This is a genomic window from Ruegeria marina, assembly GCF_900101475.1.
GTDB lineage: Bacteria > Pseudomonadota > Alphaproteobacteria > Rhodobacterales > Rhodobacteraceae > Ruegeria_B > Ruegeria_B marina.
In genome coordinates this window covers 1-109369 of sequence record NZ_FMZV01000016.1, presented here as the reverse complement: position 1 = coordinate 109369, position 109369 = coordinate 1, and the positions used below count along the sequence as shown (strand labels likewise).

General features: G+C 63.7%; 122 protein-coding genes, 1 tRNA gene and 1 pseudogene (1 of these 124 cut by a window edge). 48 read left to right on the top strand and 76 right to left on the bottom strand.

Translation table 11 applies throughout. The features are described 5' to 3' along the window. Positions 1–245, bottom strand: the beginning of a protein-coding gene (locus BLT75_RS19070) for a LysR family transcriptional regulator (RefSeq protein ID WP_093035757.1). 958 nt of this gene lie to the left of the window's left edge; 245 of the gene's 1203 nt are visible here — the first part of the coding sequence; the start codon lies at positions 243–245; the stop codon falls past the left edge of the window. Positions 246–470: 225 nt separating this feature from the next. Here BLT75_RS19070 and BLT75_RS19065 point away from each other — a divergent pair, with 225 nt between their 5' ends. Genes BLT75_RS19065 through BLT75_RS19055 form a run of 3 tightly spaced genes read left to right on the top strand, consistent with a single transcriptional unit; the run spans position 471 to position 2945 of the window. Next, positions 471–1205 (top strand): PIG-L deacetylase family protein, encoded by a 735-nt coding sequence (locus tag BLT75_RS19065; RefSeq protein WP_093035754.1) that lies wholly within the window; start codon positions 471–473, stop codon positions 1203–1205. Continuing rightward, positions 1205–1876, top strand: coding sequence for a 4-carboxy-4-hydroxy-2-oxoadipate aldolase/oxaloacetate decarboxylase (locus BLT75_RS19060; RefSeq protein ID WP_093035642.1), 672 nt, complete (start codon positions 1205–1207; stop codon positions 1874–1876). The genes BLT75_RS19065 and BLT75_RS19060 overlap by 1 nt, the downstream gene beginning before the upstream one ends. Further along, positions 1869–2945 carry a 4-oxalomesaconate tautomerase gene (locus tag BLT75_RS19055; protein ID WP_093035639.1) on the top strand — a complete coding sequence of 359 codons (1077 nt, stop codon included), beginning with the start codon at positions 1869–1871 and terminating at the stop codon, positions 2943–2945. Before BLT75_RS19060 ends, BLT75_RS19055 begins: the two co-directional genes overlap by 8 nt. A gap of 12 nt (positions 2946–2957) precedes the next feature. Here BLT75_RS19055 and BLT75_RS19050 read toward each other — a convergent pair whose 3' ends face one another. From BLT75_RS19050 to BLT75_RS19025, 6 genes are all read right to left on the bottom strand, one after another. Next, positions 2958–3914 (bottom strand): VOC family protein, encoded by a 957-nt coding sequence (locus BLT75_RS19050; RefSeq protein WP_093035636.1) that lies wholly within the window; start codon positions 3912–3914, stop codon positions 2958–2960. An 11-nt stretch (positions 3915–3925) separates the two neighbouring features. After that, positions 3926–5230: a TRAP transporter large permease gene (locus tag BLT75_RS19045; RefSeq protein WP_093035633.1), complete on the bottom strand. Its 1305-nt coding sequence runs from the start codon at positions 5228–5230 to the stop codon at positions 3926–3928. Further along, positions 5227–5736, bottom strand: coding sequence for a TRAP transporter small permease (locus BLT75_RS19040; RefSeq protein ID WP_093035630.1), 510 nt, complete (start codon positions 5734–5736; stop codon positions 5227–5229). Before BLT75_RS19040 ends, BLT75_RS19045 begins: the two co-directional genes overlap by 4 nt. Continuing rightward, on the bottom strand, positions 5737–6717 hold the full coding sequence (locus BLT75_RS19035; RefSeq protein WP_093035627.1) for a TRAP transporter substrate-binding protein: 981 nt from the start codon (positions 6715–6717) through the stop codon (positions 5737–5739). It lies immediately after the preceding gene. Between the two features lie 150 nt (positions 6718–6867). After that, positions 6868–8274 carry a vanillate/3-O-methylgallate O-demethylase gene (ligM, locus tag BLT75_RS19030; RefSeq protein WP_093035624.1) on the bottom strand — a complete coding sequence of 469 codons (1407 nt, stop codon included), beginning with the start codon at positions 8272–8274 and terminating at the stop codon, positions 6868–6870. A gap of 27 nt (positions 8275–8301) precedes the next feature. Further along, a complete protein-coding gene (locus tag BLT75_RS19025) occupies positions 8302–9027 on the bottom strand; it encodes a GntR family transcriptional regulator (protein WP_093035621.1) in 726 nt (241 codons plus the stop codon). A 166-nt stretch (positions 9028–9193) separates the two neighbouring features. Here BLT75_RS19025 and BLT75_RS19020 point away from each other — a divergent pair, with 166 nt between their 5' ends. The 5 genes from BLT75_RS19020 (at position 9194) to recO (ending at position 14616) form a co-directional block, all read left to right on the top strand. Then, positions 9194–9928 (top strand): sulfite exporter TauE/SafE family protein, encoded by a 735-nt coding sequence (locus BLT75_RS19020; RefSeq protein WP_093035751.1) that lies wholly within the window; start codon positions 9194–9196, stop codon positions 9926–9928. A gap of 740 nt (positions 9929–10668) precedes the next feature. Then, positions 10669–12363 (top strand): acyl-CoA dehydrogenase family protein, encoded by a 1695-nt coding sequence (locus BLT75_RS19015; protein WP_093035618.1) that lies wholly within the window; start codon positions 10669–10671, stop codon positions 12361–12363. Positions 12364–12534: 171 nt separating this feature from the next. Then, positions 12535–13440 carry a GTPase Era gene (gene era, locus BLT75_RS19010; protein ID WP_093035615.1) on the top strand — a complete coding sequence of 302 codons (906 nt, stop codon included), beginning with the start codon at positions 12535–12537 and terminating at the stop codon, positions 13438–13440. Between the two features lie 58 nt (positions 13441–13498). After that, on the top strand, positions 13499–13828 hold the full coding sequence (locus tag BLT75_RS19005) for a DUF1491 family protein (RefSeq protein ID WP_093035612.1): 330 nt from the start codon (positions 13499–13501) through the stop codon (positions 13826–13828). A 62-nt stretch (positions 13829–13890) separates the two neighbouring features. Then, on the top strand, positions 13891–14616 hold the full coding sequence (recO, locus tag BLT75_RS19000) for a DNA repair protein RecO (protein WP_093035748.1): 726 nt from the start codon (positions 13891–13893) through the stop codon (positions 14614–14616). Here recO and BLT75_RS18995 read toward each other — a convergent pair. The 10 genes from BLT75_RS18995 to folK form a co-directional block, all read right to left on the bottom strand. Then, positions 14600–14992 carry an META domain-containing protein gene (locus BLT75_RS18995; protein ID WP_093035609.1) on the bottom strand — a complete coding sequence of 131 codons (393 nt, stop codon included), beginning with the start codon at positions 14990–14992 and terminating at the stop codon, positions 14600–14602. The genes recO and BLT75_RS18995 overlap by 17 nt on opposite strands. Beyond that, positions 14992–15681, bottom strand: coding sequence for a ribonuclease III (gene rnc / locus BLT75_RS18990; RefSeq protein WP_093035606.1), 690 nt, complete (start codon positions 15679–15681; stop codon positions 14992–14994). The genes BLT75_RS18995 and rnc overlap by 1 nt, the downstream gene beginning before the upstream one ends. Then, positions 15678–16514 (bottom strand): signal peptidase I, encoded by an 837-nt coding sequence (gene lepB / locus BLT75_RS18985; protein WP_093035603.1) that lies wholly within the window; start codon positions 16512–16514, stop codon positions 15678–15680. Before lepB ends, rnc begins: the two co-directional genes overlap by 4 nt. Before the next feature lie 34 nt (positions 16515–16548). Further along, positions 16549–16995: a holo-ACP synthase gene (gene acpS / locus BLT75_RS18980; protein ID WP_093035600.1), complete on the bottom strand. Its 447-nt coding sequence runs from the start codon at positions 16993–16995 to the stop codon at positions 16549–16551. Then, complete coding sequence (locus tag BLT75_RS18975) at positions 16992–17858, bottom strand: hypothetical protein (protein WP_143028602.1); 867 nt, start codon at positions 17856–17858, stop codon at positions 16992–16994. The genes acpS and BLT75_RS18975 overlap by 4 nt, the downstream gene beginning before the upstream one ends. Further along, positions 17855–18601 carry a pyridoxine 5'-phosphate synthase gene (locus BLT75_RS18970; protein WP_093035594.1) on the bottom strand — a complete coding sequence of 249 codons (747 nt, stop codon included), beginning with the start codon at positions 18599–18601 and terminating at the stop codon, positions 17855–17857. Before BLT75_RS18970 ends, BLT75_RS18975 begins: the two co-directional genes overlap by 4 nt. A gap of 36 nt (positions 18602–18637) precedes the next feature. Further along, positions 18638–19294, bottom strand: a complete 657-nt coding sequence (locus BLT75_RS18965; protein WP_093035591.1) for a DUF2062 domain-containing protein — start codon at positions 19292–19294, stop codon at positions 18638–18640. Positions 19295–19324: 30 nt separating this feature from the next. After that, positions 19325–21457, bottom strand: coding sequence for a RelA/SpoT family protein (locus BLT75_RS18960; protein ID WP_093035588.1), 2133 nt, complete (start codon positions 21455–21457; stop codon positions 19325–19327). 28 nt (positions 21458–21485) lie between these two features. Further along, positions 21486–21839 (bottom strand): DNA-directed RNA polymerase subunit omega, encoded by a 354-nt coding sequence (gene rpoZ, locus BLT75_RS18955; protein WP_093035585.1) that lies wholly within the window; start codon positions 21837–21839, stop codon positions 21486–21488. A gap of 84 nt (positions 21840–21923) precedes the next feature. Beyond that, positions 21924–22502: a 2-amino-4-hydroxy-6-hydroxymethyldihydropteridine diphosphokinase gene (folK, locus tag BLT75_RS18950; RefSeq protein WP_093035582.1), complete on the bottom strand. Its 579-nt coding sequence runs from the start codon at positions 22500–22502 to the stop codon at positions 21924–21926. 133 nt (positions 22503–22635) lie between these two features. On the opposite strand from folK, the gene BLT75_RS18945 reads away from it, so the two are divergent. The 6 genes and pseudogenes from BLT75_RS18945 to BLT75_RS18920 all read left to right on the top strand — a co-directional run bounded on the left by BLT75_RS18945 (position 22636) and on the right by BLT75_RS18920 (position 26700). After that, positions 22636–23208 carry a LabA-like NYN domain-containing protein gene (locus BLT75_RS18945; RefSeq protein ID WP_093035579.1) on the top strand — a complete coding sequence of 191 codons (573 nt, stop codon included), beginning with the start codon at positions 22636–22638 and terminating at the stop codon, positions 23206–23208. A 207-nt stretch (positions 23209–23415) separates the two neighbouring features. Continuing rightward, the gene (gene ispH, locus BLT75_RS18940) at positions 23416–24366 is read left to right on the top strand and encodes a 4-hydroxy-3-methylbut-2-enyl diphosphate reductase (protein WP_093035576.1); all 951 of its coding nucleotides are present in this window, start codon (positions 23416–23418) and stop codon (positions 24364–24366) included. A 208-nt stretch (positions 24367–24574) separates the two neighbouring features. Further along, the gene (locus BLT75_RS18935; protein WP_093035573.1) at positions 24575–25027 is read left to right on the top strand and encodes a DUF3429 domain-containing protein; all 453 of its coding nucleotides are present in this window, start codon (positions 24575–24577) and stop codon (positions 25025–25027) included. Beyond that, the gene (locus tag BLT75_RS18930) at positions 25024–25617 is read left to right on the top strand and encodes a class I SAM-dependent DNA methyltransferase (protein WP_093035570.1); all 594 of its coding nucleotides are present in this window, start codon (positions 25024–25026) and stop codon (positions 25615–25617) included. Before BLT75_RS18935 ends, BLT75_RS18930 begins: the two co-directional genes overlap by 4 nt. After that, the gene (gene rnhA / locus BLT75_RS18925) at positions 25610–26077 is read left to right on the top strand and encodes a ribonuclease HI (RefSeq protein WP_093035567.1); all 468 of its coding nucleotides are present in this window, start codon (positions 25610–25612) and stop codon (positions 26075–26077) included. The genes BLT75_RS18930 and rnhA overlap by 8 nt, the downstream gene beginning before the upstream one ends. Next, positions 26074–26700 (top strand): annotated as a pseudogene (locus BLT75_RS18920) (trimeric intracellular cation channel family protein). The gene rnhA and the pseudogene BLT75_RS18920 overlap by 4 nt, the downstream one beginning before the upstream one ends. Positions 26701–26782: 82 nt before the next feature. Here the strand turns inward: BLT75_RS18920 and BLT75_RS18915 are convergent. Genes BLT75_RS18915 through def (BLT75_RS18890) form a run of 6 tightly spaced genes read right to left on the bottom strand, consistent with a single transcriptional unit; the run spans position 26783 to position 29690 of the window. Next, positions 26783–27022 (bottom strand): GlsB/YeaQ/YmgE family stress response membrane protein, encoded by a 240-nt coding sequence (locus tag BLT75_RS18915; protein ID WP_093035564.1) that lies wholly within the window; start codon positions 27020–27022, stop codon positions 26783–26785. Position 27023: 1 nt separating this feature from the next. Continuing rightward, entirely contained in the window at positions 27024–27260 is a 237-nt protein-coding gene (locus BLT75_RS18910) for a hypothetical protein (protein ID WP_093035561.1), read from the bottom strand. Between the two features lie 13 nt (positions 27261–27273). Next, positions 27274–28179: a methionyl-tRNA formyltransferase gene (gene fmt / locus BLT75_RS18905; protein WP_093035558.1), complete on the bottom strand. Its 906-nt coding sequence runs from the start codon at positions 28177–28179 to the stop codon at positions 27274–27276. Between the two features lie 4 nt (positions 28180–28183). After that, positions 28184–28681, bottom strand: a complete 498-nt coding sequence (def, locus tag BLT75_RS18900; protein WP_093035555.1) for a peptide deformylase — start codon at positions 28679–28681, stop codon at positions 28184–28186. Continuing rightward, positions 28678–29175 (bottom strand): peptide deformylase, encoded by a 498-nt coding sequence (gene def, locus BLT75_RS18895; protein WP_093035552.1) that lies wholly within the window; start codon positions 29173–29175, stop codon positions 28678–28680. Before def (BLT75_RS18895) ends, def (BLT75_RS18900) begins: the two co-directional genes overlap by 4 nt. After that, positions 29172–29690, bottom strand: a complete 519-nt coding sequence (gene def, locus BLT75_RS18890; RefSeq protein ID WP_093035549.1) for a peptide deformylase — start codon at positions 29688–29690, stop codon at positions 29172–29174. Before def (BLT75_RS18890) ends, def (BLT75_RS18895) begins: the two co-directional genes overlap by 4 nt. 98 nt (positions 29691–29788) lie before the next feature. Between def (BLT75_RS18890) and BLT75_RS18885 the strand changes: the two genes are divergently transcribed. Next, positions 29789–30961: a MalY/PatB family protein gene (locus BLT75_RS18885; RefSeq protein WP_093035745.1), complete on the top strand. Its 1173-nt coding sequence runs from the start codon at positions 29789–29791 to the stop codon at positions 30959–30961. A 36-nt stretch (positions 30962–30997) separates the two neighbouring features. On the opposite strand, the gene BLT75_RS18880 is transcribed toward BLT75_RS18885, so the two are convergent. Then, a complete protein-coding gene (locus tag BLT75_RS18880; protein WP_093035546.1) occupies positions 30998–31348 on the bottom strand; it encodes a hypothetical protein in 351 nt (116 codons plus the stop codon). 204 nt (positions 31349–31552) lie between these two features. Between BLT75_RS18880 and BLT75_RS18875 the strand changes: the two genes are divergently transcribed. Beyond that, a complete protein-coding gene (locus BLT75_RS18875) occupies positions 31553–32542 on the top strand; it encodes a glutathione S-transferase family protein (RefSeq protein WP_093035543.1) in 990 nt (329 codons plus the stop codon). On the opposite strand, the gene BLT75_RS18870 is transcribed toward BLT75_RS18875, so the two are convergent. Then, positions 32524–32886, bottom strand: a complete 363-nt coding sequence (locus tag BLT75_RS18870; RefSeq protein WP_093035540.1) for a response regulator transcription factor — start codon at positions 32884–32886, stop codon at positions 32524–32526. The two genes, BLT75_RS18875 and BLT75_RS18870, sit on opposite strands and share 19 nt — an antisense overlap. A gap of 214 nt (positions 32887–33100) precedes the next feature. Between BLT75_RS18870 and cobD the strand changes: the two genes are divergently transcribed. The 3 genes from cobD to BLT75_RS18855 are packed head-to-tail and all read left to right on the top strand — an operon-like array spanning position 33101 to position 36168. Beyond that, positions 33101–34057, top strand: a complete 957-nt coding sequence (gene cobD, locus BLT75_RS18865; RefSeq protein WP_245706584.1) for a threonine-phosphate decarboxylase CobD — start codon at positions 33101–33103, stop codon at positions 34055–34057. After that, positions 34054–34974, top strand: a complete 921-nt coding sequence (cbiB, locus tag BLT75_RS18860; RefSeq protein WP_093035534.1) for an adenosylcobinamide-phosphate synthase CbiB — start codon at positions 34054–34056, stop codon at positions 34972–34974. The genes cobD and cbiB overlap by 4 nt, the downstream gene beginning before the upstream one ends. 30 nt (positions 34975–35004) lie before the next feature. Beyond that, the gene (locus BLT75_RS18855) at positions 35005–36168 is read left to right on the top strand and encodes a lytic murein transglycosylase (protein WP_093035531.1); all 1164 of its coding nucleotides are present in this window, start codon (positions 35005–35007) and stop codon (positions 36166–36168) included. 71 nt (positions 36169–36239) lie between these two features. Here the strand turns inward: BLT75_RS18855 and BLT75_RS18850 are convergent, their stop codons facing one another. The 4 genes from BLT75_RS18850 to BLT75_RS18835 form a co-directional block, all read right to left on the bottom strand. Further along, the gene (locus BLT75_RS18850) at positions 36240–36611 is read right to left on the bottom strand and encodes a hypothetical protein (protein ID WP_093035528.1); all 372 of its coding nucleotides are present in this window, start codon (positions 36609–36611) and stop codon (positions 36240–36242) included. A 54-nt stretch (positions 36612–36665) separates the two neighbouring features. Next, positions 36666–40121 (bottom strand): chromosome segregation SMC family protein, encoded by a 3456-nt coding sequence (locus BLT75_RS18845; protein ID WP_093035524.1) that lies wholly within the window; start codon positions 40119–40121, stop codon positions 36666–36668. A gap of 123 nt (positions 40122–40244) precedes the next feature. Further along, positions 40245–40649 (bottom strand): hypothetical protein, encoded by a 405-nt coding sequence (locus BLT75_RS18840; protein ID WP_245706582.1) that lies wholly within the window; start codon positions 40647–40649, stop codon positions 40245–40247. Between the two features lie 37 nt (positions 40650–40686). Beyond that, complete coding sequence (locus BLT75_RS18835; RefSeq protein WP_093035518.1) at positions 40687–41907, bottom strand: aminotransferase-like domain-containing protein; 1221 nt, start codon at positions 41905–41907, stop codon at positions 40687–40689. A gap of 143 nt (positions 41908–42050) precedes the next feature. Here BLT75_RS18835 and BLT75_RS18830 point away from each other — a divergent pair, with 143 nt between their 5' ends. Continuing rightward, complete coding sequence (locus tag BLT75_RS18830; protein ID WP_093035515.1) at positions 42051–42821, top strand: FadR/GntR family transcriptional regulator; 771 nt, start codon at positions 42051–42053, stop codon at positions 42819–42821. A gap of 79 nt (positions 42822–42900) precedes the next feature. Here the strand turns inward: BLT75_RS18830 and BLT75_RS18825 are convergent, their stop codons facing one another. The 5 genes from BLT75_RS18825 to BLT75_RS18805 all read right to left on the bottom strand — a co-directional run bounded on the left by BLT75_RS18825 (position 42901) and on the right by BLT75_RS18805 (position 45516). Further along, on the bottom strand, positions 42901–43461 hold the full coding sequence (locus BLT75_RS18825; protein WP_093035512.1) for a F0F1 ATP synthase subunit B: 561 nt from the start codon (positions 43459–43461) through the stop codon (positions 42901–42903). 5 nt (positions 43462–43466) lie between these two features. Beyond that, the gene (locus tag BLT75_RS18820; RefSeq protein WP_093035509.1) at positions 43467–44012 is read right to left on the bottom strand and encodes a F0F1 ATP synthase subunit B'; all 546 of its coding nucleotides are present in this window, start codon (positions 44010–44012) and stop codon (positions 43467–43469) included. An 86-nt stretch (positions 44013–44098) separates the two neighbouring features. Continuing rightward, the gene (locus BLT75_RS18815; protein WP_011048925.1) at positions 44099–44323 is read right to left on the bottom strand and encodes a F0F1 ATP synthase subunit C; all 225 of its coding nucleotides are present in this window, start codon (positions 44321–44323) and stop codon (positions 44099–44101) included. A 75-nt stretch (positions 44324–44398) separates the two neighbouring features. Continuing rightward, on the bottom strand, positions 44399–45106 hold the full coding sequence (locus BLT75_RS18810) for a F0F1 ATP synthase subunit A (RefSeq protein ID WP_093035506.1): 708 nt from the start codon (positions 45104–45106) through the stop codon (positions 44399–44401). Positions 45107–45171: 65 nt separating this feature from the next. After that, positions 45172–45516 (bottom strand): AtpZ/AtpI family protein, encoded by a 345-nt coding sequence (locus tag BLT75_RS18805; protein ID WP_093035742.1) that lies wholly within the window; start codon positions 45514–45516, stop codon positions 45172–45174. 230 nt (positions 45517–45746) lie between these two features. On the opposite strand from BLT75_RS18805, the gene BLT75_RS18800 reads away from it, so the two are divergent. Beyond that, positions 45747–46097, top strand: a complete 351-nt coding sequence (locus BLT75_RS18800) for an ArsR/SmtB family transcription factor (RefSeq protein ID WP_093035739.1) — start codon at positions 45747–45749, stop codon at positions 46095–46097. On the opposite strand, the gene BLT75_RS18795 is transcribed toward BLT75_RS18800, so the two are convergent. Genes BLT75_RS18795 through BLT75_RS18785 form a run of 3 tightly spaced genes read right to left on the bottom strand, consistent with a single transcriptional unit; the run spans position 46060 to position 48677 of the window. Next, positions 46060–46884 carry a transglutaminase-like domain-containing protein gene (locus BLT75_RS18795; RefSeq protein WP_093035503.1) on the bottom strand — a complete coding sequence of 275 codons (825 nt, stop codon included), beginning with the start codon at positions 46882–46884 and terminating at the stop codon, positions 46060–46062. The two genes, BLT75_RS18800 and BLT75_RS18795, sit on opposite strands and share 38 nt — an antisense overlap. A 9-nt stretch (positions 46885–46893) precedes the next feature. After that, positions 46894–47811 carry a DMT family transporter gene (locus BLT75_RS18790; protein ID WP_425441150.1) on the bottom strand — a complete coding sequence of 306 codons (918 nt, stop codon included), beginning with the start codon at positions 47809–47811 and terminating at the stop codon, positions 46894–46896. After that, a complete protein-coding gene (locus BLT75_RS18785) occupies positions 47799–48677 on the bottom strand; it encodes a LysR family transcriptional regulator (protein ID WP_093035736.1) in 879 nt (292 codons plus the stop codon). Before BLT75_RS18785 ends, BLT75_RS18790 begins: the two co-directional genes overlap by 13 nt. Positions 48678–48793: 116 nt before the next feature. Between BLT75_RS18785 and BLT75_RS18780 the strand changes: the two genes are divergently transcribed. Further along, positions 48794–49375 carry an FMN-dependent NADH-azoreductase gene (locus BLT75_RS18780; RefSeq protein ID WP_093035500.1) on the top strand — a complete coding sequence of 194 codons (582 nt, stop codon included), beginning with the start codon at positions 48794–48796 and terminating at the stop codon, positions 49373–49375. Positions 49376–49442: 67 nt separating this feature from the next. Further along, the gene (locus BLT75_RS18775) at positions 49443–50189 is read left to right on the top strand and encodes an aspartate/glutamate racemase family protein (protein ID WP_093035730.1); all 747 of its coding nucleotides are present in this window, start codon (positions 49443–49445) and stop codon (positions 50187–50189) included. A gap of 68 nt (positions 50190–50257) precedes the next feature. On the opposite strand, the gene BLT75_RS18770 is transcribed toward BLT75_RS18775, so the two are convergent. Continuing rightward, positions 50258–50815, bottom strand: a complete 558-nt coding sequence (locus BLT75_RS18770; RefSeq protein ID WP_093035497.1) for a YqgE/AlgH family protein — start codon at positions 50813–50815, stop codon at positions 50258–50260. A gap of 153 nt (positions 50816–50968) precedes the next feature. Here BLT75_RS18770 and BLT75_RS18765 point away from each other — a divergent pair, with 153 nt between their 5' ends. Further along, positions 50969–51769, top strand: a complete 801-nt coding sequence (locus BLT75_RS18765; RefSeq protein ID WP_342727917.1) for a protein-disulfide reductase DsbD domain-containing protein — start codon at positions 50969–50971, stop codon at positions 51767–51769. Positions 51770–51772: 3 nt separating this feature from the next. Beyond that, positions 51773–52192: an NUDIX hydrolase gene (locus BLT75_RS18760; RefSeq protein ID WP_093035491.1), complete on the top strand. Its 420-nt coding sequence runs from the start codon at positions 51773–51775 to the stop codon at positions 52190–52192. A gap of 11 nt (positions 52193–52203) precedes the next feature. Here BLT75_RS18760 and BLT75_RS18755 read toward each other — a convergent pair whose 3' ends face one another. The 6 genes from BLT75_RS18755 to BLT75_RS18730 form a co-directional block, all read right to left on the bottom strand. Then, positions 52204–55596, bottom strand: a complete 3393-nt coding sequence (locus tag BLT75_RS18755; protein WP_093035488.1) for an efflux RND transporter permease subunit — start codon at positions 55594–55596, stop codon at positions 52204–52206. A 6-nt stretch (positions 55597–55602) separates the two neighbouring features. Beyond that, on the bottom strand, positions 55603–57060 hold the full coding sequence (locus tag BLT75_RS18750) for an efflux RND transporter periplasmic adaptor subunit (protein WP_093035727.1): 1458 nt from the start codon (positions 57058–57060) through the stop codon (positions 55603–55605). 96 nt (positions 57061–57156) lie between these two features. Beyond that, positions 57157–57699, bottom strand: coding sequence for a molybdenum cofactor biosynthesis protein B (gene moaB / locus BLT75_RS18745; RefSeq protein WP_093035485.1), 543 nt, complete (start codon positions 57697–57699; stop codon positions 57157–57159). A 6-nt stretch (positions 57700–57705) separates the two neighbouring features. Then, entirely contained in the window at positions 57706–58326 is a 621-nt protein-coding gene (locus BLT75_RS18740) for a LysE family translocator (protein WP_093035482.1), read from the bottom strand. Further along, entirely contained in the window at positions 58323–58922 is a 600-nt protein-coding gene (locus BLT75_RS18735; protein WP_093035724.1) for a metallophosphoesterase family protein, read from the bottom strand. Before BLT75_RS18735 ends, BLT75_RS18740 begins: the two co-directional genes overlap by 4 nt. Continuing rightward, on the bottom strand, positions 58922–59698 hold the full coding sequence (locus BLT75_RS18730; RefSeq protein ID WP_093035479.1) for a uracil-DNA glycosylase: 777 nt from the start codon (positions 59696–59698) through the stop codon (positions 58922–58924). The genes BLT75_RS18735 and BLT75_RS18730 overlap by 1 nt, the downstream gene beginning before the upstream one ends. Before the next feature lie 82 nt (positions 59699–59780). Between BLT75_RS18730 and BLT75_RS18725 the strand changes: the two genes are divergently transcribed. The 7 genes from BLT75_RS18725 (at position 59781) to BLT75_RS18695 (ending at position 64560) form a co-directional block, all read left to right on the top strand. After that, positions 59781–60365, top strand: a complete 585-nt coding sequence (locus tag BLT75_RS18725) for a scavenger receptor class F, member 2 (protein ID WP_093035721.1) — start codon at positions 59781–59783, stop codon at positions 60363–60365. A gap of 70 nt (positions 60366–60435) precedes the next feature. Beyond that, positions 60436–61371 (top strand): aspartate carbamoyltransferase catalytic subunit, encoded by a 936-nt coding sequence (locus BLT75_RS18720; RefSeq protein WP_093035476.1) that lies wholly within the window; start codon positions 60436–60438, stop codon positions 61369–61371. After that, positions 61368–61892, top strand: a complete 525-nt coding sequence (locus BLT75_RS18715; protein ID WP_093035473.1) for a hypothetical protein — start codon at positions 61368–61370, stop codon at positions 61890–61892. Before BLT75_RS18720 ends, BLT75_RS18715 begins: the two co-directional genes overlap by 4 nt. Before the next feature lie 130 nt (positions 61893–62022). Continuing rightward, positions 62023–62409 (top strand): hypothetical protein, encoded by a 387-nt coding sequence (locus tag BLT75_RS18710; RefSeq protein ID WP_093035470.1) that lies wholly within the window; start codon positions 62023–62025, stop codon positions 62407–62409. Then, positions 62406–63686, top strand: a complete 1281-nt coding sequence (gene pyrC / locus BLT75_RS18705; protein ID WP_093035468.1) for a dihydroorotase — start codon at positions 62406–62408, stop codon at positions 63684–63686. The genes BLT75_RS18710 and pyrC overlap by 4 nt, the downstream gene beginning before the upstream one ends. Then, positions 63686–64297 carry a glycerol-3-phosphate 1-O-acyltransferase PlsY gene (gene plsY / locus BLT75_RS18700; RefSeq protein ID WP_093035466.1) on the top strand — a complete coding sequence of 204 codons (612 nt, stop codon included), beginning with the start codon at positions 63686–63688 and terminating at the stop codon, positions 64295–64297. The genes pyrC and plsY overlap by 1 nt, the downstream gene beginning before the upstream one ends. After that, on the top strand, positions 64294–64560 hold the full coding sequence (locus BLT75_RS18695) for a hypothetical protein (protein ID WP_425441149.1): 267 nt from the start codon (positions 64294–64296) through the stop codon (positions 64558–64560). Before plsY ends, BLT75_RS18695 begins: the two co-directional genes overlap by 4 nt. A gap of 334 nt (positions 64561–64894) precedes the next feature. On the opposite strand, the gene BLT75_RS18690 is transcribed toward BLT75_RS18695, so the two are convergent. The 3 genes from BLT75_RS18690 to BLT75_RS18680 form a co-directional block, all read right to left on the bottom strand. Then, positions 64895–66265 (bottom strand): glutamate--cysteine ligase, encoded by a 1371-nt coding sequence (locus tag BLT75_RS18690; protein WP_093035463.1) that lies wholly within the window; start codon positions 66263–66265, stop codon positions 64895–64897. 155 nt (positions 66266–66420) lie between these two features. Next, positions 66421–66948, bottom strand: coding sequence for a hypothetical protein (locus BLT75_RS18685; protein ID WP_093035461.1), 528 nt, complete (start codon positions 66946–66948; stop codon positions 66421–66423). Next, positions 66945–67670, bottom strand: coding sequence for a 16S rRNA (uracil(1498)-N(3))-methyltransferase (locus BLT75_RS18680; protein ID WP_093035458.1), 726 nt, complete (start codon positions 67668–67670; stop codon positions 66945–66947). The genes BLT75_RS18685 and BLT75_RS18680 overlap by 4 nt, the downstream gene beginning before the upstream one ends. 12 nt (positions 67671–67682) lie before the next feature. Between BLT75_RS18680 and ubiA the strand changes: the two genes are divergently transcribed. From ubiA to BLT75_RS18665, 3 genes are all read left to right on the top strand, one after another. Then, on the top strand, positions 67683–68645 hold the full coding sequence (gene ubiA, locus BLT75_RS18675) for a 4-hydroxybenzoate octaprenyltransferase (RefSeq protein WP_093035455.1): 963 nt from the start codon (positions 67683–67685) through the stop codon (positions 68643–68645). A gap of 62 nt (positions 68646–68707) precedes the next feature. Beyond that, the gene (locus tag BLT75_RS18670) at positions 68708–70639 is read left to right on the top strand and encodes an OmpA family protein (protein ID WP_093035452.1); all 1932 of its coding nucleotides are present in this window, start codon (positions 68708–68710) and stop codon (positions 70637–70639) included. Next, positions 70640–70960 (top strand): hypothetical protein, encoded by a 321-nt coding sequence (locus BLT75_RS18665; protein WP_093035449.1) that lies wholly within the window; start codon positions 70640–70642, stop codon positions 70958–70960. 178 nt (positions 70961–71138) lie between these two features. On the opposite strand, the gene BLT75_RS18660 is transcribed toward BLT75_RS18665, so the two are convergent. From BLT75_RS18660 to BLT75_RS18610, 11 genes are all read right to left on the bottom strand, one after another. Beyond that, on the bottom strand, positions 71139–71582 hold the full coding sequence (locus BLT75_RS18660) for a molybdenum cofactor biosynthesis protein MoaE (protein WP_093035446.1): 444 nt from the start codon (positions 71580–71582) through the stop codon (positions 71139–71141). Positions 71583–71587: 5 nt separating this feature from the next. Next, complete coding sequence (gene moaD, locus BLT75_RS18655; protein ID WP_093035443.1) at positions 71588–71833, bottom strand: molybdopterin converting factor subunit 1; 246 nt, start codon at positions 71831–71833, stop codon at positions 71588–71590. Then, entirely contained in the window at positions 71833–72504 is a 672-nt protein-coding gene (gene pgsA, locus BLT75_RS18650; RefSeq protein ID WP_093035438.1) for a CDP-diacylglycerol--glycerol-3-phosphate 3-phosphatidyltransferase, read from the bottom strand. Before pgsA ends, moaD begins: the two co-directional genes overlap by 1 nt. Positions 72505–72561: 57 nt before the next feature. Further along, a complete protein-coding gene (locus tag BLT75_RS18645; protein WP_093035435.1) occupies positions 72562–73722 on the bottom strand; it encodes a serine hydrolase domain-containing protein in 1161 nt (386 codons plus the stop codon). A gap of 49 nt (positions 73723–73771) precedes the next feature. Further along, entirely contained in the window at positions 73772–75643 is a 1872-nt protein-coding gene (gene uvrC / locus BLT75_RS18640; protein WP_093035432.1) for an excinuclease ABC subunit UvrC, read from the bottom strand. 290 nt (positions 75644–75933) lie between these two features. Beyond that, complete coding sequence (locus tag BLT75_RS18635) at positions 75934–76713, bottom strand: SDR family oxidoreductase (protein ID WP_093035429.1); 780 nt, start codon at positions 76711–76713, stop codon at positions 75934–75936. Between the two features lie 19 nt (positions 76714–76732). Continuing rightward, positions 76733–77692, bottom strand: a complete 960-nt coding sequence (locus BLT75_RS18630; protein WP_093035426.1) for a calcium/sodium antiporter — start codon at positions 77690–77692, stop codon at positions 76733–76735. Positions 77693–77860: 168 nt separating this feature from the next. Continuing rightward, complete coding sequence (locus BLT75_RS18625; RefSeq protein ID WP_093035423.1) at positions 77861–78658, bottom strand: S49 family peptidase; 798 nt, start codon at positions 78656–78658, stop codon at positions 77861–77863. Between the two features lie 218 nt (positions 78659–78876). Further along, on the bottom strand, positions 78877–79638 hold the full coding sequence (locus BLT75_RS18620; RefSeq protein ID WP_093035420.1) for an ABC transporter permease: 762 nt from the start codon (positions 79636–79638) through the stop codon (positions 78877–78879). Beyond that, entirely contained in the window at positions 79635–80564 is a 930-nt protein-coding gene (locus tag BLT75_RS18615) for an ABC transporter ATP-binding protein (RefSeq protein ID WP_093035417.1), read from the bottom strand. Before BLT75_RS18615 ends, BLT75_RS18620 begins: the two co-directional genes overlap by 4 nt. Before the next feature lie 92 nt (positions 80565–80656). Continuing rightward, positions 80657–81166, bottom strand: coding sequence for an SRPBCC family protein (locus BLT75_RS18610; RefSeq protein WP_093035414.1), 510 nt, complete (start codon positions 81164–81166; stop codon positions 80657–80659). A gap of 157 nt (positions 81167–81323) precedes the next feature. Here BLT75_RS18610 and BLT75_RS18605 point away from each other — a divergent pair, with 157 nt between their 5' ends. After that, positions 81324–82304: a DMT family transporter gene (locus BLT75_RS18605; RefSeq protein ID WP_093035411.1), complete on the top strand. Its 981-nt coding sequence runs from the start codon at positions 81324–81326 to the stop codon at positions 82302–82304. On the opposite strand, the gene BLT75_RS18600 is transcribed toward BLT75_RS18605, so the two are convergent. Continuing rightward, positions 82288–83577: a TAXI family TRAP transporter solute-binding subunit gene (locus BLT75_RS18600; RefSeq protein ID WP_093035408.1), complete on the bottom strand. Its 1290-nt coding sequence runs from the start codon at positions 83575–83577 to the stop codon at positions 82288–82290. The genes BLT75_RS18605 and BLT75_RS18600 overlap by 17 nt on opposite strands. Before the next feature lie 82 nt (positions 83578–83659). Next, entirely contained in the window at positions 83660–84580 is a 921-nt protein-coding gene (locus BLT75_RS18595) for an alpha/beta hydrolase (protein ID WP_176828131.1), read from the bottom strand. 92 nt (positions 84581–84672) lie between these two features. Between BLT75_RS18595 and BLT75_RS18590 the strand changes: the two genes are divergently transcribed. Then, on the top strand, positions 84673–85113 hold the full coding sequence (locus BLT75_RS18590) for a winged helix-turn-helix transcriptional regulator (protein WP_093035402.1): 441 nt from the start codon (positions 84673–84675) through the stop codon (positions 85111–85113). Here BLT75_RS18590 and BLT75_RS18585 read toward each other — a convergent pair. Further along, the gene (locus BLT75_RS18585) at positions 85110–85970 is read right to left on the bottom strand and encodes a crotonase/enoyl-CoA hydratase family protein (protein WP_093035400.1); all 861 of its coding nucleotides are present in this window, start codon (positions 85968–85970) and stop codon (positions 85110–85112) included. The genes BLT75_RS18590 and BLT75_RS18585 overlap by 4 nt on opposite strands. 137 nt (positions 85971–86107) lie before the next feature. Between BLT75_RS18585 and BLT75_RS18580 the strand changes: the two genes are divergently transcribed. Then, positions 86108–87202 (top strand): CaiB/BaiF CoA transferase family protein, encoded by a 1095-nt coding sequence (locus BLT75_RS18580; RefSeq protein ID WP_093035715.1) that lies wholly within the window; start codon positions 86108–86110, stop codon positions 87200–87202. A gap of 64 nt (positions 87203–87266) precedes the next feature. Here BLT75_RS18580 and hemE read toward each other — a convergent pair whose 3' ends face one another. Next, positions 87267–88301, bottom strand: a complete 1035-nt coding sequence (gene hemE / locus BLT75_RS18575; protein WP_093035712.1) for a uroporphyrinogen decarboxylase — start codon at positions 88299–88301, stop codon at positions 87267–87269. 106 nt (positions 88302–88407) lie between these two features. On the opposite strand from hemE, the gene hemC reads away from it, so the two are divergent. From hemC to BLT75_RS18550, 5 genes are all read left to right on the top strand, one after another. Continuing rightward, entirely contained in the window at positions 88408–89367 is a 960-nt protein-coding gene (gene hemC, locus BLT75_RS18570; RefSeq protein WP_093035397.1) for a hydroxymethylbilane synthase, read from the top strand. Positions 89368–89659: 292 nt separating this feature from the next. Continuing rightward, positions 89660–90049, top strand: a complete 390-nt coding sequence (locus tag BLT75_RS24150) for a hypothetical protein (protein WP_143028601.1) — start codon at positions 89660–89662, stop codon at positions 90047–90049. Positions 90050–90170: 121 nt separating this feature from the next. Beyond that, positions 90171–90323, top strand: coding sequence for a hypothetical protein (locus tag BLT75_RS24455; protein WP_176828128.1), 153 nt, complete (start codon positions 90171–90173; stop codon positions 90321–90323). A gap of 62 nt (positions 90324–90385) precedes the next feature. Further along, a complete protein-coding gene (locus tag BLT75_RS18555) occupies positions 90386–91330 on the top strand; it encodes a fatty acid desaturase family protein (RefSeq protein WP_093035388.1) in 945 nt (314 codons plus the stop codon). Between the two features lie 90 nt (positions 91331–91420). Continuing rightward, positions 91421–91840 (top strand): hypothetical protein, encoded by a 420-nt coding sequence (locus BLT75_RS18550; RefSeq protein WP_093035385.1) that lies wholly within the window; start codon positions 91421–91423, stop codon positions 91838–91840. Between the two features lie 107 nt (positions 91841–91947). On the opposite strand, the gene hemF is transcribed toward BLT75_RS18550, so the two are convergent. The 4 genes from hemF to clpS are packed head-to-tail and all read right to left on the bottom strand — an operon-like array spanning position 91948 to position 95027. Further along, positions 91948–92832: an oxygen-dependent coproporphyrinogen oxidase gene (gene hemF / locus BLT75_RS18545; protein ID WP_093035709.1), complete on the bottom strand. Its 885-nt coding sequence runs from the start codon at positions 92830–92832 to the stop codon at positions 91948–91950. Positions 92833–92842: 10 nt separating this feature from the next. Next, on the bottom strand, positions 92843–93643 hold the full coding sequence (locus tag BLT75_RS18540; RefSeq protein WP_093035382.1) for an SDR family NAD(P)-dependent oxidoreductase: 801 nt from the start codon (positions 93641–93643) through the stop codon (positions 92843–92845). Positions 93644–93680: 37 nt separating this feature from the next. Continuing rightward, the gene (locus BLT75_RS18535) at positions 93681–94646 is read right to left on the bottom strand and encodes a class I SAM-dependent methyltransferase (protein ID WP_093035379.1); all 966 of its coding nucleotides are present in this window, start codon (positions 94644–94646) and stop codon (positions 93681–93683) included. 39 nt (positions 94647–94685) lie between these two features. Further along, positions 94686–95027, bottom strand: coding sequence for an ATP-dependent Clp protease adapter ClpS (clpS, locus tag BLT75_RS18530; RefSeq protein ID WP_093035376.1), 342 nt, complete (start codon positions 95025–95027; stop codon positions 94686–94688). Between the two features lie 90 nt (positions 95028–95117). On the opposite strand from clpS, the gene BLT75_RS18525 reads away from it, so the two are divergent. Both BLT75_RS18525 and BLT75_RS18520 read left to right on the top strand, forming a co-directional pair. Beyond that, complete coding sequence (locus BLT75_RS18525; RefSeq protein ID WP_093035706.1) at positions 95118–95819, top strand: HAD family hydrolase; 702 nt, start codon at positions 95118–95120, stop codon at positions 95817–95819. 300 nt (positions 95820–96119) lie between these two features. Beyond that, complete coding sequence (locus tag BLT75_RS18520; RefSeq protein WP_176828126.1) at positions 96120–97565, top strand: D-alanyl-D-alanine carboxypeptidase family protein; 1446 nt, start codon at positions 96120–96122, stop codon at positions 97563–97565. 96 nt (positions 97566–97661) lie between these two features. Here BLT75_RS18520 and BLT75_RS18515 read toward each other — a convergent pair whose 3' ends face one another. The 8 genes from BLT75_RS18515 to BLT75_RS18480 all read right to left on the bottom strand — a co-directional run bounded on the left by BLT75_RS18515 (position 97662) and on the right by BLT75_RS18480 (position 105295). Beyond that, positions 97662–98423, bottom strand: coding sequence for a LamB/YcsF family protein (locus BLT75_RS18515; protein ID WP_093035373.1), 762 nt, complete (start codon positions 98421–98423; stop codon positions 97662–97664). Positions 98424–98433: 10 nt separating this feature from the next. Continuing rightward, positions 98434–99432 carry a 5-oxoprolinase subunit C family protein gene (locus tag BLT75_RS18510; RefSeq protein WP_093035370.1) on the bottom strand — a complete coding sequence of 333 codons (999 nt, stop codon included), beginning with the start codon at positions 99430–99432 and terminating at the stop codon, positions 98434–98436. Next, a complete protein-coding gene (locus BLT75_RS18505; RefSeq protein WP_093035367.1) occupies positions 99429–100178 on the bottom strand; it encodes a 5-oxoprolinase subunit B family protein in 750 nt (249 codons plus the stop codon). Before BLT75_RS18505 ends, BLT75_RS18510 begins: the two co-directional genes overlap by 4 nt. Further along, the gene (locus BLT75_RS18500) at positions 100165–101085 is read right to left on the bottom strand and encodes a hypothetical protein (RefSeq protein WP_093035364.1); all 921 of its coding nucleotides are present in this window, start codon (positions 101083–101085) and stop codon (positions 100165–100167) included. The genes BLT75_RS18505 and BLT75_RS18500 overlap by 14 nt, the downstream gene beginning before the upstream one ends. A 27-nt stretch (positions 101086–101112) precedes the next feature. Beyond that, positions 101113–102423 (bottom strand): TRAP transporter large permease, encoded by a 1311-nt coding sequence (locus BLT75_RS18495; RefSeq protein WP_093035360.1) that lies wholly within the window; start codon positions 102421–102423, stop codon positions 101113–101115. Between the two features lie 4 nt (positions 102424–102427). Continuing rightward, the gene (locus tag BLT75_RS18490) at positions 102428–102949 is read right to left on the bottom strand and encodes a TRAP transporter small permease (RefSeq protein WP_093035357.1); all 522 of its coding nucleotides are present in this window, start codon (positions 102947–102949) and stop codon (positions 102428–102430) included. Positions 102950–103014: 65 nt separating this feature from the next. Further along, the gene (locus BLT75_RS18485) at positions 103015–103992 is read right to left on the bottom strand and encodes a TRAP transporter substrate-binding protein (RefSeq protein WP_093035354.1); all 978 of its coding nucleotides are present in this window, start codon (positions 103990–103992) and stop codon (positions 103015–103017) included. Between the two features lie 37 nt (positions 103993–104029). Next, entirely contained in the window at positions 104030–105295 is a 1266-nt protein-coding gene (locus tag BLT75_RS18480) for an NAD(P)/FAD-dependent oxidoreductase (protein WP_093035351.1), read from the bottom strand. A 120-nt stretch (positions 105296–105415) separates the two neighbouring features. Between BLT75_RS18480 and BLT75_RS18475 the strand changes: the two genes are divergently transcribed. Then, positions 105416–105931, top strand: a complete 516-nt coding sequence (locus BLT75_RS18475) for a winged helix DNA-binding protein (protein ID WP_093035349.1) — start codon at positions 105416–105418, stop codon at positions 105929–105931. 11 nt (positions 105932–105942) lie between these two features. On the opposite strand, the gene BLT75_RS18470 is transcribed toward BLT75_RS18475, so the two are convergent. Further along, positions 105943–107070, bottom strand: a complete 1128-nt coding sequence (locus BLT75_RS18470) for an enolase C-terminal domain-like protein (RefSeq protein WP_093035347.1) — start codon at positions 107068–107070, stop codon at positions 105943–105945. A 102-nt stretch (positions 107071–107172) separates the two neighbouring features. Here BLT75_RS18470 and BLT75_RS18465 point away from each other — a divergent pair, with 102 nt between their 5' ends. Together BLT75_RS18465 and BLT75_RS18460 are read left to right on the top strand one after the other, a co-directional pair. After that, positions 107173–108090 carry a LysR family transcriptional regulator gene (locus BLT75_RS18465; protein ID WP_093035344.1) on the top strand — a complete coding sequence of 306 codons (918 nt, stop codon included), beginning with the start codon at positions 107173–107175 and terminating at the stop codon, positions 108088–108090. Positions 108091–108165: 75 nt separating this feature from the next. Beyond that, positions 108166–108255, top strand: a tRNA-Ser gene (locus BLT75_RS18460). Positions 108256–109056: 801 nt separating this feature from the next. Here BLT75_RS18460 and BLT75_RS18455 read toward each other — a convergent pair. Next, positions 109057–109369, bottom strand: a 313-nt coding sequence (locus BLT75_RS18455) for a transposase (RefSeq protein ID WP_143028600.1), incomplete at its 5' end; no start/stop codon positions are given.

The following is a 109369-nucleotide window of genomic DNA, read 5'->3' as shown; positions in this document are numbered from 1 at the left end:
AAGGCCGGATCGAGAAGATCAAACGCACGCCGGATCCGGCCGGCCAGAACCTGCCCCCGGTCGGTGAGAAACACGCCATTGACGGTACGGCTGATCAGGGCGCCTCCCGACAGGGTCTCAAGCCTGTGCAGGGCGTGTGTCGCGGCCGGTTGTGTAACCCCGCAGGCATCCGCGGCCGCAGTCAGGGTCCGCAGGTCGACAACCGCAAGAAACAGCCGCAGGTGGCGCAGGTTGGAGGTGATCATATCGTACCAGATCCATGGGCTGACCGTTTCATTCAAGGCCTGTCTATCGTCGCACCTTATGTCGAATTTCGATCTTCATCATCATATCCAAGCGATTCAAGATGCCAGAGCCGCCCTTGCCACAGAACAGCTATAGCATGTGTTGATACTGTGGCACGGGGTTTTCAATTGTACCGCCACAGACATGATGCGACCCTGACATCGGTTCCAAACGGAGGGAAAATGATGCCTGACGGCAAGACAGCCCTGGTCATCAGCGCCCACGCGGCCGACTTTGTCTGGCGGTGCGGCGGCGCTATCGCGCTTCATGCCGAAAAGGGGTATGCGGTCACCGTCTTGTGCCTGTCCTTCGGTGAACGGGGCGAAAGCGCGAAGTTGTGGAAGCAGCCGGGTATGACGCTGGAGCGCGTGAAGGACGCCCGCCGGAAAGAGGCAGAGCGCGCCGCCGCCGCACTGGGCGTGCACGATCTGGTCTGCCTTGATCTGGGCGACTATCCGCTGGAGCTTTCGCGGGCCGACAAGGACCGCGTGGTCGACGTGATCCGGCAGGTCCAGCCTGCCTTCATGCTCAGCCATTCACAATACGACCCCTATAACACCGATCACATGTACGCCACGCAGGTGGCGCTCGAATGCCGGATGATCGCGCAGGCCTGGGGGCACAAGCCGGGCGAAAAGGTGCTGGGCGCGCCGCAATTGTACCTGTTCGAACCGCACCAGACCGAGCAGATGGGGTGGAAGCCGGACACGTTTCTCGACATCACGCCGGTCTGGGACAGGAAGCGCGCCGCCATCGAAAGCATGGAGGGCCAGGAACATCTCTGGGCCTATTACACCCGTGTGGCCGAACAGCGCGCCAATCACTTCAAGCGCAACTCGGGCGGCCAGTCCGGCGGGCGCGACTGCAAATATGCCGAAGGGTTCCAGTCGATCTTTCCCCGCACCGTGGATGAATTGTGATGGGGGTCGTGGTGCAGAACATCGCGCGCGCAACACAAGACGTGATCGACGGTCTGGCGGCGGCAGGCGTGGCGGCCGTGCACGAGGCGGCAGGTCGTATCGGATGCCTTGCGCCCTGCCTGCGCCCCATCTGGCGCGGGGCGCAGGTGGCCGGATCGGCGGTCACCATCAGCGCACCGCCCGGCGACAACTGGATGCTGCATGTGGCGATCGAACAACTGCGGGCGGGCGATATTCTTGTACTGGCCCCGACGAGCCCCTGCACCGATGGCTATTTCGGCGACCTGCTGGCGACCTCGGCCATGGCGCGGGGATGCCGGGGGCTGGTGATCGACGCGGGCGTACGCGATGTGCGGGCGTTGGAAGAGATGGGATTCCCGGTCTGGTCCAGGGCGATCTCGGCGCAGGGGACGGTGAAGGAAACGCTGGGGTCGGTCAATGTGCCGGTGGTTTGCGGCGGGCAAGACATCGAGCCCGGCGACGTGATCGTCGCCGATGACGATGGCGTCTGTGTGGTCAGGCGCGCGCAAGCGGAAATCGTACTGGAGGCGGCGCGCAAGCGGATGGCGGCGGAAGAGGAAAAAAGGCGCAGGCTGGCCGGTGGCGAGTTGGGTCTGGACATGTATGACATGCGCGGGCGGTTGGCCGACAAGGGTCTGAAATATGTCTGAGCCCTGGGAAGACGGTATCCCCTGCCTCTGGATGCGCGGCGGCACCTCCAAGGGTCTGGTTTTCCTGGCCTCGGACCTGCCGGGGGATCGGACCGATCTGGACCCTTTGCTGCTGAGGATCATGGGCAGCCCCGACCCGCGCCAGATCGACGGCGCAGGCGGAGCCGATCCGTTGACGTCAAAGGCAGCGATACTGTCCCCATCCGGACGCACGGATGCGGATGTCGATTACCTGTTCCTTCAGGTCTATGTGGAACAGGCCACGGTCAGCGACGCGCAGGGATGTGGGAATATCCTGGCGGCGGTCGGGCCGGCGGCCATCGAGCGGGGGCTTGTCCGGGCAGAGGACGGCGAAACCCATCTGCGTATCCACATGGTCAACACCGGCGAGGTTGCCGAAGCGCGCGTTTCCACGCCCGGTGGCAAGGTGACCTATGCGGGAACGGCATCGCTGGATGGCGTGCCAGGCCGGCACGCCGCAGTTTCGCTGACGTTCCGTGATCTGGCCGGATCCATTTGCGGGGCGCTGCTGCCGAGCGGTCAGGTGCTGGACAGGATCGGCGGCGTCGACTGCACCCTGATCGACAATGGCATGCCCTGCGTCATCCTGCGTGCCGCCGACCTGGGTGTCACCGGCAAGGAGAGCCGGGCGGAACTGGATGAAAACGCGTCCCTGAAACAGCGGATCGAGGCAGTCAGGCTCGCCGCCGGTCCCCGGATGAACCTGGGCGATGTCGCCGGGAAATCAGTGCCGAAGATGGTGCTGGTCTCGCCCCCGGTCAGCGGAGGTGCGATCCACACCCGCAGCTTCATTCCGCATCGCTGCCATGCTGGTATCGGGGTGTTTGGCGCGGTCAGTGTGGGGACCGCCTGCGCCCTGCCCGGCTCGGTCGCCTATGACCTTGCCGATCGGCCGGACGACGGGAATTACAGCATCGAACACCCGACCGGAGCGGCCGAGATTCGGCTGGAGACGGACGACACCGGACGTGTGACCGGGGCCAGCCTGACCCGTACCGCGCGCAAGATCATTGACGGACGGGTGTTTCCGGCCCCCGTGCGGGGCTGATCGTACCGGCCGTCACCCCTTGGCCGGCGGAGTGCCGTGGGTATGGAAGGTCTCGATCGTCTTCAGGCCCCAGGCCTGCCCCTTCTTGCGTTCCGCCTCGGTCCACGTGACCGTCTGCCAATCGGGATCGAGGATCAGCCTAGCACCGGCATTGGCCAGTTCCACCCGGTTGCCGGCCGGTTCCCAGACATAGAGGAAAAAGGTTCCCTGGATCGCGTGCTTGTGCGGGCCGGTCTCGATATGAACGCCGTTTTCCAGGAAGACATCCGCGGCGCGCAGGATATCCTCGCGCTGGTCAGTGGCATAGGTGACGTGGTGCAGGCGACCGTTGCCGCGCCCGTGCTCTTCGGTGCAGGCGAGATCGTAGGTCTTGTTGTTCACGGTGAACCAGCAGCCGCCCAAACGCCCGTTGTCGAGTCTGATCTGCTCGGTAACCCGGCTGCCCAGGCAGGTCATCATGAAATCGCGGAATTGCGTCACATCCTCGCTGAGCAGGTTCAGGTGGTCGAGCCGACGCGGACAGGCGCCCTGCGCGTGGAATTTCGACGACATGTTCTTGAGCGCCGGACGGTCCGCCTCGTCGGGCTGATACCGCACAGTGTCCCAGTAGAGTTCGAACACATGCCCGAACGGGTCCTCGAAGCGAAAGGCGCGGCCATGCCCCGGATCGCCATCGACCCAGCCATGCACCTTGTAGCCCGATGCGGTGATGGCCGCGACCCGGCGCTCCAGCGCCTCGGGACTGGACACGCGATAGCCGATATGGCCGACGCCCGTCGTGTGGTGCGCGGTGAGTTTCAGCGAGTGGTACTCGTAATCATCCCAGGCCCGCAGATAGGCGCTGTCGCCGTCGCGGCCCGAAAGTTTCAGACCGAAAACGCGGGTGAAGAAATCGAGGCTTTCGTCGAAACGGTCGGTATAGACCTCGACATGGCCCAGATGCGCGACATCGAAACAGGGTTCGGACATGGCGGCCTCCGTCAGTTGAACATGGTATTGGGCAGGATCAGCGCGATCTGCGGAAAGGCGATCAGCAGGCCAAGCGTGACGATCATCGCACCCCAGAATGGCAGTACGCCACGAAAGATGTCACCCAGAGGCACCTTGGGAGCGACCGTCTTGACGATGAACACGTTGATGCCCACCGGCGGCGATATCAGCCCCATTTCGAGCGTCAGCACCACCAGCACCCCGAACCAGATCGGATCAACCCCCATTTGCAGCACGACCGGGAAGAAGATGGGCAGTGTCAGCACCAGCATGGCGAAGCCTTCGAGAAAGCAGCCCAGGACGAGGTAGAAGAAGAGGATCACCAGCAGGGTACCGGTCACGTTCAGGTTCAGCCCGGCCAGAAAGTGGCCGACGACCTCGGGGATATGACTGAGGGCCAGGAACGGGTTGATCATGTGCGCGGCGATCAGGATCAGCATCACCGTGGCGGTGGTCACGATGCTGTCGCGGCAGGCATCGGCAAAGGCGCGGAACCCGAGCGTCCGGGTGATCAGGCCATAGAGGATCACCAGACCGGCGCCAACGCCCGCGGCCTCGACCGGCGAGAAGAACCCGCCGTAGATACCACCGATGGTCAGGGCTATCACCAGAACGATGGGTAGGGCGCCAACCATGGCACGTGCCTTCTCGCCCATGCTGGTGCGCGGGCCAGCGGGGCCAAAATGGGGCCGGACAAGGCAGATCAGCGTGATGGTCAGGACAAACATCGCCAGCAGCAGAATGCCCGGCAACACTCCGGCCAGGAACAGCCGCCCGATGCTCTGTTCGGTCAGGATCGCATAGATCACGAAGCCGGTGGATGGCGGGATCAGGATGCCCAGCGTGCCGCCCGCCGCCACGCTGCCGGTCGACAGGCGCGGGTCATAGCCGAAGCGGTCCATCTGAGCCAGGCTGACCTTGCCCATCGTCAGCGCCGAGGCGACCGACGAGCCGGACAATGCGGCAAAGCCTCCGCAGCCGATCACCGTGGCCGATGCCAGCCCGCCGCGCACGTGGCCGATCACCGCATAAGCGGCGTCGTAAAGCTGCCGGCTCATGCCCGTGTGGCTGGCCACATTGCCCATCAGGATGAACAGCGGGATCACGACCAGTTCCGGGTTCGACGCCAGCGTGAAGCTTTCCGAGGCCAGAAGCCCCATCGCAGCGCCCCAGCCGTTCAACACCCATATCCCCAGAAACCCGACCAGAAACATGGCAAAGGCCACCGGAATGCGCAGAGCCAGCAGGAGGAACAAGCCGGCAATGCCGGTCAACCCGATCGCACCCGCGCTCATTGCGGCAGCCTTTCTGAACGGACATCACGACCGGAAAGAGTCAGTTCCAGCGCCCTGAGCGCCATGCCGAAGGCCGCAACCAGGGAAAACCCGCTGAGCGCCCATTGGAACCAAACCTTCGGAAGGTTCAGCAGATTGGTGGAAAGGTTCAGCATCTGACTAAGTTTCGCGCTTTCCCACACCGCCCAGGCGATAAAGACGAAGATGACCGCGCCCAGGACAGCAGCGCAGATGTCGATGATGCGGTTCACGATCCGGGGAAACCTGCGTTCCAGCAGATCAACGGAAATGTGCCCGCCCTGCCGGTCGCACAGCGCCATACCACCGAACACGAGCAAGACCATCACCATGGTGACCACGTCCTGTGACCCGAACAGAGGATGCCCGAAAACCCGCCCGATGACGTCGACGAGGATCACGCAAATCTCGAGGACCAGCGCCAGGGCGCCGATGGTCGCGGACAGGCCGATCAGCCCGTCCGCGACCTTGCGTAGCTTGGTCAGCACCTACTGGCCCTGCATCGCGGCAAGGGCCGCCTCGCCACCGACCGAGGCGACATAAGCGTCGACTACCCCGGCGACAGCGTCGGCAAAGGCTTGCGCCTCGTCGGCACTCAGGTCGACGATGGTGTTCTTGCTGTCTGCACGGGCGGCCTCGATCGCCGCATTTGCGGTGACGTTCCACGCATCTTCGGCGGATTTGGACAGACCCGGACCCGACGCAGCGTCGATCGCGGCCTTCTGGTCATCAGGCAGGCTGTCGTATTTTGCCTGACTCATCACGGCGTAAAACGCCAGACGACCCAAGTTTGCCCCGAAGGTGAAACTGTCGGCAACCTCGTCCAGCTTGAAATCGCTGAGGGTCGATGAGCCGGTGACCACCCCGTCGATCAGACCGGTCTGCAGCGCGTTGTAGACCTGGTTGATCGGCATCTGCACCGGGGTCGCCCCCATGGCCGATACTACTTCGGCCGCCGTGGCGCCAGCAACGCGCAGCTTCAACCCCTGGAGATCGGCCGGTGTGCGCACGACCTTGTCCTTCATGATGAAGATGTTGGGCTCCGAGGTCCAGATCGCCAGCGGTTTGGTGCCAGGGAATTCGCCGGCCAGGTTGTCGTCATAGGCATTCCAGAGTGCCTCGTATCCCGGCGCATCCAGCGGGATCACCCCTGGAAGCTCGACGATCATCGTCTTCTGGAACTGTGACGAGGTGTAGCCCGGCAGACCCCAGGCAATGTCGGCTACGCCCTGCAGGACGCGTACATATTGTTCGACCGGTCCCGCCCCAAGTTCGCCGCCGTGATAGCCGCGAACGGTCAACGCACCACCCGTGGCCGCGCTCACATCGGCATTCAGTTTTTCAATGACACTTGCATTGACCGTGTGAAACGGCGGAGTGAAATTCGCGAACTTCAGCTCTTCGGCCCGAGCACCGGCGGCACAGAGCACGGCCAGTGCTGCCCCTGCAAAGAAGTGCTTTATCTTCATTGTCTTCCTCCCATATATGGACAGATCCTGTCAGGTTCTGGACCGCAGGTTAAAAGGAAAGCCTCCCGCGGGCCTATTCGTTTTGGGTGCAGCCCATAAATTCTTGCTATTTCGGCATATGTGCCCCGGAGCGTCCGGGGCACATATTGCTTACTCGGCAACCCGCGTGCGCCAGCTGTCGGCATAATTTTCCCGCGCTTCCTGGGCATAAGGCGTCGGCGACACGCGCACCCGGATTTCGGCCTGGCGGTGACGCTCGGTCGAGGTTTTTGCGGTATCGTCCGGCTCGCCCCATTTCAACGTCAGGATATCGCCGACCTGCACGTCCTGATGCACCACGCCAAGCGACAGCAGGCAACGCTCGTTGAAGCTGTAGCCATTGAACATCGACATGCCGACCATCTGGCCATCGCGCTCGATCCGATCGGCCGAGGATGACGCATAGTTGGGCTGCGGGAAATCGATCCACTTGCAGGGCGTGCCCTGCTCGAACGCGCTGGCGATAACTGCAAGCACATCATCCCGGTTCCACTCGAAGGTGACCTTCTTGCGGTTCTTCGGGCTGCCCTTCATCGCGGCCAGGGCCTCCTTGCCGATGAAATCGTCCTTTTTCCAGCCGATGTAGAAGTCATAGCCCAGTTCGAACGGGTTCACGTAGTAGTCTTCGATGTTGTCCGACACGAAACTGCCGCCGATGGCCCCCGCGGCCTCGTACATATCGGCCCCCAGCCAGTCGCGATAATCGGCCAGCATCCCGCCTCCGGTGTAGATGCCCGGCAGCGGCGACGGGATCCACCCCGATTCCAGCGTATTGGTGGAATAGGCGCGGCTGCCGCACTGGACGAGTTGTACGTCCGCATCGCGCGCAGCCTGGAGAATGGTCGAGTGGATGTAGTCCTTGTCCTTGTAAGGCCCCCAGATCTCAAGACCCGGCGCACCGGACATGCCGTGGCGCAGCGCCTGGACCTTTTTCGAGCCGACATTGATCCAGTCGACATGGAAGAACTTGATGTCGGGGATCGGCCCGCCGTTCATCTTTTCAAATATCTTCGGCGCATCCGGCCCCTGGATCTGAAAGCGGTAGTGCTCGCGCAGAACGCGCTCTCCCTCTGGGCGCGAGGGCGAGCGGGGATCGTAGCGCAGGCGCACGTTCCACTTGCCCCAGGCGGCGGCAAACATCAGCCAGTTCGACGTCGGGGCGCGCCCGACCAGGATATATTTGTCCTCGCGCTCGCGAAAGATGATGTGGTCACCGATGACATGACCCGCCGGCGTGACCGGCACGAAATGCTTGGCGCGGTTCAGGTCGAAATTTGCAAAACTGTTGATGCCGTGATGCGACAGGAACTCGGTCGCCTGCGGGCCTTCGACGATCACCTCGTCCATGTGATGGCTCTGGTCGAACAGCACTGCCGTTTCGCGCCATGCCCGCTGCTCGTCGCGCCAGTTCTGGAACTCGGGCGTCACCACCGGATAGACGTACATCCCGATCCTGGAATTTCGCAGCATTTCAACCGGCGAACTCCATTGCTTCATCACATCGCTCAAACTCGGCATATCTTTTCTCCCTGAAAAAGCCTCGGTTCAATCTGCGACCAGCGCCAGCCCCGGCACCTTTCCGGCCAGGCTGGGCTTCTCGCGCATCACGTATTCAAGATTGGTTCGCGCCAGACGCGCGTGTTCGCGGGCCAGCGCTTCGGCCCGCGCCCCTTCGCGCGCCAGGATAGCCTCGAAGATCGCCCGGTGCTGGGTCTGCGCCCGGCGCAGGCTGTCGCGGAAATCCGGGATCGTGTCCTGCCCCTGCAGGAAGGCTGTCGGCGACGCTGCGGGCAAGCGGTTGGCGCGCTCCACTTCGCGCGCGACAATGCTTGAACCGGCCAACCGCGCGAGCAGACTGTGGAATTCTTCATTCAGCGACACGTAAGCCCTGAAATCCAGTTCCGGCGAAACCACGGCATCCAGCGCATCGAGCACCTCGGTCATCCGTTGCGCCAGCGCGGGCACGGCGCCACGCTCGGCCGCAAGCCGTGCGGCGGTGCCTTCAAGCACGCCGCGCAATTCGATCGCATCCATGATGTCAGCCATGGAAAAACTGGCGACCCGGCAGCCGCCTGTCTCGATCCGCTCCAGCAGACCTTCGTCGACCAGCCTGTCCATCGCCTGCCGCAGAGGCGTGCGCGACAACCCCAACCGATCGGCCAGGGAGGTTTCCGGCAGGCGCGCGCCACTCGGAAAACTGCCATCAAGCACCAGCGAGCGGAGCTCGATAAGCGCCTTCGTAAATTGTGTCTTGCGATCCTGCCGGTTCATGCCCCTCTCCCAAAGCACGAATGATGGAACAGTATTTTTGTATACATGATTTGTCAATATCGACGATTTTTGGTGTATTTCTTCATGATTTCTCGATTGTTGTATACCGAAATTGACCGACAGCGCGTTTACTGTGTTTGAGAATCAGCTTTTCCCGGGGGAAATCATGGAAGAAGGGCTAGTGATGGCCTTTGTCGCCTTTGCCGCCGGCGGGTTGCTGAAGGGAGCGATCGGGGCAGGCACGCCGGTTGTCGCGGTGCCCATCATGTCGATCTACTACGGCGTGCCATTTGCCGTCGCGGTTTTCGCGCTCCCCGCGTTTCTGTCAAACCTGTGGCAGTTGTGGATCTTTCGCGCGGAACTGCCCGCCGGCCGTTTCGTCGCGACCATGATGGTCGCTGCGGCCACCGGAGCAGCGTTAGGCAGTCTGATGCTGGCAAGTCTGCCTTCGCAACTTCTCATGGTCGTCGTCGCCGGAATGGCGCTGGCCTATGTTGCCTTTCGACTGAAGCGCCCTGACTGGCACCTGCCCTGGAAAACCGCCGAAAGGGTTGTGGCTCCGGTAGCTCTGGCTTCGGGCATCATGCAGGGGGCGGCGGGTATCTCCGCGCCCTTGTCGCTGACTTTCGTAAGTGCGTTGGGGCTGACACGACCTGCCTTCATCGCCACCATTTCAGCCTTTTTCCTGTCGATGTCGGTCCTCCAGTTGCCGACACTGTGGACGCTGGATATCCTGACCCCACAACGGTTGGCGATCAGCTTGGGCGCCTGTATCCCCCTGTTCGGAGCAATGCCGGTCGGGGCTTGGCTGGCCAGGTTCGTGGATCGCCGCACATTTGACCGGGTTGTCCTGTTCTTGCTGGTCGTGGTGGCACTGCGTCTTTTGCATGAAGCTGTCTGACGAAAAACCCGGTATCATTGCTGATACCGGGTCATGAACTTGAAAAAGCTTTTCAGCTGCCACCACTCACTTTATCGCAGCCATATAGAGTATTTGAGGGTACGCCTTTGGTGCAGTGTGTCAATAAGATACTGGATCACCAGCGGCACTTGGCGTATGGAACGGTGACGAATTCAGCACTTCGTAATTAATTCTGAACAGTTATTGGCAGAACCCGCAAACTGTTTCAAAACTGGGAACGAGTTCTCGGCCTGGAAGTTCTCAGCCCGGTGGAACGTGACATGTAAAATGCCACCACGGAACTGTTCGACACCCACAATCAATGTGCTGTGCATCACGGCCCTCTTCCGCTGGCCTCGTGACCCGTTTCTCCATGGCGACCTCCGTACAGAACCTGTGCTTCCGGAATATCCAAGCCGCGCCAGCCCTTTCGTTCTGCTACATGGCCTGCGGGCATTCAGCGCCTGGTTGCTCTGGGCTGGCGGGTTGTCCCGGCATTCCGCCGGACGTACTGACATCTCTTGGAGGCCCCCAGAGCGGCAGGTTGATGTTGCTCTTTTTCTTTCGACTGGCACCAAACCGGAACTAGGTCGAACACCAGATGACGTGCTGGCCGGATTACGCTGCAATGCAATATTCCATTGCGCAATTTTCATACCCGCCAAAAGCACGCCGCGCATTTTTGTTGCGCTGCATGTGCAAAATGATATGACCGGACCGACCACGAGAGGATGTGATTCATGGCCCATGACGGACAGGACCCGATGACGATGACCACGCAAACCGTTCTTTTGCCCGACCTTCTTCGCCTGACGAAAGCAGCGCTTGCCCCGGTGGATGCGCTCTTTGAACGCGCACGCGATTCGGTCAAGGGAATGGTCAGCGAAGACGGTCGCGTTTCCGGTAGCCTGATCGACGCAAACCAGACCGCCGCGCATGGCCTGTCGTGGCTGGCCACCTATCAGCAGTCACTGCGCCAGATGCAGCGCTGGGCCGAAGCGTTGCACTCCGAGGGCAAGTTCGGCGAAATCGAGCAACTGATCCACCAGATCGCCTTTGGCGAGTACCTCTGGCAGATCCATGGCGGCATTCAGATGAACCAGGGCGAAATCGTCCGGCTTCAGGATCTGGGCCTGACCCAGGATGACGCCCGCGGCCTGTTGACACCCGAGGTCGTGATGCTCTGCGACAAGGGCAACACCCAAGCCGCCCGCGTTCGTCTGGTCGAACTGATGCAGCAGCAGGCCGGTGCCACCATGTTCGGTGCCTCGGGGCTCGACGAAGAACTGGAGATGATCCGCGACCAGTTCCGCCGCTATGCGGTGGAAAAGGTGGAACCCTTTGCGCATGACTGGCACCTCAAGGACGAGCTGATCCCGATGGAGGTCATCGAGGAACTGGCCGAGATGGGCGTGTTCGGCCTGACCATTCCCGAGGCATTCGGCGGTTTCGGCCTCAGCAAGGCGTCGATGGTGGTGGTCTCCGAGGAACTGAGCCGGGGCTATATCGGCGTCGGTTCGCTGGGCACACGCTCGGAAATCGCTGCCGAGCTGATTATCGCTGGCGGCACCGACGAACAAAAGTCGCAATGGCTGCCAAAGATCGCCAGCGCCGAAATCCTGCCCACAGCCGTCTTCACCGAGCCGAATACCGGCTCGGACCTGGGCAGCCTGCGCACCCGCGCTGTCAAGGACGAGAATGGCGATTACAAGATCACCGGGAACAAGACCTGGATCACCCATGCCGCGCGTACGCATGTGATGACGCTGCTGGCCCGGACCGATCCGGACACCACCGATTACCGCGGTCTGAGCATGTTCCTTGCCGAAAAGACGCCGGGCACCGACGCCGAGCCCTTCCCCACGCCTGGCATGACCGGGGGCGAGATCAAGGTATTGGGCTATCGCGGCATGAAGGAGTACGAACTCGGCTTTGATGGTTTTCACGTCAAGGGCGAGAACCTCCTCGGCGGAGAAGAAGGCAAGGGTTTCAAGCAGCTGATGGAGACCTTTGAGAGCGCCCGCATCCAGACCGCCGCCCGTGCCATTGGCGTGGCGCAATCGGCGCTCGACATCGCCATGCAATATGCGCAGGACCGCAAGCAGTTCGGCCGCGCTCTGATCGATTTCCCGCGCGTGGCCAGCAAGCTGGCGATGATGGCGGTTGAAATCATGATCGCGCGCCAGTTGACCTATTTCAGCGCCTGGGAAAAGGACCATGGCCACCGCTGCGATCTCGAGGCCGGCATGGCCAAGCTGTTGGGCGCGCGCGTGGCCTGGGCCGCGGCCGACAACGGATTGCAGATCCACGGCGGCAACGGGTTCGCGCTGGAGTACAAGATCAGCCGCGTCCTGTGCGACGCCCGCATCCTGAACATCTTCGAAGGCGCTGCCGAGATCCAGGCCCAGGTGATCGCCCGACGCCTGCTGGGCTGAGTCACCCGATACACCCCTTCGGCCCGGGCCTTGGTCCGGGCCGATTTCATTTCGGTCTTGCACGAGGTCGCAAAAGGGATCCTGCGTCCCGCCGCGACGCAGCTGCAAATGCCCTCTGGTCCGCGTAGGCAAAACCCTGTAGGGGATTGGCCTTGCAACCAGGACCAGCCCATGACCACACGCGCCGGATTTGTCGCCCTGATCGGAGAGCCCAACGCGGGCAAGTCGACCCTGCTGAACCGCATGGTCGGAGCCAAGGTGTCAATCGTCACCCACAAGGTGCAGACCACCCGCACCCGCATTCGCGGCGTGGCGATGGAGGGCGAGACGCAGATCGTTTTCGTCGACACACCGGGCCTGTTCCGGCCCCGCCGCAGACTGGACAGGGCGATGGTCGCAGCCGCATGGGGCGGCGCGGCAGATGCCGATATCGTGGTGCTGATGGTCGAAGCCCACCGCGGCATCACCGAAGGGGTCGAACGCATTCTCGACGGTCTGGCCGAGATCGCAACAGGACGAACCGTCGCCCTGGCGATCAACAAGATCGACCGGGTGCCGGCGGAAAAACTGCTGGGCCTGTCGCAGGCACTGAATGACCGGTTCCCCTTTGCCCGGACCTTCATGATATCGGCCGAACGTGGCCACGGGGTGGACGGTATGCGCAAGTGGCTGGCCGGGGAACTGCCCGAAGGCCCCTGGCTCTATCCCGAGGACCAGATCGCCGACCTGCCCCTGAGAATGATCGCAGCCGAGATAACCCGCGAGAAACTGACACTCAGACTGCATCAGGAACTGCCCTACCAGCTGACGGTGGAAACCGAGAAATGGGAAGAGCGCAAGGACGGCTCTGCCCGGATCGACCAGGTGATCTATGTGATGCGCGACGGCCACAAGGGGATCGTGCTGGGCAAGCGCGGCGAGACGGCAAAGGCGGTCGGGCAAGCAGCGCGTGCCGAACTCGAAGAGTTCCTGGACCGCAAGGTGCACCTGTTCCTGCAAGTGAAAGTCCGGCCCAACTGGCTGGAAGAAGCCGAGCGCTATTCCGAGATGGGGCTCGATTTCAAGGACGGCAACTGAAGGGTGCCGTCCAAGATTTTTCGTCGAAAAATCTTGTGCCCCAAGGAGAGGACAGCGCATGGCGCGGCTGACGGCTGAGTTCTGGGTACATGCCTATCTGGCGCGTCTGCGGCTGAACGACATCCCGGCCTTCGTGACGGCCCATGGCGATGACACGGCAGGCGCTGTCCTGATCAAACTCAACACGCTCGATGGGCGCGCCAAGGCGCTGCATCGTGAATACGACCTGATGAGCGGTGCACGGCGCTGGACCGAACTCGCCGCTGGCGACGAGGCCGAGGTGGATGCCGCCATCGCCCGCCAGCGCGGGTTCGACCCTGATCTCTGGGTGATCGAAGTCGAAGATCGGCAGGGCCGGCACCTGCTGGGCGAGGACGGGCTGGAATAACCGGCCTTGCCGCCGCGCCCCGGTTGCGGCCATTCTGCCGGTGGCGTTGAGAGGGGATCATGGTGGACTGGCGCGAGCAGGGAATATTGCTGACCGTGCGGCGCCACGGCGAAAGCTCGGCCATCATCGAAGTCTTCACCGAAGAGCATGGGCGGCATGCCGGTGTGGTGCGCGGCGGGACCAGCCGCAAGATCGCCCCCATCCTGCAACCCGGAGCGCAACTGGATATCGCCTGGCGTGCGCGGCTCGAGGATCACATCGGCAGTTTCACGGTCGAGCCCGTGCGTTCGCGCGCCGCAGTGGCCATGTCCGGGCGGCTGGCATTGGCCGGGCTGAACACGGTTGCGTCCCTCCTGTCCTTTTGCCTGCCCGAACGGGAACCGCATCCGCACCTTTATCACCACACCGAGCGCCTGCTGGATCTTCTCGGCCAGGACGAGATCTGGCCGCTCGCCTATCTGCGCTGGGAGTTGTCCTTGCTCGAGGAACTCGGCTTCGGCTTGGACCTGAGCGCCTGCGCGGTGTCGGGCACCACCGAAGGGCTGGTCTATGTTTCGCCCCGCACCGGCCGCGCGGTCAGCGCGGCTGCGGCAGGTGAATGGGCCGGCCGATTGCTGCCGCTGCCCGACTGTCTGCGCGGCGTCGGCCCTGCACCGGATGCCGAGATCGCCCAAGCGCTGCGCACGACCGGCTTTTTCCTGGAAAATCGCGTCGCCCCGTCGCTGGGCAACCGCGCCTTGCCCGAAGTTCGCGGCCGGTTCGTCGACCTCGTCAGTAGGCTGCCGTGAACAGCATTTCGTGCCCCGCCTCATTCCGCAGGATCAGCACGTCGCCCGCGACTTCGGCTTGTTCCATTGCCATGAGCGCAGCGAAGAACACGCCTTCGGCCTCAAGCTCGGGACAGGCCCTGCGCGTGGCAGCAAGCCCCTGGATCTCGAACCAGGGATAGGGAACGTCGAGATGGCCCGAAAAGCCGTTGCACGGCCCCTGCCCGGCAACCAGCCCCGTCTCGGGAAAGCCGAGCGTCGCCGTCGCGTGAAAGACCAGACCGTCGATACTCTGTAGAACCCAGGTCCGTCCACCCGCCCCGTAGGCGGCGACGGTCTCATCCTTCGCACAAAAGCTCAGGGACAGAACTGGCAGCAGCCAGGCCGCCCGCAGCATCAGCCCGCCTCGGTTTTCAGCCGGTCGAGCAGAGCGCGCGCGGCAGCCTGTTCGGCCTGACGCTTTGCCCCGGCGGTGGCCCTGGCCTCGCGGCCATCCGTCAGGCGGACGACAATGGTGAAAACAGGCGCATGGTCCGGGCCGGATCTGGACAGCAATTCGTAGCTGGGCGGCTTCTGTCCGCGCGCCTGCGCCCATTCTTGGAGCGAGGTCTTGGCATCACGGGCATCCTCTTCGACCTGGTGAATGCGTGCGCCCCAGAGACGCAGGATGACCTCTTGTGCCGCGTCGAACCCGCCGTCCCGATAGATGGCGGCGATCACCGCCTCCATCGCATCGCCCAGCAGCGCCAGCTTGCGCCGGCCGCCCGACATCATCTCGGAGCGGCCCAGCTTCAGCACGGCGCCCAGGTCGACCTGACGCGCCACATCGGCACAGGTCTCCTTGCGCACCAGCGCGTTGAACCGAGGCGCGAGTTGACCTTCGGTCGCGCTCTTGTCGGCCTCCAGCAGGGCGGATGCCATCACCAGTCCCAGGACCCGGTCGCCCAGGAATTCGAGCCGCTGGTTGTCGGCCCGCGTCGGCGAGGAGATCGAACCATGCGTCAACGCGCGCACCAATAGTTCGGGCCGGTTGAATTCATACCCGAGGCGCTCCTGAAAGGCCAATATGTCTGCCGACAGTTTCACTCGATGCCCTTGAAGAACCTATCGCTCCGCCAGGTCCAGAAGAACAGCATGGAACGTCCCGCAGAGGAGAACATGATCCGGTCGGCCCGACCGATCAGGTTCTCGTAGGGCACATATCCGACGCCGCCAGCGGATTGCGGCAGGCGACTGTCGCTGGAATTGTCGCGGTTGTCACCCATGAAGAAATAGAACCCCTCAGGCACGGTATAGACGCCGGTATGATCCGAGGCCTGGTTGCCGATGTTCAGGATCTTGTGGCTGACGCCGTTGGGCAGGGTTTCGATCTGGCGGGATTTCTGACAGACGCCGCCATCGCCGACAGGCCCGTTCTCGCACCGCGGCCGGAGACGCTGCGGCCCCTGTGCCTGGGCCAGTTCCTCGAACACCCCGTCATCCTCGAGTTTCACAGCCGCGTCGTTGATGTAAAGAACCCCATCCTTGACCTGGATCCGGTCCCCCGGCAGACCGATCAGCCGCTTGATGAAGTCGCGCCCCGAGACCGGATGGCGGAACACCACCACATCTCCCCGCTCGGGCGTGCCTCCCAGAATGCGGGTATTGTCGCCCTTGAGCCAGCCGCAGACATCCTCGGCATCGATGTCGATGCCGAAACGCGGGATCACCAGGCTGGGGCACGAGGCGTAGGAGTATCCGTAGGCCATCTTGTTGACGAACAGGAAATCGCCGATCAGCAAAGTTTCCTTCATCGAACCCGAGGGGATCCAGAAGGGCTGAAAGAACAGGGTGCGAAAGACGCCCGCGATCAGCAGGGCGTAGACGATGGTCTTGATCGTCTCGACAAAGGAATTTCCGGACTTGGCTTTGCTGGCCATTCGGCTCTCCAGTTTCAGCGGGCGTTTCGTGGGGCTACATGCGGGGCGGGGTCGGGTAAGTCAAGCTGACCTCGGCCATATCGGCACGCGGGCGCGCCTCGATCACCACAAAGGCCTGCGCCCAGGGGTGGTCGTCGGTCAGAGTGACGTGAATGATCGCCTCGTATCCTTCGGGCGTCATCTCGCGCAGGCGTTCGGCAGCCCATCCGGTGACATGCATGACCGGCTGGCCGCTGCGCAGGTTGCTGACCGCCATGTCGCGCCAGCTGATGCCCATGCGCAGGCCGGTGCCCAGCGCCTTGGAACAGGCCTCTTTCGCTGCCCAGCGCTTGGCATAGGTGCCGGCGGTATCGGCGCGGCGCTCGGCCTTGCGCTGCTCGGTCTCGGTAAAGACGCGGTTGCGGAACCGGTCCCCAAAGCGTTCGAGCGTGCGCTTGATCCGCTCGATGTTGGCAAGGTCGGTTCCGATCCCCAGGATCATTCATGAGCCTCCGGTTCGCTTTGGCGTTCTTTCCGGCCGAACCAGTCAGACAACAGGCCACGCGCAGCCGGTTCCAACTTGTCCGCCTGGGCGCGCAGATAATCGGCCGATTGCGCAACATTCGACCGCCAGTCCACTTCGGACAGATCGGGAAAGCTGTTGCGGGCCTTTTCCCAGACCATTTCCGGTGCCTGGACAACCTGCTCCCAGATCTCGTCGCGGGTCGGCACTTCATCAGGCCCCGGCAGGATGTCGGCGCAAGAATAGGCGTCAATCGCCAATCGGTGGGCTTCGGCAGGGTCGCCTCCGGTCCCAAGGGCGGCCTCGAGCCCGGCCAGATCGCGGGCCGTGTCACAGCTGTCTTTCACATCACGCGCCAGTCCCGCCGCGATCACGGCAATGCCCGTTACAGGGATCGCCTCGGCAAATGCTGCGTCAATGTTGCGGTCAACCTGCTGCACCAGCCGGTCCCGAACCTGCCGAGCCGTCAGCAGGGCGAGGTCGTGTTGGGCCTGCGTATGGGCCGCCACAGCCTGCGCTGCCGCAAGAGCCACGGCCTCGGCTTCCGCGCGAGCCGCGCGGGCCGCCTGTTCCGTGGCTTCTTGCGTGGCGGATTCTGCCGCGATCCGATCGGCTTCGCGCTCTTGCGCCGCGGCGGCGGCACTGCGTTCGGCAACAGTCGACAGTCCAGCCGCCGACAGAAGTTCACTTGTGGCCCTATTCAATCCCGAGTGAGTCAGCACCGCGATGCTGAACAGCAGACCACCGATTACCAGCAAGGCCAGGACTGTACGCGGAAGGCTTCTCACCATCCGAACCGGAAAACCCAGAACCGCCAGCATTGGCGACCGCTGACGGCTCACGCGCGGGCCTCGTCCATCAGTCGGCGCATCTGGCGGACGGCCGGTTCGAGGCCGAGAAAGATTGCCTCGCCGATCAGGAAATGCCCGATGTTGAGCTCTCGAACCTCGGGAAAGGCCGCCACAGGCTGCACCGTGTCGTAGGCAAGACCGTGACCGGCATGAACCTCGAGTCCCAGCGAATGGGCAAAGGCCGACATCTCGCGCAGCGCCTCTAGTTCGCGGTCGCGGGCTTGGAAATCTCCTTCGGCATGGGCATCGCAATAGGCGCCGGTATGCAGTTCGATCACCTGTGCCCCGATCCGGTGCGCCGCCTCGATCTGCTTCTTGTCGGCAGCGATGAAGATCGACACGCGGCAGCCCGCCTCGCGCAAGGGGGCGATGAAATGGGCGAGCCGGTTTTCCTCGCGCGCAACTTCGAGTCCGCCTTCCGTCGTACGCTCCTCACGCTTTTCCGGCACGATGCAGACCGCGTGCGGTTTGTGTCGCAGGGCAATCCGTTGCATTTCATCTGTCGCGGCCATTTCGAAGTTCAACGGCACGCTCAGCGCTGCCATCAGCCCTTCGATATCGGCATCGGTGATATGACGGCGGTCTTCGCGAAGGTGGGCGGTGATCCCGTCTGCGCCTGCCGCCTCGGCCAGCCGGGCCGCCCGGATCGGATCCGGGTATGCCCCACCGCGCGCATTTCGCACTGTCGCCACATGGTCGATGTTCACGCCAAGACGCAGGTGTTCAGCAGACATGACAAAGGTTCCTTTCCGACTCGATTGCGGCTGACCCTAGCCGGGTTTCTGCGGGTTTGGCAGGGCAGCTCCCGCCTTTTTCTTGATCGCCTGAAACTTGGCCTTGATCTTGGCGCGGCGGCGCAGCTGGTAGGTCCGGATAAGCGGAAGACTGAGATAGTAGCAGATGACCGCAGCCACGAGTCCGGGAATTATTCCGCCGATCATATAAGGATAGAAAACCTCGTCGTAAAAGATCTTCAAGCCCTGCCAATCGGCCTCCTGACCCGTGAAGAACGCGACAGAGTTGTTCTTCAGATCGCCGGCCGCGCTTGCGAACTTTCCCATCAACCCATGTTCCGAGCCTTCCTCGAAATGGGTTCCCAGAATGAAATGCCCGGTCTGCAACGAGATCACACCGATCGGAACATAGGTCAGCGGATTGCCGAAGAAGGTGCCGCTGAGCCCGGCCAGAATATTGCCGTTGATCAACCGGGCCAGAGCGGCAGCGATCACGAAATGTATTCCGTAGAATGGCGTGAAAGAGGCGAACACCCCCGCACCTATGCCACGTGCGATACGTTCGGGGCTGTCAGGCAGCCGGCGGACCCTGTGTTTGACGTAGTGAAAAGCCCGAGCCCAGCCGCCGCGCGGCCAGATCAGTTCCCACAGCACCTGCAGCGGGGACCGTCGATCTCGGCGCTTAAAGACCACGCGTGAACGTCCTTTCCGTGCCTTTTGGCCCTAACTTGCCGTGGCTCCTGCCCTGGCCTTTTCCCTATACCGTTCGACCGAGGCGACGTCGCTTTCCGCTTCGAGGGTCAGCATCAGAGAATGCAACTGCTCGATATCCCGCAATTCGACACTGATCATCAGGCGGTAGAAATCCGGCTTCCGGTCTACAAATTCCAGGTTGGAAATATTGGCCTTTTTCTCACCGATCAATGTGCAAATCCGTCCCAGTACGCCGGCATCGTTACCGATGGTCAATTCCAGCGTCGCAACGTAAACGGCAGGATGCGTGCCAGAGTGCCAGTGCAGGTCGACCCAGCGCTGGGGCTGATCCTCGAATTCGCTCAGCTTTTCACAGTCGATCGCGTGCACGACGACGCCCTTGCCCCGGTAGGTGATGCCGACAATGCGCTCGCCCGGCAGTGGCTGGCAGCAGGAAGCCCGGTCAAAGCTTTGGCCGGGCTCCAGGCCAATGACCGCCCGACGCGGCGATATGGCATCCCCGTGATCCGGTGCCAATTCCGGATATACAGCCTGCACCACGTCATGCGCGGTCAGTTCCGCCGAACCCAGCCGGGCCAAAAGTTCGTCGCGGTTCTTGAGCCTGAGGTGCTTGGCGGCGGTGTCGAGAGCCTTGTCGGTCGCCTTGCGCCCGACATGGTCGAAAGCGGAACGCGCCAATTCGTGTCCAAGCTTTATGAACCGCTCGCGGTCCACTTCGCGCAAGGCCCGGCGGATCGCGGTCTTGGCCTTGCCGGTCACGGCGATCTCGAGCCATGTGACCTGCGGGGTCTGTCCTTCGGCCGTGATGATCTCAACCGATTGACCGTTCTTCAGCCGGGTCCAGAGTGGCACACGAATGCCATCCACCTTGGCACCGACACAGGCATGACCGATCCGGGTATGAATGGCATAGGCATAGTCGATCGGTGTCGCCCCGCGCGGCAACTTGACCACGTCGCCTTTCGGGGAGAAGCAGAACACCTGGTCGGAATACATCTCGAGCTTGACCGCCTCGAGGAAATCCTCGTGATCTTCCTCGTTGTCCAACTGTTCGGTCAGGTTCGCGATCCATTTTGCAGGATCCACGGCAAACGGGTTCTGGGTCCGAACGCCGTCGCGATAGGACCAGTGTGCCGCCACACCGGTTTCCGCCACATCGTGCATCTGCCGGGTGCGGATCTGTACCTCGACCCGCTTGCCGTCACGCCCGGACACTGTGGTGTGAATCGAACGGTACCCGTTCGATTTCGGCTGGCTGATGTAATCCTTGAACCGGCCCGGCACCGCACGCCAGCGCTGGTGAATGGCGCCGAGCGTCCGGTAGCAGTCTTCCTCGGACTGGGTGATGATCCGGAACCCGTAGATATCGGACAGGCGCGAAAACCCCTGTTCCTTTTCCTGCATCTTGCGCCAGATCGAATAGGGTTTCTTGGCGCGGCCAAAAACCTCGGCCTCGATGCCTACCTTGTCCAACTCGTGGCGCATGTCGCCGGTGATCCGGTGGATCACGTCCCCGGTTTCACGTTGCAGCGTGATGAACCGGCGGATGATCGACTGGCGCCCTTCGGGATTGAGAACGCGGAACGCCAGATCCTCAAGTTCTTCGCGCATCCACTGCATACCCATCCGGCCGGCAAGCGGTGCGTAGATATCCATGGTTTCCCGCGCCTTGATCACCTGCTTTTCCGGGCGCATGGCCTTGATCGTGCGCATGTTGTGCAGGCGGTCGGCAAGCTTGACCAGGATCACCCGCAAGTCTTTGGACATGGCCATGAACAGCTTGCGGAAGTTTTCGGCCTGCTTGGTTTCGCGCGACGACAGTTGCAGGTTGGTCAGCTTGGTCACACCATCGACCAGCATCGCCACTTCCTCGCCGAAAATTTCGGCCACCTGTCCATAGCTGGCCTTGGTGTCCTCGATCGTGTCGTGCAGCAGCGCGGTGATGATAGTGGCATCGTCCAGGCGCTGTTCGGTCAGAATGGCCGCAACTGCGACTGGATGCGTAAAATAGGGTTCGCCTGAGTGCCTGAACTGTCCTTCATGCATCTTCTTCCCGAACTCGTAAGCCCGGGTGATGCGGTCAGTATTGGTCTTGGGGTTGTAGTTGCGGACCAGCGCAATCAGGTCTTCAGCAGAAATCATCCGGTCCGCATCCTCTCACGCGGCGTTCTCAGCCCTGCCCCTGTGCCTCCATCAGAGCACGCAGAAGGCGCTCTTCGGACATGTCATCCTCTGCCGGGCGATCCGTTTCACCACCCATCAAAAGCGCCATCTGATCGTCTTCGGGCTCGTCGATCTCGATCTGAGTCTGGTTTGCCTCGATCAGACGCTCGCGCAGGCTGTCTGCGCTCTGGGTTTCGTCGGCAATCTCGCGCAGCGACACAACAGGGTTCTTGTCGTTGTCACGATCCACGGTGATCGGTGCGCCGGCAGAAATCTCACGCGCGCGGTGAGCGGCCAGCAATACCAGCTCGAACCGGTTCGGAACCTTGTCTACGCAGTCTTCTACCGTTACGCGGGCCATAAGCGACTCTCCAAAGTGCAACCTTGTCCAGAAAGGACGTATCTAGGCCCGTTTCTTGCGCTTTACAAGCAGGAAATGCCCGTTTCAGGGGGCAAGAGGCTTAACCTCGGCCACCGTGTCGTCCGGAAGCTCTGCCAGCATCTGACGCACGGTCTTGCCAAGAACAGGGTGGAGCCAGTCGGGCGCCACGTCGGCCATCGGAACCAGAACGAAAGCCCTGTCCTGCATTCGGGGATGCGGCAGAATGAGTTCGTCTGGCGCCATCTCAAGCTGGCGGTCCGGCGGCAGGCGCCGCCAGGATTCGTATTTTTCGAGATCCGGCAACACCCGTTCACCGTGACAGATGAGATCCAGATCGAGCGTCCGCATTCCCCAGCGTTGCTCCCGCTTGCGCCCGAATTCCGCTTCCACCTCGTGCAAAATCGCGAGAATTTCAACCTCTGGCAGATCTCCACTGATCGCGATCGCGGCGTTCACGTAGTCTGGCCCGGCTCCGGGCGGAAAACAGGGCGTAGCATAGAATCGGCTCTGGGCCGTTATCACCAAACCTCTCTCGGTCAGGCATCTGATTGCTTGCCGCAACGTCACATCAGGGGTATTTTGATCAAATCTTAGATTTGCACCCAAGGCAATAACGGATACTTGCGGAGTCTTGGTGATCATAAGTCTGCGTTCGCGTTACGTGGGCACTTGCCATAGATGGCTTTTGACATACATTAGAAAAGACCCTTTCGCCGTTTTTTTACTCACTCACTCACGGACACAGGCGGAACGGTTCACACCGGAAGGAACAATTATGTTTTATAAGGACGAACGGCTTGCGCTGTTCATCGACGGTTCGAATCTTTACGCAGCTGCGAAAGCTCTCGGTTTTGACATCGATTACAAACTGCTGCGCCAAGAATTCATGCGTCGCGGCAAGATGCTGCGGGCATTCTACTATACGGCGCTTTTGGAAAATGACGAATATTCGCCGATTCGCCCGCTTGTGGACTGGTTGCACTACAACGGTTTCACGATGGTCACGAAACCCGCGAAAGAATACACCGACAGCATGGGGCGTCGCAAGGTCAAGGGCAACATGGACATCGAATTGACCGTGGATGCCATGGAACTGGCGCCGCGCGTCGATCATATCGTCCTGTTCTCGGGCGATGGCGATTTCCGCCCGCTTGTAGCCAGCCTGCAACGGCAAGGTGTTCGGGTTTCCGTCGTTTCGACGATTCGCAGCCAGCCGCCGATGATCTCGGACGAGTTGCGCCGCCAGGCAGACAACTTCATCGAACTCGAGGAGTTGCGCGACGTGATTGGCCGCCCTCCGCGGGATATACCCGCTGAAACACGGTCGGTTGCAGCCAACAGCCATTAAACCAAGTATCACACAGCGCACGGAGCTACCGGGTTACGCCGGGGAATAACGGCCGGATGAATGATCACCCGGCCGCGTGCATAAAGTATGATTAGGTATCCTATGGCTTTGGTTTAGCGCCTTTCCATGACGGATTCGTGACACAAGGCGCGGGCTGGACCTTGGCGTTGCAAAACCTTACCACTGCGCTACCAAGGAGATGCCGGCATGACCAAACCGCCCCTGACCCTATATCTGGCAGCGCCGCGCGGGTTTTGTGCCGGCGTCGACCGCGCCATCAAGATCGTCGAAATGGCCCTCGAGAAATGGGGGGCACCGGTCTATGTGCGGCACGAGATCGTGCACAACAAGTTCGTGGTCGACGGGTTGCGCGCCAAGGGCGCCGTGTTCGTCGAAGAGTTGGATGAGTGCCCCACAGACCGTCCGGTGATCTTTTCCGCCCATGGCGTGCCCAAGTCCGTCCCGGCCGAGGCCGAACGGCGGCAGATGGTCTATGTCGATGCCACCTGTCCTCTGGTGTCCAAGGTCCATATCGAGGCCGAGCGCCATGCCGAGAACGGACTGCAGATCATCATGATCGGCCACCGTGGCCATCCCGAAACCATCGGCACGATGGGGCAATTGCCTGAAGGAGAAGTTCTGCTGGTCGAAACCGTGGCCGACGTCGCCGATGTCTTGGTGCGCGACCCCGAGCGGCTGGCCTTTGTCACCCAGACGACCCTGTCGGTCGATGACACCAAGGATATCATCGCGGCCCTGCAGGCCCGGTTCCCGGCCATCGTCAGTCCGCACAAGGAAGACATCTGTTACGCCACCACAAACCGGCAGGAGGCCGTCAAGGCCGTGTCCCCGATGGCCGACGCCCTGCTTGTGGTCGGTGCCCCGAATTCATCGAATTCGCGCCGACTGGTCGAAGTGGCGGCAAAGGCAGGCTGCGGCTATGCGCAACTGGTACAACGGTCCGGCGACATCGACTGGCGCGCGCTGGACGGCATACGTTCGGTCGCGATCAGCGCAGGCGCATCAGCCCCGGAACTGCTGGTCAACGAAGTGATCGACGCCTTTCGCGACCGGTACGACGTGACAGTAGAGGTGGTCGAAACTGCGGTTGAACATGTCGAATTCAAGGTCCCAAGGGTCCTGCGACAACCGGCATGAACTCGCGCCGCCGGTGCTGACCCGATGTTGGCACAGACTGCGCTCCATCGAAACCGCGCTTCCAAGCGGCAAGGAACGTGGATAGGCTGCGCGGTATGACAGCCCGCCTCGCTCACAAACGCAACACGGTCAAACCCATGCGCTTTTCTCGAACGAATGATCATGTGCTTGAAGCTCGCGCAGCCATGCCGATCGTGGCGAGGCACGCATGAACGGTATCCCCCGCGCACCGCTGCTGCTTGGTCTCGCAGGGCTGATCCCTTTTATATGGGGTGCCGCCAGCTACCTGAGTCCCGCGCTTCAGGCCTGGGGGGCCAGCATGCTCGGCCCCCGGTTCATCGGCCCCTATGTTCAGATCGCATATGGACAGATCATTCTGGCCTTCATGTCAGGCGTTCTCTGGGGCTTTGCCACAAGGGCCGAAACCGGCAAGGCAACTACCGTCTATGTACTGTCAGTTGTCCCGGCACTCTGGGCCTTCTTCATGACGGGTGGCGGGCCGACAAGCGCAGCCGTGAATCTGATTTTCGGCTTTCTCGGCCTCCTGATGCTTGATGCCGCCTTTGCCGCCTGGGGCCTCGCACCGGTCTGGTGGATGCGCTTGCGCCTGCTGCTGACCCTTGTCGTCGTCTGCTGCCTGTCCGTGGGAGTCTTTCTGTGAGCGATCTCGAAACCATTCGCGTCTATGACAGGCGGGCCACCGACTATGCGGCGATGACGGATGGCTACAACGCCGCCGACCCGGAACTGGAGGCTTTTCTCGCAGCCCTGCCGCAAGACGCCCATGTGCTGGACCTTGGTTGCGGGCCTGGCACCTCGGCTGCCGCGATGGCCCGGGCCGGAATTCAGGTGACCGCCACGGATGCATCGGCCGAGATGGTCGCCATGGCCGCCCGCCACCCCGGAGTAGACGCCCGTCTGGCAACCTTTGACGAGATCGCCGAGTTGGCCGAATACGACGGCGTCTGGGCCAATTTCAGCCTGCTTCATGCCCCGCGTCAGGCATTTCCCGAACATCTCGTCGCCATCCGCAGGGCCTTGAAACCCGGCGGGCTTTTTCATATCGCCCTGAAACTCGGGACCGGAGAAGCGCGCGATGCAATCGGCCGGTTCTACAGTTATTATTCGGGCGATGAATTGGAGACGCTGATGCAGGACGCCGGATTTGCCATTTTGCAGCGGTCCTTCGGCTCCGGTCCCGGACTGGACGGCACCGTGTCGGACTGGATCGCGGTACGCGCCCGTGCCTGAACTCTTTGCTTATACCGACGGCGCCTGTTCCGGCAATCCCGGCCCGGGCGGCTGGGGCGTGCTGCTGCGTGCGGTTGACGGGGATACCATCCTGAAGGAACGCGAACTGAACGGCGGCGAGGCCGAGACCACCAACAACCGGATGGAATTGCTGGCCGCGATCAATGCGCTGGAAACACTGGAGCGACCGTCAACCATCACCGTCGTCACCGACAGCGCCTATGTGAAGAACGGTGTCACCGGCTGGATCTTCGGCTGGAAGCGGAACGGCTGGAGAACCGCCGACCGCAAGCCGGTCAAGAATGTCGAGCTGTGGCAACGCCTGGATGCCGCGCAAGCCCGCCATGACGTCACCTGGAAATGGGTCAAGGGGCATGCGGGCCATCCCGAAAACGAGCGGGCCGACGAACTGGCGCGCGAGGGGATGAAACCGTTCAAACCGGCAAAGCCAAGGTCATGAGCGCGCTGACGGTGCTGGACTACGCCTCGGTGCTGGTCTTTGCCCTCACCGGCGCCTTGGTCGCCAGCCGGGCGCAGCTTGACCTTGTGGGATTTGCCTTTATCGCCTGCCTGACGGCTGTGGGCGGCGGTACCGTGCGCGATCTCCTGCTGGGCCGTGATCCGGTATTCTGGGTGGGTCAGCCGGCTTAAATCCTGATCGCCTCTGCGGCGGCGGCGATCGTCTTTTTCACCGCTCACCTGGTCGAAAGCCGGTACAACCTTCTGATCTGGCTCGACAGTTTCGCGCTTTCCGTCGCAGTAGCCGCAGGGACCGGTGTCGCACTGGCGCAAGAACAACCCTCGGTTATCGTGGTGTTGATGGGGATGACGACCGGTTGCCTGGGCGGACTGATGCGCGACGTCGTGTGCAACGAGGTGCCTCTGGTCCTCAAACAGGGCGAACTTTATGTCTCCTGCGCATTGGCCGGTGCTGTCGCAGCCGTTGTCGCGACCGGGTTGGGGCTTGCCACCTTGCCGGCGCTGGGGCTTTGCGCGCTCTGCTGCTGGAGCCTGCGCGCGGGATCGTTGGTCTTTGGCTGGCGTCTGCCGGTCTACAAGAGCCGCCCACCTCGCCCGCGCTGACAGACAGGCGCGAAGACCGGCCTTTCAGTCTGCCGAAAATTCTCGGGCGTACGAGGCAGAGCCTTGCGAAATACCGCGCTCCTCAGCGCCGCCGCAGATAGGTCTGCCAGAGCCAGACCACCAGCAGCGCGCCCAGCACCGCGCCGACAAAGCCCGACAGCCAGCCCATCATTGTCAGAAGCGTCCGCAGGACAAGCCCCCCGAGCAGCGCGCCGATGATGCCGATCAGCATGGTTGTGGGAATATCGGCCTCGACCCGCATCAGCCGCGTCGCCAGGAATCCGGCGGCGGCCCCGATGATGATAAGCGCGACGATATTCATGTCACTTCCTCCAGTGGAAAGGCACGATGATCAGCGCCCCGATTGACGAGACGATGGCATTCATCCCCGGCGAACCGAAACCGATTCCGAACATGATCCGCACGAAATAGAACAGGAACGCCCCACCGACGCAGATGATGATGGATTGCAGATAGCCGTTATGGGTGAACCCCGATTTCTCGGAAATATAACCGACGATCCCGGCGATCACCACCGTTCCCATCAGAACCATGAACATGCGCAACCTCTCTCTACAGGCGGGTTCCCCTTGGCACGGGCCAGCCGCGCAGGAAGATATCGGCATCCTGCGCCGCCTTGCCCGCCCGTTGCAAGCGGGTGAGTGTGACCGCGCCGGTTCCACATGCCACCGTCAATGCGCCGTCCAGCACCTCGCCGGGCGCCCCCTGTCCTTCGGCCTGACGCGAGGCGAGGAGCTTTACCCGCTCGCCCTCGATTTCGGTCCAGGCGCCGGGAAAAGGCGACAGGCCCCGGATCTGCCGGTCGATCTCGGCGGCGGGGCGGGTCCAGTCCACCCGCGCCTCGGCCTTGTCGATCTTGGCGGCGTAGGTGACGCCGGCTTCGGGCTGCGGTTCGGGGGTGAGTTCGGGCAGGCGCGCCAGAGCTTCGATGATCAGTTCGGCCCCCATGGCCGAAAGCCGGTCATGCAGCGCGCCGGTGGTTTCCTCGGCCCCGATCGGCGTCGCGGCCCTAAGCAACACCGGGCCGGTATCGAGCCCCGCCTCCATCTGCATGATGCAGATACCGGTCTCGGCATCGCCCGCCATGATCGCCCGGTGAATCGGCGCAGCCCCGCGCCAGCGGGGCAACAGGCTTGCGTGAATGTTCAGACAGCCATGACGCGGCGCGTCCAGCACCGGTTGCGGCAGGATCAGGCCATAGGCCACCACCACCGCCACATCGGCACCCAGCGCGGCGAAATCCGCCTGCGCCTCGGCCCCTTTCAGCGAGACCGGGTGGCGCACCTCAAGCCCCAGTTCCTCGGCCCGGGCATGTACGGGTGTCGGGCGGTCCTTCTTTCCTCGTCCCGCCGGGCGCGGCGGCTGGCAATAGACTGCGGCGACCTCATGGCCAGCACGCACCAATGCATCAAGCACCGGAACCGAAAAATCGGGGGTCCCCATGAACACGACGCGCATGGGCTCAGCCCCCCATCTTGCGCGCCTTGCGCAACAGCATGTCGCGTTTCACCTTGCTGAGGTTATCGAAATACATCCGCCCGTTCAGATGGTCGATCTGGTGCTGAACGCTGGTCGCCTCGACGCCGACAAAATCGCGCCGGTCGATCTGGCCGTTCTCGTTCAGAAACCGCACGGTCACCGCGCGGGGGCGTTTCAATTTGGCCGAGACACCGGGCAGGTTGGGGCTCGCCTCTTCATGTTCCCGCAACTCGACCGAGGCATGCAGGATCTCGGGGTTGGCAAGGCGCACTGCGCGGCCGCGTTCGGACGAACCGTCGACCACGGCCAGCCGCAGCATCACCCCGATCTGCGGCGCGGCAAGGCCAACGCCCGGCATCGCCTCCATCGTGTCGATCATGTCGTCCCAGATCGCGCGTATCTCGTCGGTGATCTCGCTCACCTCGGCGGCGCGCGTGCGCAGGTGCTTGTCAGGCCATGACAGACAGCGGCGGACAGTCATGGGCGGGCTTTCTCATAGGCGGTCAGGCAGGCGATGCGGGACGGCTCGTCCAGATGGTCGAGCGAGATGACCCCGTTCAGATGATCGAATTCATGCTGGATGCAGCGCGCCTCGAACCCGTCGAAATCGGCCATGTGGATGTCGCCCTCGGGCGCGGTCCATTGGACGGTCACGGCCTTGGGCCGGGACACCGGGACCGAGAGGCCGGGGATCGACAAACAGACCTCTTCCATCTCGACCGGCACTCGCTCGGCGGCCATGATCACCGGGTTGATCATCACCATCGGACTGGGCGTGGCTTCCTTCCACCCGACATCCATGACAAAGAACCGCTGCATCACCCCCACCTGTGGCGCGGCCAGCCCGCGCCCCTTGGCGGCATACATGGTGTCGAACATGTCCCGGATCAGATCGTCCGGCACGATCCCCTCTACGGGCGCGCAACGCTGCGAAAGGCGCTCATCGGGCCAGGTCAGGATCTGCAGGATGCTCACAACCGCGCCCGCTCGCGCTTCAGTTTCTGCATCTTGCGGGTGATCATCTGGCGTTTGAGCGGCTTGAGATAGTCGATGAACAGCTTGCCATCGAGATGGTCGATCTCGTGCTGCACGCAGGTGGCCCAGAGCCCGTCGAAGGTTTCGCTCCGCACCTTGCCGTCGCGGTCGATCCATTCGACATCCACCACCCTGGGACGGGTCACCTCGGCATATTGCTCCGGGATCGACAGGCAGCCTTCCTCGTAGACATTGGTTTCGTCCGAGGCCGCCAGGATGCGCGGGTTGAACATCACCAGGGGGCGGGCAGCGGCACCCTCCTCCTTGACGCAATCCAGCACGATCAACCGCTCGAGCACACCGATCTGCGGCGCGGCCAGCCCGATGCCCGGCGCGTCATACATGGTTTCCAGCATGTCGTCGGCCAGCTGGCGCAGATCGTCCGAGATATCGGCCACTGGCGCGCAGACCTTTTTCAGGCGCGGATCGGGATGGATGAGAATAGGACGTTTCATGGTCTTGATTTAGGCGATTGCCCGCCCTGCTGCAACGCCCCTTGCGCACAGCGGCAAACCGGCTAGCGTCGTGCCCACGAATGACCCCGGAGACCCAGATGAGTTTTGACGACCAGATCGACCGCCACGGAACCTTTTGCACAAAATGGGACATGATGGAGCCCGTCTATGGCGTTCCGGCCGAGGACGGTCTGGCCATGTGGGTCGCAGACATGGATTTCCGCGCACCCGATCATGTGCTGGCAAAACTGCGCGAGATGACGGAGCATGGCGTCCTTGGCTATGTCAATTATGACAAGCCCTATACCGACGCGATCCGCTGGTGGATGCGCAGCCGCCACGACTGGGATGTCGCGCCCGAGGCGATCTTTACCACTACCGGCCTGGTCAACGGGGTCGGCATGTGCCTCGACACTTTCACCCAGCCGGGCGACGGGATCGTGCTGTTCACCCCAGTCTATCACGCCTTTGCCAAAGTGATCCGCAATGCGGGCCGGCAGGTGGTGGAATGCGAGATGGTCAACAACGACGGCCGGTACGAGATGGATTTCGCCACCTACGACGCGCAGATGACCGGCACGGAAAAGATGGTGATCCTCTGCTCGCCGCATAATCCCGGTGGCCGGGTCTGGACACGGGACGAATTGCGCGCCGTGGCCGATTTCGCCAAGCGGCATGACCTGCTGCTGTTGTCGGATGAGATCCATCACGACATCGTCTATCCGGGCCATTCCCATATCCCGATGCCGAACGCGGCGCCCGACATCATCGACCGGCTGTTGATGCTGACCGCACCATCCAAGACATTCAACATCGCGGGCCTGCATACCGGACAGGTTATCATCCCCGATCCCGAGCTGCGCGGCCGCTTTGGCAAGCGGATGGCGGCATTGTCCCTGGCGCCCAACTCGACCGGCCAGATGGCGACGATGGCCGCCTATTCTCCGGAAGGCGCGGAATGGGCCGATGGCCTTCTGGCCTACCTGGACGAGAACCGCCGCCTTTTCGACAGCGCCATCGGGGCCATACCCAGTCTGCGCTCGATGCCGCTCGAGGCGACCTATCTCGCCTGGGTGGATTTCTCGGGCACCGGGATGGATCGGGCCGAATTCACGGCACGGGTTGAACAAGGGGCGCGCATCGCGGTGAACCACGGCACCACCTTCGGAACTGGGGGAGAGAATTACCTGCGATTCAACCTGGGCACCCAACGAGCACGAATCGAAGACGCCGTCGAGCGGCTAAACCGGGCATTCGGCGACTTGCAGTGACGCTCCGGGTCACGAAACGCTGCTGTATCGAAGCCGTCAACCTTTGCCGATCAGGCCGACAGGGGCATCGGCGGCACGCTCGAAATCGAGTGGTGCGCGATCCGTGGCCAATGTGTGCCGCTTGAATTCATAGACCATCTCGCCATCGGTCTCGCCCGAGGCGACAATGAGACATTGATAAAGCAGGTTCGAACCTTCGTAGATATCGACCAGCCCGCGCAAGGGGGGCGTCGCGGCGGCTTCCACTGCGAAACCATCGCGCCAGAGGCGCAGCACGGTATAGAGCATCCCATCCCGTTCGACACGCAGGCGGCTCATCTTCCTGAGACCCGCTATGCGGGCTTGGGCCATTCCTTCGCTGACCTCCTTGGACACATAAGTGCTCATACGATCCTCCTTGCATACACAGCGAGGGTGACCTGCAAAAAGTAAAAATCAAACAAAGTTTTCACCGTCGGCACCTCGTTTTCCGTTTCGAGTTGCCATGGCGCGTTGGCGGATGTGCATCAACGCAGACCTCATGCGCGTCCGTTGCATGGCCAATCCCGGTTGCCGGACGTAACTTGCAAGGCGGTTGGATCGGAGGCGGAGATGGGACGACTGGTTGACGGCATTTGGCACGATGTTTGGGATGATACCAAATCCACTGACGGAGCGTTCCGACGGACGGAAGCCGGTTTCCGCAACTGGATCACCCATGACGGCACGCCCGGACCAACCGGAACAGGCGGATTTGCTGCCGCCTCGGGACGGTATCACCTTTATGTCAGCCTTGCCTGCCCTTGGGCGCACAGGACGCTTATATTCCGAGAAATCAAGTGCTTGAAAGATCACATCGGTGTCTCGGTGGTACATCCCGACATGCTGGACCAGGGTTGGTCCTTTGTCGCCGATTGGGAGGGCGCCACCGGCGACCGGCTCTATGATCTTGAATTCTTGCACCAGCTCTATACCCGTGCGAACACCAGCTATACCGGCAAGGTCACGGTGCCGGTCCTCTGGGACACGGAACGTCAGACCATCGTGTCGAACGAGAGCTCCGAAATCATCCGTATGTTCAATTCTGCCTTTGACGGGATCACCGGCAACAGCGACGACTATTGGCCCAGGTCCATGCGGGACGAGATCGAAGAGATCAACACACGGGTCTACGACACCGTCAACAATGGCGTCTACAAATGCGGATTCGCCACGACTCAGGCAGCATACGACGCGGCAGTCCACCCGCTGTTCGATTCGCTGGACTGGTTGGAGAAACGCCTTTCACACAACCGCTACCTGATGGGTGATCGCCTGACCGAGGCCGACTGGCGTCTGTTCACAACGCTGATCCGCTTCGACCCGGTCTATCATCTGCACTTCAAATGCAACCGCCGGCGCGTGATCGACTATCCAAACCTGTGGGCCTACACCCGCGAATTGTACCAGTGGCCCGGCGTGGCGCGGACGGTGAGTATGGACCACATCGTACGGCATTATCATTTCAGCCACGAAACCATCAATCCGCACCGGATCATTCCGATCAATCCTGTGCTGGACTACCATGAACCGCACCGGCGGGATCAGCGCACCGCGGCATAGTGCTGGACCATCGCGACCAGATCTTCGGGTGGGGTTTCCCCATGCACATAGGCACAGGCGTTGGGGCTGTGCGCAAAGATCGAACCGTCCGAAAAGAAGGTTGTATTGGTAACAAAAATCACGCGGGCCTCGGGCTGACGGTAGCTGGCGAAATCGGCGACGGCCAATGCGCTGCCCTGCTCCAGGACGAGGTCGAGCACGATGATTTCGAAATCGGCCCGGTACAGCGCCAGAATGGCGTCCTCTTGCGAATGGACCAATGCGACCTCCGCCCCTTGCCTTTGCAGGTGGCGCTGCCAAAGCTGGCCCAGCTCCGGCTTACTTTCAACAATCAAGACGTTCATAACAGCGAACCTGGCACGTTTTCTGGTGTCATAACTGGTGCCGTCCCCAAACACCGTGATCCGACCAAAACTTTTACAAAGTGTTAACATCCGAGCGGCCGGCAAGGAAAGCGTACTGTGATCTTGTGATTTTTTTCGAAATCCGTTTGAAGCAGGATGTGAAGCCGGGACTTGTTGCAGAATGACATCCGATATCGCCCTATCATTGCGAGACATGGAGGCCCTGACCGACCCTCGGGCCAACCGCGATCATGGCGGCGGGGTGGATCACGCCATCCAGCGGTTTGGCGGCGAGCGCAATGACTGGATCGATCTGTCGACGGGAATCAACCCGGTCCCCTACCCCATCGGAAAGCTGGAACCGAATGATTGGGCCGCACTGCCGGATCAGGGCGCATTTGCAGAACTTTCTGCGGCGGCCCGCAGGTTCTGGGGCGTTCCGGACGGGGCAGCAATACTGCCCGCACCTGGTGCCTCGGCTTTGATCGCGCGCATCCCTGCGCTGATGGCACCGGGGCGGGTACGTATCACGACCCCGACATATAACGAACATGCCGCGGCTTTTGCCGCCCATGGCTGGCAGGTCACGGATGACCCGGAAGCAGAGGCGCGGGTCATCGTTCACCCCAACAACCCCAACGGCCGTCTCTGGAGCGAAGCCGACGCCGATGCCGCGCTCTGCGTGATCGACGAGAGCTTCTGCGACGTCACCCCCGAAGCGACGATGATCCAACTGGCCGAACGGCCGGGAACCGTCGTTCTCAAGAGCTTTGGCAAATTCTGGGGCCTTGCCGGTCTCAGGCTGGGCTTTGCCGTCGCCCGACCGGATATCATCTCCCGGCTCAACGACATGACCGGACCGTGGGCGGTGTCGGGGCCGGCTCTGCGCATCGGCGCCCGCGCCCTGGATGATACCGCCTGGGCCGAAACCACCCGGTCCCGGCTGGCTCTGGACGCGCAGCGGCTCGATGCCCTGATGACATCGCACGGCGCCGCGGTCGTCGGTGGCACCAGCCTGTTCCGGCTCTACCGGGTCGATGACGCGGCACGCTGGCAAGAGCGGCTGGCACGCGCCCATGTCTGGAGCCGGATCTTTCCCTATTCGGAGACGTTCCTTCGTCTCGGATTGCCACCGGCCGATGGCTGGCACCAGCTAGAGTCCGCACTATGACGACTGCGATGCTGCTCGGTTTTGCCATGCTGCTCGATGCTGCTTTCGGCGAACCTGAATGGCTGTGGTCGCGGGTCCGGCATCCCGCCGTGCTGATCGGAAACATCATCTCGACCCTGGATCAGGAGCTGAACGAGGGGACGCACAAAAGGCTCAAGGGCATCGCCGTGACCACGATCCTTGGCCTCGGCGCCTTGTCCATCGGCGCGCTGCTGTCCTTGCTTGGGCCGGTGGCCGAGGTTCTGGTCTGCGCGGTGCTGCTGGCGCAGAAGTCGCTGGCCACCCATGTGTCCGATGTGGCCGACGCTCTGCGTCTGTCGCTGCCCGAAGCGCGCCGCAGCGTCGCCCGCATCGTCTCGCGGGATACCGCCGCGATGACCGAGGCCCAGGTGGCCCGGTCCGCCATCGAAAGTGCCGCTGAAAACCTCAGCGACGGGGTCATCGCACCCGCCTTCTGGTTTCTGGTCGGCGGACTGCCGGGGCTGTTGCTCTACAAGACCATCAACACCGCCGACAGCATGATCGGCTACATGAACGAGCGTTACCTGCAATTCGGCTGGGCGGCGGCCAAGCTGGACGATCTGCTCAACCTGATCCCGGCACGACTGACCTGCCTGATGATCGTGACCCTGTCCAACAGCTGGTCCCAGTGGCGCGGTATCATCGAGGATGCCGAGCGTCACATCTCGCCCAATGCCGGCTGGCCCGAGGCCGCCATGGCCCGCGCGCTTGGCATCGCCCTTGCGGGCCCCCGCAGCTATCACGGCCAGATCAGGTACCTGGCCTGGGTCAACGAGAATGGCCGCAAGGATATCGGCGCGCGAGAGATCGAACGCGCGGTCGGTCTGCTTTGGCAGGTCTGGACACTTGCATTGGGTCTGGTCTTGACCTGTCTGGCAGTGATGTTGATCTTCTGATCAGATTGAGATCAGCAACAACAGGGCAAAATGCGTTTTCTTTTTTCAATTCTGACCGGGATCGCGCTGGCCACCCCGGCGCTCTCGCAGTGCGGAGGAAACTTTTCAGGGTTCGTTCAGGGCCTCAAGGATGAGGCCATTTCGCTCGGCCACGATCCTGCAACGGTGGATGCGTTTTTCAATGGTGTGGCGCAGGATGCAAAAGTGCTCAAGGCCGACCGGGCCCAGGGCGTTTTTCAGAAACCCTTTGTCGAATTCTCGCGCCGGCTGATTTCCAGGAACCGGATGGACACGGGCATTGCCATGTCGCGCAAATACGATGCGGTATTCGACCGGATCGACAGGGAATACGGCGTTTCGCGCGGGGTGTTGCTGGCCTTCTGGGCATTCGAGACCGACTACGGCGGCTTTCAGGGCGATTTCAACACCCGCAACGCGCTGGTGACGCTGGCGCATGACTGCCGGCGACCCGAACTGTTCCGGCCACAGATATTCGCTGCAATAGAGCTTTACAAACAAGGCGATTTCGACCCCGCCCGCACCACCGGCGCCTGGGCGGGCGAGATCGGCATGGTGCAGATGCTGCCGCGCGATATCCTTGAAAACGGCGTCGATGGCGATGGCGACGGCCACGTGACCCTCAAGACCTCGGCCCCCGATGCGCTGATGTCGGGGGCCCGGATGCTATCACAGTTGGGCTGGCGTCCGAACGAACCCTGGCTGGCCGAGGTACGGGTGCCTTCGGACATGGACTGGTCACAAAGCGGCCCGGGCAAGCCCCGCCCGATTGCCGAATGGCAGTCGATGGGGGTTGTGCCGCTGCATGGGCCGCTGGCCGATCTGCCCGCCTCGCTGATCCTGCCCCAGGGGCGCAAGGGGCCGGCCTTTCTCGCCTATCCGAATTTCGATGTCTATTTCGAATGGAACCAGAGCTTTGTCTACGTATTGACGGCAGCATACTTTGGCACCCGGCTGGAAGGAGCACCGGTCTATCAGGCCGGCAATCCCGAAAACGGTCTTGAAGGCGATGCCATGAAAGCACTGCAACGCAAGCTGCAGGCCCGCGGCCATGATGTGGGCCAGATCGACGGCATTCTGGGCGCCGGCACACGGACGGCGGTACAGGCCGAACAGGCCCGGCTGGGCCTGCCCGCCGATGCCTGGCCAACGATGGAGTTGCTGGAGAGGCTTTGACGCCACTGGAATGGCCGGAAGTCCCGCAAGACGGGAACCTTGCCAAACCTCCCTGAAACCTGAACGAAATCTCAATCGGGCCTGACCGGGTACCGATCTCCTTTTTCGTCGATCAGGATCAACCGCTGACCGTTGCGCACATACAGATCGCAACGGCTGAACCCGTTGCGGAATGTGGTACAGACACTGCCATCCTCGGCAATCGAATAGAGCCCGAACGCGGTGCCACCGCCATTGGCCGCGGAAAACGTATAGGAATACGACCCTCCCGCCGAATAGGTCGAGCGCCCGCCGTCATAAAAGGTCAGCGTGCGTCCGGCCAGCGCCTGCAACTCCGCAGGCGGAAGCGGCACGTCACCTTCCTTCAGACGCCATGTTTCGGCGCAGGCGATTCCGGACAGGGCAACACACGACAAAAGCGCCGCAAGACGTGAGACGAACATGTCGTTACTCTAGTTCACTGACCCGGCTTGCCTAGGTCACGTTGCGGTGAACGGTCAGGCGACCAGCGTCTCGGCCTTCTTCAGGTCGACCGAGACCAGTTGGCTGACACCTTTCTCCTGCATGGTCACGCCGAACAACCGGTCCATCCGCGCCATGGTGACAGCATGGTGCGTGATGATCAGAAACCTGGTATCGGTCTGGCGGCACATCTCGTCCAGCAGGTCGCAGAACCGGGTCACGTTGGCATCGTCCAGCGGCGCGTCGACCTCGTCGAGCACACAGATCGGCGCCGGATTGGCCAGAAACACGGCAAAGATCAAGGCCATGGCTGTCAGCGTCTGCTCGCCGCCCGACAGCAGCGACAGGGTCGACAGTTTCTTGCCCGGCGGCTGGCACATGATTTCCAGCCCCGCATCCAGCGGGTCGTCGCTTTCGACCATGACCAGATTGGCCTCGCCGCCGCCAAAAAGGTGCCGGAACAGCATCGCAAAGTTCGAATTGACCTGTTCAAAGGCGGTCAGCAACCGTTCGCGCCCCTCGCGGTTGAGGCTGGCGATACCGCTGCGCAGGGTCTTGACTGCCTCTTCCAGGTCGCCCTTTTCCCTGGACAGGGAGTCAAATTCCTCCTGCACCTCGCGGGCATCCTCTTCGGCGCGCAAGTTGACCGCGCCCATGGCGTCGCGCTGGCGCTTGTGGCGGTTGACCTCGGCCTCCAGCGTGTCGGTATGCGGGATCTGGGAGGGATCGGCGTCAAGCCGCGCCAACAGCTGGTTGGGCGTCACCTGCTGTTCTTCGGCGATCCGTTCGGCGACCGCGGAAACCGTCTCCCGTGCGGCCTCGGCCCGCGCTTCGGCCGCGGCACGTGCCTCGCGCGCTTCCGAGGCGAGCCGCGCCGCTTCGCGCTCGGCAAGGGCCGCCTCGCGATGCGCGGTTTCGCCGGCGGCCAGCCGGTCAGCGGCCTCGGCCCGGCGTGCCTCCGCGATCTCGATCTGCTCGCCAAGTTCCTCGCGCGCCTCGGCAATCTCGCCCGGGACCTGCATCGCTTCGGCCAGTTCCTCTTCGGAGTCCGCCTTGCGATCGGCAAGTTCCGCGATCCGTTTCCCGGCGGTTTCCAGACGATGCCGCCAGCCGCTCAGGTCTTTGGTGACCTCCTGTGCCCGCCGTGTCCGGGCCTCGCCCTCGCGCCTCACCTCGTCATGCGAGGAACGGCGGGTCAGCATGGTTATCCGCGCCGCCTCGACCGTGTGGCGGATATCCTCGACCGAGGCGCGGGCCGTGTCGAGATCACCCAGGTCGGCGAGCGCCACCTCGGCCTCGCGCAACTGCGCGCGCGCAGCCATCGCGTCTTCCTTGTGCCGCGTGACAGCAAGGCCCAGAGTTTCCAGCCGCCCCTGCGCCAGATTGCGCTCGGCCTCTGCCCGGCTGAGCGCACGGGCGGCTTCTGCCATGCGCTGGTCGGCAGCGCGACGGGCCTCGCGCGCCTGCCGGTCCGCTTCGGTCACTTCGCGCAATCTCTGCAACAAACGCTCATGCGCCGCTCGGGCACCTTCGGCACGCGCGCTGACCCGGGCCAGTTCCTGTTTCAAAGCTTCCAGACGGTTCAGTTGCTCCAACCGCATTGCCGCCGCGCTTGGCGCATCCTGCGCCCATGCGCGGTACCCGTCCCAGCGCCACAGATCACCCTCGCGGCTGACAAGCCGTTGGCCGGGCTTCAGTTCGGATTGCAACTGCGCTCCGGTCTGGGCATCGACCAGTCCGATCTGCGCGATCCGGCGGCTAAGGCGATCAGGGCCGGATACGTGCAGCGCCAGAGGTTCCGCACCGTCCGGCAGCGGCTGACCCGTGGCATAATCCGGCAATTGCAGCCAACCCGAGGGCCCTTCCTCCTCGACCAGAGGTGCGCGCAGGTCATCGGCCAGCGCTGCGCCGAGCGCCTTTTCATATCCCGGCTCGACCTGCATCAGGTCAAGCACATGCCCCGCCTCGGCAGTGTCGCGTTCCACCAGTTTGGCCAGCGCCCCGGTCTCGGCGCGGATTGCCCCCAATTCGCCTTCTGCCTCGGACATCTGCGCCCGCGCCTCGGCCTCGCGCGCCTGAGTGTCGCCGCGCAATTCATCGGCGGCGGCAAGCGCCTCCTCGGCGGTCTCGGCGGCCTCACTCGCCTCTTCGGCGGCAGTCTCGGCGGCTTCATGTGCCTCGCCGGCCCGCTCCAGAGCGTTGCGCGCCTCTTGCACGGCGTCACGGGCGCGCGCTTCTTCCGCCTCCGACCGCGCCAATGTCTTTCGGCTATCCTCGACAAGACGTTGCGCCGACTGGTGGCGGGCCGCGAGCCGGGCCATGTCCTCGGTCACCTGGCTCAGATGGCTCTCACGCTCCTGCAACACGGCCGCGGCCTCACGAGCCAGCTCCGCAGCCTCGGCAAGCCGGTCGGCCTGACCTTCGCTTGCCTTCGCCAGTTCCCGCGCTTCCCATTCCAGCCGCTCGATCGTTTCACCCGCATCCCGATTGAGACCCGTTTCCCGGTCGATGTCCCGTCCCAGTTGAGCAATCCGCGCGGTCAGGGTCTCGATCTGCTGGCGCGCGCGCTGCTCCTGGTCGCTCAGCGCGTCCCGTTGAACTGCAAGCCGTTGCAGCACCGCACCCGCTATCGCCTCTTCCTCGCGCAGGGGGGGCAAGGCCTCTTCGCTGCGGGCGCGTACGGCTTCGGCCTGCCGGGCGGCTGCCTCGGCGCGCGAAGCGTCAAGAACCCGGTGCCGCAGCACCTCTTCGGACTTGGCCCGCGCGTCTTCGGCATCGCTCCAACGGCGGTAGAGCAGCAGACCCTCGGCGTGGCGCAGCTGTTCGCCAATCTCGCGATACCGCGCCGCCTGCCGGGCCTGCCGGGCCAATTGCGCCAGCTGCGCGCCCAATTGTTCCAGAACGTCGTCAACACGGGTCAGGTTGGTTTCCGTCGCCTTCAGCTTCAACTCGGCCTCGTGCCGGCGCTGGTAGAGACCCGAGATGCCGGCCGCCTCTTCCAGGATGCGCCGCCGCGCGGTGGGCTTCGCGTTGATCAGCTCGGCGATCTGGCCCTGCCGGACCAAGGCCGGCGAATGTGCCCCGGTGGAAGCGTCGGCAAAGAGGATCTGGATGTCGCGCGCGCGCACATCCTTGCCATTCGCCTTGTAGGCGCTCCCCACATCGCGGGTGATACGGCGCACGATCTCAAGCTGGTCCGAGTCGTTAAATCCCGAAGGCGCCAGCCTCTCGGAATTGTCCATCAGCAGCGTGACTTCGGCAAAGTTGCGGGCGGGCCGTGACGCGGCTCCGGCAAAGATCACGTCCTCCATGCCGCCGCCGCGCATTGCCTTGGGACGGTTTTCCCCCATCACCCAGCGCAGCGCCTCCAGCAGGTTGGATTTGCCGCATCCGTTCGGACCGACAACACCTGTCAGCCCGTCCGCGATGATCAGATCGGTCGGGTCTACGAAGCTCTTGAAGCCGTTCAGTTTGAGCCGGGTAAAACGCAAGGGCTGGCTTTCGTGATTCCTGTGTCGGAACAGACTGCCTGTGCAAGTTGCCCTCTGTCAACGCCGCACCCCTGCATCTGGATGAATCCCGAAGGTTATCCACAACATCTGGCGGTTCTGCGCCTAAAAAGGTGTGCATTCAAAGTCGACATAGGGGGTTTTCAGCCCCTCGTTGGCCAATTGATCGATTTCAACGCAATCGAACCGCAGCGCAGCGGCCGGCAAAGCCCAGATGCCGGGGCGCGCGCCGCAGTCCAACACCCCCAGAGCCACCGCCTGATCGCCCAGCACGCCCTCGACCTCGCAGCCCGAGACTTGCGCCATCGCAAATCCGGCCCGGTCACGGATCGGACCAAAACGGGGGGCATACTGCGGGTTCAGGCGGATTGCCTCGGCAAGGTTGCCGCGTACCCGGACATCGAACAGGCTGCCGCCGACGTCAACGCGCGTGGCCGGCAGGCCACGAAACTCGCGACCCGGCGGAGCACATGCAGCCAACAGAAACAGAATGAAGACAAACCGGACCATGCCGCAAGCTGGCACGGGTTCGGTTAACAAACGCTTGTCAGCGTCCCGCTTGCGCATCCCGCAGAAGCGCGCCGAGCCGTTTCATCCCGTCCTCGATCATGCTTTCGGAGGCGCAGGAGAAACTGAGGCGCAGACTGTTCGCCCCGGACCCGTCGGCAAAGAAAGCCCTGCCCGGCACAAAGGCGACCTTGACCGTCTCCAGCGAACGGGCCAGCAAGTCCGCGCCATCCAGCCCGGTTGGCAGGGTCAGCCAGACGAACATACCGCCTTCGGGCCGGGTCCAGGTCACACCGTCCGGCATGTGGCGCGCCAGCCCATCCAGCATCGCGTCGCGACGGCGCTGATAGACCGCGCGCAGGCTTGCGACGTGACTGTCGAACAATCGTTCAGCAACCGAATGAATGGCGATCTGGTTGATGCTTGATGAATGCAGATCGGCCGCCTGTTTCATCAGCACCAGTTGCCGGATCACCGCCTGGGATGCGACCACCCACCCGACCCGCAGCCCCGGCGACAAGGTCTTGGAAAACGACCCGCAATAGATCGTCCGGCATGCCTCGACCGAGCCCTTGCGCGCGATTTCCAGCGCCAGGATCGGCGGCACAGGATCGCCGTCATATCTCAATGCCTGATAGGCGGCATCCTCGATCACCGCGCAATCCATCGCCTCGGCCTGATCCAGCAGTTGTTCCCGCCCTGCCCGATCCACGGTTTCGCCGGTCGGGTTGGCGAAGTCGGCGGAGAGATAGGCCATCTTCACCCGCCCGCCGGCAACCTCTGCCTGCGCCATGTAATCTGCGGCCGACCGGTTGGAACCGATCCGCAAACGGTCATACTCGGGTTCATAGGCATTGAACGCCGCCAGTGCGCCCAGGTAAGTCGGCCAACCGACAAGAGCCGTATCGCCGGGCGAAAGAAAGAGCTTGCCAAGGTAATCCAGAGCCTGTTGCGAGCCGGAGGTGATCAGGATGTTGTCCGTCCCGCAGGGCACGCCAAGAGTGCCCATGTGCGCGGCCAACCAGCGCCGCAGGGGCAGATAGCCTTCGCTGATCGAATATTGCAGAGCCTGAGCTTGCCGCGACGGCGTCAACGCTTCGGCAAAGGCTTGTGCAAAGGCTTCGGCAGGAAACAGCGACGGATCGGGAATGCCCCCTGCAAAGGACAGGATATCCGGCTGGTCGAGCAACTTCAGCAACTCGCGTATTTCGGATGCCTTCAACCTCGCTGCGCGGGTTGCGAATATCTGTTCCAGGGTCATGACGGATACTCCATGTCGCGCGACCGTAAGCGGGGCCAAAACAAAGTCAATAATTCTGACCATTATTACAGCAGACGTGAACTTGCGCCGATCTGCACCCGACAATATGTTTTGGACCAACGATCAAGGGACATTCGCGGAAAATGCCGTTTCAAAAAGTCCAGTCCGAGAAACTTTCCACTTCGGTGGTCCGCCAGATCGAACAGCTGATCCTGCGCGGGATCCTGCGGCCGGGCGAGCGTCTGCCCGCCGAACGCGATCTTGCCGAACGGTTGGGGGTTTCGCGCCCGTCGCTGCGCGATGCCGTGGCCGAATTGCAGAACCAGGGGCTCCTGACCAGCAAGGCAGGTTCCGGGATCTTCGTCGCCGAAGTGCTGGGCAATGCTTTCTCGCCTGCGCTGACGCGTCTCTTCGCCGCTCATGACGAGGCGATGTTCGACTATCTGTCGTTCCGCCGCGACATAGAGGGGCTGGCCGCAGAACGCGCGGCGCGGCTGGGTTCCGAAAGCGATCTGAAGGTGATCCAGGCTATTTTCGACAAGATGGTCGAGGCCCACAAGCGCAGCAAGGGGGATGAGGAAGCCAGGCTGGACGCCGAGTTTCACATGGCAATCATCGAGGCCAGCCACAACGTGGTCATGCTGCACATGCTGCGGTCGATGTTCGATCTGCTCCGTCAGGGCGTGTTCTACAACCGCCAGATCATGTTCCACCAGCGCACCACGCGAGAGGCGATCCTGGATCAGCACCGCGCCATCAACGACGCATTGCAGGAACGAGACCCGGCAGGGGCCCGCGCCGCAGTCGAGGCGCATCTGAGCTTTGTCGAGATCTGTCTTGCCGATCAGAAAAAGGCCGAAAAGAACGAGGCAATCGCCCGGCAGCGCCTGGAGCATGAAAACGCTCGGGTCTGACCGTTGTGGAACCTTCGGCCTGGCACGAAAAAACCCGGCTTTGAAAGCCGGGTTTAATGCTGATTGATTGTGGATACGATCAGTGAAGCTTGGCGTCGACGTCTGCGATCGAGGACTCGATCAGCTTGTTGGCTTCGGCTGCGGTCATCTGCTTGGCGATGACATCGCCGGCCGCGGCGACGGCCACGGCAATGGCGCGGTCGCGCACATCCCGGATGGCGGCAGCCTCGGCCGAAGCGATCTGATCCTGAGCGGCCGCCAACCGGCGGGCAATCGAGGATTCAAGATCCACCTTGGCCTGTTCGGCGGCGCGTGTCGCTTCTTCCTTGGCAGCAGCGACAATGGCGCTGGCCTGCCCCTGGACTTCCTTCTGCTTGCGCTCGTACGACGCCAGCAGGGCCTGTGCCTCTTCCCGCAACTTGCGGGCTTCTTCCAGGTCCGACTTGATGCCTTCGGCCCGCTTGTCCAGCGCCCCGCCGATCATCGACGGAACCTTGAAGTAGAACAGAACCGCGACGAAGACGAGGAACGCGATGGTCACCACGAAATCGGTGTTCTTCAGAGAAAAGAACGGGCCGCTTGCGGCAAGCGCCGGGCTTGCGAAGCCTGCGGTCAGGACAAAGGCGAGAATGTTACGCATGTCTCTTATCCTTTCATCCGGGCTTCGACGGCGCCAGCCACGGTTGCGTCATCGGCCTGACCGCCCAGCACACTGACCAGCGCGCCCGCGGTGTCCTTGGCAACCGCTTCGATGCTTTGCAGGGCACCGGCACGGATTTCGCCAATGGCCTTTTCCGACTCGGCCGCCTTGGCAGCGATCTCGGCATCCGCCTTGGCGATGGCGTCGTTCAATTCCGCCTGAATCTCTGCACGCGCTTCGCCGGCGATACGCTGAGCCTCGGCACGGGCTTCGGCCAGCGCCTTGGTATAGGCTTCTTCCGCCGCAAGCGCCTTGGCCTTCAGGTCTTCGGCAGCGGCGAGGTCGTTTGTGATGGTCCCCTGCCGTTCGGCCAGGATTGCCGCAATACGCGGCAGGGCCACGCGCGACAGGACCAGAAAGACGACGACCAGCGTGATGACAAGCCAGAAGATCTGGTTCGGGAACCAGTCGAAACAGAGCTGCGGCATACCGATGGCAGAGCCATGGGAATCGACGCAGATGCTGACAGCTCCGGTATGTTCAGTCGCCATGTTGTCCTCCGTCGGAACGTAGTCTTTACAACGGATGGGCCGCTATGGCTTGGGCCCATCCGCGCGTAAGGATCAGGTTCCGCGAATTAGACGGCGAACATCAGCAGCAGAGCGACGAGGAACGCGAAGATCCCCAGGGCTTCTGCGAATGCGATGCCGATGAACAGGGTCGCGGTTTGCGACGCGGCGGCCGAGGGGTTGCGCAGGGCGCCGGCCAGGAAGTTGCCGGCCACGTTGCCCACACCGATTGCGGCTGCGCCGGAACCGATTGCTGCCAGGCCTGCGCCGATATGTGCGAGATCGCCTTCCATGATGAGTCTCCTTACGATTGGAAGTTGAATGTCAGGGTGTTTGGAGCACAGGGCGGATTCAACCCGCCGCTGCGATTAGTGATGCGGGTGCAGCGCGTCCTTGAGGTACACGCAGGTCAGGATGGTGAACACATAGGCCTGGATGAAGGCCACCAGCACCTCGAGACCGTACATCGCGGTGATCGCCAGAACCGAAACCGGGCTGATCGCGGCAATGGCAGCGAAACCTGCGAAAACCTTGATCACCGCGTGACCTGCCATGACGTTACCGGCAAGACGGATGGAGTGGCTGACGGGGCGCACGAAGTAGGAAATCAGTTCGATGATCGCCAGAACCGGGCGCAGCGCCAGCGGTGCGCTCGACACCCAGAACAGGCTCAGGAAGCCGGCACCGTTCTTGACAAAACCCAGGATGGTGACGGTCAGGAACACCGCCAGCGCCAGTACCACGGTCACCGCGAAATGCGAGGTGGTGGTAAAGGACTTGGGCAGCAGGCCCAGGAAGTTGGCGGTCACGATGAACATGAAAAGCGTCATGACATAGGGGAAGTACTTCACCCCGTCCTTGCCGCAGATGTCCTCGACCATCTTGTAGATGAAGCCATAGGCCAGTTCCGCGATCGACTGCATCCGGCCCGGAACGATGGCGCGGCGCGAGGTGCTGAGCACCATCAGGCCGATGATCGCCAGCACCGCGAGACCCATCCACAGGGTCGAGTTGGTGATGGTGAACATGCCCACCGCGCCGTCGCCGAACAGCGGCTTGACGATGAACTGATCCATCGGGTGGAAGACCAGGCTACCACCCTCTGCTGCCTTGTCTGCGGCCTGTGCTTCGCTTGCCACGTCTAGTCCCTCTCGTCTCTCTCGGCCTTTGCCTTTGCGGCTTCGGCCTCTGTCTTCGCCTGGATTTCACGCGCGCTGCGGAGCATTACATTCACCCCGGCGGCAAGACCCAGCAATGTGAACAGCACCAGGAAGATCGGGATCGTCCCGAACAGGCTGTCCAGCCCGTACCCGATGCCAAACCCGATCCCCAGACCGGATACCATCTCGATCACCATGCGCCAGGCCAACTCGCCCTGGGCATGGCTTGCATCCGCGCGTTTCTCGCCCTTGCTTTCGGCCTTCTTGGCCGCCGCGATCCGCGCCTCCAGCTGCGTCAGCCGCTGCTTTTGGTCGTCTTCGGTCACGGGCAGAACCCCCACGCAGTCTTGGCACTCTGCTAAGGGGCAACGGTCACAGAGTCAACGCTGCAATGGCAACCCTCAGAACTGGATCATGTTGTTGTTTTCCAATATTTTTTTCAATGGCGCGACAAGGCGCGCGCTCGGGTCGCAGGCGCCGTTAGCGCCAAATGGCCGGATGAAGCATATTCAACCAAATGGTTGACGATCGTTTCACCATATGGTTCTGGCGAAACATGTCCGATCCGCTCGATGACGTCTTTGCCGCCCTCGCCGACCCCACCCGGCGCACCATCCTCGCCATGCTGCTCGAGGATGACATGGCCGTGACCGACGTTGCCGAACCCTTCGAGATGTCCCTGGCCGCCATCTCGAAACACCTCGCCATCCTGACCCGCGCCGGGCTGATCAGCCAGGAGAAACGCGGTCGGGTAAAATGGTGCAAGCTGGAACCCGATGCCCTGCGCGGTGCCAGCGTCTGGATGCAGGGATTCGGCCAGTTCGAACCCGTGAACCTCGATGCGTTCGAAAGGTTTCTGGAAAGCGAATTCAACACTGCGCCAGGCGATCATAGCCCCGAAGCGTGATCGTCATTTCCGGTCGTGCCCAACTGCCATCGGGAAACAACCACATCGGCTCGCCGATCAGCTTGAGATCGCGCAGGCCAAGCGACGGAAATTCCAGCCCCATGGAATGCGCCATCGCGACCCGCACCCCCGGCTTCGGGTTCAGGCCGGGGCGAATATCGCGCGTTCCCATCTTCAGATGATGCGCGATATCCCATTCCTGTACACCCTGCGGTCCGCGCGTCACGACCCAGCAATGCATGTCGGCGCAATGCGTACGTTTTTCTTCGGGAATGAAATAGCCGGTAATGTAGCCGGCCTCGATCCCGGCGGCCCGGCAGAACGCGATGAAATAGGCGTTGATATCCACGCACGAGCCTTCGGTCATGGAACATAGCTGCGGGATTTCGTCCTCCGCGTCATAAAACCGGGTTTCGGGGTGACCATAGGCAAACAGCGCGGCGACATGATCGGCAATATCCTTTACGCTGCGGTGCGCAAACTCCCGTGCTTCGTCGGCAAGCTTGGCTGCCGCACGCGTATACCGGCTGTTGCGCGGCTGAAACATCGCTTCGCAGTAATCGGCGCCGCCCAGGACATAGGACCATGCCAGGCGAATCTGCGCCTCCGCCGGTGTAAGTACCAGCGCATGTTGCGCCGACCGCGGGTCCGCGACCATTCTCTGTGCCGCCCCTTGGGTATCGACGGAGACTGGTGCGGATTGCGGCGTGGACAGCCCGACGGGCGCCAGCAGAAGCGCGTCGGGAACTGCGGGGAAATCAACGGTCAGCGAGATATCTTTTTGCATCGGTTCCTGCTACTGCGCTTGCGTGAAGGGCTGATGACGGTCTTCGGGTTTCAACAGGATCACCAGAGCTGTCACCGTCAGCGTAACCCCTACCAGAATCAGACCGGACGGAACGCCATTGCCCAGGGCGATCTCCCAGAATATGACCCAGGTAGGCGTCAGGTAGGTGTAGGCCATCACCTTGGCCGATGGCAGCCGTAGCGATGCATATTGCAGCAGGACAAAGGTCATCGCACTGGCGCAGATCGCGACATAGAGAAGTCCGACCCAAACGATACCGGGCAGATTAACCCAATCGGTCGTGCGGATATCCGCCCAGCCGTAGACTGTCAGGACCACGCAGCCGGCCAGCAGCGTGCCCAGGGTAAAGACAACCGCCGGTTCGCCCCGGTTCAGCCTGCGGACCATCGGCGTATAGACCGCATGCGCGATGCATCCCCAGAAATAGATGATCTCGCCCCGCCCGATCTCGAACGCGCGGAAGGCGGACCAGTCGGCCCGGAAGATCACCCAGAGCGCCCCGATTCCGCCAATCGCAAGGGCCAGCGCCATCCGGGCAGTTGTAACCTGTTTCAACAGGAGCCATCCGGCAATGGCCGACAGGATCGGTGTCAGGGTAAAGACCGCCGCCGCACTGACCGGCGGCGCGGTTTTCAACCCTGCGAACATCATCACGAAATAGGTGGCGAAAAGCCCACCCAGGACAAAATACCTCCAAGGTGCGCGCAGCGCGCTGCGCGGCACTCCGCCCGTGACAGCGACAACGGCGCCGATCACGAGTGCGGCAACGGCGAACCGCGCCGCGTTCAGGGCCGCCGGGGCGATCTCGTTGGCGACCAGTGAACCCAGGGAGAAACTGCCCGCCACCAATGCCGAGAAGCACAGCATCGCAAGATGCCCGCGTCCCTCCGGGCTCAGGCCGACCATGAACGCGCCGCCTGTTTCAGAAACTTGAGGAAACTCTGGACCTTTGGTGTCCTGTGCAAATCGACATGCGTTACCAGCCACAACTTGCCTGCCCATTCCTCAAGTGGCGGCAACATCTCGACCAACTGTGAATGTTGCGCCGCTTCCCAGCGCGAGATAAAACCGATCCCCGCTCCTGCAAGCACGGCCTGTTGGACCGAAATATTGTCCGAGCAGCGGAACACGATCGCCTCGGCCGGGGCATTCTGTCTCAGCCAGATGTGGAAGGGCGCGCGGCTGTTTTCATCGTCGCTGCCGACAAAGACATGGTTTTTCATGTCTTCGACCCCATCCAGCCTGCCGTAACGCTCGACATAATCCGCGCTGGCGTAAAAGCCCATCTCCTGCGACACGAAGGGCTGAACCACATTGTCCGGCTGATCCGGTACACGCCCGGCACGGATCGCGACATGCGCCTCACCGTATTCCAGACGGAACAGCCGGGCTCCTGTCAGGTACCGGACGACAAGTCCCGGATGCTGGCGCTGAAACGCGGCCAGCACCGGGACCACCAGGGGCGCAAGCGCCTCCAGCGAGGTCAGGACCAGTTCGCCCGAAACATCATCCCCGATCCCTTTCAGCCGGCCGACCAGCTGATTGAACTGGTCATCCGTAGCCTGGGCCACGCGCAGAAGGTCCAGCCCGGCCTCTGTCGGCGTATATCCCCGCGCGTGTCGCTGGAACAGCTTGACGTTCAGCCGGCCTTCGAGAGAGTCGATATGGCGGATCACCGTGGCATGATGCACGCCCAAGACCTCGGCCGCACCGCTTACCGTCCCCATCCGCGCCACCTGGAAAGCGGTGCGAACTTCGTCCCAGTTGTCCATTTGGAACCCGCCCTTATTGTGCATCAGTCAACAATAGATGTGATTTTTCCAATGTTGAGTTCAAATTTGCAATGACCATTTTCACTCCATCGCATCATCGCATCGAAGGAGTTCCCATGCCTCAGACAGTATTGCACATCGACGCCTCGGCGCGGCGCCAAGGGTCGACAACCCGAGAGTTGTCGGACGGTATCGTCCAGCGACTCAATCCGGCCCGCATCATCCGTCGCGACCTTGCCACGCCGCTGCCCTTGCTGACCGAAGCCTGGGTCAGCGCGAACTTTACCGCTACGGATGCCCGCACCGAGGAGCAGCGCCAGACACTCGCGCTTTCGGATCAGTTGGTTCAGGAGTTGAAAGACGCCGACACCATCGTGATCGGATTGCCGATCTACAACTTTTCGGTTCCCGCCGCGTTCAAGGCCTGGATCGACCTTATCGCGCGCGCGGGTGTCACCTTCGCCTATTCCGAGAACGGACCCCGCGGCCTGCTTTCGGGCAAAAGGGCCATCCTTGCAGTGGCCTCGGGCGGAACGCCAGTCGGATCCGAGATCGACTTTGCCACGCGCTATGTGCAACATGTTCTTGGTTTCGTCGGCATTTCCGATGTCGCCATCGTTGCCGCCGACCGGATGGCAATCGCCCCCGAAGAGGCCCTTGGCACCGCCCAGGCGCAAATCGACAGCCTCGCGGCCTGATTTCTGGCAATTGCCTGCGCCGCGCGCGAGGATCAACCGCGGCGCAGATGTACAGAAAGGACGCGACATGAAGAAAATCGGCATTCTGGGTGGCGTCGGCTGGCCGTCGACAATCGACTACTATCGCGCCATTGCGCAGGGTGCCGGGCGGTTCTTTGCAGAGCGGGGACATGTTCCGCCGTTGCCGGTGCCGCGAATGACCATCGAATCCGTTACTCAGGCCCAGACACGTGCCCTGCGCGGCAGGTTCGGAGACGAACGCAGCTGGTCCGGTTTCGACGCCATTTTCCGCGACGCGTTGCTCACACTTCAGACCGCCGGCTGCGATTTCGCGGTCATCGCCTCGAACACACCCCACGCAAGACTGCACGCGATCCGGCAAGGCGTAAGGATGCCAATCCTGTCGATATTCGATGCGACGGCCGAGGCCACGGCGCTGACCGGCGCCACGCACGCGCTGGTTCTTGGTACAGCCGTGACCATGCAGGCCAGCGACTATGCGCAATCGCTGTCCCGCCACGGGATTGCGGCCAACGACAGGCTTGATGACGACGAGATAACCGAGATGCAGGCGCTGATCGACGAAGACCTTTATGCCGGAGTCTCACCCCGTGCGCGGGACAGGCTTCTGGCATTCTGCGACAGGCATGCTGCGCCGGGTACGGCAATTCTGCTGGCCTGCACCGAACTGCCCCTCGCCTTTCCGGACCATGTGGACGAAGAGACCTTCAGCGCTGGCGGACATCTGTTCGTCAATCCGTCAGCGGCCCATGTCGCGGCTGCGTTGAACCTCGCACTCTCCGATGAAATGTGACCGAACGGTTTCCAGTGTCAAACCCGGCTTGGAGGAGCAAGAACAAGCTGGCACCGCCGGCCCGCGGTTCAGGCGTGGCCAGCGCTGGCCGACAACAGGAGCGGGTCGATACCCAGAGACTTCAGCGCCGCGTCCCATTTCTCCTCGTCCGGTGTGTCGAATACCAGATCTGGATCGGCGTCAGCCGTGAGCCAGCCATTTTCCCCGATCTCGCTCTCGAGTTGCCCGGGGCCCCATCCCGAGTATCCCAGCATCAGGGAGCGGCGCATCGGCCCCTGCCCGCTGGCTATGTCTTCGAGAATGTCGAGCGTCGCGGTCATGCTGAACGCTTCCGACACTTTCAGCGAATGCAGGCTTGCCGAGTAGTCGGAGGAATGCAGCACGAATCCCCGGCCCATTTCGACTGGTCCGCCGAACCGGACCCGCGAGTCGGCTACCGATTGGATATCGCAGGCGATATCCATCTGGGACAGGAGCGCCGAAAGGCGCAGATCGGCGGGTTTGTTCACGATCAGTCCCATGGCACCGTCCTCGCCATGGCTGCACATGAAGATGACGGCACGATCAAAGCGGGGGTCGCCCATGCCGGGCATGGCGATCAACAGCTTTCCGGTCAGGTCTAACATTGGGCCTCTTGTCTCCTTGTCCCTCAACAATGGGGTTCGGCGCCGCAAGGTGCAAGCGATTGCCCCGCCGTCGCATTGAAATTGCGCATTCTGAACCGATCGTGACTTGGCAAATGGCTGCGGCGGGCGCATCTATATGAAATGACCCGAAGCATGATCCAGGCACTTGCCCTTGTCGCCCTGACCTCCCCGGTTGCCGCCCCGGTCGCCGCGGGTGGATTGGATGACCTTGTTCAGATCGAGATCCTGGATGGCGGCATGACGGCACGGGGCACCTTCCTGGGCGCGATCCGGATGACTCTTGCCGATGGCTGGAAAACCTACTGGCGCGCCCCGGGCGAGGCGGGAATACCACCCAGCTTTGATTGGCGCGGATCGCGCAATGTCGGCGAACTGTCCATTACCTGGCCTGTCCCGCATGTGTTCGAACAAAGTGGCCTGCGTTCGATCGGGTACAAGGACCAACTGATTCTGCCCATCGAGATCACGCCGGAAAACGCGGGGCGGCCCGTTCACCTGAAGGGCGAAATGGACTTCGGCGTCTGCAAGGATATCTGCGTGCCCGCAAGCCGCGGCATAGATCATACCCTGAATGCCGATGCTCCGCGCCACCCGGCGATTGCCGCAGCCCTGGCGCAGCGCCCCTATTCGGCGGCCGAAGCGGGTGTCAGGTCGGCAACCTGCCGTCTGACGCCAACACGCAACGGCATGCAGATCGAGGCCGAGATCACCGTGCCATCTGCCGGCAGCGATGAGCTTGCCGTATTCGAACCGAGCGATCCAACATTATGGGTCACCGAGGCCGAGACCCGCCGGCAGGGAAACACGCTCTATGCGCGCTCCGAGATACTGAACGCCGCAGGTGGCGCGTTCGCTCTGGACCGGTCGCAGATGCGGATAACGGTGCTCGGCAGCAAACACGCCGTCGATATCCAAGGTTGCCTGCCGGGGTGACTTATGGATCAACGGCCGCTGATCGGCGCTCTCGCCGTTGTCATCCATGACGACCATGTCCTGCTCGCGCAGCGCGGCAAGGATCCAGGGCGCGGACTGTGGGGTTTTCCCGGTGGCCATGTGGAATGGGGCGAAACGGTTCGCGATGCGGCAGTGCGGGAACTGTTCGAGGAAACCGGTATCCTGGCCCGGCCGCAGCGCTACCTGACTCATTTCGACCTGATACGGCGCGACGATGCAGGCGAAACACTGGCGCATTACCTGTTGGTCAGCGTTCTGTGCCGATATGTCGATGGCGCTCCCCGTGCGGGCGACGATGCCATGGATGCGCGGTGGTTGCCGGTGGCCGAAGTTCTCAACGGCGCCTTGCCGCTGCTTGATCGCGTGGGAGAGCTGCTCGACCTCGCGCGGCGCAGGGGCTGAAGGCTACCACGCTAATGGCGGGCGCGCCGGGACAGCAAAACCGCCGAGATCGCCATCGCCAGCAGACAGACCACAAATGCCCCGGCAATGAACAATCCCACTCCCACAGGCATCGCCGCCTTCTCCGCCAAAGCGGGAACAGCCTGAACCAGCCTGTCAGGCAGCGCGCCGGTGACAGCCACCCACCCAACGGTCACGGCAAGCAGGACGAGTGTCGCAAGTCCGCTCGCCAGCACGGCCCAGCGCGCCAGCCGGTCCGACCCGCGCAAGGCCCGCCGCAAAGCTACCATCGGGCGCGACAGATCCCGCTGCACGGCCAGAAGGGCCGGGACCACCAGCAACACCAGAATCACCCCGAAACCCAGGCCGTAGACGAGCGTGATCACGGTTGGCTTCAGGAATTGCGCCTGTTGAGAGCTTTCATAGAGCAGCGGGGCCAGCCCCAGGACCGTGGTCAGAGAGGTCAACAGGACAGGACGCAACCTGTCCGCTGTCGCGTCGATGATAGACGGCATTAGCCCCCGGGTTTCGGCATATTCGTCGATCGTGGTCACCAGCACGATGGAATCGTTGATGATGATGCCCGTCATGCCCAGGAGTCCGACCACGGTGAACATGCTGAGCGGCACCTCCCATATGTAGTGACCCCAGATCGCTCCGACGAGGCCGAAGGGGATGATCGCCATCACCACCAGTGGCCGCGTCCAGCTGGCAAAGACCCAGGCCAGAACGAGGTAGATGCCTGTCAGACAAAGGACCAGCCCGGTTCCGGCCTCAGCCAGAAATGTATCCTCCTGCTCGCTCAGTCCAGACATTCGCCATTCGACCTGCCGTTCGCTGGCGATTCTTGGCAGGATTTCGTTTTCCAAAACCCTGGAAATCTCCTCGGCGCGGGCGGGATCGTCTTCCGAGACATCGCCCGTGACCGAGATCAGACGAATGCCGTTTTCACGTTTGACCGTCGAAAATCCGGTGCGCTGCGAGACCGAGACGATATCGGCCAGCGGCACATAGATGCCGCCTGGCGCCCGCATCAGCGTTCGTTCCAGAAAATCAGCGGTCAGTTCGTTCTCGGGCAATTCGACGCGTATTTCGGCGCTGCGCGGACCATCGGGATAGGTCGCGGCCTCGATCCCGTTCAACCGCGCCCTCAGGGCCCGTCCGAGCGTATCCACGGTAAAGCCCAGCGCATGCCCTTGCGCTGTCAGGTCCAGTACCACTTCTTCCTTGTCGTAACTGAGGTCGTCCTCGACCGCCGAAACTTCGGGATAGCGCAGCAGGGCGGCCTGAAGGTCCTCGGACGCGGATTTCAGGACCTGAGCCGATGCGCCATAGAATTGCACGTCCAGCGCGTCTCCGCCTGGACCCGAGCGCCACCCACGGAAACTGAGCGCTTCGACCTTGGGATGACGGTTCACCGTTTCCTGCAACTCGCCGACAAAGGCAAAACTCGAATATGGCCGCTCGTCGGCATCGATCAATTCGATCGAGATGCCACCAAGCAGGTCCGCGTCCTTTGTGTCCGCCCCCGGCAAATCGCGACCGGCGTTGCCGCCCAGCTCGGCCAACACGTAGTCGACCGGGTTCCGGCCATAGTGTTGTTCGTAGGCACGTCCCAATTCCTCGGTTGCGCGTTGCAATTCGCGCATCATCGCCATGGTGTCGTCGCGGGTCGCGCCTTCGACCATGATGAAGTTGCCGGTCACCGAACCGCGTTCGGGCGCGTTGAAGAACCGCCAGTTCACATCGCCGCTGATGAACAGCGCCACCTGGCTGGCAAGTACCGCAACCGTACCGGCAAGAACCACATAGCGCGCCCTAAGGACCCATCCGACGAAAGGCCGGAACAGGTGGTCGCGGATCCAGCGAAACCCCCTGTTCACCATCCGGTTGGGCCAGTCGTACCAATGCTCCTTTGCCGAATGCGCGATTGCATGCGCCATGTGGTTGGGCAGGATCAGGAAACATTCCACCAGCGAAGCCGCCAGTACGGCGATCACGGTGAAGGGGATATCACGGATCAACTCGCCGAACCGGCCGCCGACGGAGGTCAGACCAAAGAAAGCGATGATGGTGGTCAGGGTCGCGGCGAAGACCGGCATCGCCATGCGCCGCGCGGCCGTTTCCGCGGCGACGACGGGATGTTCCCGCAAGCGCCGGGCCCGGAAATCGGCATGCTCGCCCACAACGATGGCATCGTCCACCACGATCCCAAGCGTGATGATCAGCCCGAACAATGAAACCATGTTGATGGTAAGACCCGCGGCGTACATCAGAGCGATAGCAGCGAACATCGACGCGGGTATTCCCGCCGCAACCCAGAAGGCGATCCGTGCGTTCAGGAACAGGAACAGCAGAAGCACCACGAGGACCAGCCCCATCAGCCCATTGTCCACCAGGATGTTCAGGCGGTCGGTGATTGCTTCGGCGCGGGTGCGGATCAGGTCCATGGTCACGCCCGGAGGCAGGCTTGCCTGCATGCGCTCGACGACCTCGGCCACCTCATGCTGAACCTTGATCGCATCACCCAGGTCCGAGCGGTCGACACGGATCGACATCGCCGGCTGGTCGCCGACCCAGTAAGACCGGATCCGGGTTACCCCCTCGACCCGGATCGTCGCCACGTCGGAGATCCGCAGCTTCGATCCGTCGGGGTTTGAACGCAGCACGATCCCCGCGAGATCCTCGGGGCTCCGCTTTTCGCTGCCGGTGCGAATCCGGGCGTTGGCTCCGCTCACGTCGCCAGCCGGATCGGCATTCACTTCCGCGGCAATCGCCTCGGCGATCTCGGACAATGTGACATCATTGGCGATCAGCCTGGCCGAGGGCACTTCGACAACCGTGCGCGGCGCGGCAAGGCCCCGGATCGTGGTCCGGGTCACGCCGATTTCGAACAGGCGGACAATCAATTCGTCGGTATAAAGCGCCAATTGGCCGGGTGACACCGGGCCGGTGATCACGACGTCAGTCACCCGGTCCCGCCAGGCGCCACGCCTGACGGACGGCTCTTCGGCATCGTCCGGCAAGTTCGTTATCGCGTCCACCGCAGACTGCACATCATCCGCGGCCTGCGCCATGTCCCAGCCCGGTTCGAATTCGAGCGTCACCAGTGCCCGGCCTTCGCGCGAGGCCGCGGAAGAGCTTTCCACGCCATCGACCGCCAGAAGCGCCGGTTCCAGCACCTGCACGATGGCGCTGTCGACATCCTCGGGACCCGCGCCCTCCCATTCCACGGATACCGTGACATTCTGCACGATCACGTCCGGGAAGAACTGCGCCCGCATGTTGGGGATGGCGGCTGCTCCGAGCACCAGCAGGATCACCAGCAAGAGATTGGCCGCCGTCCGGTGCCGGGTGAAGTAGCTGAGCAACCCGCCCGCCGCCTGGGGAATGTCGCGGACCATCGCCGGTCAGCCCCCCGCCCGGTCTTCCAGCCGTTGCACGAGACGGGCCGGAACGCGGGTTTCCGCAAGCTGCCCCAAAAGCCGTTCCTTGACATCGGCCGGCATCCGGTCGTTGTCTTCGACAAGGGCCACCAGCCGCGCCCTGCGCTCGTCGGACAATTCAAGCAACGACAGGTCGGGTTCCCTGGCCTGCGCTTCGATCCGAAGCGGCCTCACCTTCACCCCCGGTCCCAGCAGGGGGGTGCGGCCAACCACGACTTCCCGGCCCTCAAGCCCTTCGCCGCGCACCAGAACGCTGTCCTCCTGCCGCCGAAGCAGGGTGACGGGCAACACCTCCAGCCGGTCCTCTGCATCCAGAACAAGAACCGTACCCGCCGCGTCCAACGCGGAAGCGGGCAACCGAACCACATCCTCGATTGCCGGCTCATCGACCTGAACCGTCACGAAGTCGCCAGGCTTGAAACCCCGGGCCGAAGTCAACCGGGCATAAATGACACGGCCGGATTGCCCTTCGCCGGCGGCGACGCTGTCCCTGCTGATACTGCCTTCGGCGACCAGATCGGCACCGGCGACGTCAAGGTGCACCATCACAGGTGCACCGACAAGCTGCCCGGATGCGTCGAGCAACCGCGAATATTGCGCGGTCGAGACACGGAAGGCCACCTCCAGCGCATCGGGGTCCACCAGCTCGGCCAGTTTTTCATTGACGGAAACCAACCGCCCCTCGACCAGCGTCACACCGCTGAGCGTGCCATCAAAGCCTGCCAGGATTTCGGTTTCGGCCAGATCACGCTCTGCCAGATCCAGCGCAAGATGCGCCCGCGACAGTCGTGTCGCCGCCTGATCCACGCGCGCCTCGGCCTGGGCCACGGCTATACGCCGTGCCAGAACGGCCTGGCGCGCCTGCGCATAGGCCAGTTCGGCGGTTTCGGCGGTGGCCGCGCTGCCGACGCCGCGCTCGACCAGATCCTGCTGCCGCTTCATCGCCTGCGCACGCAAGGCAGCCTGGTCTTGTGCCGCCTGCAACTCGTCCCGGGCAAGGACCAGGGCCCGTGCCGCATCGCGTTCCTCGGCTTCGGCATCCATCAGGTCCGACCGGGCCCTGTCCAGCTCGGTCTGTGCTTTCGCGGGGTCGATGCGCACCAGCACCTCACCCTCTCGAACCACACCGCCCTCGACAAAATTCTCCGACAATCCGACGACCCGGCCACCCATCGCGCTGCGCAATTCCAGTGTGCGCCGGCTCTTGACCTGCCCGAATGCTTCGAGCACCGGAACGACGGTGCCACTCTCGGCAAGTTGCACATTGACGGCAAAGACGCGCTCGTTCGCCGACGGCACTTTCTTGTCAGCCGTCAACCGCGCCTGGACAGCATCCTTCACCAGCTCGCCCGCCCATATCAGCAGGGCAAGAGCCACGGAGGCGAGGAACACACCGAACAGGCTTTGCCGCAGAAATCGCATCGTCTTCCGCACTCCGATCGATTGGATCCGCATCATAACAGAACTAGGAGAACCTGGAAAATTACCAAGCCTGAGACGCTAGAACGTGAGCGGGGCCTATTTCCGTCGCAAGTGTTCGTCCAATCGCGGCATGATTTCCACAAAATTGCAGGGGCGATGCCGGTAATCGAGCTGTTTCTCGAGAATACCGTCCCAGGCATCCTTGCAGGCGCCGGGGCTGCCAGGCAAGGCGAACAGATAGGTGCCGCCCGCCACGCCGCCCGTGGCGCGTGACTGCACGGCCGAGGTGCCGATCTTTTCCATCGAGATCAGGGTAAAGACGGTCGCGAAAGCCTCGATCTCCTTTTCATAGACGTCGCGATGCGCCTCGACCGTCACGTCGCGCCCGGTCAGCCCGGTACCACCGGTCGAGATGATGACATCAACATCGGGATCCACAACCCAGGCGCGCAGCTGGTCGGCGATCTGGGCGCGTTCGTCGCGGATTATTCGACGGTCGGCCAGCACATGGCCTGCGCGCGCGATCCGGTCGACCAGCGTCTGGCCGGAACGGTCCTCCTCGATGGAGCGGGTATCCGAGACCGTCAACACCGCGATGCGGACAGGAATGAAATCGAGGCTTTCGTCGATGCGCGACATATCCGATCAGGTCCTTTCAAGAATGGCGAGACGCAACGCCAGCGCGGCAAAGATGCCTGCCGACACGCGGCCCAGAATGCGGCCCAGGCGCGGGGCGGTAGTCAGGTATCGGCCAAGCCCGCCGGCAAAGCGCCCCACAAGCCCGTTGATGACGAACCCGCCCAGCCCGATGATGGCGCCAAAGACCAGAAACTGCGGCAGGATCGGGCCAGCCTCGGGCGACACGAACTGAGAGATGAAGGCGAGCACGAACAGGATCACCTTTGGATTGGTCAGGTTGACCAACATCCCGTCGCGAAAGGCATGACGCACGGCGCGCGGCGGGGCTTCGGGCGGAACCGCGCCCTGCCGTAGGGCGCCAAAGGCCAACCAGAGCAAATAGGCGACCCCGACCCAGCGGATGACATCGAAAAGCCAGGGCATCGCCTGCACCGCCGCGCCCAGACCCAGCCCGGCGAGCGTGACATGCACCATGCCGCCCGCCGAGATGCCCGCACTTGCCGCCCAGGCCGCGCGCGGCCCCGACCGAAGCCCCTGTCCGAGGCAGAACATCATGTCCGCCCCCGGTGTCAGGTTCAGCGCCAGCGCTGCGGGCAAAAAAGTCAGCAGCGTTACAGGTTCGATCATTCAGGCCACTCGAACCAGTTCACCTTGGGACCAAGGTTGGCCAGGCGCGTCCGCCCCATGGTGCCCCGCGCGCCCCAGCTGTCGTGGATATGGCCACAGAGCGCCAGACGCGGTTGCAGCCGCTCGATTGCGTCGCGGATCGCGGTGGAACCGACCGATTTCCCCTCCGAGGTGACATCGCCGAATCCCTTGGGGGGAGAGTGGCTGATCAGGATATCGGCGGATTTGCAACGCGCCAGCATCTCGGCCGCCTCGCCCTCGGTCATGTCGCAGGACCAGGCGCCAAAGGGCGTGGGTGGCACGCCATAGCCCAGCCCGAACATCCTTATCCCGTCCACCGTGGCCGAGGATCCATGCAGCACATGCACACCCTCGGGGGCTGCGGCTTCCAGTTCGGCGGCGCTTTCGGCATTTCCGGGCACCAGCACCAGTGGCACCATGATCCCGGCCAGCATCGCCATCGCCTGATCCAGCCCTTGACGCGCATTGCAATAATCCCCGGCTCCGATCACGATATCGGCCTCAAGGCTCGCCGCGACAAGGTCGGCGGCCCGGGCACGGTCCATGTGCAGATCGGAAAAGGCCAGTATGCGCATCATTGTTCCCTCAGTTTTGCCTTGAGTTCCAGAAGATCAGCCCAGGCCAGCCGCTTCATATGTGGCTGACGCAAGAGGTAAGCGGGGTGAAACGTCGGCAGAACCTGCAGATTCATCGCCTGTGTCCACTGGCCCCGCAGACGGGTTATGCTCTGCCTTCCCAATACGGCATCGCAACTGATCTTGCCCATCAGCACCAGCACCTGTGGTTGCGCCAAAGCGACGTGACGCTCCAGGAAAGGCTTCATCATCGCGATCTCGATGGGCAACGGGTCACGGTTCTGCGGCGGCCGCCAGGGCAGGACGTTCGTGATATAGACATTCTGCTCGCGGTCGAGGCCGATCGCCGCCAGCATCCGGTCGAGCAACTGGCCCGCGCGGCCGACAAACGGCCTGCCTTCGCGATCCTCTTCCCGGCCTGGAGCCTCGCCGATGATCATCACGCGCGCCCCCGGAATCCCGTCAGCGAAAACCAGGTTGCGCGCCCCCTTCTTCAACTCGCAATGGTCGAAACCAGCCATTGCCTCGCGCAGCGCGGGCAAGGACGCCGCGCGCACTGCCGACTTGCGGGCCTCTTGCACCGGGTCGGTCTCCGGTGCCTTTTGCGGCGGTACAGCCTGGGTGGCCACCGCTGCAACGGGCCGCTCAGGGCGGGGCGCGGTATCCGGCAGGGCATAGCGGTCCACCGGCGTGTCACCGATCGCATCGGTCACGCCCAGTTCGACCTGCCATTCCAGCAGGGCCAGCGCCGCATGAGGATCAAGTGCCGATTCCATACCCTCCAATCTAACCGTCTGCGCGGCAAGGGAAAGCGGATTGCCGCTGGACAGCGAGGGCCGGGCCGTCGAGCATAGGGGCATGATCCATCTCCTGCGCCTTTTCCTGATCGCGTTGCTTGTCGCCCCGTTTCATGGTGCCCGGGCGGCGGAATGTCCGGCGGGCACCACCCAATGCGGAGCTTCGAACTGCTGTGGCCTGTCGCAAACCTGTAGCTGGGATGGCTATTGCATCCCTCTGGGCGGCACCTATTGCGGCGGCGGACGCTCTTGCGGACCGTTCGAGGACTGCGTCGCCGGGGGCACCAGATGCGCCCCCAAGGGAAGCGGCAAATGCCAGACCGGCCTGACCTGCGGGCCTGGCATGACCTGTTCCGTTTCTGGCGAATGTGTCCCCCTGCCGAAACCGGAGCTGACCCTACCCGAAAACCCGCCCTGCAAGGACGGGCGGATCTGCCCGGCCGGCACCCAATGCCTGCCGGGTGGCGGGTGCAGTCGGGTCGGGTGGTTCCTGTGCGAAGAGACCGGCTCGCAATGCCGGCCCGGTTTCAAATGCTCGGCCGAACGGGGCTGTGTGCCACAACTGGCGGTCGATTGCGGGCGCGGCAAATGGTGCAAGCCGGGCGAGACCTGCCTGCCCGAGGGCGGATGCGCCCCCGCCGACTGAGGTCATAGCCATATTGCCCCCGGCCCGCGTGCTTTCTATAAGCGGCACAATCGCCTGACCGGAGCCGCCCATGTCATTTGCCCACCGACACCTGCTTGGCATCGAACAGCTGTCTCCCGCCGATATCACCGCCATTCTGGACCTGGCCGAAACCTATGTGGACCTGAACCGGCAATCGGCCAAGCATTCCGACGTGCTGTCGGGGCTAACCCAGATCAACATGTTCTTCGAAAACTCCACCCGCACGCAGGCCAGTTTCGAACTGGCGGGCAAGCGGCTCGGCGCCGACGTGATGAACATGTCGATGCAGGCCAGTTCGATCAAGAAGGGCGAGACGCTGATCGACACGGCGATGACGCTGAACGCCATGCATCCCGACCTGCTGGTGGTGCGGCACCCGCATTCGGGCGCGGTGGACCTGCTGGCGCAAAAGGTCAATTGCGCGGTGCTGAACGCGGGCGACGGGCGGCACGAGCATCCGACCCAGGCTTTGCTCGACGCGCTGACGATCCGCCGCGCCAAGGGGCGGCTGCACCGGCTGAACATCGCCATCTGCGGTGACATCGCGCACAGCCGGGTGGCGCGTTCAAACTTGATTTTGCTGGGAAAAATGGAAAACCGCATTCGCCTGATCGGCCCGCCGACGCTGGTTCCCGGACAGTTCGCCGAGTTCGGCGCCGAGGTCTATGACGACATGCGCGAGGGCCTGAAAGACGTCGATGTGGTAATGATGCTGCGGCTTCAGAAAGAGCGGATGGATGGCGGTTTCATCCCGTCCGAACGCGAGTATTACCACCGCTACGGGCTCGACCGCGAGAAGCTGGGACTGGCCAAGGCGGATGCGATCGTGATGCATCCGGGGCCGATGAATCGGGGAGTCGAGATTGATGGGACCCTGGCGGATGACATCAACCGGTCGGTGATCCAGGAGCAGGTTGAGATGGGTGTCGCCGTGCGCATGGCGGCGATGGAGCTGTTGGCCCGCAACCTGCGCGGGGCGGCATGACCCGGCTGAGCGTCCCCCAGAACGAGCGCGGCCTGATCCGCCTTTACGCCCTGAACATGCGACCCGAGGAAGCGCGGTTCCTGCGTGAGCCGGGCGCGGTGGCGCAGCTTCTGGGTCTCGATGCGCTCGACATGGATCATGTCGAGGTCTTCCCGGTCTCCGATCTCGAAGAACTTGGTCTTTATGGTTATCTGACAGAGGGTTGCGGGATCTCCGAGGATCAGCTGGATCGAGCCGCGCTGGCCGCGCACAAGGGCTGGATGCTGCTGCTGCGCAGCCGCGCGTTCGGCGAAAAACCGGTTGAAACCGCCTTGCCGGACACGGTTGAGCGGGTGGGAGAATATCGTGAAGCGGGCACCGACTGGTCTGGATCGCCGATCGAGACCGCAAGCGCCCTACCCCATTCCGCGCCGCGCCTGTCGCCGCGCGAGGCGCGCCGCAAGGCGCGCAACATCGGGTTTTCGCTGTTCATCGTGGTGATGGCGCTGATCATCGGGGGGCTGACATGGCTGATCCTTTGACCTGCGGTGCACGGGCCGTTTTGACCGTTTTGCACCGGCCCCACGGGGCGAATGTGCCGTTTTGTACATTGGGAACTTTGCGAATTGTTAGGAGTTCCGGCCGCCTGACACCGCTCACCGGGAGGTGGGCATGACCGACACGACACATCGCTTTCCCGCCGACCGGCAGGCCTATATCCGCAACCACACCTGGATGGCGGCGATCGCCATGGCGGGTGCGATGGCGGTACTCTGGGCGATGGGCAACCCCTATGTCTGGACCGGCGCTCCAGCGGGGCTGGCGGCGATAGCGCTGCGCGGCTGGTACCTCGCGTCCGAGGAACTGGCGGTGGTCTGGGAAATCTCGGACGGCGTGCTGAGCGGCGCGGGGCGGCGGGTGCCGCTGAGCCAGATCGAGACCGTGCGCACCATGGGCAGCTATGTGCAGGTGATCACCAAGGGCGGTGACAAGCACCTGATCAAACACCAGGCGGACCCGGCCGCCACCAGGGCCGCCATCGAAAGGGCGATGACATGAGCAACATCCTTTTCACCAATGCCCGGCTGATCGACCCCGAGGCGGGCACCGTTGAGCGCGGCGCGCTACTGGTCGAGGGCGGGCGGATCGTGGCGCAAGGCCACGAGATCGGTGTCCCGGACCATGTCGAGGTGGTCGATTGCGGCGGCAAGTGCCTGGCCCCCGGTATCGCCGATATCGGCGTCAAGGTGGGCGAGCCGGGCGAGCGCCACAAGGAGAGCTATAAATCCGCAGGACAGGCGGCGGCGGCGGGCGGAGTGACCACCATCGTCACCCGACCCGACACCAACCCGGCCATCGACACGCCCGAAGCGCTGGAGTTTGTCACCCGCCGGGCGCAGGCCGACACGCCGGTCAACGTGCTGCCGATGGCGGCGCTGACCAAGGGGCGGCAGGGCCGCGAGATGACCGAGATCGGCTTTCTGCTGGATGCGGGCGCGGTGGCGTTTACCGATTGCGACCATGTGGTCGCCAATACCAAGGTGTTTTCCCGCGCGCTGACCTATGCCAAGTCCTGTGGCGCGCTGGTCATCGCGCATCCGCAGGAACCGGGGCTGAGCGAGGGGGCGGCGGCCACCAGCGGCAAGTTCGCGGCGCTCTATGGCCTGCCGGCCGTCTCACCCATGGCCGAACGGATGGGGCTGGACCGCGACATCGCGCTGTTGGAGATGACCGGGGCCAGGTACCACGCGGACCAGATCACCACCGCGCGCGCCCTGCCCGCGCTGGAACGCGCCAAACGCAACGGGCTGGACATCACCGCCGGAACCTCGATCCACCATCTGACGCTGAACGAACTGGATGTTTCGGGTTATCGCACCTTCTTCAAGGTCAAGCCGCCTTTGCGGTCTGAGGATGACCGGCAGGCGGTAATCGAAGCGGTACGCACGGGCCTGATCGACACGATCAGCTCCATGCACACGCCGCAGGACGAGGAAAGCAAGCGGCTGCCGTTCGAAGAGGCGGCAAGCGGTGCGGTGGCGCTGGAAACGCTGCTGCCGGCGGCGCTGCGGCTATACCATGCTGGGCAGCTGGACCTTCCCACCCTGTTCCGCGCCATGGCGCTGAACCCGGCGCGGCGGCTGGGGCTGGAGGCCGGGCGGCTGAGCGCGGGCGCGCCCGCCGATCTGGTGCTGTTCGACCCGGATGTGCCCTTTGTTCTGGACCGGTTCACGTTAAAGTCGAAATCGCAGAACACCCCGTTTGACGGCCAGAGGATGCAGGGTAGGGTGCTGGCGACCTATGTGGCCGGAAAGGCCGTTTACCGGAGACCGTGATGCCCGCATTCGATACACCGCTTATGCTGCTGATCCTCTGGGCCGTGATCGGCTACGGGCTGGGATCAGTCCCCTTTGGCCTGATCCTGACCCGCGCCATGGGCTTGGGCGATTTGCGCAAGATCGGATCGGGCAATATCGGGACCACCAATGTGCTGCGCACCGGCAACAAGGGGGCGGCGGCGCTGACCCTGCTGCTGGATGGCGGCAAGGGCGCTGTGGCGGTGCTGCTGGCGCGCACGCTTGCCGGCGAGGATGCGGCGCAGGTGGCTGCATTGGCCGCCTTCCTGGGCCATTGCTATCCCATCTGGCTGGGCTTCAAGGGTGGCAAGGGGGTTGCCACCTTTCTGGGCCTGTGGCTTGCGCTGGCCTGGCCTGTCGGGATCGCCTGCTGCCTGAGCTGGCTTGTGGGGGCGGCGGTGACACGCATCTCGTCCATGGGGGCGCTGGTGGCGGCGGCAAGCTCGACCTTCTGGGTCGTATTCCTGGGCCATGGCACCGGCTTTGTGCTGGGTATCGTGCTGACGCTGATGGTGTTCTGGCGCCACCGGGCCAATATCGCCCGGCTGAAGGCAGGAACCGAACCTAAAATCGGCCAGAAATCGGCGTGAGAGATCGGGCACTGGTGCGGCTGCGCGCCTGGCCACCGGGCACCACGATCGGCCGCTCTGGCGGGCGGCGCTACATGGTGTGCAAGTCCGTGTTCGCCGGGGGGCGGTCGGTCAAGCTGGTGGCGACCGAGTTGGGCGGCAGCGATTACATCAGCCTGAACCTCTATGATCTGACAGGCGGGGCACGGCTGGTTCCCTGCGAGATGCCGGTTGCGAGGGTCATTACCTTTCTGGCCGATCTGGAGAGGGAGAGCGCGGGCTGACCCGGTCCGCCAATCCCCCATTCCTGCACATCGCATCTGCTCAGGCGCAGGCTCAAGTCGAGTTGCTTTGAACGTGATCGGTGGGACCGCGCCAGACTCTGGGCGAGCGCACGCAATGCGCGCGCCCGAAGGAAGGGGCGGGCGGTGCCCGGCGCGCCGCCGGCCGAGACAGTTGATTGATGTCCGGACTGGGCTCCAGTCCGTCCTGCGCTGCGCTCCGGCTTGAATGACCGGAGTGGGCTGTCAAACCCACGCCCGATCGCTTTCCACCCGGTCCAACTTCAAACCAAACGAGCCAATCCGCATCATTCGCAGCGTAGGCGGGGCGTCCCGGTCAGTAGCTGAATTCCCGGTAAATCCGGGTCAGGTCTCCGTTCCAGTCGCCGTTATAGTGATCGAGCAGCTCGTCGGCGGGGGTCTTGCCCGACTCGACGCTGTCCTTGAGGGCGCTCAGGAAATGGGTCTCGTCAGGCACCAAGCCGCCGGCGCCGGGGCGGGCGCGGGATTTGAGCCCGGCCTCGGAGATCGCCAGCACCTCGCGCGCCAGCGCGTGCATGTCGACATCACCCGCCCGCGCCTGGAGGCCCTGGCGGCTGGCCTCGATGCGCAGGGTCTCGCGGGTCTCGGCATCCCAGCCCTTGACCAGGTCCCAGGCGGCATCGAGCGCCGACTGATCGTACATCAACCCGACCCAGAAAGCGGGCAGCGCGCAGAGCCGGCGCCACGGGCCGCCGTCGGCGCCGCGCATCTCGATGAATTTCTTGATCCGCGCCTCGGGGAAGAGCGTGGTCAGGTGGTCGGCCCAGTCGGAAAGCGTCGGCGTCTCGCCCGGCAGCGCGGGCAGTTCGCCCTTTAGGAAATCGCGGAAGGACTGGCCCAGCGCGTTGATGTATTTCCCATCTCGGTAGACGAAATACATCGGCACATCGAGCGCGTATTGCACCCATGCCTCGAACCCGAACCCGTCTTCGAACACGAAGGGCACCATGCCGGTGCGGTCGTCGTCGAGATGCCGCCAGACGCGGGCGCGCCAGCTCTTGTGGCCGTTGGGCTTTCCTTCGAGGAAGGGGGAATTGGCAAAGAGCGCGGTGGCGACCGGTTGCAGCGCGATGGCCACGCGCAGTTTCTGCACCATGTCCGCCTCGGAGGCGAAATCGAGGTTCACCTGCACGGTGCAGGTGCGCCGCATCATGGTGGTGCCGGATGTGCCCACCTTTTGCATGTAGCCGTCCATCAGCTTGTAACGGCCCTTGGGCATCAGCGGCATCTGGTCATGCGTCCAGATCGGCGCGGCGCCGAGGCCGATGAAGCCGACGCCGATCTTGTCGGCGATGTCCTTGACGTCGCGCAGGTGGTCGTTCACCTCGTCGCAGGTCTGGTGGATGGTTTCCACCGGCGCGCCGCTGAGTTCCAGCTGGCCGCCCGGCTCGAGGCTGACATTGGCGCCGTCCTTGGTCAGGCCGATGAGCTTGCCGCCCTCTTCCAGCGGCGCCCAGCCGTGCTGGTCGCGCAGGCCCTGAAGCACGGCGAGAATCGAGCGCTCGCCCTCGTAGGGGAGCGGTTTCAGCGTGTCCTTGCAGTAGCCGAATTTCTCGTGCTCGGTGCCGATGCGCCAATCTGCCTTCGGCTTGCAGCCCGAAGCAAGGTATTCGGCCAGCTGTTCGTGGCGTTCGATCGGTCCGCCGCCGGACTGGGGAATGGACATGGCTCGGGCTCCGTCTTGGCTGTGCTGCGTCCGCCGACAAGTGGCATATTTCACGCGGGTGTCAATGCATGGGCTGCAAGAAGCTCACGCGGATGTGTTGGCCGGTCGGATCCCGGTAGCTGCGAGCGCGAGGGCGCGATCGGTCGATTCGGCGGTCAGTGCAGCCATTGCGTGGGGGGGCGCGTAGGGGTGCGTTCCCAGATCACCACCGCGTGCCGGGGGGTGCCGTTCAGCTCGGCCAGCATGCGTTCCGTGCGCAAACCGGGCAGGCTGGCGAAGACGTCGAAGAGCGCCTCGGCGCCCTCGGCGTTGACCGGGATCAGCAGCGGCGGCTGGCCGGGGCGATCGAGCACCCAATGGGCGGGCTCAAGGGCGGGGTCGAGGGTGAGCCGTTCGATATCAGCGGCGGCGACCGAGCCGCCGGTGAGCGGACCCATATAGGTGATCTCGCCCTCGTCCAGCGTGACCACGCCGGGTCCGCCGGACCCGGTGCGGAAGCGGCCGCGCTGGAGGCCGACCACGGTGAGTGCCGTACCGGCCAGCAGCGTAGGCCAGCCAACCCAGCCCAAGAGACCACCCGGACCGGTGATCCAGCTGAGGCCCACCAGCACTATGGCGAGCCCCGCCAGCACCTCGCGCCAGCGCCAGAGCGCGGCGCGCGCCTCGGGTCGGATGAAGCTCATGACCAGTCCCCCAGTGCCTGCTGCCAGAGGGTCAGCGCGGCCACGGCGGCAGTGTCGGCGCGCAGGATGCGAGGGCCGAGGCTGACGACATGGGCCTGCTCCATCGCGTGCAGACGTTTGCGTTCGGTCTCGGAAAAGCCGCCCTCGGGGCCGATCAGGATGGCCCAGGGTTTGCCCCGGCCGCCGGTGGCAAGGCGCAGGGCGGACCCAGCCTCGGCCTCGTCGCAGAACATCAGTTGCCGGTCGGCGGGCCAGGTGTCGAGCAGGCGGGAGAGTTTCTGAAGGTCCGCTACCTCGGGCACGAAGGTGCCGCCGCATTGTTCCGCCGCCTCGACCGCATGGGCCTGCAGCCGGTCCTGGCGGATGCGTTCGGAATTGGTGAAATCGGTCTGCACCGGCAGGATGCGCGCGGCGCCCATCTCGGCCGCCTTCTCGACGATGAAATCGGTGCGCGCCTTCTTGATCGGGGCAAACAGCAGCCAGAGATCGGGCGGCATCTGCAGCGGTCTGGTCTGCGTCTCGCAGACCAGCGTGCCGCCGCGCTTGCCGGCCTCGGTCACATGCGCGCACCATTCGCCGTCGCGCCCGTTGAACAGCGCCACGGGCGCGCCCGCATCAAGCCGCATCACCCCGAAAAGGTAATGCGCCTGCTCGCGCGACACCGCGACCGGTTGCCCCGGGGCCAGCGGGTGATCTACATACAGCCTGATCTTTGCACTCATGAAAGACTACATATGCAAGGCCAAGCCCCAACGCCAGATGGTCAGGTTGCCGATGCGGTGACCGGCAACTGGGTCGACCTGTACGCCCCGGCCTGGTCGCGGCCCTATTTGCGGCTGAGCCGCGCCGACCGACCGATCGGCACCTGGCTGTTGCTGCTGCCGTGCTGGTGGGGGCTGATGCTGGCGATGCTCGACGGGCAGGACGCGCGCTGGGGCGATCTGTGGATCGCCGCAGGCTGCGGCATCGGCGCGTTCCTGATGCGGGGGGCGGGCTGCACCTGGAACGACATCACCGACCGCGACTTCGACGGCCGGGTGGAACGCACCCGCTCGCGCCCGATCCCGTCGGGGCAGGTGAGCGTGCGGATGGCGGTGGCCTGGATGGTGGTGCAGGCGCTGCTGGCGCTGCTGATCCTGCTGACGTTCAACCGGGCCGCCATCGCGCTGGGCGTGCTGTCGCTGTTGCCGGTGGCGGTCTATCCCTTTGCCAAACGGTTCACCTGGTGGCCGCAGGTGTTCCTGGGGCTGGCGTTCAACTGGGGGGCGCTGCTGGCCTGGACGGCGCATTCGGGGTCGCTGGGCTGGGGCGCGGTGTTCCTGTACCTCGCCGGCATCTGCTGGACGCTGTTCTACGACACGATCTATGCCCACCAGGACACCGAGGACGACGCGCTGATCGGGGTAAAATCAACCGCCCGGCTGTTCGGGGACCAGACCCCGCGCTGGATGATGTATTTCCTGGCCGGGACCGTCAGCCTGATGGGGGTGGCGGTGATCGAGGCGGCGCTGCCCGATGCCTCGATTCTGGCGCTGGTGCTGGCGCTGGCGGGGCCCTGGGCGATGGGCTGGCACATGGCGTGGCAGTTGCGCGGGCTGGACCTGAACGACAATGGCAAGCTGTTGCAGCTGTTCCGGGCCAACCGCGACACCGGCCTTATTCCGCTCATCTTCTTCGGCGCCGCCCTGTTCGCGTGATTGCGCCCGGCGGCGGTGGCCGTTAAGAAACCTGTCAACGACCGGAGAGACACGACCTGCCCATGCGACTTCCCCTGACCCTCGTGGTCGCGCTGACCTTTGTCCTCGCCGCGGCCCTGTGCGGCGTAGCGGCCAGTTTCGCGGTGACCGCGATGGAGGAAAACTCGGAAATCGCCGTGCGCCGGGCACTGGACCTGAATGGCCATGACTGGGCCGAGGTCGAGGCGGACGGGTTGCAGGTGAAACTGACCGGCATGGCCCCGGACGAGGCGACGCGGTTCAACGCGCTGTCGGTCGTGGGGGGCGAGGTGGATCCCTCGCGGGTGATCGACCGGATGCAGATCCGGCCCTCGGCCGGGCTGGCGCCGCCGCATTTCTCGATCGAGATCCTGCGTAACGACAGCGGCATATCGGTGATCGGGCTGGTGCCGGCCAAAATGGACCGGCAGGCGCTGATCGCCTCGCTGGGCCGGCTGGCCCAGAACGAAAACGTGACCGACCTGCTGGAAACCGCCAGCTATCCGGTGCCGGAAGGATGGAACGATGCGCTGGGGTTCGGCGTCAAGGCGCTGGACATGCTGCCCCGCTCGAAGATTTCCGTGAGCGCGGGGCGGGTGACGGTCAAGGCGATCTCGGACAGCGGCGCCGACAAGAAACGGCTGGAAGACGCGTTGACGCGGGCGGCGCCGCCCTCGATCCGGATCGGGCTTGATATCGCCGCGCCGCGCCCGGTGATCACGCCCTTTACCTTGCGGTTCCTGATCGACGAGGAAGGCGCGCGGTTCGACGCCTGCACGGCAGAGACGGCGACCTCGCGCGCGCGCATCCTGGCGGCGGCGAAATCCGCGGGCGCGAAAGGCAGCCCCGGCTGCATCATCGGCATGGGCGTGCCCTCGCCCCGCTGGGCGCGGGCGGCCGAGTTGAGCATCGGGGCGGTGGCGCAACTGGGCGCGGGCTCGGTGACCATCGCGGATGCCGACATTACCCTGATCGCCGCCGAGGGCACCGACCAGGCGCTGTTCGACCGGGTGGTCGGCGAGTTGCAGACCGAATTGCCCGACGTCTTTGCCCTGCACGCGGTGCTGCCGGTGCCGGAGAAGACCACGACCGCGGGGCCTCCCGAGTTCACCGCGACGCTGAGCCCCGAGGGACAGGTTCAGCTGCGCGGCCGGCTGGGCAGCGAGGACATGCGCTACATGGTCGACAGTTTCGCCAAGGCGGCCTTTGGCTCGGCCTCGGTCTATACCGCGACCCGGATCGTGCCGGAACTGCCCGCCGACTGGCCCTTACGGGTAATGGCGGGCATCGAGGCGCTGGCGACGCTGAAAAACGGAGCGCTGGTGGTGACACCCGACAACCTGCGGCTGCGTGGCACCAGCCACGACGAGGAGGCCGCCGCCAGCATCGCCCGCCACCTGGCCGAGAAACTGGGGGAATCGCAGAGCTTCGAGCTGGACATCGCTTATGAGGAGCCCCCGCAGACCGAGGATGCGGCGCCCGACCCCGACCTGTGCGAGGCACAGCTGGTCGAGATCCAGAAGGCCGAGAAGATCAATTTCGAGCCCGGTTCGGCGACCATCATGGCAAGCTCGGCCGGGATCATGGACCGGATCGCGGAACTGTTGCAGAACTGCGGGCCGCTGCGGCTGGAAATCCAGGGCCATACCGACAGCCAGGGCCGCGAGGAAATGAACAAGCAACTGAGCCAGGCGCGCGCCCAGTCGGTTCTGAACGAACTCAGGGCGCGGCGGGTGCTGACCTCGACCTATTCGGCGGTCGGCTATGGCGAGAGCCAGCCGATCGCCGACAACGAGACCGAGGAAGGGCGCGAGGCAAACCGGCGGATCGAATTCCACCTTATCCGGCCCGAGTTGCTGGATGAGGAAACGACTGCGCTGGAAGAGATCGAGGCGACGAGCACGGACAGCGCCACGGATGCAGATGCAGATTCCGGTGCAGTGGGGGCGTCCGAAGCCGCCGGGGAGGATCAGTAAATGAACAGAACCGAATTCATCATCACCACCGCCATCATCCTGTTCGTCGCCTTTGCCATGGGCTGGTTCGCCAACTGGCTGGTCCACCGCTTTACCCGGGTACGCCAGAGCGACGTGGCCGATCTGGACCGGATGAGCCAGGAGTTGCATGAAGCGGAGGAAGCCCGTGACCAGGCGATCACCTACCTGCAGCAGCGCGAAGCGGAGCTGACCAACCAGCTGACCCAGACCGAGGCCGAACTTGCCGCCGCAATGGACGGGCTTCGCGCTGCCCGGCAGGAAGCGGAAGAGTTGCGTCAGCACATGACCGTGCAGCGCTGAGCCAAGCCGAACCGTTTCGTACAAACCGCGCGTCGCCGCGACATTGGCAATGCTGTTTGTTTCAGGAACTTCCGAACAGCTCTGTTCCAGCGGCGCAATTTCCTTGTCGGCCTCCGGCAAAGCAGCCTGGACGGCAGGAAAATGAAATCTTCGAGGGTCAATGCGGACCCCGTGCACCCTACCAACGGGTCAGTGCCGCTTCATCCTCGTCCCGGGCAGCGACCCAGTCGGCGCCATCACGGGTGATTTCCTTCTTCCAGAACGGGGCGCGGGATTTGAGGTAATCCATCAGGAATTCGGCGGCTTCGAACGCATCCTTTCGATGCGGCGCCGCCGTCGCGACCATCATGATCCGGTCGCCGGGGGCAAGGCGGCCGTACCGGTGTATAACCAGCACATCGCCCAGCGACCAGCGCTCTTTCGCCTCGGCCGCGATCTTGCCCAGCGCCTTTTCGGTCATCCCCGGATAATGCTCGATCTCCATCACGTCGAGATCGCCGCGCGCAAGGTCGCGCACCACGCCGGTAAAAGTGACGATGGCGCCCATGCCTGTATCCGCCTCGGCAAAGGCATTGGCCTCGGCGCCCAGATCGAAAGGTTCCTGCTGGACCACCACGCGCATCGGGATCAGCCCCCGGTCATCGGCGGAAAGAAGGCCACCTCGCGCACGCCGGACAAGGGCGCGTCGAAATCGGCCAGTTCCTGGTCGAGCGCCACCCGCAGGGCGGAAAGATCGGCGAATGCAGCCTCGTAGCGCGGCTCGCGTCCGCGCAGTTCCTCGACCAGTTGGGCCACGGTCTCGGCCCCGGTCTCGACCCGCTCGCGCGGCAGGCCGATCCGTTCACGGACCCAGGCGAAATAGAGTATATCCATCAGCGCGTCTCCCTCAGGTGCGGCATGGCCTTACGTAAGTAGTCGTAGCCCGTGATCAATGTCAGCGCAGCCGCGATCCACAAGAGCCACAGGCCAACACGCCCCGACCAGACCATGCCTTCGAGTTTCCAGCGCAGCCCGCGCAGGTCCGCGACCTCGCCCGCCAGTATCTGATCGACCATCGCCTGATCCATGCCAAAGGACGACATCACCAGATAGTGTTCGAAGATGCCCTGGCTGAACAGCACCGCGATAGCGATCATCTGAGCCGTGGTCTTCCACTTGGCCAGCTTGGTGACCTTCAGCGTCCCGGCCACATCGCCCAGGTATTCGCGCAGGCCGGACACGAACACCTCGCGGAACAGGATCACCGTGGCCGGCAGAACCAGCCAGGGCGTCCAGTGTTCGGTGGAATAGCCAACAAGGATCATCAGGGCGATCACCACCATCGCCTTGTCGGCGATCGGGTCCAGCATCGCGCCCATCTTGGTTTCCTGTTTCCAGGTGCGGGCCAGATAGCCGTCGAACCAGTCGGTCACCGCCGCCGACACGAACAACAACAGCGCGAACCAGTCGGCATAGGGCCGAGTGAAATACAGAAACATCACGGCCAGACCGGGCGCGGCCAGCAAGCGCAGCAGGGTCAAAATATTGGGCAGGTTCCACTTCATGGCACGGGTTTATCCTGCTCCGGGCGTCTGGAAAAGAGGCCAGTCGCGCCGCATTGCTCAGATCGCCGCGCGCAGGGCTTCTATCAGCCTGTATCGCAGACCGAAGGCGTGTTCGCTGGCGGCCTCCGCCTCGGACGACATCCAGGCGACGACCAGTTCGCGCGCCGGATCGGCAAAGACGTACTGGCCATGGATGCCCATTCCGTGGATCAGCGGCGCGTCGCCCGGATGAACGTACCATTTCGCCCGGTAGACCATGTCGTACCCGGTAAACCGGTCCGCAAAATCGCCGGTGGCCCAGGCATCGCGATCGCCCGCCGTTGCGATATCCTGCAACCAGCCGGCGGGGATCACCTGTCGCCCGTCCTCGCGCGCGCCGCCCTGGCAGATCAGCTGCCCCACTCGTGCCAGGTCGCGGGCGGTGACGCACATGCCGCCCGCCGCGCGCGCCCCGCCGATTCGGTCCACGGTGATATAGCCCGCCTTTTCGGCACCCATCGGCTGCCACAGATGCTCGGACATCAGGTCGGAATAGCGCCGCCCTGCTGCCCGCTCGATCACCCAGGCCAGAAGGTCGGTCACCGGCGAGACATAATGGAACCGCCCGCCGTGCGGGCCATCGCCTTTGGTCAACATCAACTGAAAACTGCGCAGGTCGGGCACACTGTCGCCCGGCTCGACCACGTTCCAGTTGGCCGCCTTGCGATAGGCGATGATCGGACCCGAGGTAGCGGTGTAGTCCTCGGAAAACTCCACGCCCACCCGCATGTCCAGCGCCTGCCGCACCGTTGCACCTGCGTAGGCTGTGGGCGCCAGTTCCGGAATGTAGTCGGTAAGACCGGCCTCAAGGTCCAGCAGCCCCTTGCCCGCGAGGATGCCGGCCAGCAGGCCCAGCATGGATTTCGACACCGACATAAGAATATGGGGGTCGTCGGCCACCATGCCGTTGCGATAGACCTCGTGCGCCACCCGCCCCTTGTGCAACACCACCAGTGCATCGGTGAGGGTGGGGGCGAGGATGTCGTCGATGACCGCCTCGGACAGCAACGGGGCGCAATGCTCCAGTGCCCAGACGTCAGCCGGCGCGTTGGCAATCTCGGCCGAAGGCACAATTTCGCGCACATGGTGAAACGCCCAGGACGAATAGGGCTGCGTACGCCAGTTGGCCAAGGTCGCTTGGTCGGCCGTAGCCGGTGGAAATCCCTGCATGAGTTTCATCTGCTCTCCTCCTTGCCCGAGCCAACCCCAGGCAGAGAGGAAAGGCAAGTCAGCTTTCGTGGAAGAAATCGTAGATTTTCTGCGCCAGCCCTTCGGATACGCCTTCGACGGCCGTCAGGTCGGCCAGATTGGCGCGGCTCACCGCCTTGGCGCTGCCGAAATGCGCCAGCAGCGCGCGTTTGCGTGCGGCGCCGACACCGGGAACGTCGTCGAGCGGGGTAGCGCCCACCGCCTTTGCCCGCTTGGCGCGATGGGTGCCGATGGCAAAACGGTGCGCCTCGTCCCGGAGCCGCTGGATGAAATAGAGTACCGGGTCATTGCGTTTCAGGGCAAAGGGGTGCTGGCCGATGCGGTGGAACTCTTCCTTGCCGTGATCGCGGTCGATGCCCTTGGCCACGCCGACCATCGGAATATCCTCGACCCCGTACGCCTGCATGATCTCGTGCACGGCGCTGACCTGCCCTGCCCCGCCATCGATCAGCAGCAGATCGGGCCACAATCCCTTGTCGCGGTCGGGGTCCTCTTTCAACAGGCGGGTGAACCGGCGGGTCAGCACCTCTTTCATCATGCCGAAATCGTCGCCGGGGGTCAGCTCGTCGCCGCGGATGTTGAACTTGCGGTATTGATTCTTCATGAACCCGTCCGGCCCCGCCACGATCATTCCGCCCACGGCATTGGTGCCCTGGATATGGCTGTTGTCATAGACCTCGATCCGCTGTGGCGGACCGTCGAGGTCAAACGCCTCGGCCAGACCGCGCAACAGCTTTGTCTGGGTGGCGCTTTCCGACATCCGGCGGGCCAGCGACTCGCGCGCGTTGCGCAACGCGCCCGAGACCAGCTCGGCCTTTTCTCCGCGCTGGGGCACCAGCAGTTCGACCCGGCGCCCGGCCTTCTCGCTCAGCGCCTCCGTCATCAGGTCGGCATTCTCGATCGCGTCCGAGAGGATCAGCTGACGCGGCGGTTCCTTGTTGTCGTAGAACTGGCCCAGGAACGCCTCCATCACCTCGGCCGCCGATACATCCTCGGCTACGCGGGGGTAGAAATCGCGGTTGCCCCAGTTCTGGTTGGCGCGGATGAAGAACACCTGAACGCAGGCTTGACCGCTTTCCATATGCAAAGCCACCACATCCGCCTCGGCAACGCCGCGCGGGTTGATCCCCTGGCTGCCCTGCACCATCGTCAGTGCCCGGATCCGGTCGCGCAGCGCGGCGGCGCGCTCGAATTCCATCGCCTCTGACGCCGCCATCATCTGTTCGGCCAACTCCTCCTGCACACGGGTCGAGCGGCCCGACAGGAAGCGTTCGGCATCCTTGACGCTGCCGGCATAATCCGCCTCGGAGATCAGCCCGACACATGGCCCGGAACAGCGCTTGATCTGGTAGAGCAGGCAGGGCCGGGTACGGCTTTCGAACACTGCATCCGTGCAGTTGCGCAGCAGGAACGCCTTTTGCAACTGGTTCAGGGTGCGGTTGACCGCGCCAGCGCTGGCGAAGGGCCCGAAATAGGTACCTTTTTCCTTCTTCGCGCCCCGGTGTTTCTTGATCTGCGGAAACGGATGGTCCTTGGCCACAAGGATGTTGGGAAAGCTTTTGTCATCGCGGAGCAGCACGTTGTACTTGGGCTTGAGCTGCTTGATCAGATTCTGCTCCAGGAGCAGCGCCTCGGTCTCGGTGCGGGTGGTCAGAAACATCATCGAGGCGGTCTCGCGGATCATCCGCTCGATCCTCGGGCTGTGGCCCGGCCGGGCATAGTTCGACACCCGCGCCTTGAGATTGCGGGCCTTGCCCACGTAGAGCACCCTCGCCTGCGCATCGAGCATCCGGTAAACCCCCGGTGCCCCGCTCAGCGTGCGCAGATACCCTTGGATACAGGCATATCCGGTGACAGGAGCGTCGGGAATGTTTGGGGTCAGGCCAGCCATGGTACCGAGATATGATTCTTCACCCTTGGCTGCAATCTTCCGACCGCCGGATCAAGAGGAAACAAATCCACGACTTCTGTGGATAACTCTGCCGATAAGTTCCAGACGGGCGGGATTCTCCCTTGAAACTTCGGGCTTTTCCCGATTTGCCTAAAAAATAGGCTCCCACATAAGTCTCTGATTTTTATTAATTAAAAAATGGGTTGTATACAAGTGCATGAAATATAAGACAATTCTGTAACGCTTTCGAAACGAAATCCGGCGCGGTGCAAAACTTGACCAGCCGATACTTATTCAACCCCCAGCACGTCGGGTGTTTTCCACCCCAGGTGCTGCCCTCCATCGACGCAAAGCAACTGCCCGGTCACCCCTGGGGCATCGAGGAAATATCCCAAAGCGGCGGTGATATCGTGCGGATTTGCGCCCCGTCCGGAAATGGTGTTGGCCCGCTGCGCGGCAAAGTGCTCGTGCGACTGGCGGTGGCCCTTCAGCGTCGGTCCGGGCCCGATCGCGTTGACCCGGATCGCGGGTGTCAACGCCTGGGCGCTGGTGCGGGTCAATGCCCAGAGACCCGCCTTGGCCAGCGTGTAGGTCATGAATTCGGGCGTCAGCTTGCGCACACGCATGTCGATCATGTTGACGATGAGACCTGTCGCAAGCGGTTCGCCATTCTCGTCCCTGGCGGCCTCCAGACCCTGCGCTGCCATGGCCTGGGTCAGCACGAAAGGCGCACGCAGGTTGCTTTCCATATGCCGGTCCCAGCTTTGCCGGGTGGCGCTGGACAGGTTGTCGTATTCAAAGATCGAAGCGTTGTTCACAAGGCAGGTGATCGGGCCGCCCAGCGCCTGGTTCGCGCACGGCAAGAGCGCCTGTACCTGTGCCTCGTCCAGCAGGTCGGCCTGAAGGGCCTCGGACGTGCGGCCCATTGCCCGGATCTGTGCGACCACGTCCCGTGCGGCCCCACCCGAAGTGGCATAGTGCACGGCAACGTCATACCCGCGTCCGGCGAGGTAAAGAGCCATCGCCTTGCCCAGTCTTTGTCCGGCTCCGGTAACCAATGCACGCGCCATAGGCTGTCCTACCTGTCTTCTAACCCAGAACGATCACCACATAGAAGAGGTACAGCCCCGTCAGGGCCGAGCCCCAGTACCGGTTGATGTCCATCTTGAGGAACACGAAGGGGATCAGCAGCAAGGAGGCGGCCAGCATCACCCACAGATCGAACACCAGAAAGGCGGGATCGACCGGGATCGGGCCGAACAGGGTTGCAATGCCGATGATCGCCAGCAGATTGAACATGTTCGACCCGATGACATTGCCCAGCGCCACGTCGGCCTGGCGGCGCAGCGCGGCCATCACCGTGGTCGCCAGTTCCGGCAACGAGGTTCCAACCGCCACCAGCGTCAGGCCGATCACCGTCTCGGTGACCCCATAGGTGCGCGCGATGATCGAGGCATTGTCGACCAGCAGATGCGCCCCCATCGGCAGGCCCACAAGGCCCAGCACCAGAAACATGCCGATCCGCCACCAGGGCATGTCGGGATCGGCTTCTTCCAGGTCTTCCAGAAGGTCATCCGTACTGGAGTCATTGCAGCCCTTGCGATGGGCATGGGCCTCGCGGAACGCGTTGGCCAGCATCAGCGCCAGACCCGTCAGCAGGATCAGACCGCTGATCACCGTGAATGTGCCCCAGAAAGCCAGGCCGATGAACAGGACCGACGCCAGCAGCATCAGCACGTAGTTCCGCCGTGTGTTGCATTCGCTGGTGTGTATCGTCGCCAGCAGCGCAGGCAAGCCAAGAACCAGCAGGATGTTGGCGGTGTTCGACCCCACGACATTGCCCAGCGCGATGCCGGGCGCATTCTCCTGCACCGCCTTGATCGAGATCAGCAGTTCCGGAGCCGAGGTGCCGAAGGCCACGATCGTCAGGCTGACGATCAGCGCCGGCACCCCCAGCCGCAGGCTGAGGTTCACCGCGCCGCGCACCAGCGCATCGCCAGCGAGAAGCAGGATCAGCAGGCCCAGGCCCGAAAGGGTCCACGCCATCATCCCCGGCCTCCATGTCCGCAGGCGCAGGGACCCTTGCCGATCCTGTAACGCCCACAGCGCGGACATCTGGCCGAACTCAGCCGTTTTGCACCGGGGAATCGCAGCCGGCCGAATATGGCAAGCACCGCGATGGCGACAAGAAAAAGAGTGACGATCTTTACCAGCATGTCAGAGTCCGAACCGCGCGAATGCGGTCCGCTCCTCGATGCCGCCCAGCACATCCTCGGCCAGAGACAGGCCGAAGCGCAACCAGAACGGCCGGGGCAGCCCGTAGCGGCGGAACCTCACCTTGTCGCCGAACCGTTCCTTCATCCTGGGTTTCAGATGGCCCAGGCCGTCGATCAGTCCCAGGTCGCGCGCCCGCGCGCCCAGCCAGATCTCGCCGGTAAAGAGGTCCTCGGACAGATCCAGACGTGTCCCGCGCCGCGTCTTCACATGGTCGATGAAATTCTTGTGTATATCGCCGAGCAGCCCCTTGAGCCGGGCGATATCCTCGTCCTTTTCCGGGCTGAACGGGTCCAGCATCGACTTCGACTTGCCGGCCGTGTGCACCCGCCGCTCGATCCCTTGCCGCGCAAGGAACACATGCGCGCCGAAGCCGGCCGAAATCACCCCGATCGAACCAAGGATGGAACTGTCGTCAGCCCATATCTCGTCGGCGGCGCAGGCCAGCCAGTAGCCGCCAGAAGCCGCCACATCCTCGACAAAGGCGTAGACCGGCACGTCCAGCTCGTCCGCAAGCCGGCGGATGCGCGCGCCGATCAGCGCGCTTTGCACCGGCGAGCCGCCGGGCGAATTGATCTCCAACGCGACGGCGGCCGGCTTGCCCTTGCGAAAGGCGCGCTCCAGCACGGGGGCCAGCGAGGTATCATTGAGCGACCCGCGCCCGGTGATGCCGATAGCGCCGGACAGGCGGACCACGGCCACCAGCGGCGGCTTTTTCAGAAAAGGCAGGGCGAGTGTCATGGCAGCCGATGTAGAGCGCCACCGCGCGACAAACAAGACGCAGGCGGGAACAGAAACGCCACGGACACAAATTTCCCACACCGGACGGCATCGCGACGGCTGAGCGGGATATCGCGCCGTGCGCGATGCCTTCGGCGAGAGTATTTTCGACCAGAAAGAAGCAGGCGGCCGCATCCGGTGGAGGGGAGTGGGTGCAGCGGGCGTCAGGCGGGAGCGGTTCAGTTGCGGATCCGCCAGCCGGTGCGGAAGATCCAGCCGATCACCGCCAGGCACAGGCCGGTAAAGGCGGCGATGGCCAGGAGGCTGAGCGCGATCGGGACATCCGCCAGCCCGTAGAACGACCATCGGAAGCCGGAGATCAGGTAGACCACGGGATTGAACAGCGTCACCGTCTGCCAGACCGGCGGCAGCATCGAGATGCTGTAGAACGTGCCGCCCAGGAAGATCAGCGGGGTCACCACCAGCTGCGGCACCAGCGACATCTGTTCGAAATTGCTGGCCCAGATGCCGATGATGAAGCCCAGCAGCGAGAAACTCAGACAGGTCAGGACCAGGAAGGCCGCCATGGCGAAAGGATGTTGGATGCGCAGCTCGACGAAGAAACTGGCGGTCACCAGGATCACCACGCCCACAAACAGCGCCTTGGTCGCCGCCGCGCCGACATAACCCACTACGATCTCAATGAAATTCACCGGCGCCGAGAGCAGTTCATAGATCGTACCCAGGAATTTCGGGAAATAGATGCCGAAGGAGGCATTCGAGATCGCCAGCATCACAACGGACAGCATGACCAGCCCCGGCACGATGAAGGCGCCATAGCTGACGCCCTCGATCTCCTGGATACGGCTGCCGATGGCGGTACCGAAGACCACAAAATAGAGCGAGGTGCTGAGCACCGGCGAGAAGAAGCTCTGCGCCAGAGTGCGAAAGAACCGCGCCATCTCGAACCGGTAGATGGCGGCAATGGCGGCCCAGTTCATGGTGTTTCTCCCTTGACCAGGGTGACGAATATCTCTTCCAGGCTCGATTGCCGGGTCGCCACGTCGCGCAGCACCAGCCCGGCCTCGGCCACATCGTTCAAGAGCTTGGTGATGCCGGTGCGGTCGGCGTGGGTGTCATAGGTGTAAAGCAGTTCGTCACCCGCGCCGTTCAGCTCCAGATTGTGGCGGGCCAATGCCGGGGGAATGACCGTGATCGGGCGCGACAGCATCACCGACAGGTGTTTCTTGCCCATGCGCGCCATCAGGTTGGCCTTGTCCTCGACCAGCAAGAGCTCGCCCTTGTTGATCACGCCTATCCGGTCGGCGATGGCCTCGGCCTCTTCGATGTAATGGGTGGTCAGGATGATGGTGACGCCTGCGGCCTTCAGCTCGGCCACGATGTCCCACATGTCCTTGCGCAGTTCCACGTCGACGCCTGCGGTGGGTTCGTCCAGGAACAGCACGCGCGGGTCATGCGCCAGCGCCTTGGCGATCAGCACCCGGCGCTTCATGCCGCCCGACAGTTCCTTGATCGCATTGCGGCGCTTGTCCCAGAGCGACAGTTTGCGCAGCACCTCCTCGATCCGGCCGTCATCGGCGCGCTTGCCGAACAGCCCGCGCGAGAAACGGACGGTGTTCATCACCTTTTCAAAGGGTTCCAGCGCGATCTCTTGCGGCACCAGCCCGATCATCCGGCGGGCGGCGCGAAAATCGGCCTGGATGTCGTGGCCGCCCACGGTAACGCTGCCCGAGGTCGGCGTGGTGATGCCGCAGACGGTCGAGATCAGCGTGGTCTTGCCCGCCCCGTTGGGGCCGAGCAGCGCCAGGATCTCGCCTTCGCGGATATCGAGCGACACGCCCTTCAGCGCCTCGAACCCGTCGGCATAGGATTTTCGCAGATCCCGGATCGAAAGTATGGTGTTCATGCGCCTGACCCCGTTCTTGCGGCGAACCTACAAGCTGGATGCGGGCAGGAACAGGCCGAATGTTACAAGGGTCCGTGCGCTGGCGCGTCCCGTCAGTCGCGGCCGGTGAGCCGGCCCAACCAGCCTTTCTTTTCCTCCGGCGCGGCCTCGTCCTCGGCCGGCGGGGCGAATTGTGCCTGAAGGCTGTCGAAGAACTGGTCGGCCATCTTCCTGGCGAAACCGTCGATCAGCCGGCTGCCCAGCTGCGCGAGCTTGCCGCCCACCTTCGCCTCGACATCATAGCTCAGCAGCGTGCCGCCGCTTTCGGAAGGCGCAAGGCGCACGCGAGCGCCGCCCTTGGCGAACCCTGCGGCCCCCCCCTTGCCCTCGCCCGTGATGGTGAGGCTCTCGCCCGTCACCATGTCCGACATGGTGACCACGCCCTTGAAGGTCGCCTTGACCGGCCCGACCTTCTGCACGACGGTCGCGGTATAGCCTTCCTCGGGGTTGCCCGTCACTTCCTGGGCACCGGGCACGCAGGCCCGCAACACCACAGGGTCAAGCAGCGCAGCGTAGACGGCAGCCGGCTCCGCCGCGATCTCGCGGGTGTCGCTCATCTGCATCGGGCGGTCTCCTTGTCGAACGGGTCACACTACTCCAGACCTAGTCGCACCGCGCCGCGCAGGCAACATGCCCTGTGATCGAATTTCGCAATTGCGCGCCCGCGGTCCCGTGATACCCCTGAGGCGGGCTACTGGCAGAAACAGGCGAGACCGCGGGATGAGCGAGGCAAGGACAGGCATGGGGACGGCAGGAATCCTGTACATCCTTGCGGGGATGACGGCGATCTCGGTCAACGACATGCTGATCAAGCAACTGTCCGGGAACTACCCTCTGCATCAGATCGTCTTTGTCCGCTCGGGCGTGGGGATCCTGTTCTCGCTGATTCTGGTGCAGGCCGAGGGGGGCTTGTCGATCCTGAAAACCCGTCAACCCTTCCTCCACCTGCTGCGCGGGCTTCTGGTGGTGGTGTCCAACATGACCTATTTCGTGGCGCTCGCGGTGATGCCGCTGGCCGACGCCACGGCGCTGTTCTTTGCCGCGCCGCTCTTCATCACGCTCCTGTCGATCCCGGTCCTGGGCGAGCGTGTGGGACCGATGCGGATGGGGGCGGTGGTTGTCGGGTTCGGCGGCGTGATCCTGATGCAGCGCCCTTGGGAGGGGGCAGGGTCGCTCGAGGTCAGCCGTCTTGTCCTGCTGCTGCCGGTGATCTCGGCGCTGACCTATGCGCTGTTGCAGCTGATGACGCGCAAGCTGGGCGCGACAACCCGCGCCTCGGTGCTCGCGGTCTATATCCAGGCGATGTTCATCCTGGTCTCGGCGCTGTTCTTCATCGTCGCGGGCGACGGGCGCTATACCGATGGAGTAACGGACGCCAGCCTGATCTTCCTGCTGCGCGCCTGGGTCTGGCCGAGCGAAGGCGACTGGTTCTACCTGATCGGACTGGGGCTGAACTCGGCGGTGATCGGCTATTGCCTCGCCCAGGCCTACCGGCTGGCCGATGCCGCCACGGTGGCGCCGTTCGAATACATCGGACTGCCGCTGGCCGTTCTCTGGGGCTGGCTGATCTGGAGCGACCTGCCGGACTGGGAGGTCTGGGCCGGCATGGCGCTGATCGCGGGGGCCGGCCTGTTCGTGTTCTTCCGCGAACGGACCAAGGCGCGCGTGATTGCCCGGGCCGAAGTCAAGGCGCGGTACTAACGCTTTCCGAGTTCACGCGGTCGCCCCTGATCTCGCTCAGCCGTTTCTGTACCAGCTCCAGATGCAGGCGCGCGTCATACTGGCTTTGCCGATATGCGGTGGGCAGGCGCATGGCCGCCAGCCGTTCCTCGACCTCGGCCAGCCGCGCCCGCATCGCCGAGAGCCCCTCGGGCGTGGGATCGTTCGAAAGCTCGTCCTCGATGCGCCGGATCTCGGGATAATAGCGCCAGACCCGCCAGCGCATCACATAGGCATAGGCCGCCGGTATCAGCCGCAACAGCGGCACCACGATGAAGAAGAACGGCAGAACAAGAAGAAGCACCCGGTTGATCTGTGCCGCCACCCAGTAGGGCAACCAGTCATGCCAGGTCGATGGCCCTTCCAGGATCAGCTGGCGGGCGGTGTTGTTGACCGCCAGCCCAGTCCCTTCGATCGAGGGGAACCGACCCGGATCGGTAATGATGCCCCGGCCGCCGTGCAGCTCGATCGCGGCCATCGCCAACCGGTTGACCAGTGCCGGGTGCAATTCGTCCTGCACCGCCAGCCGGGCCTCCAGCGCGACCAGCGTGCGCGCCACCGGCGGCAGAACCGGCGCCAGCGACATGCCGCCCGCGGGCACCGTCACCACTTCGGCATATTCCATCCGGCGCGAGATCGCCTCGACATGATCCAGCGGCAGCACCCCCAGCGACAGGTGGCCATAAGCCTCGATCAAATAGGGCGCGTCGACCGGAGCCACGAAAATGGCGATGTCGATCTCGTTGCGCAGAACCGCACCGGCGGCTTCCGAATAGGGAATCTGTATATGGGTGTTCGCATCGTGGCGCAGACCGACCGCCGCTTCGAAATCGCGAAACGCGGCCTCGGTCCCGGATCCGGGCATACCGCTTGCGATCCGCAGCCCGGACCAGTTGGCCGGATTGCGCGGGATCGGCGCATCGCGCCGGATCAGAAACACCACTGGTTCATAGAAAATCGTGCCGACCGCCTCGACCGTGTCGCTGGGCACAGCAATGCCACCCTGCAAAAGCGCGGCGTCAACCTTGCCCTCGGCGATCAGCCGGGCGTTTTCGGCAGAACCGGCGGTATAGGCGATCTCCAGATGTATGCCGTCCCGCGCCAGCACCTCTTTGTATTTCCCGGCGATTTGCGCATAGGCGCCAATTTCGGGCCCGGCGGCCATCACGATCCGGTCGGTGGGATGCAGATGCGCAAAGATCGCCCATAAAATCGCGACGACAACCGCACAACATATCAGTAGCCAGGCGCGCATCGCTTCCCCAACAGCATGACACAATCCGGCACGACGCTATTGGCCCGGACCGGGCATGACAAGCTTTTCGGCTTGCCCAAGGTTAGGCCGCCACATCTTGCGCGCAGCCTGTGTCCTGCCCCGTCGGCCGCCCGGACAGAAAGCGGACCGTCCGGTCCAGCGCCTCAGGGTCGCGCAGGATCCGGGCATGTCCCAAGCCCTCGGTCGCGATCAGGCGGGCGCCGGGCCAGTAGCGCGCCAGGGTGGCACCGTCTCGGAAAGGCACGATGCCATCGCCGTGATCATGAAACACCAGCAGGGGGTTCGTCAGGCGCCGCGCGATGTCGCGCCCGCGCAGCGCCTCCATCGGAACCCCCAACCGCGTTTCCAGACGATGTTGCGTTCTGCCCGCGACCCGCGTCGAGAAACCCAGGAACCCCGCAAGCCGGAACAACTGGTCCGCCATGTCCTCGGGCGGCGCGAAATAGACGAGGCGGCTGATCTCGGCACCTTGGCCCAGGGCCACTGTCGCCGCCGCGGCGCCGACGGAATGCGCCACGGCTCCGGCCAGGGGGCCGAGATGGCCCGCGACCTGCATGATGACCTGCGCATATTCGGGCAACGAGAACCGACTGCCTGGCGCCGCGCCGTGTCCGGGCGCGTCAAAGGCGACAACGCTGAACCCGGCCGCAACCAGGGGCGCCGCCAGGATCGCCATCTGGCTGCCGCGCCCGCTCATGCCGTGGATCAAAAGCACCGTCGGCCCGCTCCCCCAGCGATAGAGTGGAATGCGCATGTTCCCCGCCAGTTCCAAATGATAGGTCCGCGCGCCGGCCATCCAATCCCGTTCGCGCACAGGAACCGAATACCGGCGCGGTGTTGTGAACAGGCGCTCCAGAAACCACGACGAGAGCCCCGGAGCCCCGCGTGACGCGAGGCCGGCGGCCACCCTTGTCAATCGTATCGCCAACGGGTCGGGACGGGCGGGCCGGTCAAGCGGGCCGGACGAATCTGCAATAGACATTCCTGATTCCCTTATGAGTTCTAAAACAGAACTTACTATGCCTGAGTAAGTTCCCATTTGGAACCCGCAAGTTTCATGCTAAGACTGGGGGCATGAAATGGAGCGATCTTGATCACGATTCCTGCCCGGTCGCCCGCGCCATGTCGGTCGTGGGTGACCGTTGGACGCTGCTCATTCTGCGCGAGGCGTTTCTGGGCACCCGCCGTTTCGACGGGTTCCAGGACCGCCTCGGCATAACCCGCCACCTTCTGGCGGAACGGCTCAAGAAACTTGAGACGCTAGGCCTGATGCACCGCGTTCCCTATCAGGAGCGGCCCCTCAGGCATGAATACCGGCTGACCTCGGCGGGACGCGCCTTTGGGCCGGTGATGCTGATGCTGGTCGATTGGGCCACCGGCAACCTGCCCAGCGATCTGCCGCCGCCGATCCGCGTTGTCTCGCATGCGAACGGGCGCGAGGTTGACCCGGTTGTGGTCGACCGCACCACCGGCGCACCCCTCACCTACGAGACGATGCGGCTCCGACGAACCTAGCGGTTGCGCTTTGGGATTTCCTCGTTCGCGGTCCAGTCCCAGGTGCCCTGATCGCGCTCGTCCACCGCCTGTTTCCAGCCCATCGCCTCGGCCCGTTCCTTGAAATGGATGCCTTCGGGGCTGTGCCGGGTGATGCCGTCGAAGATTGTCGCCAGCCGCTGCGTCTGCATCAACCCGGTCTGCTCGATGGCCTGGTTGATCACCAGTTTCTGCATCGCCAACTGGTTGATCGGCACCGTCGCCATGCGCGCGGCCAACTCTTCGACCCGGTCGTCCAGATACTCCGCCGGCACCGCCTCCAGCACCAGCCCCATTTCCGCCGCCTGACGCCCAGTGATCTTGTCGCCGGTGAACAGCATTCGCTTGGCCCGTTCGGCCCCCAGCCGATAGACCCACATCGCCGTGGTGGGACAGCCCCAGACCCGCGTCGGCATGTACCCGATCTGCGCCTCCTCGGCCATGATCGTCATATCGGCACACAGCGCGATATCCGACCCACCCGCCACCGCAAACCCGTGTACCTTGCACACCACCGGCTTCATCGCACGCCAGAGCGACATGAAATGCTGGGTATTGGCCCACATGAACCGGTAATCCTTGATCGGGTCCCAGGGCATCGGCTGGGTCACGTCGCCCGCCCCGTTGCCCTCGGCGTAATAGGTCAGGTCATAACCGGCGCAAAACGCGCGCCCCGCCCCCGACAGCACCATCACATGCACGCCCGGGTCCGCGTCGGCCCGCGCCACGGCAGCGGCCAGCGCGCCGGGCAGTTCGTCATTGATGGCGTTCATCACCTCGGGCCGGTTCAGCGTGATCCGGGCAATGCGCCCGTCCTTTTCATATGCGACAACGGACATGTCTTCCTCCCTGATTGCATCCCAGCAGAGCACGCGAAAGCGCGCGGACAAAACGCAACGCCACGTCACGCGGCGCCACCGCGCTTGCATTCGGCGCGCCGGGCCGGAAACCTGCGGCAGAAAAGAGGGAGAGCATCATGCTGAACGGCATCCGCATCGTCGAGATCGAGGGGCTGGGTCCCGGACCCTTTGCCGCCATGCTGCTGGCGGATCTGGGCGCCGACGTGATCACCGTGCACCGCAAGGGCGGCGCGGTAACACCCGGCATGCCGGAACGCTCGCTTCTGGATCGCGGGAAACGCTCCATCGCGCTTGATCTCAAGGATGCGGCCGATATCGCCACCGCCCGCGCCCTGATCGCCACCGCCGACGCGCTGATCGAAGGGTTCCGCCCCGGCGTGATGGAGAAACTCGGCCTCGGCCCCGAGGACTGTCATGCGCTCAATCCCGCGCTGGTCTATGGCCGGATGACCGGCTGGGGCCAGGACGGACCGCTCGCCCATGCCGCCGGGCATGACCTCAACTATATCTCGCTCTCGGGCGCGCTCTGGTACGGCTCGGCCCCCGGCGACGCGCCGCAGACGCCCGCCACGCTGGTGGGCGATATCGGCGGCGGAGCCATGTACCTCGTAACCGGCCTGCTCGCGGGCCTGCTGAACGCCCGCGCCACCGGACAGGGCACCGTGGTCGATGCCGCGATCTATGATGGCTCGGCCCATATGATGAACCTGCTGATGAGCCTCGGCCAGACCGGCAGTCTGTCCGAGACCCGCGGCCAGAGCCTGCTCGACGGTCCGCATTGGAGCCGCACCTATACCTGTGCCGATGGCGGCCATATCACCGTGCAATGTCTGGAGCCCAAGTTCTACGCGCTCTTCCTCGATCGGCTCGGCCTCACCGGCGACCCCGAGTTCCAGCAGCAGTTCACCCCGAAACTCTGGCCCGCGCTCACCGCCCGCCTCGCCGCGCTCTTCGCGACCCAGCCGCGCGCCCATTGGGCCGACCTATTTCTCGGCACCGATGCCTGCGTCGCCCCGGTGCTCAGCCCGCAAGAGGCGCAGCATCACCCGATGAACGCCGCCCGTCACACCTGGGCCGAGATCGACGGCACGCTTCAGGCCGCCCCCGCCCCGCGCTTCGCAGGTCGCGATTGGCTACCCAAGCGCAGCCCCGCGCGCGGCGAACACACGGCCGAAATCCTGGCCGAACTGGCAGAGGCCAACAAAGCCTGACCCGCTTCTTTCTGGTCTGAAATACTCCGGGGAGCGCGAGGGGCAGCGCCCCTCGCTCCCGCACTTACCCCTTACGCACCGTGTCGATCATCAGTTGCACGTTCTCGGGGTCGGCATCCGGCGTGATGCCATGACCCAGGTTGAAGATATGCGGCCCCTTGGAGAACGCCTCGACAATGCGCCGGGTCTCGTCCACCAGCGCCTGCCCACCGGTCACCATATGGGACGAGGCCAGGTTGCCCTGCACGCAGCCATCCACCTGCACATGCGCCGCCGCCCAATCCGGCGTCACCGAATTGTCGAGAGCCACACAATCGACGCCGGTGGCCTTGGCGAACCCGACATAGCCCTCACCCGCCTCGCGCGGAAAGCCGATCACCGGGATACCGGGATGCCGGGCCTTCAGCGCCTGGGTGATCTCGCGGCAGGGTTCCAGCGCGTATCTGGTGAACGCCTCGCCCTTCAGCGACCCGGCCCAGCTGTCAAAGATCTTGACCACTTCGGCCCCCGCCTCGATCTGCGCGCTCAGGTATTCGATGGTGGCCGCCGTCAGCCGCGCGATCAGCGCGTCGAACAGTGCCGGGTTGCCTTCGCGCAGCGCATGCGCCGGGCCCTGGTCCGGGGTACCGCGCCCGGCGATCATGTAGGTCGCCACGGTCCAGGGCGCCCCGGCAAAGCCAATGAGCGCCGTCTCGGCAGGCAATTCGCGGGTCAGGATGCGCACCGTCTCATAGACCGGCGCCAGCGTCTCGTGGATCGCTTCCACCGGCTTCAGCCGGTCGAAATCCGCCTGCGCCCCGATGGTCGACAGGCGCGGCCCCTCGCCGGTCTCGAACCACAGGTCGGCCCCCAGCGCCTGCGGCACCAGCAGGATATCGGCAAACAGGATCGCCGCGTCGAACCCGTAGCGCCGGATCGGCTGCAACGTCACTTCGGCGGCCAGTTCCGGGTTATAGCACAGCGACAGGAAATCGCCTGCCTGCGCGCGGGTGGCGCGGTACTCCGGCAGGTAGCGTCCGGCCTGCCGCATCATCCAGATCGGCGGGGTGTCCAGCACCTCGCCCGCCAGTGTCCGCAGCAGTTTCTTCGTCTCGGCCATATCCGCCCTCATCCTTCACTTTGCGCCACGGGTCGGCGTTCGGCGGCAATTTGTCAAGCGCAGCCCCCATTGTCAGGGCAATGTGACGCGACTAAAGCTGGCGTCCATGAAAATCTCGCTTCCCTCTCCCGCATCGCCGCTGAAGATCGGCACCCGTGGCTCGCCGCTGGCGCTGGCGCAGGCCTTCGAAACCCGCCGCCGCCTCGGCGCCGCCTTCGACCTGCCCGAAGATGCGTTCGATATCGTTGTGATCACCACCACCGGTGACAATCGCGCGATGATCGAAGCCGACCGGCCCTTGAAGGAGATCGGCAACAAGGGCCTCTTCACCAAGGAGATCGAAGAGGCGATGCTGCGCGGCGACATCGACATCGCGGTGCATTCGACCAAGGACATGCCGGTGGAACAGCCCGCAGGCCTGGTGCTCGACACCTTCCTGCCGCGCGAGGATGTGCGCGACGCCTTCATCTCGCCCGGCCATTCGGCAATCCGCGACCTGCCGCAGGGCGCCGTTGTCGGCACCTCGTCGCTGCGCCGCCGGGCGCAGCTCTTGAATCGCCGCCCCGATCTCAAGGTTGTCGAGTTCCGGGGCAATGTGCAGACCCGCCTGCGCAAACTGTCCGAGGGCGTGGCCGAATGCACCTTCCTGGCCATGGCAGGCATCCGGCGGCTCAACATGGCCGACGTGCCCGCCACCGCGATCTCGCCCGATGACATGCTGCCCGCCATCGCGCAGGGCGCCATCGGGATCGAGCGGCGCGCAGATGACAACCGCGCCGCTGACATGCTGGCCGCCATCCACCATGCTGAGACCGGTCAGCGGCTGGCCGCCGAACGGGCGCTGCTGGCCGCGCTCGACGGGTCCTGCGAAACCCCCATCGCCGGCTTGGCCGAGCTGGACGGCACCACCCTGCGCCTGCGCGGCGAGGTGCTGCGCCCCGACGGGTCCGAGGCGATCGCGCTGGACCGCACCTGCGACGTGGCCGACGGCCCGGCGCTGGGCACCGAGATGGCGCGCGACCTGCTGGCACAGGCGGGACCGGGCTTCTTCGACTGGCGCGGCTGAGCCTTTCCGCTTTGCCGCAACGGCAAGGGCCGGCATACTGGAAGGGCAGCCTGACCCGTCCGGAAACCCCGCATGGACCGCCGCCTGACCACTATCGTTGCCGCCGATGTCACCGGCTATTCGAGGCTGGTGGCGGGTGACAAGGAAGGCACCGTCGCCCGGCTGCGGCGGATCTTCGCCGAGGTGATCCTGCCCTTCAACAACATGGCCCCGGACCCCGGATCAGGAATTCCTGGTCGATGGTATCGTCGAGGAGGCGACCATCGAGCTCAGCCGCTTTCGCGCCCTGACCGTGATCGCCCGCAACTCGGCCTTTGCCTACAAGGGCAGCCACAAGGACGTGCGCCAGATCGCTGCCGAACCAGGCGTGCTCCAAGTGGTCGAAGGCCCGGTCCGGCGCGGCGATGACCGGCTCGAACTCAGCCATGTCGCGCTTGGCGTCCTTCTGGCCTTGGCGGTGCGGGAACAGGATGCAGCCGACGCGCTGGACAAGGCCGAGGCGCTGAACCCCCACAACGCGGTTCTGCACTTCGGCCGCTGCCATGCCTGCCTGTTTCAGCAACAGCCCGATTGCGACTGGCTGGAACGAGCCGCGCGGACCGCGCTCTGCCTGAAATCCAAGGACCCGATAGCCTGTGGCTCTGGTTCCAGCTTGGCAATTCCTTCACGTTCCGCGACATGAGCGTCGCCCCCCCGAGGCGCTGGCCGCCTGCGAGACCGCCTGCCGTTTTGCAAATGCCGATTACTTCGTATCGATCGCGACAGCCGGGGGTCACGGGAAACCGGGGAACTGGGACAAGGCCGTGCAGGACCTGGCACAGACGCTGGACAGGTATCCGGCCCTGACGGCGGCAATCTGGCGACAGGCGTTCCGGTTTCCCTTTTGGGCGCATTGGGTCGAGGCGGACGAATCCTGGTTGCAGGTCCTGATCGAATTGGGCCTGACCGCGGAATGACGCAGCGCTTCGTTTGACAGACCCACCCCCGACCTGAGACCATAGGTCCGGGAGGACCACACATGACACCGGGCAAGGCCTATCTCAGCACCGAGGAAATTCGCCCGCTGGCGGAACGCTCCGACGCCATGGGCGCATGGCTGGTCCTGCATTGCTGGGGCACCATCGCGCTGGCGGTGGCATTGTTCGGCCTCTGGCCCAACCCGCTGACCTTTGCACTGGCGGTTGTCGTGATCGGCTCGCGCCAACTGGGTCTTGCCATACTGATGCACGAGGCGGCGCATAACGCGCTGTTCCGCAACCGGCGGCTCAACGATCTGGTCGGCGAATGGCTCTGTGGTCGCCCGATCCTGGCGGAACTGGCGGCCTATCGCCATTACCACCTGACCCACCACCGCTTTACCCAGACCGACAAGGACCCCGATCTGGTCCTGTCGTCGAAATTCCCCACCTCTCATGCCTCGATGAAGCGTAAATTCGCCCGTGACCTGACCGGGCGCACCGGGATCAAGCAACTGACGGGCCAGATCCTGATGTCGTTCCGTCTTGCCGGGGATGACGAGGCGATCAAGGCCGCCGCCTCGGACTTCGCGCAAAGCTTCAAGGCACCGCAGCTGTGGAAATCGTTACCGGTGTTTCTCGGCGTGGCCCTGCTGATCAGCCTTGTCGGCGACTGGTGGTGGGGGCTGGCGTTCTGGGTGCTGCCCTATCTCACCTGGTTCCAGTTCGTCCTGCGCATCCGCAATATCGCCGAACACGGCGCCACCGAACAGTCCGAGGACCCGTTCCGGAACGTGCGCACCACCCATGCCGGGCCGCTCGCCCGCCTGCTGGTCGCGCCGTACTGGGTGAATTACCACCTCGAACATCACATGATCATGCATGTGCCCTGCTACAACTTACCCCGGATGCACAGGCTGCTGCTGGACAAGGGGTTGGGGGTCCGGATGAAAACCGCCCCCAGCTACGGCGCCGCCCTGCGCGAGGCCGGCTGGCGCAGCGCCTGACCTTTCGCCTGCCGCAGGATTTTTCTGGCTCATGGCCGGAATCCGTTTATCCTTGCCACAGGTAATGCATTGTCGCACAGGAGATTTCCCATGACACGGCGCAAGACGGTACTGGCGCTGCTGGGCGCGGGCCTTCTGGCCCCCGGCATGGCGCTCGGGTTTCAGGCGTTCAACCGGTTCGAGGTCTACCCGGTCAGCCAGGGCGTGATCGAGGTGGTCAACCGCTACGGCTCGGCACCCAAGGATTTCTGGTGTGGCGCGGGCGACTACGCCATCCGCGTCCTGCGCACCAGCGCCACCCAGAGAATTTACCTTGTCCGTCCGGTCGGCCCATCGGTGACGGTCCAGGGCCGAAAGGGCGTGCATTTCGCGCTGCAACCGCCGCCGGGCGCCGATACCACGCCGGGCTTTTCGGTCAGCGTCAAGAAAGTCGGCGACAACATGACCGCCTCGATGGCGCAGAACTACTGCTACGACCGGCTCGAAGACGATTTCTGGCTCCGGCCCTGATCCGGACCCCTTCGCAAGACGCGGCCCGCCCCTTCATCTTTTTCGAAATACTCCGGGGTAGTCACGGCAGGTGACGAGGAGAGCCCCCTTTGTACGGCTTGCCCGGATCACACCCACTTAGCCATCGGCGGCAAGCTCATCAGCACCGCGTTCGCGTCGTGCCCGGTTTCCAGGCCGAACCTGGTGCCCCGGTCGTAGACCAAGTTGTACTCGGCATAAAGCCCACGATGGACCAGTTGCACGTCCTTTTCAGCCTCGGTGAACGGCTGCACCCGGCGCCGTTCGACCAGCGGCAGATAGGCCGGAAGGAAGGCCCGCCCGATATCCTGCGTCAGGGCGAAATCCGCCTGCCAGTCGCCACTGCAGAGGTCATCCATGAAGATGCCGCCGACGCCGCGCGCCCGTTTGCGATGCGGGATATAGAAATACTCGTCCGCCCAGGCCTTCAGCCGGGGATACAACGCCTCCCCGTGCGGGTCGAGATGCGCCTTCTGCGTGGCGTGGAAGTGCGCGGTGTCCGCGTCATACTCGATACAGGGGTTCAGGTCGGACCCGCCGCCGAACCACCAGGCATGCGGGGTCCAGAACATCCGCGTGTTCATGTGCACCGCCGGCACATGCGGGTTTTGCATATGCGCCACCAGGCTGATGCCAGAGGCCCAGAACCGCGGGTCTTCCTTCATTCCCGGAATGCCCTTGCGCGCGGCCATCGCCGCCTGCGCCCGCTCGCCCAGCGTGCCGTAGACGGTCGAGATGTTCACACCGACCTTCTCGAACACCCGGCCGCCGCGCATCACGCTCATCAGCCCGCCGCCGGCATCCGACCCATCGTCGGATTGGCGCGTGGTCTGCGTCACCTCGAACCGGCCCGGATGCATGTCCGAGAACGGTCCTTCGGCATGACTGTCCTCCAGCCCTTCAAAAGCGGCGACGATCTGGTCGCGCAAGTCACGGAACCAGGCGGATGCTGTGGATTTCTCGGTCTCGAACATCTGATCTTTCTCAATGGGCGGGGGCGGCCACGGGGTCCAGCAGGGTGCGGCCGCCATCCACGGTCAGGATCTGCCCGGTCATGAAGCCCGACGCATCCGAGGCCAGGTATTGCGCGGTTTCAACCAGCTCGTTGGCGGCAGCGACCCGGCCCAGCGGCGTATGCCGCTCGATATCCTGGCGGAACTCGCGGTTGTCCTTCAGTGTCGCCTGCAAGGAAGCACTCAGCACCGAACCAATGGCGATGGCGTTCACCCGGATCCGGTGCGGCGCCAGCGCCACCGCCAGCGAGCGGGTCATCTGGTCGAGCGCCGCGGTCGATACCGAATAGGCCATCAGGTCGGGATGGGTGCGCCGGGCCGCCACTGAGGAAATGTTGATGATAGCGCCCGCAGGGCCTTCGCCATTCTCGCCGGCCCGCCTGATCATCCGCTTTGCCACCGCCTGGCTCAGGCGGTAGGCCGGGAACAGGTTCTGGTTCAGCAGGGTGCGGATGGTGTCATCGTCAGGGTCGAGCGGATCGGTGGTGACAACCTGCCGTGCACCATTGACCAGGATGTCGATCTGCTCGAAGGCGTCGATCGTCGCTGACAAAAGGTTGGCGATGGTCAGGCGCTCGCGCAGATCGCCGGCGAAATACCGGATCTTGCCCTCTTCGCCCAGGTCACCCAGTTCCTCAACCAGCCCTTTTTCATCAATATCGGCGAACATGACATTCGCCCCGGCCGAGGCAAACTGGCGGGCGATGGCGAGGCCGATACCGTTGGCGGCCCCGGTCACGATGGCGGTCTTGCCGGCTATGGAAAAGGACATGCACTTCCTCCTGACTCGGGGCGCAACTTAACCGGGATCACCGGCGGGGGCGAGAGGCATGGAGCACCTTGAACCGGTTGTCGCCGGCCACCTCCGCCACCTGCGTGAAATACCGTGACAGCGCCGCCTCGTAAGGCAGGTGCCGGTTGGCCACCATCCACAACTGACCCGAGGCGACCAGCACCCGCGCCGCGGCCGCGATAAATCCTTGGCCCAGTTCCGGCTCGGCGGCGCGGCCGGTGTGAAACGGCGGGTTCATCACCACCGTGTCGATATTCTCGGGCGCTTTCCACGTCAGCGCGTCGGCCCAGTGAAACTGCGCGCGCGAGTCGTCCACATTCGCCCGGGCGCAGTCCAGCGCCGCATGATCGGCCTCGACCAGATGCACGGTCCTGACCCCCTCGCGCGCCAGCAGCCCGGCCGAGAGATACCCCCATCCGGCCCCCAGATCGGCAATCACCTTGCCGGGCTTCTTCGGCAGCGCGGCCAGCAGCAGGGCCGAGGCCGGGTCGATCCCGTCGGCGGAAAACACGCCGGGCGCGGTGCGGAACCCGCCCACGTCCTGCGCCTCGGGCGCGGCCCAGTCGGAAAAATCGGCCTCGTCGGCCCGGAACCAGAAGATCTTGCCATGCGCCTTGGACAGCGGCCCCTCGACCGTCACCCGCTTGCGGATGTCCTTGAGCAGGCTGTCGATGCCATCGGTCTTGGCCCCGTCCACCACCACCAGACCCGAGGCCCGGCGGCAGGCGTCGGCCACCATCGCGCGCGCCTGCGCCTTGGCACGCGGAAGGAACACGATAGCGTCCGCACAGGGCGCGTCCGACCGCGCCACCGTGTCAAAGCCCTGGCCCGCGAAATGGTCGTGATGGGGTCGGAACGGCTGCACCACCTGCGTGCCATCGGGCAGGGCCGACAGGTCTTGCGCAGGGGTCGGCCCCAGAACCGACAGGGGCGGGCTCAGGACAAGACCCGAGGCAAGGGCCAACTCGAGACGAGAGGACATGGTTGATTTCCGTTCCCGAGGGGCAGGCGGCCTTGGCCGTCAGTCCTCTTTCTCCATGGTGCATTGCAACGGGTGCTGGTGGCGGCGGGCGAAATCCATCACCTGCCCCACCTTGGTCTCGGCAATCTCGTGACTGAACACGCCGACCACCGCAACGCCTTTCTTGTGCACGGTCAGCATGATCTCGAACGCCTGTGCGTGGTTCATGCCAAAGAACCGCTCCAGCACATGCACGACGAATTCCATCGGCGTGTAATCGTCGTTCAGCAGCAGCACCTTGTAGAGCGGCGGGCGCTTGGTCTTAGGGCGCGTTTCCAGCAGGACCGAGGCATCGTTGTCCTGATCGTGCTTGTCCGACATCATGTGCGGTAGTGCGGTCATAGGGGTCGCATATCCGATTCCGGCTTCGGTTGGGTCGCAAGCTTATATAATCTTAGCGCAGAAATGGAAAAGAGAAAGAAAACGCGACAGATGAACCGAAATCTGACGACGGTCGGTTTCGACGCCGACGACACGCTCTGGCACAACGAACGGTTCTTCCAGATGACCCAGGCGCATTTCGCCGGTCTGCTGGCCGATTTCGCCGAGTCCGACCATCTGATGGATCGGCTTCTTGCCGCCGAGCGTCGCAACATCCGCCACTATGGCTATGGGGTAAAGGGCTTTACCCTGTCGATGATCGAAACCGCCATCGAGGTGACCGAGGACCGGGTGCCCGCCGCCGTGATCCGGCAACTGATCGCCGCCGGGCAAGAGATGCTGGCGCATCCGATCGAGTTGTTGCCGCACGCACGCGCCGCGGTCGAGGCGGTGGCCGAAACCCACCGCGTGCTGCTGATCACCAAGGGCGACCTGATCGACCAGGAACGCAAGCTGGCGCAATCGGGCCTGGGTGACCTGTTCCACGGGGTCGAGATCGTCTCGGAAAAGACCGCCCGCACCTATCGCACCGTCTTTGACCGCCATGGCGAGGGGGCGGAACGCGCGATGATGGTGGGCAATTCCATGCGCTCGGACGTGCTGGCGCCGATCGAGGCCGGCAGTTGGGGCGTGCATGTGCCGCACGGGCTGGAATGGGAGATCGAAAAGGCTGATCCACCCGGAGACAAACGCCGCTTTCACAGCCTGCCCGATCTTGGCGCCCTGGCTGAACTGGTCACGGCCATTGGCTGACCGCCTGGTCGCGAAACTGCACCGCGCATGAACCGAGTCACGAGACAGGACCGTTAGACTCCTGTCGGCCGGGCTACATTCTTGGGAAAATCGCCTGTATCGCGGCTACCGTCGAACCGACCGCTAGATCTGGGTCATACCCCTTCAGGAAAATCTGCCAAAGGGCAAAGCTGGCGGGTTTATTTTGCGAATATGCTGTGTTAGCCTGTTCCAAAGAGAAAAATGCGCCAGCCGGAAACCGGCGGCCCGAGGCAGACAGAGGCAATGATCGTGCAGGTTCGGCAAAAAATGCCGGCCCTTATGGGCTTACTCCTTTTCCTTGCGGTAGTCGTGATGCTGTCGCTGGCTTCGTTTGCACGCGCCGCGCCCTATGCGGCCATGGTGATGGACGCCCGAACGGGAGAGGTGCTGCACTCCCAGAACGCAAACACCCAGCTGCACCCGGCGTCGCTGACGAAGATGATGACGCTCTACATCGCGTTCGAGGCGGTGCGGAACGGCGAACTGACCATGGACACCGAGATCCGGATCCCCCAGCAGGCCGCCAACGAGCCGCCGTCGAAGCTGGGACTCCGGGCTGGGCAGAAGATCGCCTTCCGCTACCTGGTGCGGGCGGCGGCGATCAAGTCCGCCAATGACGCCGCCACCGCCATCGGCATCGCGATATCGGGGTCTGAGGCCGCCTTTGCCCGCCGCATGACCCGGACCGCAGCGGCGATGGGCATGACACGCACCACGTTCAAGAACGCCCACGGCCTGACCGAGGCAGGCCACCTCAGCACCGCCCAGGACATGACCATTCTCGGGCGGCATCTGCTGTACGACTATCCGCAATATTACAACCTGTTCTCGCGGCGCGAGACCAGCGCCGGCATCAAGACGGTAGCCAATACCAACCGCCGCCTGCTGGACGCCTACGAAGGCGCGGACGGGATCAAGACCGGCTATACCCAGGCGGCGGGTTTCAACCTCGTGGCCTCGGCCAAGCGTGGCGACAAGCGGGTGATCGCCACCGTGTTCGGCGGCAAGTCAAGCACGGCGCGCAACGCCAAGGTGGCCGAATTGCTCGATCTCGGGTTCCGCAAGGCCCCCGCACGCGCCCCGATCCGTGCACCCGGCATTCCGCTCTATGCCGGGAACGACAACCTTCCAGCCGCCGAGACCGGTTCGAAAACCGTGCGTGTCGCCGGCGCGCCCGGCAGCAGCCTGCGGCCGATGGCCCGCCCCGGCGGCCAGATCGCGACCGTGGTCGCCCAGGCCGTCGCGGAAACCGCGCGCCAGGACGAAAACCGCATCCAGGCCGGGATCAGCGCAGCGATGGCCGAGGCAAAGGGTGTCACCGCCGAGACAACCGCAGCAGAAATCGAACGGCGTTCCGCAGCCGCGCCCGATGTCCGCCCGACAATGCGACCCGAGAACCTGGTCATGGCATCTGCCACAACGGACTTGGCCGAGATCGAAACCGCCGAGGCCGAACGCGAGGTCGTCACCCGCCTGTCCACCTCCGGCGGCCACCTTTGGGGCATCAACATTGGACGTTATTCCAGCCGTTATGATGCGGAAAAGGTGCTGTTGCGTACCGCTCTGGCCGAGATCAACACGCTCGACGGAACCCTGCGCAAGGTCAACCAATCCTCCAAGGGGTTCGAGGCCACCTTTCAGGGCATGACCCGGGATCAGGCCGATCTGGCCTGCCGCCGCCTCACCGCAAGGAATGTACCCTGTTTCATGATCGGACCTTCGTAGACCAAAGACCGATTACCTCGTGAATTGGCCGTGGACCCAAGCCACGGCCTTTTCATTTGGTGGAACTCGGGCTTTTTCGGTATTTCCCGAAATTCCTTATCTTTCGAAAACCTTTACCTCGACCCCGCCCTCTTCGAGACAGCTGCGGACAGAGCGGGCGATCTGGACGGCGGTCGGCCCGTCGCCGTGCAGGCAGATCGTGTCGATCGAGGTTTCCAGGTGCCTGCCGCTTTCGGTGATGATGGCGCCGGCGCTTACCATCTCGAGAATGCGCGGCCCGGCCACCTCTGGATCATGGATCACCGCGCCGGGCAGTGACCGGTCGACCAGCGTTCCATCGTCGTTATAGGCGCGGTCGGCAAAGATCTCGCCGACCCATTTGCAGCCCAGTTCGCGCGCAGCTTGTTCCTGTTTGGTGACCGCCAGCACCATGATGATGATGTCCGGGTCCACGTCCAGCGCGCCCTGGTAACAGGCGCGCGCCATGTCCTGATCGACCGAGCACATGTTGGCAAGCGCCCCGTGCAATTTCAGATGCCGAACTTCGGCCCCCACCGCGCGGGCCATGCCCAGCGCCGCGCCCAGTTGGTAGCGCACCATGTTGCGCAGAGAGGCATGCGGCACCTTCATGTTGCGCCGACCGAAACCTTGCAGGTCGGGAAACCCGGGATGCGCACCGATGCCCACCCCGTTTTCCGCCGCAAGCGCCATGGTTTTCGCCATCACATCCGGGTCGCCGGCGTGAAAGCCACAGGCGATATTGGCCGAGGTGATGATCTTCAGCAGACTGTCGTCATCACCCATTTTCCAGGGGCCAAAGCTTTCGCCCATGTCGGCGTTCAGGTCCACTCGGGTCATGGTATGCTCCTCAGTCGTTGGCGGACACGACGCCGCCGATCAGTTGGTAGGACAGAAGGTCTGGAATGTCATCCGGGTCCCGCACCAGCGGCTCGACGCGGGTGGGCAACCGGCCGAGATCCTTGAGCCAGGCGGCGTGCAGGGCGACCGCCTCGTCGAGCGGCACGAAATGAAAGCGCACCGCACCGCCCGGCGGTGTCTGCGCCGCGCGCGGCAAGTCGCAGGGCAGCACGGTCGCGATGCGGGGATAGCCGCCGGTGGTCTGGCATTCGGGCAGCAGGATGAACGGGTTGCCGGTGCCGGTCATCTGGATGTCGCCGGGAGAGATCACCTCGGACAGGATGTTGAGCTGACCCTTGGCGGCAAAGCCCGGCCCGTCGCTGTCGAGCTGCATGCCCATCCGATTGGCGCGCGGGCCACGGCGGAACCCGGTCGCCTCGAACCGGGCCAGGGTTTCAGCATCGAAAAGCGCAGTCTGGAAACTGGCTACCACCCGCAAGGTGCCGCCGCCGAACCGGTCGTCAGCGGCGATCTTCATGCCCGCCTCGCCCTTGTCCGGGCCGGCCTCCAGCGCATCGCCCACCGCCACAGCGCGGCCGACGCGGGCCGCCAGATGGGTCGAGCGCGAGCCGAGGAAGGGCTCGGTCGCGATACCGCCGCCCAGGTGGAGGTAGCCATAGCCGCCGCGCAGCACCGCGCCGATGCTCAGCCGCTGCCCCTTGGCCAGCGCGTGCGAGGCGTTCCAGGCGACCGGGCTGCCATCGATGCTGGCCTGCATCGGCGCGCCGGTCAGCGCGATGCGCAGGGGGGCGGTGGCCTCGAACTCACCGCCCATGCCGGCCATTTCCAACGCGGCGAGGTCGGGTGTCTGGCGGAGCAGCGCGGCCCCTTCGTAGAGCGCGCGCAGGTCGGCCGCGCCCGAGCGGGACAGGCCCTGGTCCAGGTACCCTTCGCGCCCCTGGTCCTGGATCGTGCAGGCCGGGCCGATGCGGCGGACGATCAGGCTCATGCCGCGATCTCCTCGACCGTGGCGCCGCCGGTGCCGTCCTCGTCATGGGCGCGGATATGGTCCAGCTCGGCGCGTTCGATGGGTTCGAATATCATCTCGTCGCCGGGATTGAGCGCGAATGTCGGCTCCATCCCCGGACGGAAGCAGCGGAACGCGGTCTGGCCGATATGGCGCCAGCCGGTGGGCGTGGGCCCGGCAAAGACGATGAGCTGGCGAATGGCGCAGACCAGCGCGCCCTCGGGCACCATCGGGGTCAGCTGTTGCAGGCGGGGTATGTCGAACTCGGGCGCAAGCGGGCCAAGATAGGGCTGGCCGGGCGCAAAGCCGATGGTTAGCACCCGCACGCGGGACTGGCTCAGGCGGCGCACCGCCTCGTCCGGGTCCAGACCGGCGGCGGCGGCGGCATCTTCGAGTTGCGGGGCGAGATCGGTGCCGTAGACCGTGGGCACCCGCCACAACCTGCGGCCCGACGGCAGCGGCGCGGCATACCAGTCACGCTCGGCCAGCAGGGCGGCAAGGCGTTCCCGCAGCTCTGCATGGCTCAGGCGCAGCGGATCGAAGCGCAGATAGGCCGACGCAAGCGAAGTCGAGCTTTCCACCACGCCCTCCCACCCGGCCTCATGCAGCGCGCCGCGAAAGGCCAGCGCTGCGCGGTTCGACGGCTCGGTCATGGTGTCGGCAAAAGTGACGAGCATGCCATCGAGGCCGACGGTGCGGATCAGGGGAAAGGGATCAGAGCAGGTCATAGCGCCTTCGCATCAGGGTCGGGGTCAGGTACATGGGAAACTGGTAGCATCCCAGGAAGATCAGGAGCGGGTCGGTCGCCTCGGGTGGCAGGGCCACGAGAAACAGCGCGAAGTTGCGGTTGCCCGCCACGATCGAGGTCGGCACCGGGTCGGGCCGTCCGGTGGCGCGCAGCACAGTGTAACACAGGAGCTGCGAGCCGAAATTGATCCCGAAGGCCGCGGCCAGCCAGAAGGCCAGTTCGGCCGGACGCTCGGCCAGCGCGGGCCGGATCGCCGACATCAGCGCCACGACGACCACGGCGAGCGCAATGACCGTCAGCCCGTCGACAGCCCGGCGGTTGAGATCCGAGAGATGACGCGCGCCCCAGTGACGCAGGACAAAACCCAAGCCCGCAGCGGCCATTATCACCCCCAGCAACCGCAGCGCGGCGCCCAGAACAGCGGCCAGGTCGCCGAACTCGGGCAGCAGCCAGAACACCGGGATCGACGTCAGCGGCAACAGCGCGGTGCCAAGGATCAGAAGCCGCAGCGCCGGGGCCGGGTCATGACCCAGCAGGATGGTGAAATTCGCCGAGCCGGTGACCGACGGGGCCGCCAGCACCAGCGCGGCGGCCAGTGCCAGCGGCGTCATCGGCAGGCCGAAGAGCTTGAGCAGCAGCAGGAATCCCAGCGGCAGCGCCAGTTGCAGGACCAGCACCGCGCGGGCGGTGCGGGTCAGATCGTTGAGCTTGCCCGCCGCATCGACCGGGCCGATGCGAAAGGCGGTGAGGAACAGCAGGAAGGCCACCAGTTCCGGAATCCACGGCCGCATAGCGGCCGCCACCCCCGGCAGGGCAAGCCCGGCAACCAGACCCGCGATGAGGCCGAGCTTGCCATGCCGGGCGATGAAGGCCAGCGCCTGTTGCATCCTGCCGTTCCCCTTGGGCCACTATCGTCAGCTGGGTCGGGACCTGATGTTCTCGGGTAGCCATGTGGCCAGGTCCGGGAAGGCGATGAGCACGAAGACCATCAACACCATGATCAGGAACATCGGGATCGCGGCGCGGGCGATGAACCCCATCTGATGCTCGGTCATGCCTTGCAGCACGAACAGGTTGAACCCGATCGGCGGCGTGATCTGCGCCATCTCGACCACCACCACGATGAAAATGCCGAACCAGATCAGGTCGATCCCCGCCTCGCGGATCATCGGCTCGACCACCGCCATGGTCAGCACCACCGAGGAGATACCGTCGAGGAAACAGCCCAGGATGATGTAGAACACCAAGAGCACCATGAGGAGTTCGAACCGGGTGAGTTCGAAACTGGCGATCAGGTCGGCCAGGCCGCGTGGCAGGCCGGTGAACCCCATGCTGAGCGAGAGGAAGGCCGCGCCCGCGAGGATCAGCGCGATCATCGCCGACGTGCGCACCGCGCCCATCAGGCTTTCGGTAAAGGTCCCCCAGTTGAGCGACCCCTGCCCCGCCGCCAGCACCAGCGCGCCAATCACGCCGAAGGCCGCCGCTTCTGTCGCAGTGGCAAAGCCCAGGTACATGGAGCCGATCACGACGATGATCAGCAGCATGACCGGGATCAGGAAGCGCGAGTTCTGCACCTTTTCCCAGAAACTCATCCGCGGTTCGGGCGAAGGGTTCCAGCTCGACGACACCCTGGAGTAGATCGCCACATAGGTCATGAACATCAGTGCCAGCACCAGCCCGGGCAGGATGCCCGCGAAGAACAGCTTGGTGATGGATTCATTGATGGTGACGCCGTAGACAATCAGCGTCAGCGACGGCGGGATCATCAGCCCCAGCGTGGCCGCGCCCGCCAGCGTGCCGATCACCATGCGCTCGGGGTATTGCCGCTTGCGCAACTCGGGGATCGACATCTTGCCCACGGTGGTCAACGTCGCCGCCGAGGAGCCCGAGACCGCGGCAAAGACCGTGCAACCCACGATGTTGGTATGTACCAGCCCGCCCGGCAAACGCGCCATCCAGGGCGACAGGCCGCGGAACATGTCCTCGGATAATCGCGTTCGATAGAGTATCTCGCCCATCCAGATGAAGAGCGGCAGGGCAGTCAGCGTCCAGCTGGAGGCCGAGCGCCAGATCACCGTGATCATCGCGTCGCCCGTTGGGCGCGAGGTGAAGAGTTCCATCCCCACATAGGCGACGCCCAGCAGCGCGAGGCCAACCCAGACGCCGGACCCCAGAAGCAGGAACAGGACGAAGAGAAACAGTGCAATCGGGATCAGTTGTTCCATGTCCCTACTCCGCGTGGCTCTGGTCCACGAGATCTTCGCGGATCCCGTGGTTTCCGGTGAAGATCAGACGGATCAGGTGATCCCAGAAGCAGATCGCCAGCAGCACCGCGCCGATCGCCATGATGGACTGCGGAATCCATAGCGGGGTTGCGTCCTGGCCCTGGCTCACGTCCTTGAAGCGGTGGCTTTCCACCGTCACCTTGATGGCGTAGCGCGCCAGGAAGGTAGAGGCGGCAGTCCCGACGGCGAAGCACCACAGCTCACCCCAGTACCGCCAGCGGCCCATCTTGCTCAGCAACAGCGACACGCGGATATGGGCGCCATGGTTGAGCGCATAGGCAAAGGCAAAGAACGACGCGCCCGCCATGCAATAGCCGGCATAGTCAGCCGCGCCCGGAAAGGTGGACCCGGTCCAGCGTGCCAGCATCTGTAGCACGATGATCGCCAGGATCGTGATTGTGAAGAAAGCGGCGACGACACCCCCGGCTGTGTAGAGCGCGTCAAGCCCGCGGCGCAAAGAACCCATGCCCCTGCCCCCTTGTGGTTTCAGCAGATCGGAGGCCGCGGGATGCGGCCTCCGCCCGTTGGAGGTTAATTTTTCGCCTTGTACGCGTCGACGACAGCACGGCCTTCATCGCCCGCGCTTTCCAGCCACTCGGCGGTCATGGTCTCGCCGATCGCCTTCAGTTCGGCGACGAGGTTGGCACCAGCCGGACCCACGGTCATGCCGCCAGCTTTCAGACCGTCCAGCGTGAACTGGGTATAGTCCTTGGACCGTTGCAGACCGTTGGCCTTGGCGGTGGCGGCACAATCCCGCATCGCCGACTGGGTTTCGACACTCAGCCCATCCCAGGCATCCTTGTTGGCAAACACGATGTTGCGCGGCAACCAGGCATCCACTTCGTAGAAATGGGTCAGGTGTTCCCAGACCTTGCGGTCATAGCCGGTCGCACCCGACGAGATGAAGCTTTCGGCCACGCCGGTTGCCAGCGCCTGGCTGAGTTCGGCCGCTTCGACCTGCACCGGCAACATGCCGGTCAGTTCCGCCATGCGGGCGGTTGCGGTCGAATAGGAGCGGAACTTGATCCCCTTCATGTCGGCCACGCTTTCGACCGGCTTCTTGAAATAGAGGCCCTGCGGCGGCCAGGGCACCGAGTAGAGATAAACGAGGTTCTGCTGTGCCAGGATCTCGGCCACTTTTGGACCTGCGACTTCCCACAGCTGCTCGTGCGCGCCAAAGGAGGTAGCCAGGAACGGGATCGAATCGATACCGAAGATCGGGTTCTCGTTCTGGTGCGCCGAGATCAGGCGTTCGCCAATCGGCGCCTGGCCGGTCTGGATCGCGCGCTTGATGTCATTGCCGGCGAACAGCGAGCCGGACGGATGGGTCACGATCTCCATCGCGCCGCCGGTCTTGTCCTTGACGCAGGTGGCAAACTCAGCCGCGTTTTCGGAATGGAAGTTGGACGCCGCATAGGCCAGCGGCATGTCCCAGGTTTCGGCGCTCGCCGACAGGGCCGAGGCCGCAGTCAGGGCGGTTGCCGCCAGCAGGTGTTTCATTTTCAGCATTTCAGTCTCCCTGTTTTTGTTGGATCGGTTTGGTTTCTTATTGTTGCCCCGACTTCGCATAGCGTGCCGGGGAATAGGCGGTCAGGTCAACATTCGGTTGTCGACCCGAGATCAGTTGAGCCAGGATGCGGCCTGTTTTCGGCCCGCCGGTCAGCCCCACGTGATGGTGGCCAAAGCCGGTATAGGCGCCTTTGATATGCGGCAACTCGCCGATCACCGGAATCGAATCCGCAGGCGCGGGGCGATGCCCCATCCATTCGGTCACCTCATCGGCCTTGAGGCCTGGGAAAACAGCGGCGGCGCTGCGTTTGAGCAGGTCGATCGGCGCCTTGGACGGGCCGTTGTCAAGACCTCCGAACTCGACGACACCGGCCAGCCGCAAACGTCCCTCCATCGGAGTGGCGACAAATTTGCGCGCTGCCACCATGACCGGCGATTTCGGCATGAAATTCGGGTTCCAGAATTCGATATGATAACCGCGCTCGGATTCGAGCGGCACGTCGAGGCCCAGTTTCTTGGCCAGCGGCCCGGACCAGACGCCGGTGGCCACTACGGCGGCATCACAGGCGATGGTCTGCCCCCCGGCCCGCACGCCGGTGACGCGGCCATTCTCGCGCACGATATCCTCGACCGCCGCAGTGATCAGCTGCCCGCCCTGCGCCACCACATGGGCGGCAAGATCCTTGACGTACTGGCCCGGATCGGCGATGCGGCCATGATCCTTGAGCCGCACGGCAAACCGCAGATCGTCTGAGAACACCGGGTCATAGGCGCGGAACTCGGCTCCCTCCATCTCGTCCCAGACAAACCCGTTCTGCCGCCGCAGACCCCAGCCAAAGGCATCGTCATGGTAATGGGCACGGTCGTTGTAGATGAACAGGTAATCCGACGGCACCACCCATTTCTCGGCCCCCGTCCCCTGCGCCAGCGCAAGGTGGTCGGCCAGGCTGTCTCCGACGATTTGCGCCATCGCTGTCGCAGTGTGGGTGGCGGCGGCGGCATTGGCATGGCCAAGATACTTGATCAACCACGGCGCCAGGCGCGGCAGATACCCCCACCGCAGGAACAGGGGCTGGTTCGGGCTGAACAGCATGCCCGGCGCCTTGGCGATCAGGCCCGGCCCTGTCACCGGCACGATCGAGCAAGAGGCCAGCACGCCGCCGTTGCCAAAGGATGTGCCCTCGGCCGGGCCGGCGCGGTCGATCAGGATCACCCGGTGGCCGTCGCGTTGCAGCCAGATCGCGGTTGATACGCCGACAATGCCGGCGCCGATGATAGCGATGGTCTTTGCGGTCTCGTTCATTTCGCCTCCCGACCCTTACCCAAAGAGCGGCTGACCGATTCCATTCGTGGAAGCATGACACACAATGACAAATCGTCAACAAATTGTTGACATGTTTTTATCGTCAGGTAGTCTTGCCCCATGTCACACTCCAATCTTGGTCCGGTAGTCTCTTCGGCACATCTGGCGGCGGGCAGCTTTCCGGAAGTTTCCGAATTCGAATTCGGCCTGATCATCGCGGGCCACGCCTTTGGCCGCTGGACGGTGCGGGCGATGGCGGCGTCGGGTTATCCCGAACTGTCTTCGCTGGACGTGCTGGTGCTGCACACGGTGCGGCACCGCGACCGCCCCAAGAAGCTGGCCGACATCTGCCTGGTGCTGAATGTCGAGGACACCCATACCGTCAACTACGCGATCAAGAAGCTCAGCAAGCTGGGGCTGGTCACCGAAGGACGGCTGGGCAAGGAAAAGACAGTCGAGACCACGGACGAGGGCCGCGCGGCCTGCGACCGCTACCGCGAGATCCGCGAGGACCTGTTGCTGGCTGCGATGAAGGATGCGGGCATCGAGCCCGACCAGATGAGCCGTCTTTCGGCCATGCTGCGACTGATGTCGGGCCAGTACGACCAGGCCGCCCGCGCCGCCACGGCGTATTGAACGCGGCGCTGTCATCCCGGTTTCCTTACCGCGTAATGGTCGAGCCTGCCCAGATCAGGCCGCGCGCCCAGTCCGGGGCCATCGGGCACCACGACCTGCCCGTTTCGAACCTGGAACGGAGTCTCCAGGATATCCTCCTTCAGGTAATAGCTGGCCTGGTAAAACTCGCAGCCCAGCGTGATCTCGGGCGTCGCGGCGATCATGTGGGTGCCGGCCAGATGCGCAAGCCCCGCTTCGAACATGTCGCCGCCATAGGCCATCAGCCCGTTTGCCCCGGCGATGCGCGCCACCGTCTGTCCGCGTGACAGGCCGCCGGATTTCATGATCTTGACCGAAACGCCATCGCAAATGCCCTCGCGCGCCGCGCGCACCATATCCTCGGGGCCGAACACGCTTTCGTCGGCCAGCAGCGGCACGTCGATCAGGCCGCGCAGCCGCGCCATCATGTCGAAATGATGAAACCGCACCGGCTGCTCGATGAAGTCGGGGCGGAAACGGGCGACATCCAGCACCTGCGGGATCGCCTGTTCGATGCCCAGACCCTGATTGTAGTCCACGCGCACCCCGAATTCGGGAAAGTCGCGGGCGATCCGTTCCAGTCGCATGATGTCGAAAGCATGGTCCCTGAATCCGGTCTTGAGCTTGATCAACCCGACGCCATCGTCCCGCAGACGTTCCATCAGGGCGATATCCTGATCGAAATCCGGATTGGCGATGGAACAACTGAGCGGAATGGTGTCACGACACTTGCCGCCCAGCAGCGCCCATACCGGCAGAGCCGAGATCTGTCCGATCAGGTCGAGCAACGCGCTCTCAAGCGCCGCCTTGGCCTCGGTGCAATGGGCGACGGCCTGGGCCGCCTGCTCCATGATCAGGGCGCGGTCGCCGACCCGGCGCCCCAGAACCAGGGGCCGCAGGTACCGGTCGAGTGCGGCATGACTTGCCTCGGGCGTGCCGGTGAAGACGGACCAGGGGGACGCCTCGCCGAACCCTTCGGCGCCGCCTTCGGCGGTCAGGCGCAGGACGACAATCTCGCAGGCTCCTTCGACTCGTCCGATCCCATGATCCCGGGCGGAAACCACCGGCAAGGCAAGCTGCCACAGATCGAAACCAATGATTTTCTGGTCAAGCGCGCTCATGCGATCTCCCCGATGACCTATGGGAAGTGTGCGAGAGGTTTTTCATCATTTCCAATACTAATATTTGCATAAGGTATCATTTCAGGTGATGATTTGGGTAATATGACCTCGTATTTCCGCCACTATCAGGCCTTTCATGCCATCATCGAGACCGGCACCGTAACCGGCGCCGCCGAGTTGCTGGGCGTGTCGCAGCCGGCGATCTCGAACCTCCTGGCCCAACTGGAACGGCGCACACGGCTGAAGCTGTTCGAACGCAACCGTGGCCGGCTGCTGCCGACACCCGAGGCGATGGTGCTTTACGACGAGATCGATACCGTGATGCGCGGGCTGGTGCATGTGAACCAGGCGGTGGTCGACCTGCAAAACCAGAAGGCCGGGCAGTTGCAGGTGGCCACCAATCACGCGATGGCCTTCGGCTTCATGCCCGGTGAGATCGCGCGTTTCGCCGCCGGCAAGCCGAACCTGACGGTGGCCTTTCAGTCGCAATACTCCGCCAAGATCCAGGAATGGGTGATGGCGGGCCTGTTCGAGATCGGCATCTGCGAGCTTCCCCTGCGCCACGACGGGCTGGAAGCCAAGCCGTTTTCCTTCGAGATCCTCTGCGCCCTGCCCGAACACAGCCCGCTGGCGAGGCACGAGATGCTGACGCCCTCTCTGCTGGACGATCAGTCCTTCATCGTGATGGGCGCCGACCACATGGTCACCCGGCGCGTCCGCGAAGCCTTTCACAACGAGGGTGCGACCTTGCGCATCCGCTGCCAGACCGATCTGTTCCGAAATGCGCTGAACCTGGTGAAACAGGGGTTGGGGGTCACGCTGGTCGACCCGTTCACGGTCGCGACCGATCCGCAGCAGGGATATGTGCTGCGCCGTTTCGTTCCGCGCATCCTGCTGGATATCATCATCGTGACCGCACGTGGCCGCCCGATCTCGGCCATCGGGGCGCAATTTCTGGAGCAGGTCTCGGCCAGCATGTCGACGCTTGCGGTCCCGGGGGAAGAGTCGCCCGAAAGGTGAGATTTTTGCAGCGCGACCGGATTGTCACCAAATTCGCCCTTGTCCTCATCCCACGAAATCCATAAACGGGTCAGCGGAGCTGTGGCCGAGTGGTCGAAGGCGCTCCCCTGCTAAGGGAGTAGGCGGGAAACCGTCTCGTGGGTTCGAATCCCATCGGCTCCGCCACCATTTCTTTATATATTATTGAATTATAATGGAAATTCGGCGAAATAATTGAATGCATCCCCCACTAAATCCCCCACATTGACGCGGCTTACCTCGGATTTTCACGGAACTTGCCTGGATAGCGATCCCAAGAAACGCGCCTGTAAATGATCAGCCGTGATTGAAAGGCAATCAGGTTCGGTACGCCAGTTCCTTCCGAGCTTTCAGCCACTCTCGCGCCTCACGCTTTCTGCTACGGCCCGGTGTTGGCCCTCGATACACCGGTCGCTTGCGCGGGCCCTTTTCTCGTAAGTGACTCGAAATTCACTCAGGCAGCACACTTCTTGACGGACTTTTGTCGCAGTTCGAAGTGCGGAACCATGGTCGTTCACTCGTACGCGAGTCTAAATTCCGGGCGTGGTCTTACCCAGCTGTTCAAGCAGGGACGCCAGCCGCCTATCTATGAAGCGGTTGCCAGTGGGTGTGATTAATGGGGCTCCCCCTCCCGAGGCGGCGGTATTATCGACCAACACGTGGTGTCGAGTCGGGCTGGTCTATAGCTTCCCGTCGCGCTGAGCAGCGCATAGTTGCGCAGATAGGTGCAAGCAGATGATTGGATTCCCTACTACAACGGATACGCAGTACAACGAAGCATCCAAGCTAGCAGTGTCAGCACTCGCAATTTCTTGTTTTCGTGGCAGAGGGGTTGCGACAATTGCGACTTCCGCGACATGAGAGGCCCTCGTCGCGGAAATCGCAAGGGCTGAGTCCTGGTTTTCGCTTGCCTGCCTAGTCTCGATTAGGCTCCAGACTCGTTCTTTTTCATAGCCAGAACAAAACGGTTGCGGCGAGAGCGATGGCTGAGAAGAAGGTTTCCGGGCATCGGTCGTATCGGGTCGCGACGCGTCTCCAGTCTTTCAGGCGTCCAAACATGACCTCGATCCGGTTCCGGCGTTTGTATCGGCGCTTGTCGTACTTGACCGTCTTCTTGCGGGACTTTCGGCCCGGGATGCAGACCTTTATCCCCTTGTCTTTCAATGCTTCTCGGTACCAATCGGCATCATAACCGCGATCCGCGAGCAACCAGTCAGCTTTCGGCAAGCTGCCCAGCAGCGCCGCTGCCCCGGTATAATCG

Excerpts from the sequence above, each read along its gene's own strand:
- BLT75_RS19025 (WP_093035621.1), bottom strand. The coding sequence starts at position 9,027 with ATGAACCGGCAGGATCGCAAGACACAATTTACGAAGGCGCTTATCGAG.
- BLT75_RS18855 (WP_093035531.1), top strand. The coding sequence starts at position 35,005 with ATGCGTTTTCTTTTTTCAATTCTGACCGGGATCGCGCTGGCCACCCCG.
- lepB (WP_093035603.1), bottom strand. The coding sequence starts at position 16,514 with ATGGCCAGCAAAGCCAAGTCCGGAAATTCCTTTGTCGAGACGATCAAG.
- BLT75_RS18500 (WP_093035364.1), bottom strand. The coding sequence starts at position 101,085 with ATGCAACAGGCGCTGGCCTTCATCGCCCGGCATGGCAAGCTCGGCCTC.
- BLT75_RS18750 (WP_093035727.1), bottom strand. The coding sequence starts at position 57,060 with ATGCGATTTCTGCGGCAAAGCCTGTTCGGTGTGTTCCTCGCCTCCGTG.
- ispH (WP_093035576.1), top strand. The coding sequence starts at position 23,416 with ATGACCAAACCGCCCCTGACCCTATATCTGGCAGCGCCGCGCGGGTTT.
- BLT75_RS18480 (WP_093035351.1), bottom strand. The coding sequence starts at position 105,295 with ATGAACGAGACCGCAAAGACCATCGCTATCATCGGCGCCGGCATTGTC.
- BLT75_RS18595 (WP_176828131.1), bottom strand. The coding sequence starts at position 84,580 with ATGTCTATTGCAGATTCGTCCGGCCCGCTTGACCGGCCCGCCCGTCCC.
- BLT75_RS18625 (WP_093035423.1), bottom strand. The coding sequence starts at position 78,658 with ATGACACTCGCCCTGCCTTTTCTGAAAAAGCCGCCGCTGGTGGCCGTG.
- BLT75_RS18665 (WP_093035449.1), top strand. The coding sequence starts at position 70,640 with ATGAACAGAACCGAATTCATCATCACCACCGCCATCATCCTGTTCGTC.
- BLT75_RS18825 (WP_093035512.1), bottom strand. The coding sequence starts at position 43,461 with ATGCGTAACATTCTCGCCTTTGTCCTGACCGCAGGCTTCGCAAGCCCG.
- BLT75_RS18970 (WP_093035594.1), bottom strand. The coding sequence starts at position 18,601 with ATGTCTGCTGAACACCTGCGTCTTGGCGTGAACATCGACCATGTGGCG.
- clpS (WP_093035376.1), bottom strand. The coding sequence starts at position 95,027 with ATGACCGCACTACCGCACATGATGTCGGACAAGCACGATCAGGACAAC.
- BLT75_RS18810 (WP_093035506.1), bottom strand. The coding sequence starts at position 45,106 with ATGGATCAGTTCATCGTCAAGCCGCTGTTCGGCGACGGCGCGGTGGGC.
- BLT75_RS18710 (WP_093035470.1), top strand. The coding sequence starts at position 62,023 with ATGACCGACACGACACATCGCTTTCCCGCCGACCGGCAGGCCTATATC.
- BLT75_RS19060 (WP_093035642.1), top strand. The coding sequence starts at position 1,205 with ATGGGGGTCGTGGTGCAGAACATCGCGCGCGCAACACAAGACGTGATC.
- BLT75_RS18505 (WP_093035367.1), bottom strand. The coding sequence starts at position 100,178 with ATGACCTGCTCTGATCCCTTTCCCCTGATCCGCACCGTCGGCCTCGAT.
- BLT75_RS18635 (WP_093035429.1), bottom strand. The coding sequence starts at position 76,713 with ATGGCGCGTGCATTGGTTACCGGAGCCGGACAAAGACTGGGCAAGGCG.
- BLT75_RS18870 (WP_093035540.1), bottom strand. The coding sequence starts at position 32,886 with ATGAACGTCTTGATTGTTGAAAGTAAGCCGGAGCTGGGCCAGCTTTGG.
- BLT75_RS18645 (WP_093035435.1), bottom strand. The coding sequence starts at position 73,722 with ATGAAACTCATGCAGGGATTTCCACCGGCTACGGCCGACCAAGCGACC.
- BLT75_RS18885 (WP_093035745.1), top strand. The coding sequence starts at position 29,789 with ATGAGTTTTGACGACCAGATCGACCGCCACGGAACCTTTTGCACAAAA.
- pgsA (WP_093035438.1), bottom strand. The coding sequence starts at position 72,504 with ATGAAGTGGAACCTGCCCAATATTTTGACCCTGCTGCGCTTGCTGGCC.
- BLT75_RS18510 (WP_093035370.1), bottom strand. The coding sequence starts at position 99,432 with ATGAGCCTGATCGTCCGCCGCATCGGCCCGGCCTGCACGATCCAGGAC.
- BLT75_RS18610 (WP_093035414.1), bottom strand. The coding sequence starts at position 81,166 with ATGCAGATGAGCGACACCCGCGAGATCGCGGCGGAGCCGGCTGCCGTC.
- fmt (WP_093035558.1), bottom strand. The coding sequence starts at position 28,179 with ATGCGCGTCGTGTTCATGGGGACCCCCGATTTTTCGGTTCCGGTGCTT.
- BLT75_RS18540 (WP_093035382.1), bottom strand. The coding sequence starts at position 93,643 with ATGTCCTTTTCCATAGCCGGCAAGACCGCCATCGTGACCGGGGCCGCC.
- acpS (WP_093035600.1), bottom strand. The coding sequence starts at position 16,995 with ATGATCCTGGGGATCGGAACCGACCTTGCCAACATCGAGCGGATCAAG.
- BLT75_RS18515 (WP_093035373.1), bottom strand. The coding sequence starts at position 98,423 with ATGACCCGAGTGGACCTGAACGCCGACATGGGCGAAAGCTTTGGCCCC.
- BLT75_RS19005 (WP_093035612.1), top strand. The coding sequence starts at position 13,499 with ATGGCGCGGCTGACGGCTGAGTTCTGGGTACATGCCTATCTGGCGCGT.
- BLT75_RS19045 (WP_093035633.1), bottom strand. The coding sequence starts at position 5,230 with ATGAGCGCGGGTGCGATCGGGTTGACCGGCATTGCCGGCTTGTTCCTC.
- BLT75_RS18730 (WP_093035479.1), bottom strand. The coding sequence starts at position 59,698 with ATGGAATCGGCACTTGATCCTCATGCGGCGCTGGCCCTGCTGGAATGG.
- BLT75_RS18960 (WP_093035588.1), bottom strand. The coding sequence starts at position 21,457 with ATGATTTCTGCTGAAGACCTGATTGCGCTGGTCCGCAACTACAACCCC.
- moaB (WP_093035485.1), bottom strand. The coding sequence starts at position 57,699 with ATGTCGCGCATCGACGAAAGCCTCGATTTCATTCCTGTCCGCATCGCG.
- BLT75_RS19055 (WP_093035639.1), top strand. The coding sequence starts at position 1,869 with ATGTCTGAGCCCTGGGAAGACGGTATCCCCTGCCTCTGGATGCGCGGC.
- BLT75_RS18800 (WP_093035739.1), top strand. The coding sequence starts at position 45,747 with ATGTCCGATCCGCTCGATGACGTCTTTGCCGCCCTCGCCGACCCCACC.
- BLT75_RS19050 (WP_093035636.1), bottom strand. The coding sequence starts at position 3,914 with ATGTCCGAACCCTGTTTCGATGTCGCGCATCTGGGCCATGTCGAGGTC.
- BLT75_RS18795 (WP_093035503.1), bottom strand. The coding sequence starts at position 46,884 with ATGCAAAAAGATATCTCGCTGACCGTTGATTTCCCCGCAGTTCCCGAC.
- BLT75_RS18520 (WP_176828126.1), top strand. The coding sequence starts at position 96,120 with ATGGGCTTACTCCTTTTCCTTGCGGTAGTCGTGATGCTGTCGCTGGCT.
- BLT75_RS18780 (WP_093035500.1), top strand. The coding sequence starts at position 48,794 with ATGCCTCAGACAGTATTGCACATCGACGCCTCGGCGCGGCGCCAAGGG.
- BLT75_RS18755 (WP_093035488.1), bottom strand. The coding sequence starts at position 55,596 with ATGGTCCGCGACATTCCCCAGGCGGCGGGCGGGTTGCTCAGCTACTTC.
- BLT75_RS19065 (WP_093035754.1), top strand. The coding sequence starts at position 471 with ATGCCTGACGGCAAGACAGCCCTGGTCATCAGCGCCCACGCGGCCGAC.
- BLT75_RS18620 (WP_093035420.1), bottom strand. The coding sequence starts at position 79,638 with ATGAACTGGGCCGCCATTGCCGCCATCTACCGGTTCGAGATGGCGCGG.
- BLT75_RS18850 (WP_093035528.1), bottom strand. The coding sequence starts at position 36,611 with ATGTTCGTCTCACGTCTTGCGGCGCTTTTGTCGTGTGTTGCCCTGTCC.
- BLT75_RS18765 (WP_342727917.1), top strand. The coding sequence starts at position 50,969 with ATGATCCAGGCACTTGCCCTTGTCGCCCTGACCTCCCCGGTTGCCGCC.
- BLT75_RS18935 (WP_093035573.1), top strand. The coding sequence starts at position 24,575 with ATGAACGGTATCCCCCGCGCACCGCTGCTGCTTGGTCTCGCAGGGCTG.
- moaD (WP_093035443.1), bottom strand. The coding sequence starts at position 71,833 with ATGGATATACTCTATTTCGCCTGGGTCCGTGAACGGATCGGCCTGCCG.
- BLT75_RS18840 (WP_245706582.1), bottom strand. The coding sequence starts at position 40,649 with ATGGTCCGGTTTGTCTTCATTCTGTTTCTGTTGGCTGCATGTGCTCCG.
- BLT75_RS18785 (WP_093035736.1), bottom strand. The coding sequence starts at position 48,677 with ATGGACAACTGGGACGAAGTTCGCACCGCTTTCCAGGTGGCGCGGATG.
- BLT75_RS18875 (WP_093035543.1), top strand. The coding sequence starts at position 31,553 with ATGGGACGACTGGTTGACGGCATTTGGCACGATGTTTGGGATGATACC.
- BLT75_RS18790 (WP_425441150.1), bottom strand. The coding sequence starts at position 47,811 with ATGGTCGGCCTGAGCCCGGAGGGACGCGGGCATCTTGCGATGCTGTGC.
- BLT75_RS18485 (WP_093035354.1), bottom strand. The coding sequence starts at position 103,992 with ATGCTGAAAATGAAACACCTGCTGGCGGCAACCGCCCTGACTGCGGCC.
- BLT75_RS18690 (WP_093035463.1), bottom strand. The coding sequence starts at position 66,265 with ATGTCCATTCCCCAGTCCGGCGGCGGACCGATCGAACGCCACGAACAG.
- era (WP_093035615.1), top strand. The coding sequence starts at position 12,535 with ATGACCACACGCGCCGGATTTGTCGCCCTGATCGGAGAGCCCAACGCG.
- BLT75_RS18715 (WP_093035473.1), top strand. The coding sequence starts at position 61,368 with ATGACCCGGCTGAGCGTCCCCCAGAACGAGCGCGGCCTGATCCGCCTT.
- BLT75_RS18720 (WP_093035476.1), top strand. The coding sequence starts at position 60,436 with ATGTCATTTGCCCACCGACACCTGCTTGGCATCGAACAGCTGTCTCCC.
- BLT75_RS18600 (WP_093035408.1), bottom strand. The coding sequence starts at position 83,577 with ATGCGCGCCTGGCTACTGATATGTTGTGCGGTTGTCGTCGCGATTTTA.
- BLT75_RS19020 (WP_093035751.1), top strand. The coding sequence starts at position 9,194 with ATGGAAGAAGGGCTAGTGATGGCCTTTGTCGCCTTTGCCGCCGGCGGG.
- BLT75_RS18740 (WP_093035482.1), bottom strand. The coding sequence starts at position 58,326 with ATGATCGAACCTGTAACGCTGCTGACTTTTTTGCCCGCAGCGCTGGCG.
- BLT75_RS18490 (WP_093035357.1), bottom strand. The coding sequence starts at position 102,949 with ATGGGTTCTTTGCGCCGCGGGCTTGACGCGCTCTACACAGCCGGGGGT.
- BLT75_RS18725 (WP_093035721.1), top strand. The coding sequence starts at position 59,781 with ATGATCCATCTCCTGCGCCTTTTCCTGATCGCGTTGCTTGTCGCCCCG.
- hemE (WP_093035712.1), bottom strand. The coding sequence starts at position 88,301 with ATGGCCGAGACGAAGAAACTGCTGCGGACACTGGCGGGCGAGGTGCTG.
- BLT75_RS18630 (WP_093035426.1), bottom strand. The coding sequence starts at position 77,692 with ATGATGGCGTGGACCCTTTCGGGCCTGGGCCTGCTGATCCTGCTTCTC.
- ubiA (WP_093035455.1), top strand. The coding sequence starts at position 67,683 with ATGCAAGGCCAAGCCCCAACGCCAGATGGTCAGGTTGCCGATGCGGTG.
- BLT75_RS18910 (WP_093035561.1), bottom strand. The coding sequence starts at position 27,260 with ATGTTCATGGTTCTGATGGGAACGGTGGTGATCGCCGGGATCGTCGGT.
- BLT75_RS18465 (WP_093035344.1), top strand. The coding sequence starts at position 107,173 with ATGACCTCGTATTTCCGCCACTATCAGGCCTTTCATGCCATCATCGAG.
- BLT75_RS18915 (WP_093035564.1), bottom strand. The coding sequence starts at position 27,022 with ATGAATATCGTCGCGCTTATCATCATCGGGGCCGCCGCCGGATTCCTG.
- BLT75_RS18880 (WP_093035546.1), bottom strand. The coding sequence starts at position 31,348 with ATGAGCACTTATGTGTCCAAGGAGGTCAGCGAAGGAATGGCCCAAGCC.
- BLT75_RS18475 (WP_093035349.1), top strand. The coding sequence starts at position 105,416 with ATGTCACACTCCAATCTTGGTCCGGTAGTCTCTTCGGCACATCTGGCG.
- BLT75_RS18580 (WP_093035715.1), top strand. The coding sequence starts at position 86,108 with ATGCTGAACGGCATCCGCATCGTCGAGATCGAGGGGCTGGGTCCCGGA.
- cbiB (WP_093035534.1), top strand. The coding sequence starts at position 34,054 with ATGACGACTGCGATGCTGCTCGGTTTTGCCATGCTGCTCGATGCTGCT.
- BLT75_RS18590 (WP_093035402.1), top strand. The coding sequence starts at position 84,673 with ATGAAATGGAGCGATCTTGATCACGATTCCTGCCCGGTCGCCCGCGCC.
- BLT75_RS18605 (WP_093035411.1), top strand. The coding sequence starts at position 81,324 with ATGAGCGAGGCAAGGACAGGCATGGGGACGGCAGGAATCCTGTACATC.
- BLT75_RS18735 (WP_093035724.1), bottom strand. The coding sequence starts at position 58,922 with ATGCGCATACTGGCCTTTTCCGATCTGCACATGGACCGTGCCCGGGCC.
- uvrC (WP_093035432.1), bottom strand. The coding sequence starts at position 75,643 with ATGGCTGGCCTGACCCCAAACATTCCCGACGCTCCTGTCACCGGATAT.
- BLT75_RS18770 (WP_093035497.1), bottom strand. The coding sequence starts at position 50,815 with ATGTTAGACCTGACCGGAAAGCTGTTGATCGCCATGCCCGGCATGGGC.
- pyrC (WP_093035468.1), top strand. The coding sequence starts at position 62,406 with ATGAGCAACATCCTTTTCACCAATGCCCGGCTGATCGACCCCGAGGCG.
- cobD (WP_245706584.1), top strand. The coding sequence starts at position 33,101 with ATGGAGGCCCTGACCGACCCTCGGGCCAACCGCGATCATGGCGGCGGG.
- BLT75_RS18760 (WP_093035491.1), top strand. The coding sequence starts at position 51,773 with ATGGATCAACGGCCGCTGATCGGCGCTCTCGCCGTTGTCATCCATGAC.
- BLT75_RS19015 (WP_093035618.1), top strand. The coding sequence starts at position 10,669 with ATGGCCCATGACGGACAGGACCCGATGACGATGACCACGCAAACCGTT.
- BLT75_RS18775 (WP_093035730.1), top strand. The coding sequence starts at position 49,443 with ATGAAGAAAATCGGCATTCTGGGTGGCGTCGGCTGGCCGTCGACAATC.
- BLT75_RS18680 (WP_093035458.1), bottom strand. The coding sequence starts at position 67,670 with ATGAGTGCAAAGATCAGGCTGTATGTAGATCACCCGCTGGCCCCGGGG.
- BLT75_RS18835 (WP_093035518.1), bottom strand. The coding sequence starts at position 41,907 with ATGACCCTGGAACAGATATTCGCAACCCGCGCAGCGAGGTTGAAGGCA.
- folK (WP_093035582.1), bottom strand. The coding sequence starts at position 22,502 with ATGATCACCAAGACTCCGCAAGTATCCGTTATTGCCTTGGGTGCAAAT.
- def (WP_093035549.1), bottom strand. The coding sequence starts at position 29,690 with ATGAAACGTCCTATTCTCATCCATCCCGATCCGCGCCTGAAAAAGGTC.
- BLT75_RS18660 (WP_093035446.1), bottom strand. The coding sequence starts at position 71,582 with ATGCGCGTGGTGGTCCAGCAGGAACCTTTCGATCTGGGCGCCGAGGCC.
- ligM (WP_093035624.1), bottom strand. The coding sequence starts at position 8,274 with ATGCCGAGTTTGAGCGATGTGATGAAGCAATGGAGTTCGCCGGTTGAA.
- def (WP_093035555.1), bottom strand. The coding sequence starts at position 28,681 with ATGACTGTCCGCCGCTGTCTGTCATGGCCTGACAAGCACCTGCGCACG.
- plsY (WP_093035466.1), top strand. The coding sequence starts at position 63,686 with ATGCCCGCATTCGATACACCGCTTATGCTGCTGATCCTCTGGGCCGTG.
- BLT75_RS18495 (WP_093035360.1), bottom strand. The coding sequence starts at position 102,423 with ATGGAACAACTGATCCCGATTGCACTGTTTCTCTTCGTCCTGTTCCTG.
- BLT75_RS18585 (WP_093035400.1), bottom strand. The coding sequence starts at position 85,970 with ATGTCCGTTGTCGCATATGAAAAGGACGGGCGCATTGCCCGGATCACG.
- BLT75_RS18995 (WP_093035609.1), bottom strand. The coding sequence starts at position 14,992 with ATGCTGCGGGCGGCCTGGCTGCTGCCAGTTCTGTCCCTGAGCTTTTGT.
- BLT75_RS18830 (WP_093035515.1), top strand. The coding sequence starts at position 42,051 with ATGCCGTTTCAAAAAGTCCAGTCCGAGAAACTTTCCACTTCGGTGGTC.
- BLT75_RS18820 (WP_093035509.1), bottom strand. The coding sequence starts at position 44,012 with ATGGCGACTGAACATACCGGAGCTGTCAGCATCTGCGTCGATTCCCAT.
- BLT75_RS18815 (WP_011048925.1), bottom strand. The coding sequence starts at position 44,323 with ATGGAAGGCGATCTCGCACATATCGGCGCAGGCCTGGCAGCAATCGGT.
- BLT75_RS18685 (WP_093035461.1), bottom strand. The coding sequence starts at position 66,948 with ATGAGCTTCATCCGACCCGAGGCGCGCGCCGCGCTCTGGCGCTGGCGC.
- hemF (WP_093035709.1), bottom strand. The coding sequence starts at position 92,832 with ATGTTCGAGACCGAGAAATCCACAGCATCCGCCTGGTTCCGTGACTTG.
- BLT75_RS18945 (WP_093035579.1), top strand. The coding sequence starts at position 22,636 with ATGTTTTATAAGGACGAACGGCTTGCGCTGTTCATCGACGGTTCGAAT.
- BLT75_RS18670 (WP_093035452.1), top strand. The coding sequence starts at position 68,708 with ATGCGACTTCCCCTGACCCTCGTGGTCGCGCTGACCTTTGTCCTCGCC.
- rpoZ (WP_093035585.1), bottom strand. The coding sequence starts at position 21,839 with ATGGCCCGCGTAACGGTAGAAGACTGCGTAGACAAGGTTCCGAACCGG.
- BLT75_RS18535 (WP_093035379.1), bottom strand. The coding sequence starts at position 94,646 with ATGTCCTCTCGTCTCGAGTTGGCCCTTGCCTCGGGTCTTGTCCTGAGC.
- BLT75_RS18615 (WP_093035417.1), bottom strand. The coding sequence starts at position 80,564 with ATGAACACCATACTTTCGATCCGGGATCTGCGAAAATCCTATGCCGAC.
- BLT75_RS18550 (WP_093035385.1), top strand. The coding sequence starts at position 91,421 with ATGACACGGCGCAAGACGGTACTGGCGCTGCTGGGCGCGGGCCTTCTG.
- hemC (WP_093035397.1), top strand. The coding sequence starts at position 88,408 with ATGAAAATCTCGCTTCCCTCTCCCGCATCGCCGCTGAAGATCGGCACC.
- BLT75_RS18470 (WP_093035347.1), bottom strand. The coding sequence starts at position 107,070 with ATGAGCGCGCTTGACCAGAAAATCATTGGTTTCGATCTGTGGCAGCTT.
- BLT75_RS18555 (WP_093035388.1), top strand. The coding sequence starts at position 90,386 with ATGACACCGGGCAAGGCCTATCTCAGCACCGAGGAAATTCGCCCGCTG.
- BLT75_RS19035 (WP_093035627.1), bottom strand. The coding sequence starts at position 6,717 with ATGAAGATAAAGCACTTCTTTGCAGGGGCAGCACTGGCCGTGCTCTGT.
- BLT75_RS18525 (WP_093035706.1), top strand. The coding sequence starts at position 95,118 with ATGAACCGAAATCTGACGACGGTCGGTTTCGACGCCGACGACACGCTC.